The sequence below is a fragment of the Microbacterium sp. 16-032 genome (assembly GCF_041079455.1).
GTDB lineage: Bacteria > Actinomycetota > Actinomycetes > Actinomycetales > Microbacteriaceae > Microbacterium > Microbacterium testaceum_A.
This window is the reverse complement of sequence record NZ_JBFYGQ010000004.1, coordinates 55789-170777: the sequence shown is the minus strand read 5'-3', so window position 1 is coordinate 170777 and position 114989 is coordinate 55789. Positions and strand designations below refer to the sequence as shown.

Annotated in this window: 103 protein-coding genes, 2 tRNA genes, 1 other RNA gene and 1 pseudogene (2 of these 107 only partly in view); 39 read left to right on the top strand and 68 right to left on the bottom strand. The window is 70.1% G+C overall.

Annotated features, from left to right (window positions below; translation table 11 throughout):
- From AB6V31_RS09470 to AB6V31_RS09445, 6 genes and pseudogenes are all read right to left on the bottom strand, one after another.
- Nucleotides 1-1033: the 5' portion of a DNA polymerase III subunit delta' gene (locus tag AB6V31_RS09470; protein WP_369365268.1), read on the bottom strand. 146 nt of this gene lie to the left of the window's left edge; the window shows 1033 of its 1179 coding nt (coding positions 1-1033); it begins with the start codon at nucleotides 1031-1033; its stop codon lies off the left edge, out of view.
- Nucleotides 1034-1101: 68 nt separating this feature from the next.
- Entirely contained in the window at nucleotides 1102-1776 is a 675-nt protein-coding gene (gene tmk / locus AB6V31_RS09465; RefSeq protein WP_082450483.1) for a dTMP kinase, read from the bottom strand.
- On the bottom strand, nucleotides 1773-4625 hold the full coding sequence (gene topA / locus AB6V31_RS09460) for a type I DNA topoisomerase (RefSeq protein ID WP_369365267.1): 2853 nt from the start codon (nucleotides 4623-4625) through the stop codon (nucleotides 1773-1775). Before topA ends, tmk begins: the two co-directional genes overlap by 4 nt.
- Before the next feature lie 60 nt (nucleotides 4626-4685).
- The gene (locus AB6V31_RS09455; RefSeq protein ID WP_056229443.1) at nucleotides 4686-5015 is read right to left on the bottom strand and encodes an Rv3654c family TadE-like protein; all 330 of its coding nucleotides are present in this window, start codon (nucleotides 5013-5015) and stop codon (nucleotides 4686-4688) included.
- Nucleotides 5015-5293: a hypothetical protein gene (locus AB6V31_RS09450; protein WP_143017969.1), complete on the bottom strand. Its 279-nt coding sequence runs from the start codon at nucleotides 5291-5293 to the stop codon at nucleotides 5015-5017. Before AB6V31_RS09450 ends, AB6V31_RS09455 begins: the two co-directional genes overlap by 1 nt.
- A gap of 41 nt (nucleotides 5294-5334) precedes the next feature.
- Nucleotides 5335-5445 (bottom strand): annotated as a pseudogene (locus AB6V31_RS09445) (DUF4244 domain-containing protein); the annotation flags it as partial.
- Between the two features lie 68 nt (nucleotides 5446-5513).
- Here AB6V31_RS09445 and AB6V31_RS09440 point away from each other — a divergent pair.
- The 10 genes from AB6V31_RS09440 to AB6V31_RS09395 all read left to right on the top strand — a co-directional run bounded on the left by AB6V31_RS09440 (nucleotide 5514) and on the right by AB6V31_RS09395 (nucleotide 13558).
- On the top strand, nucleotides 5514-5960 hold the full coding sequence (locus AB6V31_RS09440; protein WP_369365265.1) for a hypothetical protein: 447 nt from the start codon (nucleotides 5514-5516) through the stop codon (nucleotides 5958-5960).
- Nucleotides 5953-6435 (top strand): hypothetical protein, encoded by a 483-nt coding sequence (locus AB6V31_RS09435; protein WP_369365264.1) that lies wholly within the window; start codon nucleotides 5953-5955, stop codon nucleotides 6433-6435. The genes AB6V31_RS09440 and AB6V31_RS09435 overlap by 8 nt, the downstream gene beginning before the upstream one ends.
- A 284-nt stretch (nucleotides 6436-6719) precedes the next feature.
- Nucleotides 6720-7556, top strand: a complete 837-nt coding sequence (locus AB6V31_RS09430) for a hypothetical protein (protein ID WP_369365263.1) — start codon at nucleotides 6720-6722, stop codon at nucleotides 7554-7556.
- Between the two features lie 143 nt (nucleotides 7557-7699).
- Nucleotides 7700-8260 carry a hypothetical protein gene (locus AB6V31_RS09425; RefSeq protein WP_369365262.1) on the top strand — a complete coding sequence of 187 codons (561 nt, stop codon included), beginning with the start codon at nucleotides 7700-7702 and terminating at the stop codon, nucleotides 8258-8260.
- Nucleotides 8257-8415: a hypothetical protein gene (locus AB6V31_RS09420; protein WP_369365261.1), complete on the top strand. Its 159-nt coding sequence runs from the start codon at nucleotides 8257-8259 to the stop codon at nucleotides 8413-8415. The genes AB6V31_RS09425 and AB6V31_RS09420 overlap by 4 nt, the downstream gene beginning before the upstream one ends.
- A 9-nt stretch (nucleotides 8416-8424) precedes the next feature.
- The gene (locus AB6V31_RS09415; RefSeq protein ID WP_369365260.1) at nucleotides 8425-8964 is read left to right on the top strand and encodes a hypothetical protein; all 540 of its coding nucleotides are present in this window, start codon (nucleotides 8425-8427) and stop codon (nucleotides 8962-8964) included.
- Between the two features lie 3 nt (nucleotides 8965-8967).
- Nucleotides 8968-9306 carry a hypothetical protein gene (locus AB6V31_RS09410; RefSeq protein WP_369365258.1) on the top strand — a complete coding sequence of 113 codons (339 nt, stop codon included), beginning with the start codon at nucleotides 8968-8970 and terminating at the stop codon, nucleotides 9304-9306.
- Nucleotides 9303-9548, top strand: coding sequence for a hypothetical protein (locus AB6V31_RS09405; protein ID WP_369365257.1), 246 nt, complete (start codon nucleotides 9303-9305; stop codon nucleotides 9546-9548). Before AB6V31_RS09410 ends, AB6V31_RS09405 begins: the two co-directional genes overlap by 4 nt.
- A 493-nt stretch (nucleotides 9549-10041) precedes the next feature.
- Nucleotides 10042-10641, top strand: a complete 600-nt coding sequence (locus AB6V31_RS09400) for a recombinase family protein (RefSeq protein ID WP_369365255.1) — start codon at nucleotides 10042-10044, stop codon at nucleotides 10639-10641.
- An 892-nt stretch (nucleotides 10642-11533) separates the two neighbouring features.
- The gene (locus AB6V31_RS09395; RefSeq protein WP_369365253.1) at nucleotides 11534-13558 is read left to right on the top strand and encodes a serine/threonine-protein kinase; all 2025 of its coding nucleotides are present in this window, start codon (nucleotides 11534-11536) and stop codon (nucleotides 13556-13558) included.
- Here AB6V31_RS09395 and AB6V31_RS09390 read toward each other — a convergent pair.
- Genes AB6V31_RS09390 through AB6V31_RS09370 form a run of 5 tightly spaced genes read right to left on the bottom strand, consistent with a single transcriptional unit; the run spans nucleotide 13555 to nucleotide 17941 of the window.
- Entirely contained in the window at nucleotides 13555-14271 is a 717-nt protein-coding gene (locus tag AB6V31_RS09390) for a hypothetical protein (RefSeq protein ID WP_369365252.1), read from the bottom strand. The two genes, AB6V31_RS09395 and AB6V31_RS09390, sit on opposite strands and share 4 nt — an antisense overlap.
- 39 nt (nucleotides 14272-14310) lie before the next feature.
- Nucleotides 14311-15855: a recombinase family protein gene (locus AB6V31_RS09385; protein ID WP_369365250.1), complete on the bottom strand. Its 1545-nt coding sequence runs from the start codon at nucleotides 15853-15855 to the stop codon at nucleotides 14311-14313.
- Between the two features lie 13 nt (nucleotides 15856-15868).
- On the bottom strand, nucleotides 15869-16021 hold the full coding sequence (locus AB6V31_RS09380; protein ID WP_369365248.1) for a DUF4244 domain-containing protein: 153 nt from the start codon (nucleotides 16019-16021) through the stop codon (nucleotides 15869-15871).
- Nucleotides 16022-16055: 34 nt separating this feature from the next.
- Nucleotides 16056-16964, bottom strand: coding sequence for a type II secretion system F family protein (locus tag AB6V31_RS09375; protein WP_369365246.1), 909 nt, complete (start codon nucleotides 16962-16964; stop codon nucleotides 16056-16058).
- Nucleotides 16961-17941, bottom strand: a complete 981-nt coding sequence (locus tag AB6V31_RS09370; RefSeq protein ID WP_176786355.1) for a TadA family conjugal transfer-associated ATPase — start codon at nucleotides 17939-17941, stop codon at nucleotides 16961-16963. Before AB6V31_RS09370 ends, AB6V31_RS09375 begins: the two co-directional genes overlap by 4 nt.
- A 442-nt stretch (nucleotides 17942-18383) precedes the next feature.
- Between AB6V31_RS09370 and acs the strand changes: the two genes are divergently transcribed.
- Nucleotides 18384-20351: an acetate--CoA ligase gene (gene acs, locus AB6V31_RS09365; protein WP_074695735.1), complete on the top strand. Its 1968-nt coding sequence runs from the start codon at nucleotides 18384-18386 to the stop codon at nucleotides 20349-20351.
- A gap of 55 nt (nucleotides 20352-20406) precedes the next feature.
- Here acs and AB6V31_RS09360 read toward each other — a convergent pair whose 3' ends face one another.
- The 3 genes from AB6V31_RS09360 to AB6V31_RS09350 form a co-directional block, all read right to left on the bottom strand.
- On the bottom strand, nucleotides 20407-21150 hold the full coding sequence (locus tag AB6V31_RS09360; RefSeq protein ID WP_268104451.1) for a phosphatase PAP2 family protein: 744 nt from the start codon (nucleotides 21148-21150) through the stop codon (nucleotides 20407-20409).
- A 133-nt stretch (nucleotides 21151-21283) separates the two neighbouring features.
- Nucleotides 21284-21751, bottom strand: a complete 468-nt coding sequence (locus AB6V31_RS09355) for a RidA family protein (RefSeq protein WP_056229465.1) — start codon at nucleotides 21749-21751, stop codon at nucleotides 21284-21286.
- Nucleotides 21748-21966: a hypothetical protein gene (locus AB6V31_RS09350; protein ID WP_056229468.1), complete on the bottom strand. Its 219-nt coding sequence runs from the start codon at nucleotides 21964-21966 to the stop codon at nucleotides 21748-21750. The genes AB6V31_RS09355 and AB6V31_RS09350 overlap by 4 nt, the downstream gene beginning before the upstream one ends.
- A gap of 118 nt (nucleotides 21967-22084) precedes the next feature.
- Between AB6V31_RS09350 and AB6V31_RS09345 the strand changes: the two genes are divergently transcribed.
- From AB6V31_RS09345 to AB6V31_RS09325, 5 genes are all read left to right on the top strand, one after another.
- Nucleotides 22085-24781: a transglycosylase domain-containing protein gene (locus AB6V31_RS09345; protein ID WP_369365244.1), complete on the top strand. Its 2697-nt coding sequence runs from the start codon at nucleotides 22085-22087 to the stop codon at nucleotides 24779-24781.
- Nucleotides 24781-25704, top strand: a complete 924-nt coding sequence (locus tag AB6V31_RS09340) for a metallophosphoesterase (protein WP_369365242.1) — start codon at nucleotides 24781-24783, stop codon at nucleotides 25702-25704. The genes AB6V31_RS09345 and AB6V31_RS09340 overlap by 1 nt, the downstream gene beginning before the upstream one ends.
- A 113-nt stretch (nucleotides 25705-25817) precedes the next feature.
- Nucleotides 25818-27323, top strand: coding sequence for an LPXTG cell wall anchor domain-containing protein (locus AB6V31_RS09335; protein ID WP_369365240.1), 1506 nt, complete (start codon nucleotides 25818-25820; stop codon nucleotides 27321-27323).
- 131 nt (nucleotides 27324-27454) lie between these two features.
- Nucleotides 27455-27531: transfer RNA gene (locus AB6V31_RS09330), tRNA-Pro, on the top strand.
- Between the two features lie 292 nt (nucleotides 27532-27823).
- Nucleotides 27824-28603: an HAD-IIB family hydrolase gene (locus tag AB6V31_RS09325; protein ID WP_369365239.1), complete on the top strand. Its 780-nt coding sequence runs from the start codon at nucleotides 27824-27826 to the stop codon at nucleotides 28601-28603.
- A 19-nt stretch (nucleotides 28604-28622) separates the two neighbouring features.
- Here the strand turns inward: AB6V31_RS09325 and AB6V31_RS09320 are convergent, their stop codons facing one another.
- The 7 genes from AB6V31_RS09320 to AB6V31_RS09290 form a co-directional block, all read right to left on the bottom strand.
- A complete protein-coding gene (locus AB6V31_RS09320) occupies nucleotides 28623-29444 on the bottom strand; it encodes a siderophore-interacting protein (protein WP_369365237.1) in 822 nt (273 codons plus the stop codon).
- A gap of 10 nt (nucleotides 29445-29454) precedes the next feature.
- The gene (locus AB6V31_RS09315) at nucleotides 29455-30228 is read right to left on the bottom strand and encodes a FadR/GntR family transcriptional regulator (protein WP_369365236.1); all 774 of its coding nucleotides are present in this window, start codon (nucleotides 30226-30228) and stop codon (nucleotides 29455-29457) included.
- Nucleotides 30229-30291: 63 nt separating this feature from the next.
- Nucleotides 30292-31320: a UDP-glucose 4-epimerase GalE gene (galE, locus tag AB6V31_RS09310; RefSeq protein WP_056229489.1), complete on the bottom strand. Its 1029-nt coding sequence runs from the start codon at nucleotides 31318-31320 to the stop codon at nucleotides 30292-30294.
- 49 nt (nucleotides 31321-31369) lie between these two features.
- Entirely contained in the window at nucleotides 31370-31975 is a 606-nt protein-coding gene (locus AB6V31_RS09305) for a thymidine kinase (RefSeq protein ID WP_268104462.1), read from the bottom strand.
- Between the two features lie 7 nt (nucleotides 31976-31982).
- Nucleotides 31983-33455 (bottom strand): malate:quinone oxidoreductase, encoded by a 1473-nt coding sequence (locus tag AB6V31_RS09300; RefSeq protein WP_369365235.1) that lies wholly within the window; start codon nucleotides 33453-33455, stop codon nucleotides 31983-31985.
- A gap of 98 nt (nucleotides 33456-33553) precedes the next feature.
- A complete protein-coding gene (locus AB6V31_RS09295; RefSeq protein WP_074695712.1) occupies nucleotides 33554-34624 on the bottom strand; it encodes an aspartate-semialdehyde dehydrogenase in 1071 nt (356 codons plus the stop codon).
- A gap of 212 nt (nucleotides 34625-34836) precedes the next feature.
- On the bottom strand, nucleotides 34837-36123 hold the full coding sequence (locus AB6V31_RS09290; RefSeq protein WP_074695711.1) for an aspartate kinase: 1287 nt from the start codon (nucleotides 36121-36123) through the stop codon (nucleotides 34837-34839).
- Nucleotides 36124-36304: 181 nt separating this feature from the next.
- Here AB6V31_RS09290 and AB6V31_RS09285 point away from each other — a divergent pair, with 181 nt between their 5' ends.
- On the top strand, nucleotides 36305-37702 hold the full coding sequence (locus AB6V31_RS09285; protein WP_369365233.1) for a threonine/serine exporter ThrE family protein: 1398 nt from the start codon (nucleotides 36305-36307) through the stop codon (nucleotides 37700-37702).
- A gap of 69 nt (nucleotides 37703-37771) precedes the next feature.
- On the opposite strand, the gene AB6V31_RS09280 is transcribed toward AB6V31_RS09285, so the two are convergent.
- The 20 genes from AB6V31_RS09280 to AB6V31_RS09185 form a co-directional block, all read right to left on the bottom strand.
- Nucleotides 37772-38593 carry a hypothetical protein gene (locus AB6V31_RS09280; protein WP_369365231.1) on the bottom strand — a complete coding sequence of 274 codons (822 nt, stop codon included), beginning with the start codon at nucleotides 38591-38593 and terminating at the stop codon, nucleotides 37772-37774.
- 10 nt (nucleotides 38594-38603) lie between these two features.
- A complete protein-coding gene (locus AB6V31_RS09275) occupies nucleotides 38604-39353 on the bottom strand; it encodes a phosphate ABC transporter ATP-binding protein (protein ID WP_305367419.1) in 750 nt (249 codons plus the stop codon).
- Nucleotides 39354-39936: 583 nt separating this feature from the next.
- A complete protein-coding gene (locus tag AB6V31_RS09270; RefSeq protein WP_074695707.1) occupies nucleotides 39937-40776 on the bottom strand; it encodes a sortase in 840 nt (279 codons plus the stop codon).
- A gap of 128 nt (nucleotides 40777-40904) precedes the next feature.
- Nucleotides 40905-41702 carry a hypothetical protein gene (locus AB6V31_RS09265; protein WP_074695705.1) on the bottom strand — a complete coding sequence of 266 codons (798 nt, stop codon included), beginning with the start codon at nucleotides 41700-41702 and terminating at the stop codon, nucleotides 40905-40907.
- Entirely contained in the window at nucleotides 41699-42799 is a 1101-nt protein-coding gene (locus AB6V31_RS09260; protein WP_268104471.1) for a hypothetical protein, read from the bottom strand. The genes AB6V31_RS09265 and AB6V31_RS09260 overlap by 4 nt, the downstream gene beginning before the upstream one ends.
- 164 nt (nucleotides 42800-42963) lie before the next feature.
- Complete coding sequence (locus AB6V31_RS09255) at nucleotides 42964-44559, bottom strand: Ig domain-containing protein (RefSeq protein ID WP_369365228.1); 1596 nt, start codon at nucleotides 44557-44559, stop codon at nucleotides 42964-42966.
- Nucleotides 44560-44592: 33 nt separating this feature from the next.
- A complete protein-coding gene (locus AB6V31_RS09250) occupies nucleotides 44593-45759 on the bottom strand; it encodes a hypothetical protein (RefSeq protein ID WP_369365227.1) in 1167 nt (388 codons plus the stop codon).
- A gap of 63 nt (nucleotides 45760-45822) precedes the next feature.
- Nucleotides 45823-48453: a hypothetical protein gene (locus AB6V31_RS09245; protein WP_369365226.1), complete on the bottom strand. Its 2631-nt coding sequence runs from the start codon at nucleotides 48451-48453 to the stop codon at nucleotides 45823-45825.
- Nucleotides 48454-48608: 155 nt separating this feature from the next.
- Nucleotides 48609-50219 (bottom strand): phosphate ABC transporter substrate-binding protein PstS, encoded by a 1611-nt coding sequence (gene pstS / locus AB6V31_RS09240; protein WP_268104476.1) that lies wholly within the window; start codon nucleotides 50217-50219, stop codon nucleotides 48609-48611.
- A complete protein-coding gene (pstA, locus tag AB6V31_RS09235; RefSeq protein WP_268104477.1) occupies nucleotides 50216-51553 on the bottom strand; it encodes a phosphate ABC transporter permease PstA in 1338 nt (445 codons plus the stop codon). The genes pstS and pstA overlap by 4 nt, the downstream gene beginning before the upstream one ends.
- Nucleotides 51553-52572 (bottom strand): phosphate ABC transporter permease subunit PstC, encoded by a 1020-nt coding sequence (pstC, locus tag AB6V31_RS09230; RefSeq protein WP_268104478.1) that lies wholly within the window; start codon nucleotides 52570-52572, stop codon nucleotides 51553-51555. The genes pstA and pstC overlap by 1 nt, the downstream gene beginning before the upstream one ends.
- A gap of 260 nt (nucleotides 52573-52832) precedes the next feature.
- Nucleotides 52833-54497 (bottom strand): PASTA domain-containing protein, encoded by a 1665-nt coding sequence (locus AB6V31_RS09225; protein WP_369365222.1) that lies wholly within the window; start codon nucleotides 54495-54497, stop codon nucleotides 52833-52835.
- A gap of 58 nt (nucleotides 54498-54555) precedes the next feature.
- Complete coding sequence (locus AB6V31_RS09220) at nucleotides 54556-55095, bottom strand: hypothetical protein (protein WP_143017914.1); 540 nt, start codon at nucleotides 55093-55095, stop codon at nucleotides 54556-54558.
- Between the two features lie 287 nt (nucleotides 55096-55382).
- Nucleotides 55383-55976: a recombination mediator RecR gene (gene recR / locus AB6V31_RS09215; protein ID WP_056229546.1), complete on the bottom strand. Its 594-nt coding sequence runs from the start codon at nucleotides 55974-55976 to the stop codon at nucleotides 55383-55385.
- Nucleotides 55976-58936, bottom strand: coding sequence for a DNA polymerase III subunit gamma and tau (locus tag AB6V31_RS09210; protein WP_369365220.1), 2961 nt, complete (start codon nucleotides 58934-58936; stop codon nucleotides 55976-55978). The genes recR and AB6V31_RS09210 overlap by 1 nt, the downstream gene beginning before the upstream one ends.
- Nucleotides 58937-59267: 331 nt before the next feature.
- Nucleotides 59268-61805: a glycoside hydrolase family 65 protein gene (locus AB6V31_RS09205; protein WP_369365218.1), complete on the bottom strand. Its 2538-nt coding sequence runs from the start codon at nucleotides 61803-61805 to the stop codon at nucleotides 59268-59270.
- Nucleotides 61806-61927: 122 nt separating this feature from the next.
- On the bottom strand, nucleotides 61928-62662 hold the full coding sequence (locus tag AB6V31_RS09200; RefSeq protein ID WP_056229557.1) for an HAD family phosphatase: 735 nt from the start codon (nucleotides 62660-62662) through the stop codon (nucleotides 61928-61930).
- Nucleotides 62663-62788: 126 nt separating this feature from the next.
- Entirely contained in the window at nucleotides 62789-64021 is a 1233-nt protein-coding gene (locus tag AB6V31_RS09195; protein WP_369365215.1) for an acetate/propionate family kinase, read from the bottom strand.
- Nucleotides 64018-66162 (bottom strand): phosphate acetyltransferase, encoded by a 2145-nt coding sequence (pta, locus tag AB6V31_RS09190; protein WP_074695681.1) that lies wholly within the window; start codon nucleotides 66160-66162, stop codon nucleotides 64018-64020. The genes AB6V31_RS09195 and pta overlap by 4 nt, the downstream gene beginning before the upstream one ends.
- 58 nt (nucleotides 66163-66220) lie before the next feature.
- Nucleotides 66221-66982 carry a DeoR/GlpR family DNA-binding transcription regulator gene (locus AB6V31_RS09185; RefSeq protein WP_369365213.1) on the bottom strand — a complete coding sequence of 254 codons (762 nt, stop codon included), beginning with the start codon at nucleotides 66980-66982 and terminating at the stop codon, nucleotides 66221-66223.
- A 41-nt stretch (nucleotides 66983-67023) separates the two neighbouring features.
- Here AB6V31_RS09185 and AB6V31_RS09180 point away from each other — a divergent pair, with 41 nt between their 5' ends.
- Nucleotides 67024-67692 carry an NUDIX domain-containing protein gene (locus AB6V31_RS09180; protein ID WP_369365211.1) on the top strand — a complete coding sequence of 223 codons (669 nt, stop codon included), beginning with the start codon at nucleotides 67024-67026 and terminating at the stop codon, nucleotides 67690-67692.
- 45 nt (nucleotides 67693-67737) lie between these two features.
- On the opposite strand, the gene ffs is transcribed toward AB6V31_RS09180, so the two are convergent.
- The 6 genes from ffs to AB6V31_RS09150 all read right to left on the bottom strand — a co-directional run bounded on the left by ffs (nucleotide 67738) and on the right by AB6V31_RS09150 (nucleotide 73056).
- Nucleotides 67738-67834, bottom strand: an RNA gene (ffs, locus tag AB6V31_RS09175) — signal recognition particle sRNA small type.
- Between the two features lie 59 nt (nucleotides 67835-67893).
- Nucleotides 67894-68973 carry an ABC transporter ATP-binding protein gene (locus AB6V31_RS09170; protein ID WP_369365209.1) on the bottom strand — a complete coding sequence of 360 codons (1080 nt, stop codon included), beginning with the start codon at nucleotides 68971-68973 and terminating at the stop codon, nucleotides 67894-67896.
- Complete coding sequence (locus tag AB6V31_RS09165; RefSeq protein ID WP_369365207.1) at nucleotides 68970-69782, bottom strand: ABC transporter permease; 813 nt, start codon at nucleotides 69780-69782, stop codon at nucleotides 68970-68972. The genes AB6V31_RS09170 and AB6V31_RS09165 overlap by 4 nt, the downstream gene beginning before the upstream one ends.
- Nucleotides 69779-70693: an ABC transporter permease gene (locus tag AB6V31_RS09160; RefSeq protein ID WP_369365205.1), complete on the bottom strand. Its 915-nt coding sequence runs from the start codon at nucleotides 70691-70693 to the stop codon at nucleotides 69779-69781. The genes AB6V31_RS09165 and AB6V31_RS09160 overlap by 4 nt, the downstream gene beginning before the upstream one ends.
- A 7-nt stretch (nucleotides 70694-70700) precedes the next feature.
- Nucleotides 70701-71873, bottom strand: a complete 1173-nt coding sequence (locus AB6V31_RS09155) for an ABC transporter substrate-binding protein (RefSeq protein WP_268104492.1) — start codon at nucleotides 71871-71873, stop codon at nucleotides 70701-70703.
- 55 nt (nucleotides 71874-71928) lie between these two features.
- Nucleotides 71929-73056, bottom strand: coding sequence for a TIGR03364 family FAD-dependent oxidoreductase (locus tag AB6V31_RS09150; RefSeq protein ID WP_369365203.1), 1128 nt, complete (start codon nucleotides 73054-73056; stop codon nucleotides 71929-71931).
- A 172-nt stretch (nucleotides 73057-73228) separates the two neighbouring features.
- Here AB6V31_RS09150 and AB6V31_RS09145 point away from each other — a divergent pair, with 172 nt between their 5' ends.
- From AB6V31_RS09145 to AB6V31_RS09135, 3 genes are read left to right on the top strand one after another with little or no spacing between them, the layout of a single operon-like run.
- Complete coding sequence (locus tag AB6V31_RS09145; protein ID WP_268104494.1) at nucleotides 73229-73987, top strand: GntR family transcriptional regulator; 759 nt, start codon at nucleotides 73229-73231, stop codon at nucleotides 73985-73987.
- On the top strand, nucleotides 73984-74676 hold the full coding sequence (locus AB6V31_RS09140) for a phosphonatase-like hydrolase (protein WP_268104495.1): 693 nt from the start codon (nucleotides 73984-73986) through the stop codon (nucleotides 74674-74676). The genes AB6V31_RS09145 and AB6V31_RS09140 overlap by 4 nt, the downstream gene beginning before the upstream one ends.
- A complete protein-coding gene (locus AB6V31_RS09135; protein WP_369365201.1) occupies nucleotides 74673-75497 on the top strand; it encodes an alkaline phosphatase family protein in 825 nt (274 codons plus the stop codon). Before AB6V31_RS09140 ends, AB6V31_RS09135 begins: the two co-directional genes overlap by 4 nt.
- A 69-nt stretch (nucleotides 75498-75566) precedes the next feature.
- Here AB6V31_RS09135 and AB6V31_RS09130 read toward each other — a convergent pair whose 3' ends face one another.
- From AB6V31_RS09130 to AB6V31_RS09105, 6 genes are all read right to left on the bottom strand, one after another.
- Nucleotides 75567-78593 (bottom strand): alpha-mannosidase, encoded by a 3027-nt coding sequence (locus AB6V31_RS09130; protein ID WP_369365199.1) that lies wholly within the window; start codon nucleotides 78591-78593, stop codon nucleotides 75567-75569.
- Nucleotides 78594-78622: 29 nt separating this feature from the next.
- Nucleotides 78623-79534, bottom strand: coding sequence for a carbohydrate ABC transporter permease (locus tag AB6V31_RS09125; protein WP_143017913.1), 912 nt, complete (start codon nucleotides 79532-79534; stop codon nucleotides 78623-78625).
- Nucleotides 79531-80463 carry a carbohydrate ABC transporter permease gene (locus AB6V31_RS09120; RefSeq protein WP_369365197.1) on the bottom strand — a complete coding sequence of 311 codons (933 nt, stop codon included), beginning with the start codon at nucleotides 80461-80463 and terminating at the stop codon, nucleotides 79531-79533. Before AB6V31_RS09120 ends, AB6V31_RS09125 begins: the two co-directional genes overlap by 4 nt.
- 2 nt (nucleotides 80464-80465) lie before the next feature.
- A complete protein-coding gene (locus AB6V31_RS09115; RefSeq protein WP_369365195.1) occupies nucleotides 80466-81824 on the bottom strand; it encodes an extracellular solute-binding protein in 1359 nt (452 codons plus the stop codon).
- Nucleotides 81825-81961: 137 nt separating this feature from the next.
- Entirely contained in the window at nucleotides 81962-83167 is a 1206-nt protein-coding gene (locus AB6V31_RS09110) for an ROK family transcriptional regulator (protein ID WP_268104499.1), read from the bottom strand.
- An 89-nt stretch (nucleotides 83168-83256) separates the two neighbouring features.
- On the bottom strand, nucleotides 83257-84189 hold the full coding sequence (locus tag AB6V31_RS09105) for an ROK family protein (protein ID WP_268104500.1): 933 nt from the start codon (nucleotides 84187-84189) through the stop codon (nucleotides 83257-83259).
- Between the two features lie 168 nt (nucleotides 84190-84357).
- Here AB6V31_RS09105 and AB6V31_RS09100 point away from each other — a divergent pair, with 168 nt between their 5' ends.
- From AB6V31_RS09100 to AB6V31_RS09090, 3 genes are read left to right on the top strand one after another with little or no spacing between them, the layout of a single operon-like run.
- Nucleotides 84358-85410 carry a MoxR family ATPase gene (locus AB6V31_RS09100; protein ID WP_081349786.1) on the top strand — a complete coding sequence of 351 codons (1053 nt, stop codon included), beginning with the start codon at nucleotides 84358-84360 and terminating at the stop codon, nucleotides 85408-85410.
- The gene (locus AB6V31_RS09095) at nucleotides 85407-86663 is read left to right on the top strand and encodes a DUF58 domain-containing protein (protein WP_369365192.1); all 1257 of its coding nucleotides are present in this window, start codon (nucleotides 85407-85409) and stop codon (nucleotides 86661-86663) included. The genes AB6V31_RS09100 and AB6V31_RS09095 overlap by 4 nt, the downstream gene beginning before the upstream one ends.
- Complete coding sequence (locus AB6V31_RS09090; protein WP_268104502.1) at nucleotides 86650-88971, top strand: DUF3488 and transglutaminase-like domain-containing protein; 2322 nt, start codon at nucleotides 86650-86652, stop codon at nucleotides 88969-88971. The genes AB6V31_RS09095 and AB6V31_RS09090 overlap by 14 nt, the downstream gene beginning before the upstream one ends.
- Nucleotides 88972-89022: 51 nt before the next feature.
- Here AB6V31_RS09090 and AB6V31_RS09085 read toward each other — a convergent pair.
- The 4 genes from AB6V31_RS09085 to AB6V31_RS09070 form a co-directional block, all read right to left on the bottom strand.
- Nucleotides 89023-89114 (bottom strand) — tRNA-Ser (locus tag AB6V31_RS09085).
- Between the two features lie 156 nt (nucleotides 89115-89270).
- Nucleotides 89271-90197 carry an acetamidase/formamidase family protein gene (locus AB6V31_RS09080; RefSeq protein ID WP_369365190.1) on the bottom strand — a complete coding sequence of 309 codons (927 nt, stop codon included), beginning with the start codon at nucleotides 90195-90197 and terminating at the stop codon, nucleotides 89271-89273.
- A complete protein-coding gene (locus AB6V31_RS09075; protein WP_268104504.1) occupies nucleotides 90194-91618 on the bottom strand; it encodes an APC family permease in 1425 nt (474 codons plus the stop codon). The genes AB6V31_RS09080 and AB6V31_RS09075 overlap by 4 nt, the downstream gene beginning before the upstream one ends.
- A 35-nt stretch (nucleotides 91619-91653) precedes the next feature.
- The gene (locus AB6V31_RS09070; RefSeq protein WP_268104505.1) at nucleotides 91654-92544 is read right to left on the bottom strand and encodes a proline iminopeptidase-family hydrolase; all 891 of its coding nucleotides are present in this window, start codon (nucleotides 92542-92544) and stop codon (nucleotides 91654-91656) included.
- A gap of 78 nt (nucleotides 92545-92622) precedes the next feature.
- Between AB6V31_RS09070 and AB6V31_RS09065 the strand changes: the two genes are divergently transcribed.
- A complete protein-coding gene (locus AB6V31_RS09065; protein ID WP_144785775.1) occupies nucleotides 92623-93366 on the top strand; it encodes a FadR/GntR family transcriptional regulator in 744 nt (247 codons plus the stop codon).
- Between the two features lie 3 nt (nucleotides 93367-93369).
- Here the strand turns inward: AB6V31_RS09065 and AB6V31_RS09060 are convergent, their stop codons facing one another.
- Both AB6V31_RS09060 and AB6V31_RS09055 read right to left on the bottom strand, forming a co-directional pair.
- Entirely contained in the window at nucleotides 93370-93945 is a 576-nt protein-coding gene (locus tag AB6V31_RS09060) for a GNAT family N-acetyltransferase (protein ID WP_369365187.1), read from the bottom strand.
- The gene (locus AB6V31_RS09055) at nucleotides 93942-94313 is read right to left on the bottom strand and encodes a MerR family transcriptional regulator (RefSeq protein ID WP_295842416.1); all 372 of its coding nucleotides are present in this window, start codon (nucleotides 94311-94313) and stop codon (nucleotides 93942-93944) included. Before AB6V31_RS09055 ends, AB6V31_RS09060 begins: the two co-directional genes overlap by 4 nt.
- A gap of 118 nt (nucleotides 94314-94431) precedes the next feature.
- Here AB6V31_RS09055 and AB6V31_RS09050 point away from each other — a divergent pair, with 118 nt between their 5' ends.
- Nucleotides 94432-95925: a SulP family inorganic anion transporter gene (locus tag AB6V31_RS09050; protein WP_369365185.1), complete on the top strand. Its 1494-nt coding sequence runs from the start codon at nucleotides 94432-94434 to the stop codon at nucleotides 95923-95925.
- Nucleotides 95926-95952: 27 nt separating this feature from the next.
- Here AB6V31_RS09050 and AB6V31_RS09045 read toward each other — a convergent pair whose 3' ends face one another.
- The gene (locus AB6V31_RS09045) at nucleotides 95953-96888 is read right to left on the bottom strand and encodes a helix-turn-helix domain-containing protein (protein ID WP_369365183.1); all 936 of its coding nucleotides are present in this window, start codon (nucleotides 96886-96888) and stop codon (nucleotides 95953-95955) included.
- Nucleotides 96889-97310: 422 nt separating this feature from the next.
- Here AB6V31_RS09045 and AB6V31_RS09040 point away from each other — a divergent pair, with 422 nt between their 5' ends.
- Nucleotides 97311-97652: a hypothetical protein gene (locus tag AB6V31_RS09040; RefSeq protein WP_268104510.1), complete on the top strand. Its 342-nt coding sequence runs from the start codon at nucleotides 97311-97313 to the stop codon at nucleotides 97650-97652.
- Nucleotides 97653-97689: 37 nt separating this feature from the next.
- Here the strand turns inward: AB6V31_RS09040 and AB6V31_RS09035 are convergent, their stop codons facing one another.
- A complete protein-coding gene (locus AB6V31_RS09035; RefSeq protein WP_268104511.1) occupies nucleotides 97690-98142 on the bottom strand; it encodes a MarR family winged helix-turn-helix transcriptional regulator in 453 nt (150 codons plus the stop codon).
- Nucleotides 98143-98359: 217 nt separating this feature from the next.
- Here AB6V31_RS09035 and AB6V31_RS09030 point away from each other — a divergent pair, with 217 nt between their 5' ends.
- The 5 genes from AB6V31_RS09030 (at nucleotide 98360) to AB6V31_RS09010 (ending at nucleotide 102896) form a co-directional block, all read left to right on the top strand.
- Nucleotides 98360-98548, top strand: a complete 189-nt coding sequence (locus tag AB6V31_RS09030) for a hypothetical protein (protein ID WP_268104512.1) — start codon at nucleotides 98360-98362, stop codon at nucleotides 98546-98548.
- Between the two features lie 173 nt (nucleotides 98549-98721).
- Nucleotides 98722-99918: a glycosyltransferase gene (locus AB6V31_RS09025; protein WP_369365181.1), complete on the top strand. Its 1197-nt coding sequence runs from the start codon at nucleotides 98722-98724 to the stop codon at nucleotides 99916-99918.
- Nucleotides 99919-99995: 77 nt separating this feature from the next.
- Nucleotides 99996-101090, top strand: a complete 1095-nt coding sequence (locus AB6V31_RS09020) for a type III polyketide synthase (protein WP_268104514.1) — start codon at nucleotides 99996-99998, stop codon at nucleotides 101088-101090.
- Nucleotides 101091-101095: 5 nt separating this feature from the next.
- Nucleotides 101096-101791 (top strand): methyltransferase domain-containing protein, encoded by a 696-nt coding sequence (locus AB6V31_RS09015; protein ID WP_369365179.1) that lies wholly within the window; start codon nucleotides 101096-101098, stop codon nucleotides 101789-101791.
- Nucleotides 101784-102896: an FAD-dependent oxidoreductase gene (locus AB6V31_RS09010; RefSeq protein ID WP_369365177.1), complete on the top strand. Its 1113-nt coding sequence runs from the start codon at nucleotides 101784-101786 to the stop codon at nucleotides 102894-102896. Before AB6V31_RS09015 ends, AB6V31_RS09010 begins: the two co-directional genes overlap by 8 nt.
- A gap of 167 nt (nucleotides 102897-103063) precedes the next feature.
- Here the strand turns inward: AB6V31_RS09010 and AB6V31_RS09005 are convergent, their stop codons facing one another.
- Entirely contained in the window at nucleotides 103064-103891 is an 828-nt protein-coding gene (locus tag AB6V31_RS09005; protein WP_369365175.1) for a UbiA family prenyltransferase, read from the bottom strand.
- A gap of 237 nt (nucleotides 103892-104128) precedes the next feature.
- Between AB6V31_RS09005 and AB6V31_RS09000 the strand changes: the two genes are divergently transcribed.
- Nucleotides 104129-105019, top strand: coding sequence for an SDR family NAD(P)-dependent oxidoreductase (locus tag AB6V31_RS09000; RefSeq protein WP_369365173.1), 891 nt, complete (start codon nucleotides 104129-104131; stop codon nucleotides 105017-105019).
- Nucleotides 105020-105074: 55 nt separating this feature from the next.
- Here AB6V31_RS09000 and AB6V31_RS08995 read toward each other — a convergent pair whose 3' ends face one another.
- Together AB6V31_RS08995 and AB6V31_RS08990 are read right to left on the bottom strand one after the other, a co-directional pair.
- On the bottom strand, nucleotides 105075-105569 hold the full coding sequence (locus tag AB6V31_RS08995; RefSeq protein WP_056229941.1) for a DUF2231 domain-containing protein: 495 nt from the start codon (nucleotides 105567-105569) through the stop codon (nucleotides 105075-105077).
- Nucleotides 105570-105640: 71 nt separating this feature from the next.
- On the bottom strand, nucleotides 105641-106522 hold the full coding sequence (locus AB6V31_RS08990; RefSeq protein WP_056229673.1) for a manganese catalase family protein: 882 nt from the start codon (nucleotides 106520-106522) through the stop codon (nucleotides 105641-105643).
- Nucleotides 106523-106766: 244 nt separating this feature from the next.
- Here AB6V31_RS08990 and AB6V31_RS08985 point away from each other — a divergent pair, with 244 nt between their 5' ends.
- Nucleotides 106767-107222 carry an Hsp20/alpha crystallin family protein gene (locus AB6V31_RS08985; protein ID WP_056229676.1) on the top strand — a complete coding sequence of 152 codons (456 nt, stop codon included), beginning with the start codon at nucleotides 106767-106769 and terminating at the stop codon, nucleotides 107220-107222.
- A 203-nt stretch (nucleotides 107223-107425) separates the two neighbouring features.
- Here AB6V31_RS08985 and AB6V31_RS08980 read toward each other — a convergent pair whose 3' ends face one another.
- Nucleotides 107426-107785 (bottom strand): hypothetical protein, encoded by a 360-nt coding sequence (locus AB6V31_RS08980; protein WP_056229680.1) that lies wholly within the window; start codon nucleotides 107783-107785, stop codon nucleotides 107426-107428.
- Nucleotides 107786-107943: 158 nt separating this feature from the next.
- On the opposite strand from AB6V31_RS08980, the gene AB6V31_RS08975 reads away from it, so the two are divergent.
- From AB6V31_RS08975 to AB6V31_RS08960, 4 genes are all read left to right on the top strand, one after another.
- On the top strand, nucleotides 107944-108876 hold the full coding sequence (locus AB6V31_RS08975) for a helix-turn-helix transcriptional regulator (RefSeq protein ID WP_056229684.1): 933 nt from the start codon (nucleotides 107944-107946) through the stop codon (nucleotides 108874-108876).
- Nucleotides 108877-108991: 115 nt separating this feature from the next.
- Complete coding sequence (locus tag AB6V31_RS08970; protein WP_056229691.1) at nucleotides 108992-109318, top strand: hypothetical protein; 327 nt, start codon at nucleotides 108992-108994, stop codon at nucleotides 109316-109318.
- 84 nt (nucleotides 109319-109402) lie between these two features.
- On the top strand, nucleotides 109403-110596 hold the full coding sequence (locus AB6V31_RS08965) for an NAD(P)/FAD-dependent oxidoreductase (protein ID WP_268104523.1): 1194 nt from the start codon (nucleotides 109403-109405) through the stop codon (nucleotides 110594-110596).
- Nucleotides 110597-110726: 130 nt separating this feature from the next.
- The gene (locus AB6V31_RS08960; protein WP_268104524.1) at nucleotides 110727-111179 is read left to right on the top strand and encodes an SRPBCC family protein; all 453 of its coding nucleotides are present in this window, start codon (nucleotides 110727-110729) and stop codon (nucleotides 111177-111179) included.
- Nucleotides 111180-111243: 64 nt separating this feature from the next.
- Here AB6V31_RS08960 and AB6V31_RS08955 read toward each other — a convergent pair whose 3' ends face one another.
- Complete coding sequence (locus tag AB6V31_RS08955) at nucleotides 111244-112236, bottom strand: aldo/keto reductase (protein ID WP_369365168.1); 993 nt, start codon at nucleotides 112234-112236, stop codon at nucleotides 111244-111246.
- Nucleotides 112237-112394: 158 nt separating this feature from the next.
- Between AB6V31_RS08955 and AB6V31_RS08950 the strand changes: the two genes are divergently transcribed.
- Nucleotides 112395-112865 carry a hypothetical protein gene (locus AB6V31_RS08950; protein WP_369365166.1) on the top strand — a complete coding sequence of 157 codons (471 nt, stop codon included), beginning with the start codon at nucleotides 112395-112397 and terminating at the stop codon, nucleotides 112863-112865.
- Between the two features lie 53 nt (nucleotides 112866-112918).
- Here AB6V31_RS08950 and AB6V31_RS08945 read toward each other — a convergent pair whose 3' ends face one another.
- Both AB6V31_RS08945 and AB6V31_RS08940 read right to left on the bottom strand, forming a co-directional pair.
- Nucleotides 112919-114247: a Cpe/LpqF family protein gene (locus AB6V31_RS08945; RefSeq protein ID WP_369365164.1), complete on the bottom strand. Its 1329-nt coding sequence runs from the start codon at nucleotides 114245-114247 to the stop codon at nucleotides 112919-112921.
- 50 nt (nucleotides 114248-114297) lie between these two features.
- Nucleotides 114298-114989: the final stretch of a PepSY-associated TM helix domain-containing protein gene (locus AB6V31_RS08940; RefSeq protein WP_369365163.1), read on the bottom strand. The gene runs 733 nt beyond the window's last position; 692 of the gene's 1425 nt are visible here — the last part of the coding sequence; the start codon falls outside the window, past its right edge; it ends in the stop codon at nucleotides 114298-114300.

Genomic DNA, 114989 nt, shown 5'->3' with positions numbered 1-114989 from the left:
CGCGGAGCGCGTCGAGGCGTTCGCTGTTGACCAGGTCGCCGTCGCGGCCGTACTGGATCATCACGACATCGCGGAAGAGCGACTGCAGGTCGGTGAGCACGCGGTCGATACCGTCGCGCAGGCTGCGGGTCGCCCGGCGCTTCTGGTCGTCTTCGAGGGCGTTCACCTGACCGCGGACCGACGGCGGCACCGCAGCCCCCTCGGCGACGCCGAGCATGCGCAGAAGCGATCGGCGCTCTTCTTCGTCGCGGGTGGCGGTGAGGGCCTTGGCGTCATCGGTGGCCAGCCGCACGATGCGTCCGGCCACATCGACGGCGTCGCCGATCCCGCGGACGGCGAGCACCGCCGCGAGGGTTTCGGCGCGGCGGCCGCGAGCGTCGTCGTCGGTCGCGAGGCGCTGCGCCATGCCGATGTGGCGCTGCGCGTGGCGTGCGGACTCCTCCGCGATGTCGGGGCTCACTCCCGTGCGTTCCACGATCAAGGCGGCGACGTCGGCGACCGACGGCTCGCGCAGACGCAGGACGCGCACGCGCGAGCGGATGGTCGGCAGCAGGTCGGCGTCGCTGGGTGCGCACAGCACCCAGACGGTCTTCTCGGGCGGCTCCTCGAGGGCCTTGAGCAGCACGTTCGAGGTGCGCTCGGCCATCCGGTCGGCGTCTTCGACGACGATCACGCGGTGACGACCGAGCGAGGGGGCGAAAGAGGCGCGCTCGACGAGTCGACGCGCCTCGTCGATGCGGATCACGACCTGCTCGGTGCGCAGGGCGGTGAGATCGGGGTGGGTCCGGGCGAGCACCTGGCGTTGCGCGTTCTCGTCACCCGGATCGGCGATGAGAGCGGCGGCGAACGCGTAGGCCAGGGTGGACCGCCCCGAACCGGGAGGTCCGGTGATGAGCCACGCGTGCGCGAGCGCCGAGGGGTCGGATGCCGCGGCCTGCAGCGTCTGCACGGCCTCGTCTTGCCCCCACACGGCGTCCCAGGGGAACGACGCCGTACCGGCGGCGGACGCGGACGAATCGAGGGCGACGGACATGGGCTCCAGCCTAATCGGGGGGTCGGACACGGCCGCTGGCGGTCGGCTGTGCATCGACCACGCTCGCCTCAGCCGAGGTGCTCCTGCATCGCCGCGCGCACCTGACCCGCCAGCATGTCCGGCGCCTGTGTGGCATCGAGCACGAGGAAGCGGTGGGGCTCGGCGGCGGCCAGGGTGAGGAAGCCGGCGCGCACGCGCGCGTGGAACTCGCTCTTCTCCGCTTCGAGACGGTCGAAGGGCTTGTCGTCCGCGTCCAGGCGACGGCGCGCCGCGGCGGGGTCCAGGTCGAGCAGCACGGTGAGATCGGGCAGGAGCCCGCCGGTCGCCCAGAGCGACAGGGCGCGGATGTCATCGGCATCCAGGACACGACCGGCGCCTTGATAGGCGACGGAGGAATCGAGGTACCGGTCCTGGATCACGACGTCGCCGCGCGCGATGGCGGGCTGGACGACGGTCTCGACGTGATGGGCTCGGTCGGCCGCGTAGAGCAGCGCTTCGGCGCGGGCGGCGATGTGACCGCGGTGGTGCAGGACGATGTCGCGGATGCGCACTCCCACGTCGGTGCCACCGGGCTCGCGGGTGCGAACGACGTTCCGGCCACCGGAGCGCAGCCAGTCCTCGAGCATCGAGGCCTGAGTGGTCTTGCCGGCGCCGTCCCCGCCTTCGAAGGTCACGAACAGGCCGGGCCCCCCGGCCGCGGACGCCCGAGGGAGAGTCAGCGGCCGGGTGCGGTCGTCGGTCACGAGTTCTTCGCCGGGGCCTTGCGCGTGGTCGTCGCCCGCGGGGCGGCGGTCTTGGCGGCCGTCGTCTTGGCGGCCGCCGTCTTGGTGGCAGCCGTCTTCGCCGCGGTGGTCTTCGCCGTCGTCTTGGCCGCCGTGGTCTTGGCGGCCGTGGTCTTCGCTGCCGTGGTCTTCGCGGGGGCCTTTCGCGCTGCGGTCTTCTTCGGCGCGGGACCCTTGGCGCGCTTGTCAGCGATCAGCTCGACGGCGCGCTCGAAGGTGATCGCCATCGCGTCTTCGCCGCGGGGGACAGTGGCGTTGGTCTCGCCGTCGGTGACGTAGGGACCGAAGCGACCGTCCTTCAGCTTGAGGGGCTTGCCGCTGACGGGGTCGGCGTCGAACTCCTTCAGAGCGCTCGAGGCCCGGCGGGCGCCGTACTTCGGTTCGGCGTACTTCGCGAGCGCCTGGTCGAGCGTGATGTCGAAGATCTGCTTCTCGTCGTCGAGCGACCGGGAGTCGGTGCCCTTCTTGAGGTAGGGACCGAAGCGACCGTTCTGCGCGGTGATCTCCTCACCCGAGGCGGGGTCAGTACCCACGACGCGGGGAAGGGAGAGCAGCTGCAGGGCCGTATCGAGATCGACCGTGTCGACGGACATCGACCGGAAGAGCGAGGCGGTCCGAGGCTTCGGGGCCGCTTCCTTCTTGGCTCCGCGCTTCTTGGGGGCCTCGACGACCTCGCCCGTGGCCTGGTCGACCTCTTCGGGCTCCTCGGCGTCGACCTCTTGCACGTAGGGGCCGAAGCGTCCGTCCTTCACGACGACGAGCTTGCCGTTCTCGGGGTTCTCGCCCAGCACCCGGTCGCCGGCCACGGGGGCGTCGATGAGCTCCTGCGCCTTCGCGGGCGTGAGCTCGTCGGGCGCGAGGTCCTCGGGGATGTTGACGATGCGCGGCTTGGCGTCGGGGGCGGCCGTGGGATCGGTCACCTCGAGGTACGGGCCGTACTTTCCGAAGCGCAGCGTGGCCGTGTCGGTGATGCGCGTCGAGTTGAGCTCGCGAGCGTCGATCTCGCCGAGGTTGTCGACGATGTGACGCAGTCCCACCTGCTTCTCGGAGCCGAAGTAGAACGACTTCAGCCACTCGGTGCGGCGCTGCTCGCCACGCGCGATGGCGTCCAGATCGTCTTCGAGGGCGGCGGTGAAGTCGTAGTCGACGAGGTCGGCGAAGTGCTCTTCGAGGAGGCGGACGACGCTGAACGCGAGCCAGCTGGGCACGAGCGCCTGACCACGCTTGCTGACGTACCCACGGTCGAGGATCACACCGATGATGCTGGCGAAGGTAGACGGGCGACCGATCCCCTTCTCTTCGAGGGCCTTGACCAGGCTGGCCTCGGTGTACCGCGGCTTCGGAGAGGTGCTGTGCCCCTTGGGCTCGACATCGCTGACCGACAGCGTGTCGCCCACGGCGACCGCCGGCAGCGACTGGTCGGCATCGTCGTCGTTGCGCTTCTCGTCGGCGCCTTCTTCGTAAGCCTCGAGGAACCCTTTGAAGGTGTAAACGGTTCCGGATGCCGTGAACTCGGCGACCTGGGCACCGGGCTTGACCGTGAGCGTGACGGTCGTCGTCTCGTACTTGGCATCCGCCATCTGGCTCGCGACGGTGCGCTTCCAGATCAGGTCGTACAGCTTCTGCTCGTCGCGATCGAGCGAGGACGCGAGCGACGCGGGCGTGCGGAAGGTCTCGCCCGAGGGACGGATGGCCTCGTGCGCCTCCTGCGCGTTCTTCGACTTGCTTTTGTAGACGCGCGGGTTCGCGGGAACGGCCTTGTCGCCGTAGAGAGCGACGGCCTGAGCACGCGCTGCCGAGATGGCCTGCCCCGAGAGGGCGACCGAGTCGGTACGCATATAGGTGATGAAGCCCTTTTCGTAGAGTCGCTGGGCGACGCCCATGGCGTGCTTGGCGCTCATCGAGAGCTTGCGGCCGGCCTCCTGCTGCAGCGTGGAGGTCGTGAAGGGGGCGCGCGGGCTGCGCGTGCCGGGCTTCGCCTCGACCTTGGCGACGGTCGCCGTGCCGGCGGCGGTGATCGCGTCCGCGAGTGCGCGTGCCTGCGCCTCATCGAGGACCACGACGGCCTTCTTGAGCTGGCCGTTGTCGTCGTAGTCGCCGCCGCGCGCGATGGGCGCGCCGTCGAGACGGTTCAAGCGCGTGGTGAACGAGGAGCCGGACTGCGACGCGAGTGCCTCGACGTCCCAGTACGAGGCCGAGACGAAAGCCATGCGCTCGCGCTCGCGCTCGACGACCATACGGGTGGCCGCGGACTGCACGCGACCGGCGCTGAGGGCCGTGCCCTCGCGGCCCGAGCCGACCTTGCGCCACAGAACCGGCGAGACGTCCCAGCCGTAGAGCCGGTCGAGCACGCGGCGGGTCTCTTGCGCGTCGACGAGCGAGACGTCGAGTTCGCGGGTGTGCTCGGCGGCCTCTTTGATGGCGTCCTTGGTGATCTCGTGGAAGATCATGCGACGCACGGGGACCTTGGGCTTGAGGACCTCGAGGAGGTGCCACGCGATGGCTTCGCCTTCGCGGTCACCATCAGTGGCGAGGAGGACTTCGTCGGCCGTCTTGAGGGCGCGCTTGAGCTCGGCGACGGTCTTCGTCTTGCGGTCGTTGACCACGTAGAAGGGGTCGAAGTCGTTCTCGACGTCGATGGAGTACTTGCCGTACGCCGCCTTCTTGTCGGCCGGGATCTCTTTCTTCGACGCGAGGTCGCGAATGTGACCGACCGAGCTGAGCACCTCGTAGTCGTCGCCGAGGTATCCCTGGATCGACTTCATCTTCGTCGGGGACTCGACGATGACGAGCTTCTTTCCGTTTGCCACTGGGGTCCTTTCGTCGATGCACACCATACACACGCCTCCCTGTTCGGGTTCCGGGAGGTCTCACGGGCTCGACCGTTCGGGGGGTCCGGCCCGCGAGCGCGCATCGAATGAAATCCCACCGTACGCCCCACCGACGGTGATGGTGGCGACCAGGCCCTCGACATCGCACTCTCGCAGGGTCGCTTCCCCCGCCGAAGCGACCCGTGCGGCCTCGTCGCACGGCACCCCCGATACTGCCCCGCTGGCCGCATCTGCCGCAGCCAGGGCGGCGGCATCCGCGGTCCCCGCGAGTCGTTCGGCGGCGACCGCGGCACCGCCGACGACGGCCAGGGCGACTGCGAGACCGGCGACCACCGAGATCACTCCGAGGGTCGACACGCTCGCGGGCATCAGCGACCTCCGTCGAGGGCGCAGGCGCGCGTCGAGACCGGAGGGAGGGGCAGGCCCATCGGCACGCGAGCAGACGCTCGTACGCAGACCACTCCGCCGCCGCGGTCCACCGACGCCGTCGCCCCCACCTCTGCCAGCCGCTGCAGGGCGGCGTCGTCGCCCCTGCCGAGCAGACGCGCGGCCTCGGTGGTGAGCTGTTGCACCCGTACCGTGGTCGCGAACGACGCGAGGACGCCGGCCCCGAGGACCAGGACGACCAGAACGGCGGGCAGAGCCACCGCGAACTCCGCCGTGACCGCCCCGCGCTCCCCCAGCCTTCTCATTGAACAGTCAGCGCGCGACGCACGAGATCGGTGAGGATCCCCCGCACCTCGTCGCTGCGCATGATCATCACGAGCAGGCCCGCGAAGGCGACAGCCGCTGCCGTCGCGGCTTTTGGACATGAGTGCTTCCGACGAAGCGGAGGACAGTGAGCTGACCCCCGATATGGTCTGGCCTATGGTCGATACCTTCAACCCGCTGTTGTCGGGTCTAGCCGCGTCTCTGAGCGCGGTCCTAGCCGGGCTCACTCTTCTCTATTCACTCCTGAGGACGCGCGCGTCAGAGCGGGAACAGCGCGTGATGCTCGACCAGCTTCAGTTCAGGGAGACGGAGCTGAAGTACGAGTTTGCAGTCAGCTCAGAAGGGCGGAACCGGGCAGTACACCTGGCGGGTGCTAGCTTGCGAGCCCTCGATCAGCTAGAGGTGGACCTTGATAAGGCCTCGTCGCCTGAGGTCACAGAGGACATCAGGGCGCTCAGGCGGCTTCAACAAAGTCTTCTAGAAGCACTGTCCATCGGTGACAACGACAACAGTCGCCACCTCACGCAGCTAAGCGACCTCCTACATGAGCGACGGTCTCAGATAGATAAGCTGCCCGGCGAAGAGGAGCAGCGCGATGACTGATGCTTCCACGCCCCGTTCGCCTCAGATAGCGAACCGGGAGGAGATCTCTGCTCCCGATGGGTTCAGTCAAGCCCCGATTGACGCTATCAACAGCGCGATCCAGGCTGATTCGTCCGTCCAGCTCTTTCTCAACGCAGCGCAATTCGCGCTTTCGGCTCGGACGGACACGTTCACTCAACGAGTCGGCGTCAAAGCTGTTGACATAGCGGGCAAGCGAAATGCCCGCGCTGTTGACGTTCCCGACGTCGAAAAAGCAACGGAAGCCCTCTACCCGGAGACCGATACACACGTCAGCCCCTGGAAGTGGGGGGTCCTCGGCATCGTCGCGGGTGCTGTTCTCTCGTTCCTCATCGGGGTGATCACTCCGCAGATCGAGAACGAATGGGTGCCGCTCCTGACTGTGGCTGCCATAGTTCTGCTCATCGCCTGCGCCGCGTGGGCTATTCGTCTGATCGTCCCGAGGAAACGGTCGTGACGAAGTGGGGTCGGACTGTCGCCTAGCGCGGTCCGAGATCCAGCGCCCACGGGCGCGGGTGTCGCCCAACGCGCTGCCTGGCTGAGCTGACATCTCTAGGGGCGTATGGTGTGGGGCAGGACCCCGGCGAGCGCGACCCGGGGCCGCACCTCCCCAGCACGCAGCAGTGACTCCAGCTGGGCAAGGGCCGAAGCGCGGAACCCAAGAGTTCCCCTCTGCCCCATTCATGGCGAAAGCCGCCCCTGACGACCAATCAAACGGGCGGCTCTCGCTGGAGTCCTGCTATGGCCAGCGTACCCCTGCGCGCACCCGTCCGCGTTTCGTTCGACGCCCCGTTGCCCGAGGCTTTCACCGACCCGTCGCTCTCTCTTGATTGCTCACTAGAGACACAAAACACGCTCTCTGACGCCCTGGAGATCAAGCACTTCATCTCTGAGTTCTCAACTCTCCCCAAGCTGAGGTCGTGCGGCACCGTCTACTTGAAGCAGCATCACAAGTGGAATCGGTGCGATCACGCTCTCTGCCCCTCGTGCTCGCGACAGCGAGCCAACGGGCGGGCCGCGATCCTGCACGATCTCTCCGCCGACTACGCCGAGATCATGACGCTGACCCTCAGCCTGGCTAGCACCCCAGCCGCGCCCCTTGTGGACCTCTGGGACGATCTCGACGCGCTCCGGTCCCGATGGGTTGGGAGCCACTGGCTCCGCTCCCAGATCGACGGCTGGCGCTGGAGTATGGAACTCACCCGCACCGTTAACGGCTGGCACCCTCACCTGGTGTTCGTCCTATTTTCTAGAAACACCCTCAGTCCCGCCGACTACGACAGGTTGCAGACCGACAGCGCGAGCCGCTGGGCCACCATGGCGACCCAGCTAGGTCACTACGCCGAGGCGGACGTGCAGATCCTGGCCAAGGTCACCCGCACGAGCGGACGCGCCCTCCGTTACGCCACCAAGGGAATGATCGCGAGCCCCGAGCACAGCGTGACCCCGGGAAGCATTGTCCGGCGCGCAGCTACCGGGGACGCCGACGCCGCCGATCTGTGGGCGGAGATCGAAGCCGCGTCCGTGGGCCGACGTTTCCAGGGCACGGGCGGCACCCTCCGAAAAGCCCGCAGCTGACCCCCTGGACCGCTCATACGTGCCAACAGCGTCAACGGCCTTTAGCTGCAACTGGCCGCTGACTCACACCTGAGGGCGACAATCTCGAAAACTTTCCGCATATTGCGCAGGTCTGAGCGCGCCGGAGGCCGATATGACATGGCATGGGAACCATTCAGACCCGAGCGGACGGCGCGCCGGTGTGCTCGATCTGCAGCTTCGAGCACGCCGCATCGATCCGTGAGGCCCTGTCGAGTGGTCAGACCCTCGTCAGCATCGCGGAGCGCTTCGGTGTCTCGGTGGACGCCTTGGGCCGACACCGCCGCGCCGGTCACGACGCCGCCCGCCTGATCGTGATCGACCCCGACACCGCCGCCCTGGGGCTCATCGACAGCACGGTAGATCTCCTCCGCATGGCTCGCACCGCCGCCGAGCACGAGTACTCCCGGGGGAACAACCGCCTCGGCGCGCAGGTGTCCGACACAGCCCTCCGCGCAATCGGAACCCTCCGCGACCTCGGGCTGGACGCCGACTCGATCCAGGCAGATATCGCCGCCGCCAAGGACGCCCGCCGCCGCGCCTACCGGCTCACCAAGGCCTTCGACGCGCTCGTGGACGCTCATCCCGAGCTTGCCCCCGAACTGGCCAGTCACGCCGAGGCACACGGCCTCCCCGAGGTGGCGGCCCTCCTCCGCGCCGACGACTCCGAGGCGGTGACCCCATGACCGGCGAGCAGCTGGGGCAGGATCGCGTGCGCGCCGACACCGCCCGCCAGACGGCACAGCAGGCCCGCATGACTACCGACGACATCGCGGCGAGCTACCTGCCGCAGATCGACGCCCTGACCCGCCCACGCCGCACGTCGAACACCCCCGACTAGGAGAACATCATGAGCGACGACAACTACGACGACGACCTGTACGACGACCTCGCGACCGACACCACCCCGACCGGCCCCTGGACCCCGGGCGAGAAGGTCACCGTGCTGTGTGGGGGCATGTCTATCAACACGGGCATCCCAATCGTGACGCCCTCGTACGTTTACAAGCGCTCGGACGTGTTCACCGTGACCGCCGACACGATCACCTACCAGTCGTGGCTCCTTGACCTCGCCGCCGACCAGGACGAGCAGATCCGGCGCTGGGGGGAGGTTCGCCTTCTCCGGGGAACGCACGATGTCACCCCGTGGCTGAAGGTCGGAGATCCGGTCTGGCAGGTCATGCACGACGACGCGCGCCGCATCGCGCTCGCTCACGTGGACCCCGAGGACCGCCAGCGGGCGATGGAACAGGTCCGCGAGAAGTTCGGGAAGCAGCCTCAGACGCCCTCCATCAGCTTCGAGTACACCGACCTCGCACAGCAGCGCCGCTTGGCCGAGGACGCCGCTCTCCGCAAGGCCCACGGTCGCCACACCTACGCGAGCAGCTGAGCCATGAACGACCGCGCCAAGCACGAGTCAACGCGACGGCTCGCGCACCGCCTCCTGGACTACGAGAACATCGCCACGACGCCGACGACGGGCGACGGGACCCCCGACCTCGACACCCCCGCCGCCTGGATCTCAACCTCCGCGCAGACCCTGGCGCGCGTGGGCCACAGCCTCGCCCAGGCACAGCAGAAGGCCCGAGAGGCGAGCGACGACCGACCCGTCGTGCTAGTCAACAGGTACGAGCGGAAGGGGACGAGCGCCGACGCTCTCGCCGTCCTCTCGGTGCATGACCTCGCTCGCCTTCTGACAGCCCATGCCGACGCCCAGGAGGTCGCAACGTGACCGACACCCACCCTCGCCTCCTGGATCGGGTCACCGTGCCGACCGGCCCCAAAGCAATCCGCATCGGCGCACTCACCCTCCGAGCCCCAGACGACGCGACCTTGGCCGCTGGCCCCTCCGGACTCACCTACCTGCTCACCGGGGGCACCGTGTACTGCTTCAGCCCCCGGGGTCAAGAGATCAGCGTGCCCGCGACCGTCCAGGCACCCCTGCGGCGGTCGTACTTCGCCTCCACCCCCTAACTCAACACAGACCGCCCTGGAGCATAAGCCGACGTGCTCCAGGGCCGGGGCCGTCGTCGTCGCCCACCTTCTCGGGGCCGGTCTGGTTCACCGGCAGACGACGACGGCCCCACCTAGCTGGGGCTGTCCCTTTCCAGCCCCTCGCCGCCCCCGGGCACTCGCCAGAACCGCGACGTTGGCGCGTCAACACGGAGTCTGGGGCATCCCGGGGGCGGCACCCTCAACCCCGCACCCCGCCCACGACGGAAAGTGTCCTTCATGAAAGTAGCCACCCCGGGCGGGGTGCGGCCTCGACCCCTGGGCCTCTTGGTCACGCGAACGGCCCAGGTGCGACGGCCCCCGATTCCATCCGAGGTCGGGGGTCGTCTCAATTCCATGGATCTGAGACGGACGCGGGTGATCACCGAACGAACTGCTTGCGACGGTTGCAAATGCCTCAGAAGTTGTCTCTGTTACTTGTCTCATAAGGTGAGTAACAGATACAGTGTGAGACGTGACCGAGAACATGACCTCCAAGACGTTCGGGTACGCCCGCGTCAGCACCACTTCTCAGACGAATGACCGCCAGGTCGATGCGCTGACAGAGCGAGGCATCGACCGCGCCGACATCTTCGAGGACAAGATCTCGGGGGCTCGCCAGTCACGCCCCGGGCTAGATGACCTCCTCAGCCGCGTGCGGGCGGGCGACACCATCGTCGTGGCGAGCATGGACCGGCTGGGCCGTAGCGCACTCCACGTCCTCTCCACCCTGGCCGACCTCGAAGACCAAGGCATCACCGTCAAGAGCTTGAAGCCGGGAGAAGACTTCTCCGGCGCGACCGGCAAGCTAGTGCGCGCGGTCATGACCCACGTCGCGGAATGGGAGCGGTCAATGAACGCCGAGCGCGTCGCAGAGGCCCGCGCCGCGAAGGCCGCGCGCTCGAAGGACGGGGAGCAGGTCACAGGACGCCCCCGCACGGCTATGACTGACGCGAACTTGCGCGAGGTGCGCAAGTTGAAGGCGAAGGGGCGCAGCGTTGCGGAGATCGTCAAGCTAACCGGCGTCAGTCGCGCGTCCGTCTACCGAATCTTGCAGCAAGCCCCGACCAAGTAGATACACGAGCCGTTCTAGTCCCTCAGCGAGGCGCACAGTGCAGATTAGAGGCCTCCTGGCGTCTAGGCGGCGTCCCGCTCCGGTAGACGGCCCTGTCGATCCAGCACGGCAGCGGCGCAGTCGCGAACTCGACCAAGTAGCCCGGGTCGATCCGCACGGCCATGATGAACGCCGCTGTACTCGGCTGGTGATACCTAGTTCAGGCCTTGCCGTTGATCTAGCTGAACTCAGACCGCAGCTGGCTATACATGACACGTCGGAGGCCTCCGGGATAGCGGTAGATCTCGCCAGCCCCGCCCGACGTTGCCACATGTCGCGAACCAGCGGGCGGGCTCCCCGTGCCGTGATTCAGGCCGATGCACGCGCACTCGCATAGCAGGATTGCCTCGTCGCTGTCGCTGCCGTAGTAACAGGCGCTGGCGCATCCTCCTTCGCGGCCCTGGTACAACACAAGTTCGATGTCCTCGATGTCCGGCACCGCCATCAGCCCCGCGACAATGACGCCAATCTGCTTCCGCGAGACGAGCCAGTCGCCGGACCTCAGCCCGCGGCTCACGTGTGCGCGGTTCGGGAGAATTGAACGCACAAGGGCCTCATTACTGTGCCCCTGAAAGTACGGGATACGCACGATGGCGTCACCCTCTCGCGGGCGCGTGACTTTAGCGACGACCATGCTTGCCCCCCAGCTCCGTAGTTCGTGACTCATGAGGATACGGCGCAACAAGCCGGGTGCGCGCGGGTTACCGCGCATGATTCACGTATTTGCCAGCCAACCACCTACTCACCCCAGGACACGGTGCGCCGTTGACGAGCCGTTCGAACAATGCGTTAGCTTCGTGCTGTCCGACGGGGCTCGGGCCTGCAAAGCAGCAACCAGGGGGGAAAGCATTACATGTCGGCAGATAAAGACACTCTTGAAGTAATCGCACGCCAGATCATTCCCGACACCGCGTCGTTGGGTCATCTCGGAACAGGAGGCTTCGCGTGCACCTTCAAAGTGGAGGGCGATGGTCAACCATACGCGCTAAAAGTTATTGACCCTGGGCTGTCCGAGGCCGCGCGAGTTGAACGCGAACTCGACGCACTGCGCCGCGTAAACCACCCCGGCGTGGTGCAGTTCATAGACCATGGCGATCATGAGCACGATGGCGTCACATACAAGTGGATCAAGATGGCCTTCGTTCAGGGCCACTCACTGCGTCAAGCCCTCGGGGGTGGCCAAGTCTTTGATGTCATGGAGGCACTGCAACTAGTTCGGGCACTGGTAGACGCCGCCTCCGCAATATGGGAACAGCGCACGGCACACCGCGACCTGAGCCCAGGGAACATCCTGCTTCAGCCGAACAATGTCCCGGTGATTGTGGACCTCGGCTTAGCTCGCCATGTAGACGACGAGACCCTGACGGAATTGCCCACACCAGGAACTCCGGGGTGGATGAGCCCCGAGCAGGTCAAGACCTCTCCAACGCACGGCGACTGGCGTAGCGATCAGTTCGTGATCGGAGCGCTCGGCTATCTGTTTCTGACAAACGTTCAGCCCTTCTACGCCCCCAATCTGATGGACAGGTGGGTTGCGCCCGCCACGCGTGCGCATCAGCCCATCCGGTCCGTGGACAATCGCATCCCGCAGGTAGCGGCAGACGTCGTCGAACGCATGTTGGAGAAGCTGCCGTACAAGCGTTACCTGCGCCCACAAGACCTCCTAGCGGATCTGGACCGCGCCATCTTGGCACTCCAGAACACTGAGGCTCCCGACAGCTCCCCGCAACGCTTCTTCGTCAACATCTCCCAGGTGAAGAACTTCGCTGAGAACGGCTACCTCAGTGCGTTGCGGCCTGCCGGGGTGATCGTGGATAGCCGCGCAACGTCACGCTTAGAAGAGTTTTTTACTGCAGCCCACGAGGCCGACGCCAACGCAATTCTTGATCCCGTCACCCATTTTGTACAGAGCCCCCGCGAAGCTCGGCCTGCCGGATTCCGGCGGCTCCCATACGGCGACGCTCCGGTACTGACGGGCTTTAGCGACGATGATGCGCGGACCGAGTGGTGCCAAGCCGTACTCGATCAGTCCATGGAACCGAGGCCGGACGTCGTCATCTCGCCGTATTTCTTCGCCGGTGAGGGCTCGGGAAGCTGGGTCACGGAGACGCTGGCGTGTGCGTCAAAATACGAGGAGCTGATGGCAGCCCGTTCCGAGGAGAACCGCGCCGAGATCTGGACCGGCGTAGCAGTTCACTCCTCATGGCTGGCGAACCAGCAATACCGGAACACGCTGCTTAACCAGCTCACGGGGCAGCCGATGAAGGCGCTCTATCTGCTGATTGCCACGAACCAGCCACCCCTGGGGCCTCTGGCTGATGTTGAGGTGCTTGCGGGGCTACACGAGCTATTGACCGTGTTCCGCGAAGCCGCCGTACCCGTTGTAGTCGGCAAGCGCGCCAGTAGCGGGCTACTGCTGCTCGCTCTCGGAGCGCAAGGATGGGGTAGTGGCGTGAGCGGCAATCTCATGAACATGACCCCGCCCCCCGAAGCCGTCGAGCCGGGGGGCGGCTCCGCCATTGACCGCATTTACGTCCCACAGCTGCTGAACCACATCACGGTGCCGAGTTACGTGCTCATGCGCGCCACGGAGCCGGAGCTTGTGGAGCTGAATACTCCGTACGCCCTACAGCTGTTCATGTCGAACCCGGACCTGGAGGAGCTGAGCACGGAGGACCGCATCCTGCTGAACCGGCACAACATCTATGCGCAGCAGCAGCAAGTTTCGCGTCTGGATGCGCTCCCGACGGGTCAGCGCATCGCGACCCTGCGCGACTGGATCAGCGGTGCTTCGGAGGCGTATCGCGTGCTTCCACCCACCCGTCTCCCGAGCGAAGGTCCGGGATTCTTGGCTAGCTGGACGGCAACGCTCAACTAGCCGCGCATGTTCGCCGCGGGGGCACCGGCTTGCCGATTGTCCCGGTCCTCCGCGGCGGCAAGCGTATGTTCACTCGCCATCCGACGACGCTTTGAAGTGGCGTGCGAGCGAATGTCCGGCTCCACGACTTCTTCCACCAAGCCGAGGTGGACAGCGAGCAGACCGACACCGATAGTCCTGGCGCGCTCCATCACGGCAGGCGAGACCCGATGAGCCGGGAGCGCCAGGTATGCAGCCTCAGCGAATGCACGATACGCATGGGCCTGTGCGAGACCGCGGGTCACGTCCGAGAGTTTCAGCTCTACCGCCACGAGCCGCTCGAATGGGTCCTTCGGTGCCACTCGACTGCGAAATTTGCCATTCCGCAGGGTGAGCAAGTCATTATCGAGGAGAGGACGCAGGCCCCGCCTCGACAACTCGGAGTTGCTGCCGCCGTACCACTTGCGCAGCTCATCCTCGGTGCGAGCCGTTCGGCAGTACTCCAGCACTGCAAGTTGGAGCGGTTGCAAGATGGGGCGCGATTGGCGTCGCCGGTTCCGCAAGGAGCTGCGGCTGCCGACGCCGCCGACGAGATCGGGGATGCCGAAACCTACTTCGACCTCACGGCCAACGCAGGAGCTTCCGATGCTTTGCAGCCAGGCCTCCACGTGGGGAGCGAGGTCGGATTCAGCAGCAAACCGACTGTCGTGCGTCGTGGTGTTCTCACGAGGCATGCGAAGAATCTACCCCCCGGTAACGACTAAGGCGCACCATCAACTCACCTGCAGGGCAGCGGCGATGCCGTCGCGGGCATCTACAGGCACGAGCGGACGAGCCCCCTTCCCCGCAGAGCGGGCGGAATCCAGCGACACGCGGTGCTCCATCCGACGCCACCTCATGGCGACGGTGCCCGCAACCTCCTCGACGGTGGTCAGCTTGCGACCGGCCCCGACGCCGTACACCTCAACTTGCGACACGAGCGCTCCGAGAATCACTCGACGCCTTCCCTCTTCTAGCGACTCCCACATGCCGCGCACATCGTCCGTCGTGACAATCTCGGCGAGAGGGTCGGCCTGGAGCGCGGCAGACAGCGCCGCACGGGCCGCAGCAATCCGCGGGGACAGCTTGGCAATACGAGCCCGGTAGGCGGTCGTCGAAACGTCTCCCTCAGCCCACATCGTTTCTGCTTCCTGGCGCTCGCCGTCGAGCACCGCCAGCCGGGCGCGTAGCGCCTCCACATCAGCCTCAGGCTCGGGAGTCCATTGCAGCAACCCCGGCGCACTGAGCAGCGCCACGACAGCTTCCGTTATGTACGCCTCGATGAGCGCTGCAGGCCGCTGAAAGCATCCCGGGGTGCAACGCCAGCCCCGTACCCATTCGCCCGCCTGCCGCACCGAGCACTTCCGAATAGCAGCACCACAGTGTCCACATTTGCCGATGCCCGTGAGCATCCACTTCGCTCGCGTGTTGCCGTCGTGAGAACGTCGCGCCGGGTTCATGAGGATGTGCCGGGCGGCAAGCACCGCGTCCGGCGTCAGGATGGCCTCCCACGCCCCCTCAGTGCATTTAGTCATGTCGATAGCTCGCGCGTCGTACTTCGCTCCCTCGGGAGTCTTAGGCGGCAGCAATGCGGCCTGAAATGGGGAGAGCAGCACGCGGCGGGCCGTCGTCGTGGTCCATCGCGCGCCCTCGCGCGTGGTCCAGCCCTTCTCATTCATCTGAGCTACGACGGTGCCGAGCTTCACGTCGGCCAGCAACTCCGCCGACAGGTAGCGAACCATCTCCGCCTCCTTGGGCGCGATTGCGTAGCGGGTTCCGCGTTCGTCGCGATGCAACTTCGGCACCCAGGAGTAGCCGAACGGGACCAGCCCCGGCCAGGGGTGCCCCTCCTCGCGACGTGCCATGCGGTAGGGCAGCGCGCGAGCCTCTTTTTGTTCGATCTCAGCCTGAGCCAGAGCCACCAGAATCGTGAGCACGGCTTTGCCCATCGTCGCGCTCGTGTCGATGCCGTCGCGCACCGTCACCACTCTCACGTCGCGATCAGTCAGCGCGAGTACGTCGGTGACGCGCCGCAGCAGTCGGGTCGTTTCTGTTGCCACGACAATATCGATCTCGCCTGCATCGATTGCGGCCAGCATTTCGTCCCACGCAGTGCCCACACCGCGATCCTTCGTGGCGCTCGTGTCGTTGTCGTCGTAGACCTTGACCTCGGCCCACTCCTCCGCCGCGAGTCGCGCGCGGCACGAGCGGACTTGTTGAGCGATGCCCTGCTCTTCTTTGACGCTCTGTCGCACGTAAATGGCAGCTCGGAGGCTCATGCAAGCCAGTCTGTCAGAAATGCGCAACGGCGGCCATGGTCGCGATGGCGTACTCGGCGGTCGCCGCGCCCCGCTCGTCGAGGAACAGGGCGCCCGCGCGTGCGCTGGTCAAGGGCGGCAGATCGACGGGGCCGCGCTTCGAGACGGGTCGAGGGGATCGGATCATGGAACTACTCCTTCTTCTGTGTGGACGATCGAGGTCACGGCAGTGCCGTGGAGCGGAGGACCGAGAGCGCGGCAGGGACGACGGCGATGAGCAGGAACGCCGGCAGCGTGCAGAGCCCGAGCGGCACGAGCAGGCGGGTGGAGAGTCTCGCCGCAGCCACCCGACCGTCGGTTCGGGACCGGTACCGCGCGATCCACGCGTCCCCCCGCAGGAGTTCGGCCGCGGGCACTCCCGCTCGGGTCGCCAGGTCCAGCGTCTCGGCGACGGCGGTGCGGTTCATCGTGCCGACGCCCAGACCTTCGATCAGTCCGCGGGCCCGGTCGATCGACACGCCAGCCGAAAGGGCGACCGCCCAGAGCTCGGCCTCGAGTCCCGGGATCACCGGAGGGGGCTGGGCCCGGCGGGACAGCCTGCGCATCCAGACGTACGCTGCACCTATCAGGCCGAGCCCGAGGGCGAGGCATCCTTGCCCGAGCGGATCCCGGAGCAGAACACCGACGGGGTCGAAGCCGAGAAGACCGCCCAGAGGGATGCCGACGAGGGGAAGCCACCCGAGGAGCCGGGCCGTGGCGACCGGCTCCGCGAGAGCGACGCGGATGTCGGCCGAAACCTCCACCGCGTCACGGAGGGCGCCCACGACCGAGCGCAGGGCATCGGACAGGGGCGCTCCCGTGGCTACGGCCACGCTCCAGATCGCGGCGGTCCCGCTCCACGACTCACCCGCCGCCCGGAGGACGGCACCGACATCCGCCCCACGGGCAGCGGCGTCGGCTGCCGCGCTCAGCGTGGGGTCGCCGCCCTCTGCCAGGTATCTCCACGCGTACGTCGGGGCTGTTCCCCCGGACAGCAGGACGGCGAGGCGGAGAACCGTCTCGATCGGATCAGCGGTCCGAGGGTCGCGTCGCGCGCGAAGATGCGGCGTCCGCGAGCCGTGAGCGCTCACGTCCACTTCTCCGGCTCGATTCGGAGACGCCCCTCGTGCACGACGGGTCGTCCCCACCCGGTGACGCGACGTCGCCCGGCGATCCGTTCGACGTACACGACGGCGTCGATGGCCCCGGCACTCTGCCGCGCGCAGGTCTCGGCATCCATTCCGGCGAGCGCTGCCAGGGCTTCCAGTCGCGCCGAGACGTCGACGAGGCTACTCGCGTGGAGCGTCCCCGCTCCCCCGTCGTGCCCGGTGTTCAACGCCATCAGCAGTTCGCGGATCTCCTCTCCGCGACACTCCCCCAGCACCAGCCGGTCGGGACGCATGCGCAGGGCCTCCCTGACCAGCCGCGAGAGGGAGATGCCGCCGGCGCCCTCGATGTTGGCCTGCCGCGCCTCGAGCGCGACGTGATGCGGGTGGTCGGGGTGCAACTCCGCCACCTCCTCGATCGTGATGATGCGCTCGGTCGATGGCACCCGCGACAGCAGAGCAGCCAGGAGCGTGGTCTTGCCCGCGCCCGTCGCGCCGGCGATGAGGGTGTTCTCGCGTCGATCGACGAGACGTTCGAGCCTGTCCCGCTGGCGCGCTGAGAACATCCCCGCGCGCTGGAGAGCCTGCAGGTCGGGCCGCGCGAACGCCGGCACGCGGACGGAGATACTCGTGCCGCTCGCGGCCACGGGGGCGAGCACGGCGTGTACTCGCACGCCCCGATCGAGCCGGACGTCGACGCAGGGCGTGGCGTCGTCCAGGTGCCGCCCGCCGAGCGCGATGAGGCGGACCGCGAGGCGGCGGACCTCGGTCTCGGACGCCCGCCACGAAGGCACGTGCTCGATGCCGTCACCGCGATCGACGAAGAGCCCCCGATCGCCGTTGACGAAGAGATCGGTCACGCGAGGGTCGTCGAGGAACGGACGCAGGAACGCCACCGCCGGGTCGGGGGCGTCGACTGTCGCGGGGTCGAGGCCGCTGCAGGGCGGGGCGAGGGAGGTCACGACGACGACCGTAGGGTCAGGCCGGATCGATCCGCGGGCCCGCAGAAGCGATCAGTGGATTCGCCGCGAAGATCCCCACCTGTGGAGGAGCGAGCGACGAGAACGTCGCTCGAATCGTCATCGGGGAGGAACTCCGCCGGAAAAAGAAGGGGGCGGCATCCCTACAGTGGGGGGCGAGGGATGCCGCCACGCGCCGGGGAAAAATTGGGGGGCTCCCCCCGACGCGAGTGCCGGAAGCGATGTTCGGGCGCTAGCTAGAGTACGCGTGCAGGTGAGTCCGGCCAACTCAACCCGACCTATTCATTGCGATATATCACCTGTTTCCCACCGTCGGAGATCCCATCTATCGGAGGTGGCCGGTGTCGGAGGGGGTCGCTAGCGTGACCGGGGTGAGGACGCCGCGCGCAGGTGCGCGGGTCCGTGAACGCGAAGGAGCGCCGCGATGAGCAGCCAGATCGACCACCTCCTCAACGAGACCCGCCGGTTCGCGCCGTCGGCCGAGTTCTCCGCCCAGGCCGTCGCCCAGCACGATCTTTACGAGCGCGCGGCGGCAGACCGTGAGGGTTTCTGGGCCGATCAGGCCCGCGAACTGCACTGGCACAAGCCCTTCACCCAGGTGCTCGACTGGTCCACTCCCCCGTTCGCCGAGTGGTTCGCCGACGGGGAGCTCAACGTCGCCTACAACTGTCTCGACCGGCACGTCGAGGCCGGCAACGGCGACCGCATCGCTCTGCGCTGGGAGGGCGAGCCGGGCGATCAGCGCAACGTCACCTACGCCGAACTCACCGACGAGGTGAAGCGCCTGGCGAACGTCCTCACCGAGCTCGGCATCGAGCGCGGCGACCGCGTCGCCCTGTACCTCCCGATGATCCCCGAGGCGATCGCCTCCATGCTGGCGGTCGCACGCATCGGCGCCGTGCATTCCGTCGTGTTCGGCGGGTTCTCGGCCGACAGCCTGCGCGCGCGCATCGACGACGCCGGCGCCAAGCTGGTCATCACCGCCGACGGCGGGTGGCGGAAGGGCAAGGTCTCGCCTTTGAAGCCGGCGGTCGACCAGGCGCTCGCCGACCGCAACGGCTCCGGCGAGCAGGAGACCGTCGAGCACGTGCTCGTCGTCAAGCGCGGCGGCAACGAGGTCGACTGGGCGGACGGCCGCGACCTCTGGTGGCACGACGTGGTTCCGAAGGCCTCCGCGGACCACGAGGCCGAAGCCTTCCCCGCCGAGACCCCTCTCTTCATCCTCTACACCTCGGGCACCACGGGGAAGCCGAAGGGCATCCTGCACACCTCGGGCGGGTACCTGACCCAGGCCGCGTTCACCAACCGCGTCGTCCACGACGTGCACCCAGAAACGGACGTGTACTGGTGCACCGCCGATATCGGCTGGATCACCGGACACACCTACGTCACCTATGGTCCTCTTGCGAACGGCGCGACACAGCTGCTCTACGAAGGCACCCCCGACACTCCTCACCCGGGTCGCTGGTGGGAGCTCATCGAGAAGCACGGCGTGACCATCTTCTATACGGCGCCGACCGCGATCCGTTCGTTCATGAAGATCGGACGCGACGTGCCGCAGAAGTTCGACCTGTCGTCGCTTCGCCTGCTCGGTTCGGTGGGCGAGCCCATCAACCCCGAAGCCTGGATCTGGTACCGCGAGATCATCGGCGCCGACAAGGCCCCCATCGTCGACACGTGGTGGCAGACCGAAACGGGGGCGATGATGATCTCGGCCCTGCCCGGCGTCACCGAGACGAAGCCCGGCTCCGCCCAGGTCCCGATCCCGGGCATCTCGATCGCCGTCGTCGACGAGCAGGGCGAACCGGTCGGCAACGGCAGCGGCGGCCTTCTCGTGGTCACCGAACCGTGGCCGAGCATGCTGCGCGGCATCTGGGGCGACCCCGACCGTTACCGCGAGACCTACTGGGACAAGTTCGCCGACAAGGGGTACTACTTCGCCGGTGACGGCGCGCGCCTCGACGACGACGGAGACGTCTGGCTGCTCGGCCGCGTCGACGACGTCATGAACGTCTCGGGCCACCGCCTGTCGACCGCCGAGATCGAGTCCGCCCTCGTCGGCCACGAGGGGGTCGCCGAGGCCGCCGTCGTCGGGGCGAGCGACGAGACCACCGGCCAGGCGGTCGTCGCTTTCGTCATCATCAAGAGCCGCTACCTGAAGGAGCACCCCGTCGAGGGTCTGGGCGACGAACTGCGCACCTGGGTCGGACAGCAGATCGGCCCGATCGCCCGTCCCCGCGATGTCTACATCGTCGGCGAGCTCCCCAAGACCCGCTCGGGCAAGATCATGCGCCGCCTCCTCCGCGACGTCGCCGAGGGCCGCGAGGTCGGAGACACCACCACGCTCGCCGACACCGCCGTCATGAGCGTGATCAGCGCCCAGGTGAAGTGAGGTCCGATCCCGGATGCCGGAACTCACGGCATCCGGGATCGACTCGCCAACGAAATCAGCGGCCGATCGAGGTCCCGCGACCCGAGCGGGCAGTGCCCAGCCGGCGCGTCACGAGTGCGTCCACGCGGGGCACCACCGCAGCGCCGACGGCCCGCACGGCGGGGTAGACCCCCGCCACCCAGACGATCGACGCCAGAGCGTCGCCGGCGTAGTGCACGCCGATGACGACGACCGACACCGACATTCCGACGACCAGAACGACGCCCACGACGATTCCGAGCGCCCGCCAACGCGTCGACCACAGTGCGCAGATCAGGACCGCCGCGAAGGATGCCGTGAACGCCACGTGACCGCTCGGGAACGAGGGGTCGGCCGTCGCGCCGATGGCCTGGGTCATGGCCTCGGACATGCCAGGGCGCGGTCGGGCGACGACGAGCTTCGCGGCCTCCGCGAGGCCCCAGGTCACGGCGACCCCACCGAAGAAGGCGACCGCGACCTGCCACCGTCGCGTCAGCAGGCCGACCGCGACCGTGGCGACGATCATGATGCCCGCGGCGGGCAGCGGCTTGAGCGAGCGGTAGAACGCCTCGGCCACCTGTGTGAGCACGGGCGCGTGAAGGTGGTGCACCGCGTCGGAGAAGGCCACATCGAGCGGAACGAACCGCAGCAGGAATCCCACCGCGATCACGGCGAGCACGGTGCAGACGGCCCACACGACGGCGCGCCGGATGGAGGGCGAGGGAGCGAGGAGGGCGTTCTCGGGGGAGGACGGGCCGCCCACGCCGGAAGAGGAGGTCACGGGGGAATCCTGCTCCCGTTCACTTCTGAATCAGCCGAGTTCCCCCGCGGCCGAGAACGACGGAAGGGACGCCCCGAGCGACCGGAGCGTCCCTTCCGTGTGGAGGCCGGGGTGCCGGCATCCGGGATCGTCGTCAGGCGACCGTGAAGATCACCTCGACCTCGACGGGGCTGTCGAGGGGAAGGACGGGCACACCGACCGCGGAGCGCGCGTGTGCGCCGGCCTCGCCGAACACCTCGCCGAGGAACTCGCTCGCGCCGTTGATGACGCCGGGCTGCCCGGTGAATTCGGGGACGGATGCCACGAAGCCGGTGAGCTTGAGCACGCCGGTGAGGTTGTCGACGCCGCCGACGAGAGCCGCGGCCGCGGCGATCGCGTTCAGGGCGCACTGGCGCGCGTAGCCCTTCGCGTCGGCGGGGGCGATGAGTCCGTCGGACTCGCCGACCTTGCCGGTCGCGGGCAGGGCCCCCTGGACCATGGGCAGCTGACCCGAGGTGTACACGAGGTCACCGTGACGCGTGGCGGGAATGTACGAGGCGACGGGCGGGACGACCGCCGGAACGTCGACGCCCAGGGCGGCGAGGCGCTCGGAGACGCTCACTGCTGGCCCTCGAACTGACGGGCGGCGGTCTCGGCGGCACCGAGGCCGGCGTTGGCGGCGCCTCCGCCGGTGGGGCGCTTGAAGTAGGCCACGAGTCCGCCTTCCGGACCGGTCACCACCTGAACGAGCTCCCAGCCCTGCTTGCCCCAGTTGTTGAGGATCGCGGCGGTGTTGTGGATGAGCAGCGGAGTGGTGAGGTACTCCCACGTGGTCATGTCGGGCTCCCGGAGGTGGCTCGGAGCGCGCAACGTCGTGCGCGCGGTGATGGACGCGTACGCGCGCGAGGGCCCGCCTTCGAGGCATCGCCCAGCAACGTCGCTTAGCATCAAGCCTATGCCCGAGAACAAACGAACGGCTAGCGGTGCCCTCGGCGGCATCGTCGGCCTCGTCGGCCTGAGCGCGGTCGCCGGACTCCTGGTCACCGCTGCCGTGACGCCGGCCATCGCCGTCTCCGGTGCCGCTGCCTCCAGCGCGATCACCGTCTTCGACAACATGCCCAGCTACCTGAAGCCCGACGAGCTCATGCAGCCCACGACGCTGATGGCCGGCGACCGGGTGCTGGCGAAGTTCTACGACCAGAACCGCTCCCCTGTCACCTTCGACCAGGTCAACCCGGTCATGTACGACGCGATCCTCTCGTCGGAAGACCCGCGCTACTACCAGCACGGCGGCGTCGACCTCATCGGAACGACCCGCGCGCTGCTCAGCAACGCCTCCGGCGGCGAGACGCAGGGCGGATCGTCGATCAGCCAGCAGTACGTCAAGAACGTGCTCGTGCAGCGTTGCGAGCGCGACGCCAAGGCCGTCGAGGCGACCGACACCACGCCCGCGATGACGCGCGACGAGGCCCTGCAGAAGTGCGCCCTCGAAGCTGTGCAGTCCGACGGCGCCGCCGGCTACCAGCGCAAGCTGCAGGAGATGCGGTACGCGATCCAGCTCGAGAAGGAGTACACGAAGGACCAGATCCTTCTCGGCTACCTGAACATCGCCAACTTCGGCGGCACCACCTACGGCATCGACGCCGCGGCGCGCTACTACTTCAACACTCCGGCCGCCAACCTGAGCGTCGGCCAGGCGGCGGTTCTCGCGGGCATGGTGCAGAACCCCAACCGCTTCCGCATCGACCGCCCCGAGGGCTCGATCAGCGACGGCGAGACCGCCTACAACAAGGCTCCCGACGGGTCGATCGACGACGTCGACCAAAGCACGATCCAGGCGCTTTTCACGCTGCGCGACAACGGCGAGATCTCGCAGGAGCAACTCGTCAACGCGGCCGACGGATACAGCGAGACCAAGGGCCGCCAGCTCTACGTGCTCAGCCGCATGGAAGTCGACGGAAAGATCACGCACGAGCAGTACGTCGCCGCGGCGATCGAGCCGATCTCGCCGCAGATCACCCCGACCGACCAGGGCTGCTCTTCTTCGGCGGCACCGTACTTCTGCCAGTACGTCGTGTCGACGATCCTCAACGACCCCGCCTTCGGCGCGGAGACCGACGACCGCGTGCGCGCGCTGCGCCAAGACGGTCTGACGATCCAGACCACGCTGGATTGGAACGTCCAGGATGCCGCGCAGAAGACGATGAGCGACAACGCACCGGCGTCGATGGACCAGCTGAAGTTCGGGGCGACCGCCGTCAGCCTCGAAGCGAAGACCGGCCGCCTCCTCGCCATCGCGCAGAACACGAAGTTCACGCAGGACCCGAGCCTGGCCGAGTCGGACCCCTCGTACAACTCGATCGTCTTCGCGGGCGATTCGACGAACGGCGGCTCGATCGGCTTCAGCGCGGGATCGACCTTCAAACTGTTCACCCTCGTCGATTGGCTCGAGAAGGGCCATTCCTTGAACGAGACGCTCAACGGGCGTCTGCGCCCCGTGCCGAACATGACGAACTCGTGCGCCGGCAACTGGGTCAATCAAGGCAACTACACGATCAACAACTTCGGCAACAGCGGCGGCTACGTCGGCACGCCGATGATGTTCACGCGCGACTCCCTGAACACCGGCTACCTCGCCATGGCGGCCGAGCTCGACCTCTGCGACATCGCCAAGGTCGTGAAGAAGATGGGCGTCACCACCGGTGACGGCAAAGAGATCACCATGGCGAACGCGAACGAGGTCATCGGTAGCGACAACATCTCGCCCATCGCGATGGCCGGCGCCTTCGCGACCGTGGCCAACGGCGGCAGCCGCTGCCCGGCCAAGGTCATCGACAAGGTGACCGCGCCGGACGGCTCGGATCGCCCCACTCCCGACCTGAAGTGCGAGACGGCACTCACCCCGGAGATCGCTGCGACCGCCGCCTACGCTCTGCAGGGCGTCATGACGGGTAACGGCACCGGTGCGGCCGCCAACCCCGGCGACGGCACCCCGGTGCTCGGCAAGACCGGTACCCACGAGGCGCACGAGACCTGGATGATCGAGTCGTCCACGAACACCACCACCGCGGTGTGGGTCGGCAACTGGGACGGTGGAACGACCACCCTGTTCGGTAAGTACGCGAACCGCATCCAACTGAGCGACCTGCGCTACCGACTGGCTCGCGACGTGCAGCGTGCAGCGGACGACATCTACGGCGGCGACCGGTTCCCCGACCCGGCGTCGAATCTGCTGCGTACGCAACAGCGCGACCTTCCGAACGTCGTCGGACAGAGCATCGACGCGGCGACCTCAACCCTCCAGAATGCGGGCTTCCGCGTGACCGTCGGCGACCCCGTCGACTCGCCGTCGGGTGCCGACACCGTGGCCGCGCAGAACCCGGGCGGGGCGACTGCTCCCGCGGGTTCGCAGATCATCCTCAGCCCCGGTAACGGGCAGGGGGCGACGGTTCCGAACGTCGGCGGGCAGACCGTTCCCGCAGCTCAGGCGGCGTTGAACGCGGCCGGATTCACCAACGTGTCGATCGGCGCCTGCCAGGCCGATGGCAATGCCCCGAATGAGGGCCGCGTGACGGCGACGAACCCCGCCGCCGACACCGCGACGAACAAGAGCACCGCGATTGCTCTGTCCATCGTCGCGAAGAAGTGCTGATGACGCGTCCTCTCGTGACGGCCGCCCTCGCACCCCTCGGGGTCGCGGGGGCGGCCGCTGTCGGGGCCGCCGTGTGGGGGATGGGCATCGAGCGCTACCTCTTCACCGTGCGCTACCACGCGCTGCGCGTCCTCCCCAAGGGGGCCGACCCGATCCGGATCCTGCACGTCTCCGATGCGCATATGGCTCCCTGGCAGCACCGCAAGCAGGAGTGGATGGCCCGTCTCACCGAGCTGTCTCCCGATCTGGTTGTGAACACGGGCGACAACCTCGGCCACCGCGACGGCCTCACCGGGATCCGAACGGCGTTCGCGCCCCTTCGTGGCGTCCCGGGCCTCGTCGTGCACGGCTCGAACGACTTCCAGGAGCCGGCACCTCGCAATCCCCTGCGCTATTTCCTCGGCCCCTCCGGGCACCAGCCGGCTCACAAGCACCTCGACGTCGCCGCCCTCGATCGGTTCTTCACTGACGATCTGGGATGGCACATGCTCGACGACACGGCCGTCTCGCTCGAGGTCAACGGACTCCGCGTGACGGCCTTCGGCGTGAACGACGCCCATCGCAGGTGGGACCACCCCGAGCTCATCCCTCCGGTCATGGAGAGATTGGATGCCGCCGACCTCGCGCTCGGCGTCATGCATGCGCCCTACCGGCGCACGCTCGACACGTTCACCGACTTCGGCGCCGACGTGCTTCTGGCGGGGCACACCCACGGCGGGCAGGTGCGCGTGCCGTTCCGCCGCGAGGCGCTGGTCTCGAACTGCGACATCCCGCTCGATCAGGCGCGCGGTCTCAGCGAGTGGACGCACGACGGGCGTACCGTGCCGTTGAATGTCAGCGCGGGCTTGGGGCATTCGATCTACGCGCCCGTGCGGTTCGCGTGCCGACCAGAGGCGTCGCTGCTCACGCTGCTGCCACGCTGACGGCTTCTGCACAGCGGCCGAGAGGGTCGATCCGTTCACGGATCGGCCCTCTCGGCCGTCAGGCAACGTCGGCGTTCCCCCAGGATCGAGTTCCTCGACTGAAAGGGATTCCCATGCATCGACCACCCTCGACACTTCGACGGTTCGCCACCGCGCTGGCCCTGGCGGGTGTTCTCGTCGGCGTCGCCGTCGTCCCTGCGGCCTACGCCGCCGACCGCGGCACGGGCTTCGGCACGTGGGCGCCGCTCTCCCGAACCGGATGGCACGGCTCCATGCGCGTGGGAGACGTGCATACGTACTGCATCCACCCCGGCCTTCCCGTTGCCACCGGCACGACGACCGACCACGGTGACACGGGAGACGTGAACGGGCTGAGCCCGCAGCAGCTGGTCTCGATCAACTACCTCGTCTCCACCTACGGCCAGACCGATGATCCCATCCAAGCCGCGAGCGTCGGATGGGCGGTCAAGGCCATAGCCGATCGCGAGACGACACTTCACTCCTGGGGCTACGGTGGCAACGATCTGGCCGAGGCGATCGACTACATCATGCGGAGGGCGAGCCCCGAGAACAGCGGCGCAGTCCAGGAGCGAACCCTGCAACTCCTCGCGGAAGCAGAGAACATCCCCGTCCCCCGTGTCGGAGGTGCGCTCACGCTGTCGACCGATGAAGACGAACCCACGCGGGGAACGGTGACGGTCGACGTCGACGCGACCGCCGTCGGGACGTTGCGACTCGAGAATGCGGTCTTCGCCGACACCGGGAGCTCTGAGCGCGGCGGGGTCCAGGGACGAGTGACGTACCCGATCCTCGCCCCGCCGACGGCATCCGACGGCGGGCGCCCGTATGTCACTCGCGCGGCGGGCACGTTCACGGTGCGTTCCGCGGCGATCCGGTACTACTCCACTCCGGGCCAGCAGGAGTCTGCCGGGCCGGCCGGGTCAACCACCTTCACCGTCACGGCGCAAGACGCCTCTCCGCGACCCGTGCGCTTCTCCCCGCTGATCGCGACCTCGGCGACGATCGACTCTCAGGCCCGGTACGTCGACGAGGTCACCGTCTCTGCGGGCGACGGCGTCTGGCCTCGCCACAGCGACGGGACCTTCGTCGTCGTCAGTGCGACGGCAGACGTCTACCGGACGAACGCCTTCCCCGCCGAGGCACCCGAGATCCCGACCAATCTGGACCCGGTCGCGCACCTCGAGCTCCGCACCGATCCGAAGATCGGGGCCGGTGTCTATCGTGCGTCGACCACGACGCTCCCCGGCCCGGGCGTCTACACCGCCGTGTGGCGCATCGAGCGCTCGTCGCAGGACGCGGACTCGGTTGCTCACTTCCCACCCGACTACTCCTGGATGGAGCACTTCGCCACGCCCGCACAGACGGAGCAGCTGGCCTCTCCTCCTTCGTCCGGCCTCGTCTCGACGCCCATTCCGACGACCGTCGCCCTGATCCCACAAGAACCCCCGACATCCCCGTCGGTTCCCACGGCACTCGCTCAGACAGGGGTCTCCGCGCCGCCGTTGCTGATGGCCGGCGGCCTGTCCGCTGTCGCCATCGCAACGGGGTTCTTCGCCTGGCGGCGCGCGCGTCGAGGGGCGGCGCCGGCGCTGGCCTGATCCGCCTCGGGGGTGAGGGCGGCATCGGTCCATCGCCGACCCTCCCCCCTGTGGCATCCCACCGTTTCGAGCGAAAAGTGCTCCGTGGTTCGAAGCACGGCTTCGAGCAGGGTAGACTTTTCAAGTTGCAACGGGGTGTGGCGCAGCTTGGTAGCGCGCGTCGTTCGGGACGACGAGGCCGCAGGTTCAAATCCTGTCACCCCGACCACTGCATCATCAGAGAGGCTCTCCGCTCCTGCGGGGGGCCTCTCTGCATCGGCGTGAGGTGGACCGCGCACCCTCGACGCGGCGCGCCCCCGGCTCGAGCTCGGACCCCTGTCTCGACCGGCGTCTCTCGCACCTTTGCGCGAGCCGTTCACGGCAATCCCCGTCCCGGGCCACCGGAGACGAGGCTGGGGGGAACCCCCAGTAGAATTGACCCCTGTATGGCGTCCCACCACGCCGCCCTCCGCCCGCACGCGACACCTCCGTGCGACGACCTCTCACTGCTCAGGAGCACCGTGTCCGACGCCTCGCCCCGCCTCGTCGCCTTCGACCTCGACGACACCCTCGCCCCTTCGAAGTCGGCGATCGATCCCCGCATCGGCGACCTGCTGCTCGCTCTCGCCGACAAGGTCGAAGTGGCGATCATCTCGGGTGGACAGCTCCAGCAGTTCCGCAGCCAGGTGGTCGAGCGTCTGCCCCAGGCCTCCCCCGAGCTGCTCGCGCACTTCCACCTGATGCCCACCTGCGGCACCCAGTACTACCTCCTCACGCCCGCCGGCGTCGAGACCGTGTACGCCCACTCGCTCACCGATGACGAGAAGCAGCGCGCGCTCACCGCCGTTCGCGAAGAGGCGGAGCGCCTCGGCCTCTGGGAGGCGGATCCGTGGGGTGACATCCTCGAGGACCGTGGCTCGCAGATCACGTTCTCGGCCCTCGGACAGTCGGCGCCCCTCGAGGCGAAGATGGCCTGGGACCCCACCGGCGAGAAGAAGAACAGCCTGCGCGAGGCCGTCGCCTCCCGTATCCCCGACCTCGAGGTCCGCTCCGGCGGCTCCACCTCGGTCGACATCACTCACCGCGGCATCGACAAGGCCTACGGCATGAACAAGCTCGTCGAGGCGACCGGAATCCCCCTCGACGACATGCTCTTCGTCGGCGACCGCCTCGACCCCGACGGCAACGACTACCCCGTCCTCGCGATGGGCGTCGAATGCCAGGCCGTGCACGGGTGGGAAGACACCGCCGCGTTCCTCGAGAAGCTCATCCCGACGCTGCCCGCACGAACCGCGGAGTGAACCTGCGGAGCGCGAGCCGTCAGAAGATCTGACCGATCGGCTCGCGCTTCTCCGCCTGGAACCGGTCCTCGGTGCGCCCGTACGCCCAGTACCCCGACAGCGACACCTGCTCGCGCCCGAGTCCCCACCGCGCGAAGACGAGATCGCGCATCCGCTTCATCGCCTCGCGCTCCCCGTGGGCGAACACGTGTCCTCGTCCGGGAAGCGGATGCCATGACGCCACGGCATCCGACAGCACGTTCGTCACGCCCGCCGTCGCCCCGCCACGGTGGACCCACGCGATCGCGACCCCGGCGGGAGCCGTCAGCGCGAGCTGCTCGTCCGCGGCCTGCACCTCGACGAAGGCGGCGCCCACGGCATCCGGCGACAGAGTCTCGAGAGCCGCGGCGATCGCGGGGATCGCCGACTCGTCGCCGATGAACAGGTGCCAATCCGCCGACGGGTCGGGCGCGTAGCCTCCGCCCGGCGACGAGACCACGAGACGGTCGCCCGGCTGCGCGCGCGCAGCCCACGGTCCCGCGAGCCCCTCGTCACCGTGCACGACGAAGTCGATGACGAGCTCATCTCCCTCGACCGCACGGACGGTGTACGTGCGGGTCACGGGCAGATCCTCGGGCGCCAGGGTCTCGCGCAGTGCCGTGAGGTCATACGGCGGCTCGAGATCGAGCTCGGGCTTGGCGAAGGTGATCTTGACGTAGGTGTCGGTGTGCGGGCTCTCGCGGAACGCCGCCAGGTCGTGCCCGCGTGCGCGCACCCGAACGAGATGCGGGGTGAGTCGCTCGGTCCCCACGACGTGGAGGACGTGCTGGGGGCGCGGCGGGCGCGCGGGTCGATCGCTCATGGGGTTCCTCTCACGCGGACGGGACGGACCGCAGCGCGGCGCGAGCAGCGTCGGCGACAGCCGGTTCTGCCGCGTCGGCCGGACTCAGCGCCTGCGCCACTTCGGTGTAGTAGTCGGTAATGTGCGCCCGCACGGCCTCACGGGCCGCCGCAGCGTCGCCTGCCGACATCGCCGCGACGATGCGCCGGTGCTCCGAGCGCAGCCGCTCGGCCACGACCTGCCACGCGTCGAGGCGGGCCGCCCCCGCGCGCGTGTACGCCTCGATCGAACTGCGCAGCCCCGCCATCATCGCCGAGATCACCGCATTGCCCGACGCCTCGGAGAGAGCCTGGTGGAAGCGCGCGTCGAGGGCGAGGAACTCGTCGGGCGCGAGGTCGTCGGCATCCATCGCATCCAGGATGCCGACCACCTCGGCGAGGTCGACGTCATCCTCGGCCAACCGCTCGGCGACATCGCACTCGAGAACGATGCGCGTGCGAACGACGTCGGTGAGGGGGAAACCGTTCGCCGCGACCTGAAGCCGGAGGAAGGCGGCGAGGCCGCCCCGCGGAGTCGTGACGATGATCGCGCCGGCGGTGGGGCCGGAGCCGGTCGCCGTGCGGACGACCCCGAGCACCTCGAGCACCCGCACCGCTTCGCGGACGCTCGAGCGACCCACCCCGAGCTGTGTGGCGAGTTCGCGTTCCGGCGTCAACCGGTCGCCGGGGGCCAGTCGCCCATCGCGCAGGTCGCTCTCGATGCGCTCGAGGACCACCTGCCAGGCGCGGGGGGCGGAGTTCGGCATGGCATCCCCCGTCCTCGCGGGCGCTGCGATGTGGCCCGACCACACCACCCTATGCGCGGATCGTCAGGCGTCGGCGGTCGTGCGGTATCCCGCCGGGTTTGTCGTCTGCCAGTTCCAGTAATCGCGGCACGCGTCGTCGATCCCGAGACGCGTGCGCCACCCCAGGACCTCCCCGGCCTTCGAGGGATCGCAGTACGTGGCGGCGACGTCGCCGGGGCGACGGTCGAGGATCTTCTTGGGCAGTTCGCGCCCGACGGCCTTCTCGAACGACGCGACCAGTTCGAGCACGCTCACGGGGCGACCGGTGCCGAGGTTGAACACCTGGTGCCCGGGCTGCGCCTGCTCGAGGGCGGCGACGTGCCCCTCGGCGAGGTCGACGACGTGGATGTAGTCGCGCAGGCCCGTCCCGTCGGGGGTGTCGTAGTCGGCCCCGAAGACACCGATCTCGTCGAGCGTGCCGATCGCGACGCGCGAGACGAAGGGCATGAGGTTGTTCGGGATGCCGGCGGGGTCTTCGCCGATCAGACCCGAGGGGTGCGCGCCGACGGGGTTGAAGTAGCGCAGCACGGTGACGTTCAGCTCGGGGTTCACGCGGGCGACGTCGGCGAGCACGACCTCGTTCATGCGCTTCGACTTGCTGTAGGCGTTGGAGAGGTCGATGCTCGTCGTCGACTCCTCGGTGAAGGGGAGATCGGCCGGGTCGGAGTACACCGTGCCGGTGCTCGAGAAGACGAAGCTCCGGATGCCGCGGGCGATGCCCACCCGCAGCAGGGCGAAGGTCGTGTCGAGGTTGTTGGAGTAGTACTCCAGCGGCTTCTGCGTCGATTCGCCGACGGCCTTGAACGCCGCCAGGTGGATGATCGCGTCGATCGGACCGTGCTCGTCGAAGGCGGAGGCCACGACGGCCTCGTCGGCCGCATCGCCCACGATGAGGGGCGCGGGCTTGCCGGTGATCTTCTCGACCCGCTCGGCGGCGACGGCGTGCGTTCCCGACAGGTCGTCGAGGAGGACGACATCGTGCCCGGCTTCGAGAAGAGCCACCGCCGTGTGAGTTCCGATGTAACCGGCTCCGCCGGCCAGGAGTACGCGCATGGTTCCAGGCTATCGCTCGGGAGCGACGGCGCTGATCGCTCGGAGGGCCTCAGCGCCCGTCGAGCCGACCGCCGGATTCTCGCAGATAGCACGCGGCGCACATCGACTCGTAGGTGACTTCACCCTCGATCTGCCCCTCGTCGATCGCGACCTGGTCACCATCGAAGACGAACCGACCGCCGACCAGGCGCGCGTTGAAGATCGCCTTGCGTCCGCAGCGGCAGATCGTCTTGAGCTCTTCGAGGCTGTGGGCCAACTCCATCAGGCGCGCCGATCCCGGAAAAGCCTCGGTGCGGAAGTCGGTGCGGATCCCGTAGGCGAGAACGGGGATGCCGTCGAGCACCGCGATCCGCAACAGGTCGTCGACCTGGGTCGGGGTGAAGAACTGCGCCTCGTCGACGAGCAGGCAGGCCACCGGCGCGTGCCCCGCCGCGCTGTGGAACACCTCGCGCAGATCATCGCCGGGGGCGACGAGGAAGTCGACCGCACGCTTCACGCCCAGCCGGCTGTCGATCTGGTCGGCGCCCTTGGTGTCGATCTCGGGCTTGGCCAGCAGAACCCGCTGTCCGCGCTCCTCGTAGTTGTACGCCGCCTGCAGCAGGGCCGTGGACTTGCCCGAGTTCATCGCTCCGTAGCGGAAGTACAGCTTCGCCACGCGGACCTCAGGGGTTGATCGCGAGCGCGTGGGCCGTGGCATCCAGCTCTCTGCGGGCCGCGTCGGGATTCGTGTTCAGCGTCTCGCCGTAGCTGGGGATGAGGTCGCGCAGGCGCGGCTCCCAGGCGGGCATGCGCTCGGGGAAGCAGGTCTTGATCAAGCCGAGCATGATCGAGACGGCGGTCGAAGCTCCCGGCGAGGCGCCGAGGAGACCGGCGATGGAGTGGTCGGCCGAGGTGACCACCTCGGTGCCGAACTGCAGCACGCCGCCCTTGTCCTTATCGCGCTTCATCACCTGCGCGCGCTGACCGGCGTCGAGCAGCTCCCAGTCCTCGTCCTTGGCGGTCGGCATGAAGTCGCGGAGGCTGTCGACCTTCTTGGAGTGGGTCTTCAACAGCTCGCTGACGAGGTACTTGATCAGGCTCGGGTTGTCGACGGCGACCTTCAGCATCGGGCCGATGTTGTGCGGTCGCACCTGGGTGACGATGTCGAGCATCGAGCCGTTCTTGAGGAACTTGGGGCTGAACGTCGCGAACGGGCCGAACAGCAGCGACGACTCCCCGTCGATCACGCGCGTGTCGAGGTGCGGCACCGACATGGGGGGCGCCCCCACCGAGGCCTGCGAGTACACCTTCGCGCGGTGCTTCGAGACGATGTCGGGGTTCGAGGTCTTGAGCCACTGCCCGCCGATCGGGAAGACGCCGTACCCCTTGATCTCGGGGATGCCGGAGCGCTGGAGGAGCTTGAGAGCCCAGCCGCCCGCACCGACGAAGACGAACTTCGCGTTGATCGAGCCGGGCGTTCCCCCGATCACGTGGCGGTACGAGACCTCCCACGTGCCGTCCTTCTTCTTCTTGAGCTTCTTGACGTCGTGGTTCGTGGCGACCTCGACGCCCTTCTCGCGGAGGTTCGCGAACAGCTGACGGGTGAGCGAGCCGAAGTCGACATCGGTGCCGGCGGGCACGCGGGTGGCCGCGAAGGGCTCGCCCTTGCGGCGCTTCTGCATGAGCAGCGGGGCCCACTGGTTGATGACGCGCGAATCCTCGCTGTACTCGATGCCGGCGAACAGCGGCTGCTGTGTGAGCACCTCGTAACGCTTGCGAAGGAAGGCGACGTCCTTCTCGCCGTGGACGAAGGTCATGTGCGGCGTGGCGTTGATGAACGTCGAGGGCTCGTCGAGCACGCCCTCGGCCACGAGCGAGGCCCACAGCTGCCGGCTCTGCTGGAACTGCTCGTTGATCGTGACCGCCTTGGCGGGATCGATCGAGCCGTCCTTGCCCTCGGGCGTGTAGTTCAGCTCGCACAGGGCCGCGTGCCCCGTGCCCGCGTTGTTCCACGCGTTCGAGCTCTCTTGCGCGACGTCGCTCAGACGCTCGAGCACGGCGATCTTGAGATCGGGCTGGAGGTCTTTCAGCAGAGTTCCGAGAGTGGCGGACATGATGCCGCCACCGATGAGGAGAACGTCGACGTTTTCAGTCACCCGTCGATTCTAGGTGCGAGCCGAGAGGTGTCTCGACATCGAGAGAACCGTCGGTTCGATGTCGAGACACCTCGCACGCGGCATCCGGATGCCGTGTCTCAGGCGTTGGCGAGCCGCTTCTGCGCGACGATCTCGGCGATCTGCACGGCGTTGAGCGCGGCACCCTTGCGGAGGTTGTCGTTGCTGATGAAGAGCGCGAGGCCCTTGCCCTCGGGAGCAGACTGGTCGGCGCGGATGCGGCCAACGTAGCTGGGGTCGGTGCCCGCGGCCTGCAGAGGCGTCGGCACCTCTTCGAGGCGCACGCCGGGGGCATCGGCGAGGAGCTCGCGCGCACGCTCGGGCGAGAGGTCGCGGGCGAACTCGGCGTTGATGCTCAGCGAGTGGCCCGTGAAGACGGGGACGCGCACGCACGTGCCGGCGACGCGAAGCTCGGGCAGCTCGAGGATCTTGCGGCTCTCGTTGCGCAGCTTCTTCTCTTCGTCGGTCTCGTTGAGGCCGTCGTCGACGAGATTGCCGGCGAACGGGATGACATCGAAGGCGATGGGGGCCACGTACTTCTCGGGGGTCGGGAAGTCGAGGGCCGAACCATCGCGGACCAGACGCTCGACCTCTCCCTGGGCGAGGACGCCCTCGACCTGACCGAGCAGCTCCTGGGCGCCGGCGAGACCGGAGCCCGAGACGGCCTGGTACGTGCTGACGATCAGGCGCTCGAGGCCCGCCTCGGTGTCGAGGACCTTCAGCACCGGCATGGCGGCCATGGTCGTGCAGTTGGGGTTGGCGACGATGCCCTTGACGGCCTCGTCGATCGCGTGCGGGTTGACCTCGCTGACGACCAGGGGCACCTCGGGGTCCATGCGCCAGGCGCTGGAGTTGTCGATGACGAGCGCGCCCGCCTCGGCGAAGCGGGGGGCATGGGCGCGCGAACCGGTGGCGCCGGCGGAGAAGAGCGCGACCTCGACCCCTGCCGGGTCGGCCGTGGCGACGTCTTCGACGACGACGGAGTGGCCGCCGAAATCGATCGAGGTGCCGGCGGAGCGAGCGGTGGCGAACAGACGCAGCTCGCGAATGGGGAACGAACGCTCGGCGAGGATCTCGAGCATGACGGTGCCGACCTGGCCGGTGGCGCCGACGACTGCGAGGGAGATTCCGGAATCGGAGATGCGGGTCATGCGGGATACCTCTGGGATTCGGGTGATGGATGCCGCGACGGCGGCGTTCGGGTCAGGGTAGCGCGAGCGGTGGGATGGGTTCGTCGAGAGCGGTCCGAACTCCCGAGAATCCGTCGCGAATCCGCCGCACGATGGCGGAATCGCGTGGGTGTGGCGCGGCGTAGCCGGCGAGACTCAGGAGTTTCGTGCGGCGCCGCGGGGCGCGAGCCCGGTCAGCGACCGGTGCCGGCGTGGACCGTGGCCTCGGCGTCGCCGTCGAGACCGTACGCGGTGTGCACGAGACGGGCGGCCTCCGCGAGGTCGACGCCGCGCACCACGACCGAGATGCGGATCTCGGACGTCGAGATCATCTCGATGTTGACGCCCGCCAGGCTCAGCGCTTCGAACAGCGTCGCCGAGACGCCCGAGTGCGTGCGCATACCGGCGCCGACGACCGAGAGCTTTCCGATCTGGTCGTCGTGGACGAGGCTCTCGAAGCCGACCTCGGCCTGCTCACCGGCGAGCGCCTTGAGCGCCGTGGTGGCGTCGGTCTTGGGCAGGGTGAACGAGATGTCGGTGCGGCTGGTGGCGGCTGCCGACACGTTCTGCACGATCATGTCGACGTTGGCGCCGGACTTCGCGACGATCTTGAAGATGTCGGCGGCCTTGCCGGGCACGTCGGGTACGCCGATGACGGTGATCTTGGCCTGGCTGAGGTCGGTGGCGACGCCGGCGACGATGGGCTCTTCCATGGCTCCTCTTTCGGGGACGAGTGCGGAGGTCTTCGAGGCGTCGAGCACCCAGGTGCCCTCGTTCGAGCTGAACGTGGACCGCGCGTGGATCAGCACGCCGTGGCGCCGCGCGTACTCGACCGCGCGGATGTAGAGGACCTTCGCGCCGTTGGCGGCGAGCTCGAGCATCTCTTCGCTGCCGACGCGGTCGAGCTTGCGCGCGAGAGGCACGACGCGGGGGTCGGCGGTGAAGATGCCGTCGACGTCGCTGTAGATCTCGCAGACATCGGCCTTGAGCGCCGCGGCGAGCGCGACGGCAGTCGTGTCTGATCCGCCGCGACCGAGCGTGGTGATGTCGCGGGTGTCGCGGTTGAATCCCTGGAACCCGGCGACGATGACGATCGCCCCCTCGTCGAGCGCCTCGCGGAGTCGGACGGGCGTGACGTCGACGATACGGGCGGCGCCGTGCGTGGCATCCGTGATCATCCCCGCCTGGCTACCGGTGAACGAACGGGCCTCGAAGCCCATCGAGTGGATGGCCATGGCCAGCAGGGCCATCGAGATGCGCTCTCCGCTGGACAGCAGCATGTCGAGCTCGCGCGGCGCGGGGATCGGGGCGACCTGGCCCGCGAGGTCGAGCAGCTCGTCGGTTGTGTCGCCCATAGCGCTGACCGCGACGACGACCTCGTGGCCGGCGCGACGCGTGTCGACGATGCGCTTGGCGACCCGCTTGATGCTCTCGGCGTCGGCGACGGACGAGCCGCCGTACTTCTGGACGATCAGAGCCATGAGGAGAACTCCCGGAGGGGTCGTGCGTCGGGATGCCACGACGGGGCGCTCGTGCCGCGCCCGAGGATCATCCTAGAGGCGGGTGCATACCGCCTCTGTCATGCGCCGACGCCCGGCGAAACCGCAGGGCCCGTCGATAGGATCGAGCGCTCCCACTCCCCCGTTCCCTGGAGGCCCGCGGTTGTCCCCCACCCCGCGGCGACTGCTGTCGTCCCTGCGCCGTCTGGTGCACGTGGACGAGGCCTCGTCGCCCGACACGACGATGATCCCGGTCATCGACGAGGCGCTCTCGACGCGCATCCTCGACCTCGCCATCCGCATCGGCGAGACCATGCTCGTCGTCGGCGCTCCCGCCAACGAGGTGACCCTCACGATCGTGCGGGTATGCGCGGCCTACGGGCTCGATCCGGTGCACGTCGACGTCACCTACAACTCGATCACGATCGCCCACAGCCGCCCCGGCGCGACCCACCCGATCACCCTGCTGCGGGTGGTGCGCGGTTCGGTGCCCGACCACGCGAAGCTGCAGCGTCTGCAGGCTCTGGTGCAGGAGATCACCGGCGGTCTCGGGCTCGACGACGCGGTCGTGCGCTGCCGCGCCATCCGCCGACTGCCGTTCCGCTATCGCCCCGCGATCGTGATCGCCTCGCAGGCGTCCCTCGCGGCCGGGGTCGCGATCATGTTCGGCGCAAACTGGCTCGCCCTGGTGCTGTCGTTCATCGCCGCGGCCCTCGCGGCGTCGACGCAATACGTGATGGCGCGGGCGCGCGTGCCGTACTTCTTCGCGCAGATCGCGGGCGGGTTCGTCTTGACCGTCTTCGCTGCCCTATCCCCGTTGCTGCGCTACACGGGCCTCGACGCGGCCGCGGCGATCCGGCCGTCGGTGATCGTGGCATCCGGAATCGTCCTGATGCTCGCCGGACTCACCGTGGTGGGCGCGGCTCAGGATGCCATCGACGGCTTCGCCCTGACGGCGACCGGACGAATCCTCGAGCTCACGACGCAGACCCTCGGCGTCGTCCTCGGCATCCTCGCCGGGCTCGAGACGGTGCGCGTGATCGGCATCGGCATGTCCCCACCCTCGAACGCCCTCCCCCTCGGCCCGGTCAGCGTGCAGTTCGTCGGCGCGGCCGTCATCGCGATCGCCGTCGCCGTATACAACGGCGCCGGCGCGCGCATCGTCGTCGTCAGCGCCGCTCTCAGCCTCGTCGCCTGGGCGGGGTACGTCGCCGCCTCGGGCCTCGGCTTCGAGGTCGCCGCCGCCAGCGGCGTCGGCGCATTCGTCGGAAGCTTCGCGGGCATCGTCGTCGCCTACCGGTTGCACGTGCCCTCGGTCGCGATCACGACCGCCGCGATCCTGCCCCTCGTGCCCGGTGCGGCGGTGTTCCGCGGCCTGCTCGGAATCGTCGAGTCGGGCGACGACCCCACCGTGCTCATGACCGGAGTGACCACGCTCGCCGGGGCCGCGACCATCGGCATCGCCCTAGCGGTGGGCGCCTCGCTCGGCATCTACCTGGGCCAGCCGGTGCGCGCGACGCTGTCGGGCGTCACACGCGTGCGGGCACGAGCACGGCGGTAGTCACGGACGAGGGCCGGGATGCCACGGCCCCCGCATCGCGCGGGCACCGGGCCGTGGCATCCGGGGTTCTTAGGGACAGGAGCCGGGTTCGCTCCCCGTCGCGGTCTCGACCGCGGGCAGGTCGACGTCGACGTCGATACGGAACCTCTGGTCGGTGACGCCGACGTCGCGCACGCGGACAAAGCGGGGCAGCGCCTCGGCAAGACACACGGGAGCGGGTTGCAGGGCGGCGAGATCGACACCCGTCTTCGCCCCCATCTCTGCGGCGGACATCGTTTCGCCACCCGCCGTGACCGAGGTGATCCCCATGCTGAACCGCCCCTTGTCGAAGTGCGGCGTCATCGCGAGGCTCACCGATTGCGGAGGAGCTCCACCGGGGACGGACGCGCCGACGACCATGTCACCGCCGGAGAAATCGACCCGCATCGCACCCTGCGCCTCGGGCGGGACCAGGAGCGCCGTCGCCTGCGCGGCGGAGAGCGTCACCGCACCGGAGAGGTGGTCGGCCCTCCAGGTGCCGTCGGTGTCCTCGAGTCCTTCGAGAGTCATCATGAAGTCGGAGTTGGCCGACCCGACGGCGAAGCTGCGGACCGTGAGTCCGACACTGTCGAAGCGTCCGGCGAGTTCCTGAAGGAGCACGGAACCGGGGATGTCGACCTCGATGCGTTGACTCTCGGGAAGGGCGAACATGGTCCTCGCCTCGGCGACGATTGCCCGCTCCCGCTCGGAGCGAACGAGCCCTTCCGCCGTCGCGAAGGCGGTCGTCGCCAGGACGACGAGGACGACGGCGAGAACCGCCACACGAATCCCCAGACCGGGACGACCCTGCTCGGAAGCCTCCGGCGTCCGCACGGGAGGTAAGACCTCGGTCCGCTCATCGAAAAGGGTCATACGCCGCGTCCTATCCGAAGCGTCCGTTGACGTAGTCGTAAGTGCGCGGATCGATCGGCGAGTCGAACATCGCCGCGGTGTCGCCGTGCTCCACGATGTGGCCGGGCTGGCCCTGAGAGGCGAGGAAGAAGGCGCACTGCTGCGAGACACGCTGCGCCTGCTGCATGTTGTGCGTGACGATGACGATCGTCAGCTCTTTCTGGAGTTCGCCCATCGTCTCCTCGATCACGCGGGTCGAGGTGGGGTCGAGCGCCGAACAGGGCTCGTCCATGAGCAGGATCTTGGGGCGGATCGCGAGTGATCGAGCGATGCAGAGACGCTGTTGCTGCCCGCCGGACAGTCCCCCACCCGGTGCGCGCAGGCGGTCCTTGACCTCCTTCCACAGCCCCGCGCTCTGCAGCGACGTCTCGACGAGGTGATCCTTCTCGTCCCGCCCGGCACGGCGACCCGTGAGCTTCAGCCCCGCGATGACGTTGTCGTAGATGGACATCGCCGGGAAGGGGTTCGGCTTCTGGAAGACCATGCCGATGTGCTTGCGCGCATCGATCAACCGGTGACCGGGGTCGTAGATGTCGTCGCCGTCCAACAGCACCTCGCCGGCGAGGGCGGCCGAGGGCACCAGTTCGTGCATGCGATTGAGGATGCGCAGGAAGGTCGACTTGCCACAGCCCGAGGGACCGATGAGCGCGGTCACCTGCCCCGCGGGCATCGTGAGGGACACGTCGAGGAGGACCTGATGATCGCCGAACCAGGCCGAGATCGACCGCGCATCGAGCTCCGACAACGGGGGCCGCGCCGCCGCCTCGGCGACCAGGCGCTCCGCCTCGGCGAGGCGCTCCGGGGTGGCCGATGCGCCCCCCAGGAGCGAGACGGCGGAGGCTCGGACCGACGCGGACGACACGGTGTATCCCGCCGACGTGGTCGGAGCCGCACCCACGGGGGCGGCAACGGGCGACATCGGCGGGGCGAACGAGGGGTACGCACCGGCGTCCGGCGAGATCACGTCGGTGACCTCGTCGGCGCCCGCGGCGACCGATCGACCGAACAGACGCGTCGTGCGTCGTGCGCGGCGCGCCTGGGAGGCGACCGAACCCTCGGGCGGAAGGACGACCGTGGTCGGCACCGCCCCCATGGTCGTCTGCGTGAGCAGGTCGAGCTCGTCCGCCGAGACCACATCGGTCATGAACGGGTCCGGCGTGTGGTGCTCGAGGCTCAGCACGTCCGTGCGGAAAGAGTCCGCGGAGCCGTCCGCGACATCGGGCGCGGAGGACGAGGGATCGCCTCCGGGACCGTGCTGGTCACGAGGCTCGGGATCGATGATGGGGCACATTCGGGTTCTCCGGTCAGAGGAGGTTGGGAAGAAGACGGATGAGCTGGTCCGAGACGAAGACGCTCGCCAGCAGAAGGACGGGGGTGAAGACGACCCACGTCTTCTGCCAGCCCACACGCCGATACGCCCACACGGCGAGCAATTCGGCCACGACGAGGAACTGCAGCGCGAAGACCAGCGCCCACACCGTCGTCATGTCCGTCGCCATCGGCTTCGCCTGCGGCGGGAGAGCCATCGACGTGGTCTGACGAGCTCCCGTGGGCTGTGCGTCGCCGGTGCTCCGGGCATCCACGTACGCGACGCCCGTCGGCAGGTAGGGCGCGCCGCGGGCGGCCATGAGGATGAGCCGGCTCTCGCCCCTCACGGGGGCAGGCGGGGTCGGATCCCCGGCGTATCGGACGCCGAGGACCTCGAACGTCTGCTCGCCCTGACCCGTACGGACCGTGAACGTCTCGCCCGGCTGCAGGGTCTGCAGGCGCGCGAAAGGGCCGCCGAACGCGGCCGTGCGCCCCATGATCACGCTGACGCCGGCTTGCCCGGGCAGCACCGTGTCGCGACGATGGCCGGGTCCCTGCATGAGGACGCCGGACGTCGTGCCCTCGGACACCACCTCGTCGATGCCGAGCTGAGGGATCGACAGCAGCGCCACGGGCGCGCCGTCGACGAGCAGATGGTCCTCGAAGTCGCCCTCACTTACGGGAGCGGTGCCCTCCGCCAGCTGAGCGCGATAGGTATCCCGCAGCTGCTGCTGCGAGGCGAAGTGGCTCACGTGACTCACCACGAGGAGGTTGATCAGAAAGACCAGGACGAGCACCGCGATCGAAGCCAGCGTCCCACGGACGAAGACCTGCATCGGAGACAACGGCGCGTACCCCGGTCGCCGACGCGGTGGACGGCGCGGCGGACGCGGGGGGCGCGGGGGTGCCGATGGGAACACGGGAGAGCCGCCCCCGTCCGTCGTCCGTCGTTCCTCGAAGAGGGTCATGACGCGGCCGCCGCGGGGACCGGCGGAAGAGCCGCGCGGACGACCCGCACGATCGCGAGGGCCAAGGCGATCGCGACCGCGGCGAGCACGATCACCCACGGGAACACCAGCACGAGCGCATCGCGCGTGACCGAGGTCGCCGCCGCTGCGTCCACGGTCTCGGGCGGGGTGAAGGTGACGTGGGCCGAGACGAGCGTCCACTGTCCCGCCCCGCTCAGGGTCGCCGCGACGACCCGCGTCTCCCCCGGCTGGAGAGCGGTGATGGGAACGCCGTCACGGGCATCGAGACGGTTGGAGAAGACCGTGCCCTCCATCCAGAAATCGGCCGTGGCATCGACCGGCTTCGTCGACGAATTGCGCACGGTGAACCACATGTCCACGGTGCCGTCCGCGGGATTGATGGCCGGCATCCCGTTGCCGTTCAAACCACTGACGAAGAGCCCGCCGCCGACGCTCACCTCGTTCGCCGGGGTGGTCTGTCCGGCCGGCGTGGTCCCCGGATCCGAGGAGGTTCCGGTGCCCGTCGATCCCCCCACGCCGGTGGAGCCACCCGTGCCGCGCGAGCCACCCGTCGACGATCCGCCGGACGACGTGCCCGTGGCGGGGCCGGAACCGGTCGTCGACGAGGAGGAGGGCGAAGGCGAGGGCGTCGATCCGTCGGTGATGCTCACGGTCAGCGGGGTGCCCGAATCGGCGTCGGACGCGAAAGCGGGCACGGCGAGGCCGACCGCCGCGACGGCCGCGAGCGCCAGAGAGACCACGAGTCGCTGCGACGCGCGTCGACGGGGCGTCACGGGGCGCCCACGCGCAGGTCTGCTGCGCTGTTCGCGTCGGACGCGGCGGCGTGCTCCATGTAGTCGACCCACTGCTGCGCGAGCGCTTCGTCACGCCGGCGACGCCAGCGCAGGAGCACGAAGACGATCGCGGCGAGCGCGAGAAGGAGCAGAAGCGTCCACGGCGGAGCGAACGTGACCGCGTCGCGCGAGACCGGCGTGACCGAGAGCTGCTGCGTCATGTCCGGGGAGTCGACGAACGGACTCAGCACCGTTCGCGCATCGAGGTAGAACCACTGCCCGACTCCGCCGATGGTCGTCTCGTAGGTCGAGGTGTTGCCGGGGAGCAGAACGGGGATACTGCCGCCCTGCAGACCGGTGGCGGGAATGCCGAACCACGTGCTCGCACCGTTCGTGAGGTTGGCCGCCAACGCGACGTTGCCCGTGTTCGTGACGGTGTACCGCGCCTTCACCGACCCGCCCACGGGATTCCACCAATCGCCCTCGTGGGTCGCGTCGTAACTGGTGATTGTGAGCTGCGGCTGGAGCTCCCCGGATACGCGCGCGAAGATCGACGTCGCCACGCGGCGGTCGACGTTGACCTGCTGCCCGTTTTCGACGACGGATGCCACGAGGCCGCCGACGTGATCGCCGGGCGTCCCATCGGCGGGCACCGCGATGGTGAACGTGAGAAGGCGCACTTCGTCGGGCGCGAGCGAGAACCGGACCCGGTCGCTGCCGTCATCGAAACGCAGCCAGGCGCCGACCGAGGTGGGGGCATCAGCGGAGGCGAGCAGCGAGAAGCTACCGTCTTCGCCGTTGAAGGCGTCGGTGGCGAAGACGGTGAAGTCCTGCCGTTCCGTGCCCGTGTTGCCGACGAGCACGCGATCGGTGATGCTCTGGCCGGGGTCGGCGGTGAAGGTGAACCGGGAGCGGCCGTCGGGGCGGCCGTCCTCACCGGCGGGACGTGTCGCGACACCGACGGTGGCGGCGGACGTGGCATCGCCCTCGGCGGCCGTCGCGGGCGCCGAGGGGACGAGGAAGGCGATCGTCGCCGCAGCGACGAGAAGAGCGGCGCCCAGAGCCGGGAAGCGGCGCCGCGAGGTCGTGGAGAGCACGGTATATCTCCGCAGATGGGGGCGACGTAGGCATGTCGCGGGGGTGAACGAGGCCTGATGGGGAACGAGCCGAGACATGTCACGGCGCGGGCGCCGACGCACCGTGCGGGGAGACCGGTGACGGCCTCCCCGCACGGCGTGCAGCGGGTCTATCCGAGATCAGCTCACTTGGAGGTGAGCGTCAGCGTCAGCGTCGAGGTGTAGTCACCGGTCTGGGCGTCCTTGGGAGCCTTGAAGGTGAGGTCGGCGTCGAACAGCGCACCGGAGGTGAGCGTGGAGACCGCCGAGCTGGATGCGATCTTCGACCCCGTGGTACCGAGGGTCACGCCCGAGACGAGCGGCGTGCCGGCGTAGGCCTTGGGAGCCAGCGTGAGAGCGGTGGCCGGGATCTCGTCACCCGCGGAGTTCTTGAAGGAGCTCCACGCGGCGTCGAGGTTCCAGCCCTTGAGGACGTTGCGGTCGTCGACCACGGTGACCTTGCCGAGGGAGGCCTGGGCGGTCTTGTCGCGCGCGACGCTGCCGAAGTCGACCTTCGTGGCCTCGGCGTTGAGCGACCACAGGTCGCTCGCGGTCACGGCGGCGGTCACGTCGACCGTGTCGGTGGTGGTGTCACCGGAGGCCGAGACCTTGGTGATCGTGTCCCACGCGAGGACCGCGAATGTCGCGTCACCGGGGGCGGTGAGCGCGATGGTGTGCTCACCGGCGGGCAGCGACGAGATGTCGACGGTCGCGTTGCCGTTGGCGTCGGGCGTGACCTGGCCGAGGTTGGTCGGGTCGGACCATGCCCAGGCGACGAGCGTCTTGTTCGCGTTGGCGGAACCGGCGGGAACCGTGACCGTCTTCGCACCCTTGGCGGGGTCGGCGATGTCGACCTTGTTCGTGGCCGAGCCCTCGGGCTTGGTCGGAGCGGTCGGAGCGGGAGCCGCCACCGTGCCCGAGAAGGCCTTCTCGTTCGAACCCGCGCTGTTGGTCGCGACGATCGTGACGCTGTACGCCCCCGCGGTCGTGGGCGTGCCCGAGACGACGCCGCTGGAGGCGTCGAGCGCGAGGCCGGCGGGCAGAGCGCCACCCGACTTGACCGACCAGGTGAGGGGTGCGGTGCCGTCGGCGGTGAGCGTCTGCGAGAACGCCGTACCCACCGTCGCGGCGTTGAGCGATGCCGTGGTGATGGAGGGGGCGGTGGCGGCCGCGGCGGGCGTGGCGAAGGTCCACGTCGCCAGTTCGGGCTTGGCGTTGGCCGTGACCGAGATGTAGATGAAGTCCGTCTCGAGGACCTGGTTGCCGTTGAAGAAGGCGATACCCAGCGAGTAGTCGCCGCCCGCGTTGGCGACGGCGCCGCTGCCCGAGGGCGAGCCCGTTCCGGTGCTGGTGTTGGCGCTCGGCATCAGGTTGGGCAGCTGGATGCCGCTCGGGGTGAGGCCGAGAGGACCGTACGCGTTCCAGGCCGCCACGTTGGCCTCCTGGCCGCGGGGCGAGATGAACGTACGGACGCTCCCGCTGTTCGCGGGGACGGTGAAGAAGCTGTTGTAGTCCTCGTCACTCGGGTCCGGCGAGCCCAGGACCGAGTCGTTCCAGCCGAGGACCTTGCCAGCGGGGATCTGCGTACCGTCGAGGTCCGAGATCAGGTAGACCGGGTGAGCGGAGCCCACGGTCGGGACGACCGCCGCCGACGCCGCAGCGGCGGGGACGATCGAGAGCGCAGCGGCGGTCACGACGGCGCCGAGGCCGAGGATTCCGCGCTTCGCGAGGGTGATCTTCATGAGGAGTGTTCTTCTCTTTCTCGTGGGTGAGGATCAGTTGTTGCGGGTGAGGACGGTGCCGGTGGGAGCCGAGAAGCCGAACTTGGCCTTGACGGCCTTCGTCGTCGTCGGCGAGCCCGAGCCACCCCAGTAGGTGAGGCTCGTGGTGGACGAGGTGTTGACCAGGGCGGCGACACCCGAGTCGAACGCCGCGTTGTCGGGCGTGATCTTGGCCGTGGGGACCACGATGTAGACCGTGCGGCCCCAGTCGGCGCTGTTGTAGTAGCTGGTGCTGGGGGTGAGGTTGGGCGCGGTGCCCGTGAAAGCGGCCACACCGGAGATCGCGCCCACCGAGACACCCGAGAACGTGTTGATGCGCGAGGCGCCGTTGGACTGACCGATGTAGTTCGCGACCGAGAGCGGGATGATCTGGATCTCGTTGCTGGCGGGCGTCAGCACACGACCGTCGTTCTCGGGGATCGAGTTGCTGCGCGTGTCGACGGCGGAACCCAGCGTGGTGGTGCTGAGGCCGATCTTGCCGAGGAAGGTGGTCCACGTGCCGGAGCTGGACTGCAGACCCAGCGGCTTCAGGGTGTAGCCGGTGCCGGCGAGGACCGCGCTCGCGGACGAGCTCGAGGTCGCCGAGTAGATGCTGCTCAGCTGGTCCTTCGAGAGGTCGTTGATCGCGTCGGTCGCCGCGGTCGCGTTGGCGCTGCCGGTCGCCGCGCCGACCTTGAACGCGTAGCCGATCGCATCCTGACCGAAGGGCACGTAGGTCAGCAGGGTTCCGGTGGTGCCACCGACCGAGGAGCTGCGGGCGAAGTCGACCTGGTCCTTGACGTTGACGTTGTTGAAGGTGAACGCGGTGCCGCTCGCGCCGCCGACCGACGCGATGAGGGCGTTGCGGCCCGCGCCGGAGCCGTTCGGACGGTCGAAGACGGGGCCGAAGGCCTTCGTCTGGATGCTGCCGACGCCTCCGGCGACGCCCAGCGTGAAGGCATCCCACGACGCCAGCGACTTGCCGTTGCCCGACACCTTGACCGAGGGACCGGTGATGTTGGTCCCGTTGGCGAGGGCGCTGACGGCGTCCTGCAGGGTGTCGGAGCCGACGATCGAGTAACCGTCGGAGATCGGGTCGGCGTTGGCCGCCGACGCCATGCCAGCGCCGGCAAGGGCGACACCAACGGCCGCGCCGAACGCGACGATTCGCTTGAGCTTCATTTCTTCCTGTTCTTTTCGGGTGCAGAGGATGGGTTACTGCGAAGAAGCCGGCAGGCGCGGGCTTCAGGTGACCCGTCTTCTCAGACGGGTGATCAGGGGCACCCCGGCCGCGCTCGCCAGTCCGGCGAGCACGCTCAGGGGCAGAGCGGCACCGAGCGCGCCGCCGTCGGGGTCCTCCGGGGTCTTCGCCCCGGCGAGCGCCCCGCTGGACGCACCGGATGCCGCCGTCACCGCGGAGTCCGTCGACGAGGGCGCGGCCCCGGCCGCCGCGGCGGTGCTCGCAGCGCTCGACGACGCCGCTCCCGTGGTCACCGCCGTCTGCTGCGAGGGGATGTACGCGCCGGACGTCGACGACGACTCCCCGGTCGACGAGGGCCGCGGGCCGTTCTGCATCACGTCCGCGGCATCCCGCGCCTGCTCGATCCAGGCCGCGGGCAACGCGACGTAACCGTCGGGGAGCTCTCCGGCCGCCGTCCCGGGGGTCTGCGCCTGGGTGCCCACGGCGAAGCGGACGAGGTCCGCGTACGCCGCGCGCAGCGAGGGATCGGTGGCCGTCGGATTGGTGGCCGCGTAGACGGGCATGGTGAGCGGGTAGGCGTCACGGGAACCGGAGGCCACCGACGACTTCGGGTCGAAGGCGACGACGCGATCCCCCGCGCCCGCCGGCGTCATCACATCGGCCGCCGCACGCATCGAGGCGCTCGTGGGAGCGGCGAATCCGCCGGAGGGATTACGCAGGGATGCCGTGACCACCTGGAACCGTGCGGCGGCGGCCGCACTGGTGAGCCCGAGTAGGCGCTGGCTTCCGGGCAGCATGCGCGGGTTCTTGCCGTATTTCGGCGGGACGGTGTTCGGATCCCATTGCCCCGGTCCCTGGCCGTCTCCTCGGAGCGTCAGATACGCGATCGCGGAGAGGTCGTTGGCGTAGGGGCGCCAGGTCACGAGGTTGATGGGTGCCTGATTCTTCGGCACCACCTCGACGGGGTCGGCCTTCGGGAAGTCGTCCCGATCGAGCGAGAACGCCACCTTGCTGGGATTGATGTCGGCGTTCGTGGAGTACCACGGGTTGACGACCATGCCCCACGGGTCCGGCTTGCTGGCGAGGAAGTCCATCGCATCCTGGTCGGAGGAGATGTACTTCCACACCGCGCGAGCGGCATCCGACCGCCCCTGCGGAACGATGACGTCGGCGATCGCGGCGCCCTGGAGGTCCTGGGCCCTCCACTCGGGATCGTTGACCGCAAGGAAGTCCTCATCGCGAGTGATGTTGTACTCGTTCGTCCCCGTCAGATATCCCTGGTCGGCCCCGGTGGGAATCGACGAGCGGTAGGAGTAGCTGAGGAGCTTCGCCAGCAGACGCGGGGTGAGGTTCACGCCGCGGAATGGCGTGCGCGCCTTGTCCTTCCACTCCTGGGGGACGGTTTTGTCGTTGGGGTTCGGAAGCCTGTCGATCGCCAGCGAGATGGCCACGCCGCTCAAGGCCACGGGGGCGTACGTCAGCGGGTCCTTGCCCTCGGTCGTGAGCGCGTAGCTCGTCAGGGCGAGGGGCGCCTGCGCGTTCTTGGCGGCAGAGAGCAGGGCGTCCGACTCGGCGCTCGTGATGAGCGAGTAGACCGAACCGTTCTTCTGGTTGCAGACCGCGGGCTGCCACGAAGCGACCGCGAGTGCCGCGAGCTCGCTGCCCGCGACCTGTCGCTCGGCCTGTCCGATCGGGCAGCCGGCGCCGACGGGTGCGAAGTCGAGCTTCACCGAGAGCGCGTGCTGCCACGAGTCGGCGAAGAGGCCCGACTGGGTGATGTTCGTCGACCCGTTATCCGAGGTCCCGCGCGGGAGGACGACGAGCCAGCACGAAGCTCCGACGGTGGCGCCGGACGTCGTCACCGGGTTTCCGCATCCGAGTCCGTTCGACTGGACGGCCGTCTGCACCTCGAAGGTGACGGAGCCCTTCCCGTCGTCTCCCGAACCGACCCACGGGATCTCGTTGGTGGTGTACGAGGTGAAGAACTGGTTGGCGTTGACGTCGACGGCGGAGTTGATCGTCTTGCCGCCGGTCTTCGGGTCGCGCGTGATCGAGTCGACCCGGGTCCCGTCGCGAGCGATGAACGGGATCGACGTGTAGGGCGGATAGATGATCGAGCCGGGGGCGGTGAATTCCACATCTGCCGCGGGCACCTCGTCCATCGAGGAATAGTTGCGGTACGCGTCGCGGGTCGCCCCGACGCTCCCCGCCCCTCCGTACTGACACGTCGTGCGATCGGGACGCTGGGCGTTCTGCGGATCGTCGCCCCAGCACATGAACACCTGGAGGAAGTTCTCGCCACCGTTGCCCCCCGCCGACGGCGCCGTCGACTTCTTGCCTCCGGTCCAGTCGAGACGGATGCCCTGAGCGACCAGGCCCCGGGTCTGCGAGACGGAGACGGAGAGGTCGGGCAGGGGGGCCGTGTCGAGCTGAGGGTCCTGCTGCTTCGCCGTGATCGTCACCGCGGAGGAGGTTGCGGCGGTGGCGGACTGGCCGCCCGACACCACGCCTCCCGAGACCAGCGCGAAGACGGAGACGCCCGCGACCAGACCCGCCGCGAGCGGGCCGAGCGCCCGACGCACGCCTCGACCGGACTGGCCCGCGCGTCTCGGACGGCGCGTCCGTGACCGGGTCGTCGAGGCCTCGACGTCGCTGCGCTCGCGGGGGTCAGACACAGGTGAATTCCTTAAATTCTGCGGGTGACTTTCCACCCGCGATGAGCTAAAAGCGCGGAGGTGACGGTGGCATGAACGCGCCCCCAACGAGGTACCGATGCGGCGGGCTCGAGGCGCGAACGCTTCCGCCGCGGCTCCGGCGGACGCCGGCTCGGTCATCGACGGTTCGTTCGCGCGCCGGATCGTCGGATGATCACGGGCGGGATGAGGATGGCCGCGAGCATGAGCAGCCCGGCGACGAGCATGATGGACTGCGGGGTCCCCCACCCGTCATCCGCCAACGTGAACGGCGACGACACCGCTGCGTTCACGGCCGCCCCTCCCCCGGAGACCAGCACGCCGTTCGCGTCATACACGGGGGCGCCCGCCGCATCACCGGCAGCGGCTGAACCCGCGGCCGCCGCAGCCCCGCCGGCCGAGCCGCCACCCGAGGCGCCCGCCGCCGCGGCAGCGCTGTTGGCCCCACCCGAGGCCCCGCCCGCGCCCGTCGCCGGTGTGGCTTCCTGGGCACCGCCCGTTCCCTCCACGCACTGCGTGGATCCCTTCTTGTCGCAGTCGGGAGGGTTGGGAGCGGAGGCGGCGAGCTGATTGTTCGCCGGGGAGTCGCCCGGCTTGAACGTCGGGTTGTTGCACTTGTTGAAGTCGACCGGCCCCTCTGTTCCGGGGATCGACTTCAAGACGTCGGAACCCGCCTGGACGAGGTTCATCGGCAGCGGGGAATACCCGAGGGCGGAAGCCTGCTGCTGGCCCTCGCACAGCATGTAGTTCGCGAAACGACTGAGGGTCTTGCCCTTCTCGACCGTGAAGATCTTGTTCGTCTGGGTGGGGACGATCATGTACGAGTAGCTCGACATCGGATACGCCCGAGGGTCGCCGCTGTTGTACACGCCGTCCAGGTTCTGCGTGAGGTCGGGGTTGATCGCGGCGGACATCAGCGCCACGGCGACCGACTGGTATGTCGGCTCGACGTAGTACCCGGCCTTGTTGAGCACCTTCACGACGGGGAACCCGGACTTCATCGCGTACGAGTACTCGACGTAGGTGATGGCCCCCTCGCCGTAGTCCTGGCTCACGTAGCCCGCCACGCCCAAGGAGCCGTTCTGTCCCTTGAATGAGGCGTTGACCTGCGGGAACTGCGAGCGCATGCCCTGCGTCCAGATGTTGCCGAACTGCTTGGACATCCACAGGGTGAACTGCGCGCTCGTCCCGGAGCCGTCCGAACGATAGACCGGCGTGATGGTCTTATCCGGCATCGCGAGGGCGGGGTTGTCGGACTGGATCGCCGGGTCGTTCCACTTGGCGATCTGACCGCTGAAGATCTTGGCGATCACCTCGCCAGACAGTCGCAGGTTCGTGACGCGCTTGCCGCCGATCTTGAGGTTGTACATCAGCGAGGTGCCACCCGCCACGATCGGCATGTACGCGAACTTCCCCTGCAGCGGGGTCCCGTCGCTGAACGTCGTCTCCGGCGCGGAACCGTCCTCGGGGTTGTCCTGGAAGGGGATCTCACTGATGGCGAAGTCGACGGTGCTGTTGCGGAAATCCGTGCGCCCGGCGCTCGACCCCGTCCCCGAGTAGTTCACCGTCATGCCGTAGTTGCTGGCCACGTTCTTGCGCCACTGATCGAGCGCGTTCTGCGACCAGGTCGAGCCGGATCCGGAGATTGGCACGTACCCGTCGGCCTGTGCGGGCGACGGGGCCAGCGCGACGAGGGAGACGACCGCGAGCACCGCGGCGAAGCGGGCCAGGCGGGGACGGACATTCACGACGGGTTCTCCTCGGTGGATCGGTTGAAGCGTGCGGTGAGCGCGCGCAGCGAGAGGCGACGCTCGAGGTCCTTGGGCGGACGGCCCGGCGGCATGATGCGTCGTCCGGCACGCGAAGCGGCGACGGCGGACTCCCCCTCGATGCGGACAAGATCCCGAGCCGACGCAGCGGAGGCGGCACGGCGCTGACGGTCCGAGAGTTGGCCGGGCCCCCGTCCACCGATGAGGCGGGCGACGATGAACAGGGTCAGCACGAGCAGCACGAGGGTGGCGGCGGCGCCGAACCCGCGGGCGATCATGCTCGGCTCGGGGGACTTCACGAAGTCGAACACCTGTAGCGGGAGCGAGATCATCGGACCCGAGAAGGGGTTCAGGTTCATCTCCGCGGTGACGCCCGAGGTGAGCAGCACCGGAGAGGTCTCGCCGATTCCGCGGGCGGTGCCGAGGATCACGGCCGTGACGAGACCGGAGCGCGAGGTGGGCAGGACGACGCTCCACACCGTGCGCCACCGGCTCGTGCCGAGCGCGTACGACGCCTCGCGCAGGTTGTGGGGCACCAGGCGCAGCACCACGTCGGAGGCCCGGATGATGATCGGGAGCATCATCACGCTGATGGCGAGGGATGCCGCGAACCCCGAGCGCTGATTCGTGATGAGGGTCACGACGGCGGCATAGACGAACAGTCCCGCGACGATCGAGGGCAGAGCCGTCATGGCATCCGAGATGGTCCGCACGAAGCGGGCGAAGCGTCCGCCGATCTCGTTCAGGAAGACGGCCGTGGTCACCCCGAGCGGGATCGTGATCGTCAGGGCGATGCTGATCTGGATGAGCGTTCCGACGATGGCGTGCGCGATGCCGCCCATCGTCAGCGGGTCGAGGGGACCGGCGAGCTTCATCGTCTCGGTGAAGAAGTTCAGGTGGAACAGGGCCGACGAGCCCCGCACGAGGGTGAAGAACACCACGAAGGCCAGCGCCCCGAGCAGGAGCACGCCCGCGGAGTAGAACAACGCGGTCATGACCCGCTCGCTGATGGCGAGACGGTCGGCGCGCATCGCGGTCAGGACCGCGTAGATGCCGAGGAAGCCGATGAACGACAGCACCACCCACCCGACGACACCCGTCATGGGGGTGAGCCATCCGAACATCAGTGTCGAGACGGCGACGGCCGCCGCCCCGCTGCCGATGAGGTCGAAGCGGTCGCCGAAGGGAACCGTCCGCAGATCGCGTCGCTCCCCGACGGCGCCCGTGCGATGCGGAATCGACGTGCGCGAGGTGTGACGCGGAGACTCGTCTCGAGCCGTGGCCGTCGGGGCCTCGGGGGTGAGGATCGCCATCAGTTGCTCTCCGCTCCGGACCGGCTGCGCGCGACGATCGTCGACGCGGTGAAGTTGACGATCAACGTGATGATGAACAGCACGAGCCCCGCCGCCATGAGGGCGGACAGGCCGAACTGGCTCGCCTCCCCGTAACGGAGGGCGATGAGCGCGGACACCGAGTTGGTGCCGGTCTTCAGCAGCTCGGTGTTGATCGTGAAGATCGGCGAGATGATCATGACCACGGCGATGGTCTCGCCGAGGGCGCGTCCGAGGCCGAGCATGGTGCCGCCGATGATGCCGCCCCGGCCGAAGGGGAGTACGACGGCGCGGATCATCCCCCACCGGGTCGAACCGAGCGCGAGGGCACCCTCCCGCTCGCCGAGCGGCGCCTGCGAGAACGCCTCGCGCATCACCGAGGTCTGGGTCGGCACGACCATGAGCGCCACGACGATCCCCGCGATGAACGCCGAAGAGGTGTAGGCACCGGCGTCCGTCAGCCGTGCGCCGGCCTCGTCGGCGACGCGGAAGATCGGGATCCAGCCGAAGTAGGTCGAGATCCACTGGGCGACCGGGATGACGCCCGCCTGGAGGAAGAACACGCCCCACAGCCCGAACACGACACTGGGCACGGCCGCCATCAGGTCGACCATCGTGATGAGAAGGCCCCGCGCCCGTGGCGGCACGATCTCACTGATGAGCAACGCCGTCCCCATCGCCAGCGGCACAGAGATGGCCATGGCAACCAGGGCGATGGTCACCGTCCCGAACAGCACGGCGGCGACACCGAACGTGCCGGTCTCGGGCGACCATTCCTGCGTCGTGAGGAACGACGGACCCGCCACCGCGAGGGCGTCGCCGGCGCGCGCCGTGAGGAAGATCCCGACGGCGAGCATCACGGCGACGGTGATGGTTCCCGCGGCATACGCGGTGGTCCGGAACACCCGATCGGCGATAACGGGAGCGCTCTTCAACGAGCGTGGTTTCGGCTTCGCCGCGTCCGTCGTCGGCGGTAGCACCGCCGTCGTGGTGTCCGTCATGCGCCCTCCATCGATCGCGCCGGGAGTCGGCCGCGCCTCACGTCGCTCAGCCTCGAACGACGAGGGGAGGATCGCGGGGCGCCGGTCGACCGGCCGGTGTCGCGACTCGGCTCGCTTCCCGTGGAACCGGCTCGGGTCGCCGGCATTGCGAGGCTAGGAGTCAGCCGTGAACGGCACCCGGTTCGACTGTCCACGTCGGCTGGCGGGGTGGTGAACGAGAGACGCTCGAAGGTGAACGAGGGACGACGCCGGTCGAGGCGTCATCGAGGTCCGCCCGTCGGCGTGGCGGTCGGGACAGGCGTCGGCGTGGACGACGGAGACGGCGGGGCCGGCGTCGGAGTCGCCCGGGCTGCGGCCACGAGGATCGTCACGGCGCTTCCGAGACGGGCGGCGCTCCCCGCCGCGGGTTCGACGCCGACGACGGTCCCCATCGGTCGGTCGGAGGCGAAGGTCGTCTGCGCCGGGACGAACCCCGCTGCGCGCATCGACGAGGCCGCTGCCGCGGCATCCATTCCGACGACGTTCGGGACGAGATTGGATCCGGATGCCACGACCAGACGCACCGCGGAACCACGCGCCACCGCCGTCCCGGGGGCCGGGTCGGAGGAGAGCACCGTCCCCGCCGACTGGGGCGCGTCGCGCTCGGTGATGTCGCCGACGACGAACCCCGCCGCCGCGAGCGCGAGTCGCGTGTCGTCGAGGGAGCCGAAGGCGGGCACGAGCGCGGTGGCGATCGGTGCGGGCGTGCCAGGGTCGGACGCGGTCGGTTGCGGTGTCGATGTCGTCGTCGCGGTGGGCACCGGAGCCGAGGCCGCCGCGGACGGCTCGGCCGCGGGCGCCGCACGACCGGCGTTCGCCATGAGGGGGACGGCGGCCGCCGTGCCCGCCAGCAGCAGCACGATGGCCGCGATCGCTCCCCACCGGGGTCCGTGTCGCGTCGACTCGTCCACCGGCGCGGGGGCCGGTGCCGAACCGGCACCGAGAGGGGCGGCCGCCAGGACCCGTGTCGACGACACCTCGTCATCGCCGGGGACGCGCACTCGCGCGGGGGTGACCGCCTCGAGGACCGCCGCGCGCATCTCGGCGGCGTCGGCGAAGCGGCCCGCCGGCTCCTTGAGCATCGATCGCACGACGACGCGGTCGAGCGCACCGGGGACGGAGCGGACGGCCACGGACGGGACGGGAGGCGGGGCGTGCAGGTGCGCCCGGATGACGGCGGACCGGTCACTCCCCGTGAACGGGGCACGTCCCGTGAGCGCGAAGTACAGCATCCCGCCGACCTGGTACAGGTCGCCTCGCGGGCCGACGGGCTGCCCGCTCAGCTGCTCGGGCGAGGCGAACTCGGCGTTTCCGACCACTCCCGCGGTGACCGGCGACACGGAACTGCGCAGAACGTCGTCGCCGTGGGCCGTCTCTCCCGCCGCATCGGCGAGGCCGAAATCGAGGAGCGTCGATCGGGGAAGGCCGTTGTCGACGACGTGCACGAGCACGTTCGCTGGCGACACATCGCGGTGCACGAGACCGACCGCGTGAGCGGCACCCAGCGCATCGAGGATGTCCCCGGCCACCGCCGCGGCGTGGACCGCGGAGAGCGGACCGGTGGCACGGACGTGCTCAGCGAGGGTCACGCCTTCGACGATCTGCTGGGCAATCCATGCGATGGGGATGCCGTGCTCGCGGAAGGTCCCCATGTCGACGACGGCGACGATCGACGGGTGGGAGACGTGCGCCGTCCGCCTGCCCTCGCGGAGGAAGGCCTCGCGGACGGTGTCGCTCTGAGAGAGGTGGGGATGCAGCAGTTTGACGGCGACGGTCTGACCGGTCACCTCATCCCGGGCGCGGAAGACGGATGCCGTTCCCCCGGTGCCGAGGAGCCCTTCGACGCGGAACCTCCCCGCGACGAGACCGCCGGCATCGTCTACCATCAGTCGGCTCCCTCAGACCGGCCGACCGGCTGCCGCAACCCCGCGCGCCGACGAGCGATCACGCGGGCTGCGCCGACACGCGCGACCGACGTCCGGAGGCGCTGCCGATGCTGACGCCCTCGACGACGTCGGCGGACCGGAACACCGCGACGGCTGCGCGGCCGGCCGCGGACGCCTCGCCGGCGGACTCGTACCAGCGCGCGGCGGTCGCGATCGGCCGATCGCCGCGGCGCAGCACCCACGCGTGCTTGGTCGCCACGGGGCCGCGGACCGTCGACACCTGCATCTGGTCGGCGCGGGACTGCTCCACCCGGGCCGCGTCGACCGCGACGGACGGCGACGCGAAGACCGTTGCGCAGCGAGCGAGCTCGCGGTTATTCGTCGCGAGGAGCCGCCAGACGCCGAAGACCCCGATCGGGGCGAGAGCACCCGCGGCCGTGGGGCTCTCCATGAGGGCGAGCTGAGATGCCGCCAGCTCGGGGAGGAGGTACGAACGGAAGAGCAGCCACGCGCTCAGGCGCGGGTCGCGCGCCGAGCGGAAGGTGTCGAACACCACGCGCGCGTGCGCGGTCGGTCGTGTGGAGAGCGGTTCGCTCACGGAAGGCCCCTGTCTGACGGACCTCTGCGTCGGGGCTTCGGGTCCCCCACGCTGTTCCGCAGAGAAGAACGTCCTCCCCCCGCATGGCCGTGGCGCGAGCAGAGGGTGAACGAGCGGTTCACCACCCCGCAACGATTCGTCGCGAACTCATAAGCGACGTTCACCAGCCGGTTCATCCGGCATGGTGACGTCCGGCGGGTACGTCAGCGACACACGTGCGACGGAACGCGCGTCAGGAGACGCGCGCCCGAGGACGGACCCTCCGCGAACACGCCGCGGTGGTCGGCTCAGAGCGTGCGGCGCCCTTCGAAGGCGCGGCCGAGAGTCACTTCGTCGGCGTATTCGAGGTCGCCGCCGACGGGGAGACCGGATGCCAACCTCGTCACGCGGATCTCGAGGGTGTGCAGCAACCGGCTGAGGTAGGTCGCCGTCGCCTCGCCCTCGAGGTTGGGGTTCGTCGCCAGGATGACCTCTTGAACGGTGCCGTCGGCGAGCCGTTGCATGAGCTGGGTGACACGCAGGTCGTCGGGGCCGATGCCCGCGATGGGGCTGATGGCGCCGCCGAGCACGTGGTACAGCCCGCGGAACTCTCGGGTGCGCTCGATGGCCGCGACGTCTTTGGCGTCTTCGACGACGCAGATGAGCGTCGCGTTGCGGCGGGGGTCGCGACAGATCGAGCAGCGATCCTGCTCGGAGACGTTGCCGCAGATCTCGCAGAACTTCACCTTGTCGCGGATCTCGCCGAGGAGCGTCGACAGGCGCGATACGTCGAAGGACGGCGACTGGAGGATGTGGAACGCGATCCGCTGCGCAGACTTCGGGCCGATGCCGGGGAGGCGTCCGAACTCGTCGATCAGGTCTTGGACGATGCCGTCGTACATCAGTTGAACCTCGTCGGGGGCTCGTAGGGTTCGTCGCGCACGTAGGTGGCGCCGAGCATCTGGCGGACCACGGCCTCGCCGTACCGCTGGACTCCCCCGCTGAGCGGGGCCATGCGCGGGACGACCACGGGCGGGATGGGCGCCTCGACCTCGTCGACCGGGGGGATGACGTCGTCATCGTCGACCTCGTCGGGGGCGGGCACCGAGGGGGTGACCTCGCGCGGCGGCAGGACGGCGCCCTCGTGCACCGCCGCAGGAGCGACGGCCGTGGCTTCATCGGGCTCGTCGTCGACCGCGAGCGCCGTAGACGGTGCCACGGGAGCCCGGAGGGCGGTCGGCGCGGAACCGTCGGATGCGGGAATCGGGGCGACGGCCCATTCGGTGACCGACGACGAGTACGGCGCGGAGGTCTGCGAGCCACGCGGACCGGACGCCGGGGCCCCCGAGGTGGGACCGTGCGTCGGCGCCGAACCCGCCGGACCACGAGACGGCCCGCCGGGACCGGAGCCTCCGGGCCCGCCCGAACCGTCCTGCTCGAGGCGCGCGAGGTATTTGACCCGGATGCCGAGGACGGCCTGGATGGCCTGGCGGAGGTCTTCGCTCGGACCGCCCTCGGGGGTGCGCGTCTTGAAGGCCGCGAGGTCGCTGGCCGTGCGGAACGCCAGGGTGAGCACGTCGCCCTCGAAGGCGGCGACCGCGGCGGTGGAGACGACGAGCCACGACGACCGGCTCGCGACCTCGAGCTGACCGAGCACTTCGGGCCACGCGTCGCGCACGTGGCCGAGCTCGATCGGACCGACCGGGGTGGCTGGAGGCGTGGGCGCGGTCGGTTCGAGAGGAGACGCGTCGTCGGCGGGCGGGGCGTCGGCGCTGGCGGCGTCGGCGGCCGGAGCCTCGGCGAGCGGAGCGTCGGCGCTCGGAGCATCGACCGACGAAGCGTTGGCCGTCGGGCGGTCCCCAGCCTCAGCGACGGTCGGCGAGGACGCGGAAGACGGTGCATCGTCGGGAGACGACGCGCCCACCTCGGACTCCGCTGCGGTCGACGCCGACGTGGAGTCGGCGTCGCGCTCTGCGGCGGCGGTCTCGGGAGTGGGAGCCGTGTCGAAAGGATGGGCCTCGTCGGAGGAGACCGCGCGGGCACGACCAGCCGCGGAGGAACCGGTTCGCGCGGGAACAGCCGCCCCCGGCATCGACGCGCGGTCGGGCTGCTCCTGCCCCCGGCGATCTACGGCGGCGGCGGGCGCGGACATCGGCTCGTCGTCGAACGGCGGAGGAGCATCGTCGTCGGTGAACGGCGGCGGGGCGTCGTCATCGCTCGGCAGGGGCTCGGCGGACGTGTCGGGTCGGCCGGGAGCAGCGTCTCTCGAGGGCGCGACGGCGGCCGACACCGCTTCGGACGGGGCCGCATCCGGCGACGCCGCCGCGGCGGGGGCGACGGAGGGGGATGCCACCTCGGGCGCCGCGATCCGCCCCGGAGACGCCACGGTCGGCGATGCGACGGCGGCGGAACCCGAGCGAGGCGAAACGGTGGGCGAAGCGACCGTCGGCGACGCGATACCCGGAGAAGCCACACCCGGCGAGGCGACACCCGGGGAAGCCACACCCGTCGACGCGACACCGGGAGATGCCACTGGCGCGGACGCCGCGCCCGGCGCCGCGATCCCCGGCGAAGCGAACCGAGAACCACCCGGGCTCGCGACCGCGGGGGCCGCCGGAGCCGCACCCCGGGTGGCGATGTCAGCGGAGGGCGATGCCGGACGCCCCGTGGCCGGGGCGGGGGCGGACGCTCCGCCGCGTGCCGCCTCGAGGTCGTGCGCCATGGCGGGCGATGTGCCCTGGGCGACCCCGGCGTGGGTGAGCACGCGCGCAACGAGAAGCTCGAGCTGCAATCGCGGGGACGTGGCCCCGGTCATCTCGTCGAGAGCCGCGACGACCAGGTCGGCCGTGCGCGAGAGGCGCGCGGCGCCGAAGGCTGTCGCCTGGCGCGACATGCGCTCGAGTTCGTCGTCGGGCACCCCGCGCAGCACCGCCGAGGCGCCGGCACCGGTGGCGGCCACGACGATCAGGTCGCGAAGCCGCTCGAGCAGGTCGTCGACGAACCGACGCGGATCTTGACCGGTCTGAACGACCCGGTCGACCGCGGCGAAGGCTCCTCCGCCGTCGTTCGCGGCGAAGGCGTCGACGACCTCGTCGAGCAGCTCGGAGTGCGTGTAGCCGAGCAGGGCGACCGCGCGCTCGTAACGCACAAGCACGTGGCCGTCGGCGTCGGCGTCGCTGCCCGCGATGAGCTGGTCAAGCAACGAGAGGGTGTCGCGCGGCGACCCTCCGCCGGCGCGGACGACGAGGGGTAGCACGCCGGCTTCGACGCCCACGCCCTCGGTCTCGCAGAGCTCTTGGACGTACTCGAGCATCGCGGCCGGCGGCACGAGCCGGAACGGGTAGTGGTGCGTACGCGAGCGGATGGTGCCGAGCACCTTCTCGGGCTCGGTCGTGGCGAAGATGAACTTCACGTGCGCGGGCGGCTCTTCGACCAGCTTGAGCAGGGCGTTGAAGCCCTGCTGCGTGACCATGTGCGCCTCGTCGAGGATGAAGATCTTGAAGCGATCGCGCGCGGGGGCGAAGATCGCGCGCTCACGCAGGTCGCGGGCGTCGTCGACGCCGTTGTGGCTCGCCGCGTCGATCTCGACCACGTCGAGCGAGCCGCCGCCGCCGCGCCCCAGCTCGACGCAGCTGTCGCACGTTCCGCACGGGGTGTCGGTGGGGCCGGCTGCGCAGTTGAGGCAGCGGGCGAGGATGCGGGCCGACGTGGTCTTTCCGCAGCCGCGCGGACCGGAGAACAAGTACGCGTGACCCACGCGGTCGCTGCGCAGGGCGGTCATGAGCGGCTCGGTCACCTGCGACTGCCCGATCATCTCGCCGAACGCCTCGGGGCGGTAGCGGCGGTACAGGGCTGTGGTCACTCCCCCAGCCTACGGCGTACCTCCGACATCGCCTCCGCGGCCGCTCCCCGCGCGGTTCACCCTCCGCGTGGGGGGTGTATCGAGCACCGGATGCCGGATCCCCACGCCGCGACGCCGCCGCCACGCCGCTCGACGCTCGACCGACCCGCCCGCCGTCACCGGAACAGGAGACGTCTTCGGAACAGGCCGGTTCTTCTCTCGCCGCCCTGTTCTCGTCGCATCCGCCTGTTCTCATGCCATCCGCCGCGCCCCCGACGCCGGCGCCGCACCGCTCCCCCGAAACGCCGAACGCGGCGACACCCCGGAGGATGCCGCCGCGTCACGGAGAGACTCAGAAGCCGCCGTCGAGTCCGACCGCGATCGGGCCGGTGTCGTCGCCGACGATCGGGATCGCCGTGGTGACGATCGGGACCGACGCCGACAAAAGCGTCCCGTCCTCGCGCACCGATCCCTCGAGCTGCCGGATCGACGGGCGTCCCGGACGCACCGGACCCTGGCCGTGCAGCGCGACGCGCACCGTCTCGCCCGGGCTGACGGTGTAGTCCACTCCGCGCACCGCGAAGGTGACCGCTTCGCCCTCTCCCCCGGCGCGCAGGGTCAGCGCCGACGCGGTGAGGGTGATGTCGAGACGCGTGCCGTGCCAGTGCAGCACGTACGACAGCTCGGGCCAGTCGGCGGGCAGACGCGGGTCGAAGGTGAGCAGACCGAAGTGGTCGCGCATGCCGCCGAAACCACTCACGAGGGCCGTCCAGACGCCACCGGCCGAGGCGACGTGCACCCCGTCGGAGGCGTTGTGGTGCAGGTCGCCGAGGTCGACGAACGCCGCCTGACGGAAGTACTCCAGCGCGAGGTCCTGGTAGCCCACCTCGGCCGCGAGGATCGACTGCACGACCGCCGACAGCGTCGAATCGCCCGTGGTCAGCGGGTCGTAGTACTCGAAGTCGGCGAGCTTCTCGGCATCCGTGAAGTGGTTTCCCTGCAGGAACAGCGCGAGCACCACATCGGCCTGCTTGAGCACCTGGTACCGGTAGATCACCAGCGGGTGGAAGTGCAGCAGGAGCGGGCGCTGATCGGGCGGGGTGTTCTCGAGGTCCCAGATCTCGCGCTCGAGGAAGACGGCGTCCTGAGGATGGATGCCGAGGGCCTCGCTGAACGGGATGTGCATGGCCTCGGCGGCTTTGTCCCAGCGCTCGGGCTCGGAGGGGTCGAGGTTCATGCGGTCGGCCATCTGGGCGTACGCCTCGGGGCTGTTCTCGGCGAGATCGCGCACGGTGCGCGCCGCGAAGCGCAGGTTGAAGCGCGCCATGACGTTCGTGAAGAGGTTGTCGTTCACGACGGTCGTGTACTCGTCGGGCCCGGTGACGCCGTGGATGTGGAACGAGTCGTGCTCGCCCTCGTCGGCCGCGTCGCTCGAACGCCAGAACCCGAGCGTCGACCACAGGCGCGCGGTGTCGACGGCGATGTCCACCCCCTCGCGGGCGAGGAACTCCTCGTCTCCCGTCGCGCGGACGTACTTGGCCAGGGCGAAGGCGACGTCGGCGTTGATGTGGTACTGCGCGGTGCCGGCGGCGTAGTACGCGGAGGCCTCTTCGCCGTTGATGGTGCGCCAGGGGAACAGCGCCCCGGCCTCGTTGAGCTGGTGCGCACGCTTCCGCGCGGCGGGGAGCATGAGATAGCGCATGCGCAGCGCGTTGCGCGCCCAGAGCGGCGATGTGTACGCCAGGAACGGGAGGACGTAGACCTCGGTGTCCCAGAAGTAGTGGCCGCTGTAGCCGGATCCGGTGACGCCCTTGGCGGGAACGCCCTGTCCGTCGGCGCGGGCCGCGGCCTGCGCGAGCTGGAACAGACACCAGCGGGTGGCCTGCTGCAGGTCGCCGTGACCGCCGATGCGCACGTCGGAGCGGTCCCAGAAGTCGGCGTACCAGGCGATCTGCTTCTCGACGAGCTTGTCGATGCCCGTCTCGACAGCGCGGTCGAGCGTACGACGGCAGCGGTCGAGAAGCTCACCCGTGGGGACACCCCGTGAGGTGTGGTAGCTCAGGAGCTTGGTGATCGTGGTCGGGACGCCGGCCCGGGCATGGACGCGATAGACGTTCTTGGCGATGTCGGGCTCGATGAGCTGTCGCGAGGTGTACTCGTTCTCGGTCTCGACGAGGTGGTCGGCGATGACCGCCAGGGTCATGTTCGACTCGCTGACCTCGTAGCTGAGCGCCGAGCGGTTGCCGTCCTGCCAGTACTCGCGCGGCTGCAGCACGCGGTCGCTGAGCTTCTCGGTCTTCCGCGGGTCGAAACCGGACTGCTTGGATGCCATCGGCGAGCCGCCGTAGATGCCCTCGCCGTCCTGCCGGTTCAACAGCTGGCTGCTGACGGTGACGGGAGCGTCGGCGTCGAGCACCGTGACGGTCAAGCGGAGCACCGCGAGGTGCTTCTCGTCGAAGGACACGAAGCGTTCGTCCTCGATGCGGACGCGCTTGCCCGAGGGGGTGACCCACAGGATGTTGCGGCGCAGGATCCCCTGGCGCATATCGAGCACGCGCTCGTACTCGCGGACGTCGGCGACATCGAGCGAGAGCGGCTCGTCGTCGACGTAGACGCGCATGACCTTGGCATCCGGAGCGTTGATGATCGTCTGCCCGACCTCGGCGAAGCCGTAGGCCTGCTCGGCGTGACGGATGGGGAACGTCTCGTGGAAGCCGTTGATGAACGTGCCCTGTTCGAGGGCGAACCGCCCCTCGATCGAGTTGCCGCGCAGGCCGAGGTAGCCGTTGCCGACGGCGAAGAGGGTCTCGGTGACCCCCACGTCGTCGATCGAGTACTCGGTCTCGACGAGGCGCCATTCGTCGACGGGGAAGCGATCGCGATCGATCATCGGGGGCGTGCCTTCCGGTGGCAGGGTCGAACGTCGACGCGAGACGGCGGGGGGCCGCTCGCGCGGGTGGTGCGCGGTGTCGCCGTGCGGGACAGCGCGGGGGTGTCGCGGGTGGTGACGGCTCAGTCTACGAACGCGGCGAGGTCGTCGACGACCACGGTGGCCCCGGCGGAGCGGAGGTCGTCGGCTCCGACGCCCCGGTCGACCCCCACGACGACGCCGTAGCCGGCGGCGACGGCGGATTGCACGCCGCTCAGCGCGTCTTCGACGGCTACGGACCGCGCGGGGTCGACGCCGAGCAGCCGAGCCGCTTCGGCGAAGACATCGGGGGCGGGCTTCGACGAGAGGTGATCGCGCTCGGCGATGACACCGTCCATCACGACGGGGAAGCGGTCGCGGATGCCCGCGGCTTCGAGGACCTCGACGGCGTTCTTCGAGCTCGAGACCACTGCGATGGGGGTCCCCGCCGCCTGGAGCACGTCGAGGAGCGCGACCGACCCCGGGTAGGGGGCAATTCCCTCGCGACGGAGGATCTCGGAGAAGACGACATTCTTTCGGTTGCCGACCCCGCACACGGTGTCTTCGGACGGATCGTCGGAGGGGTCGCCCCACGGCACCTCGACGTCGCGGCTGCGCAACAGACTCGCGACCCCGTCGTACCGCTTCTTGCCGTCGACGTACTCGAAGTAGTCGCGATCGGTGTAGGCCGGCTCGATCTTCCACGCCGCGAAGAGCTCGTCGAACATGGTCTTCCAGGCCCTCATGTGCACCTCGGCCGTGGGTGTGAGCACGCCGTCGAGATCGAAGAGCACACCCTCGAATGCGGTGAGGTCAGGCAGGTCGGGGCTGTCGGTCACGGCGGGCTCCAGGTCGGGATGCGGTGCGTGGGCGGCGGGGCCGCGGCGCTCTCAGGGTAGCGGGCGGGCCCCACCGGGGCGGGTCGTGGCGTCGGTTCATTCAACCCGGTAGAGGGTCGATGGGGGTCAGTTTGCGACGGACAGCGTCTGCCGAGCGATCTCCAGCTCCTCATCGGTGGGTACGACGAGCACCTCGACGCGCGAGGAGTCGGTGGAGATGCGCCGGATGCCGCGACCGCGCGTCGCATTGCGCTCGGCGTCGATCTCGACCCCGGCGAATCCGAGCGTCGCCATGGCTTCGGCGCGCACGGCGGCGGCGTTCTCGCCCACTCCCGCGGTGAACGAGATCACGTCGACCCCGTTCAATTGGGCGAGGTAGGCGCCCGCGTACGCGCGCAGGCGGTGGATGTAGACGTCGAAGGCGAGGCGCGCCGCAGGGTCTCCCGCCTCGCGTCGCTGCTGGATGTCGCGCATGTCGGACACCCCCGCGATGCCGAGCAGGCCCGAGCGCTTGTTGAGGAGCGTGTCGAGGTCGGCGGTCGACATGTCGGCGCGCCGCGCGAGCTGCAGCAGCACCGCCGGGTCGAGGTCGCCCGAGCGTGTGCCCATGACGAGCCCCTCGAGCGGGGTGAGACCCATCGACGTGTCGACCGAGCGGCCGCCCTCGATCGCGGCGACCGAGGCGCCGTTGCCGAGGTGGAACACGATCTGCTTCAGCTCGGCGAGCGGGCGCCCCACGAAGGCGGCCGCGGCCTCGCTGACGAACTTGTGGCTGGTGCCGTGGAAACCGTACCGGCGGATGCGGTGAGCCTCGGCGACCTCGCGGTCGATCGCGTAGGTATACGCCTCGGGGGCGAGCGATTGGTGGAAGGCGGTGTCGAACACGGCCACGTGCGGGACGTCGGGGAACGCCTTCTTCGCCGCGACAATCCCGGCGAGGTTCGCGGGGTTGTGAAGCGGCGCCAGCACCGAAAGCTCGTCGATGTTGATCTCGACGAGGGGGGTCACCACGGTGGGCGCGAAGAACCGCGCACCTCCGTGCACGACGCGGTGACCGACCGCGACGGGGGCGTACTCGTCGAGCGAAGGCCCGTGCGCGGCGAAGGCGTCGAGCATGACCGCGAAGCCCGCGGTGTGGTCGGGGATCTCGCGCTCGATCGTGTACGTGGCATCCGTCACCGTGGGTGCCGGAGCCTCGGGGGCGGCGAGAGCGGCCGCCGTGACCGTGTGGGTCGCAACGCCCGTGCCCTCGCCGATGCGCTCGACGAGACCGGATGCCAGCACGCGCTCGTGCGCCATGTCGAGCAACTGGTACTTGAACGACGACGAACCGCTGTTGACGACGAGGACGACGCTCACTGGGTGCCCCCCTGGGCCTGGATCGCGGTGATGGCGATGGTGTTGACGATGTCGTCGACGAGGGCGCCGCGCGAGAGGTCGTTGATGGGTTTGTTCAGGCCCTGCAGCACGGGGCCGATGGCCACCGCGCCGGCCGAGCGCTGCACGGCCTTGTAGGTGTTGTTGCCCGTGTTGAGGTCGGGGAAGACGAACACCGTCGCCCGACCGGCGACCTCGGAGTCGGGCATCTTGGCCCGCGCGACGGCGGCGTCGGCCGCGGCGTCGTACTGGATCGGCCCCTCGACGAGCAGCTCGGGCGCGCGCTCGCGCACCAGGGCGGTCGCGGTGCGGACCTTCTCGACGTCTGCTCCCGTGCCCGACTCCCCCGTCGAGTACGACAGCATGGCCACGCGCGGCGCGATGCCGAACTGCTCGGCGGTCGCGGCGGAAGACACCGCGATGTCGGCAAGCTGCTCGCTCGTGGGGTCGGGGATGACGGCGCAGTCGCCGTACACGAGCACGCGATCGGCGAGGGCCATGAGGAACACGCTCGAGACGACCGAGACGCCGGGGGCGGTCTTGATGATCTCGAACGCCGGGCGGATCGTGTGCGCCGTGGTGTGGGCGGCTCCGGAGACCATGCCGTCGGCGAGGCCGAGGTGCACCATGAGCGTGCCGAAGTACGACACGTCGGTCACGGTGTCGGCGGCCTGGGCATAGGTGACGCCCTTATGGGCGCGGAGCCGCGTGTACTCGGTTGCGAACTTGTCGACGTGCACGGCGTCGAAGGGACTGAGCACCTCGGCGTCGCGGATGTCGATGCCGAGCTCGATCGCGCGCCCGCGCACCTCGATCGGTTCGCCGAGGATCGTGAGGTCGGCGATGCCGCGCGAAAGCACGGTGGCGGCGGCGCGCAGGACGCGGTCGTCGTTGCCCTCGGGCAGCACGATGCGGCGCTTGTCGCTGCGGGCGCGGTCGACGAGGCCGTACTCGAACATGAGCGGGGTGACGACGCTCGGGCGGGCGACGCCCAACTCGCGCGTGAGCAGCTCGGTGTCGACGTGGCGCTCGAAGAGCGCGAGCGCGGTGTCGTACCGGTGCTGCGAGTCGGCGGCGAGGCGACCGCGCGTGTTCATGATGCGCACCGCGGTGTCGTAGGTGCCGAGGTCGGTCGCGATGATCGGCAGGGGCGAGCCGAGGCCGTCGATCAGGCGCACGATCGCGTCGGGCAGCTCGAACCCGCCGTTGAGCACGATGCCCGCGAGCGAGGGGAACGTGCCCGAGGCGTTGGCCAGCAGGGCGGCGATCAACACCTCGCTGCGGTCGGCCGGGATGACCACGACCGCCGACTCCTTGAGTCGCGGCAGCACGTTGACCATCGACATGCCGGCGACGACGACGTCGAGGACCTCGCGGGTCAACAGAGCCGGGTCGCCCTTGATCAGCTCGCCCTCGACCGAGCGCAGCACGCCGCGCACCGAAGGGGCGATGAGGAAGCGGTCTTCGGGGAGGGCCCACACGGGCACGCTGCGACGCTCGGCCGGAGCCCCGACCGGAACCGCGTCGACGACCTGACGCACGGATGCCGTGATCTCGTCGAGGTGGTCGGGATCGGCGCGGTTGGCGATCACGGCGAACAGCGCGGCCCGCTCGTGCTGCAGCTCGGAGACGGCGAGCGAGGCGATCTGCCCGACCTCGTTCGGGGTGCGCGCGACCGACATGCCCAGCGTCTCGCTGTGACCCTGCTGCGCGCGACCGCCGAGCACGAGCAGCACGGGGGCGCCGAGGTTCGCCGCGATGCGGGCGTTGTAGGCGAGCTCTGCGGGGCTGCCGACGTCGGTGTAGTCGCTACCGATGATGACGACCGCGTCGCACTGGGCCTCGACGGCCTTGTAGCGCTCGACGATGCGGGCCAGCGCGGCATCGGCGTCGTCGCGCACGTCGTCGTAGGTCACGCCCACGCAGTCGTCGTAGGCGAGGTCGACGCTGTCGTGATCGAGCAGCATCTCGAGCACGTAGTCGCGCTCGGCGGTGGAGCGCGCGATGGGCCGGAACACCCCCGCGCGCGGGGTGACGCGGCTCAGGGCGTCGAGCACGCCCAGAGCCACGGAGGACTTGCCCGAATGACCTTCGGCCGACGTGATGTAGATGCTCTGCGTCACGGAGCCAGCCTATTGCGGGCCTCCGACACCGCCGCGGGGTTGCTTCGGCGTCGAGTGATCAGGAGCGGTGCGCGGACAGGATGCGCGCACCGGCCGAGCGGAGGTCCCCGGCGAGCGCCGCGTCGGGGTCGAGGTCGGCGATGATCCCGGAAACCCCGTCGAGCGGGAGGATGCCGAAGCGCGACGCCGTCCCGAGCTTCTCCTCACTCGCGAGGACGAACGTCTCGGCCGCGCGGGCCGCGAGCGCGCGCTTCATGGCCGCCTCCTCGGCATCCCCCGTCGACAGTCCCGTTTCGGGGTGAACCCCCGTCACACCCAGGAAGAAGAGGTCGGCGCTGACGCTCTGCGCTGCTTCCATCGCCGCGGCTCCGCAGGCGACCGCCGAATGCTTGTAGAGGCGCCCACCGAGCACGATGACCTCGGCGTCGTGATCGAGGAGCGCGGCGGCGATCGTCGGCGAGTGCGTGATGATCGCGCCGCCGAAGGAGCGTGGCAGCAGGTCGACCATCGCCAGGGTCGTCGTGCCCCCGTCGAGCAGGACGGTGGAGCCGGGCTCGATGAGGGCGACCGCGGCGGCGGCCACGCGCTCTTTACTCCCCCGAGCGACCTCGCGACGGGCGGAGTAGTCGGCGACGGCCGGCGACGCCGGGAGCGCCCCGCCGTAGACGCGGACCGCGAGGCCCGCGGCATCCAATTCTCGAAGATCTCGGCGGATGCTGTCTTCGGAGAGTCCCCACTCGACGGCGATGTCCTTCACGACGAGACGCCCGTCGCGCCGGAGCCGGTCGAGAAGGGCGTCTTTGCGGGCGGCGGCGAGCATGGTTCACATTGTTGCACGTTTCTGCACTATCGTTCCGAATCATGAACGACGCGCGCCCCGGCACCACCGTCCCCGATCACCGCGGTCGCACAGGGCTGCACCTCACGGGTCTCGCCCTCGACCGCAACCCGCGGGTGGAGGTCACCGACGTCGACCTCCTCGCGGCCGGCTGGCACGTGCTGCGGGCGACGACGTTCCGCTACCGCGGAGACGACGGCGAGTGGACGACCCTCACGCGCGAGACCTACGACCGCGGCAACGGGGCGACGATCCTGCTCTACGACCCCGACCGGCGCACCGTTCTGCTCACCCGGCAGTTCCGCTACCCCGCCTACGTCAACGACCACCCCGACGGCATGCTCATCGAGACCGCCGCAGGCCTGCTCGACGACGACGATCCGATCACCGCGATCTGCCGCGAGGCCGAGGAGGAGACGCGGGTGCGGGTCGACGAGGTGCAGCACGTGTTCGACGTCTACATGAGCCCGGGATCGGTCACCGAGCGGCTGCACTTCTTCGCCGCGGCCTACGACGGCGCCCAACGCGAGGGCGACCGCGGGGGCCTTGCCGAAGAGAACGAAGAGATCGAGATCGTCGAGTACGACATCGACGTCGCGCTGGCGAAGATCCGCGACGGATCGATCCAGGATGCCAAGACCATCATGCTGCTGCAGTGGGCGGTGCTCGACGGGCCCTTCGCCCGGTACTGAGGCACGGCATCCGAGATCGGGCTCCGGGCTCCGGTTTCCGGGCAAAGAAAAGACCCTCCGCGCACCCGGTAGAGCCTGGTTACCCTTGCTACGTTTCCGTCCTGGGGGAGTTGGCCGGGATACCGCCACGCGGAGAGCCGAGTACAGCCTACCCGACGCGAACGGGCGCTCGTGGTCACCGGCGCCGCGCGGGCACTGCTGTCAGCGCGGCCGCACGACCACCGGAAACCCCGCGAACCGCAGCCGCACGGCCTCGTCGGGTTCGCGACGATCGGAGGCGTCGTGCTGCACCGCGACGATCATCCCGTCGGCCAGACGCACCGAGGTGCGCCGGAGCGATCCGAGGAAGCTAGACGCCACCACCGTGGCATCCACTCCCCCGGAATCGAGCGTGAACGCGACGTCCTCGGGGCGGACGTACACCGAGACGTCCCCCTCGACGGGTGGACCCAGCACGGGCAGGACCCGCCCGCAGACCTCGACCTCGGCGCCGCGGGCGACGCCCTCGAGGACGTTGCTGAGACCCACGAAATCGGCGACGAAGGGCGAGACCGGACGACGATAGAGCTCCTCGGGCGTGCCGATCTGCTCGATGACGCCGTCGTGCATGACGGCGACACGATCGGCGACGGCGAGAGCCTCTTCCTGATCGTGCGTGACGAACACCGTCGTGATGCCGAGATCGCGCTGGATGCGACGGATCTGCTCGCGGAGCTTCACGCGCACCTTCGCATCGAGAGCCGACAACGGCTCATCGAGGAGCAGCACGCGGGGCCGGGTGACCAGCGCGCGGGCGAGGGCGACGCGCTGCTGCTGACCGCCCGAGAGCTCGTGCGCGTAGCGACCGCCGCGGTCGCCGAGGCCGACCATGTCGAGTGCCTCCTGCACGCGCACCGCCCGACGCGCCGCGTCGACCTTGCGCATCCGCAGGCCGAACTCGACGTTCTGCGCCGCGGTGAGGTGCGGGAAGAGGGAGTACGACTGAAACACCATCCCGATGTCGCGCTTGTCGACGGGCACGCGCGACACGTCGGTGCCGTCGATCGAGATGGTTCCCGCGTCGATCCGGTCCAACCCCGAGAGGGCGCGGAGCAGCGTCGTCTTTCCGCAGCCCGAGGGACCGAGGAGGGCGACGAACTCCCCCGGACGCACGTCGAGGCTCACTCCGCGCAGTGCCACGTGGGGCCCGAAGGACTTGTGGATGCCGGCGAGCGAGACCGCGGTCCCGGTGACGATCAGCGGGCCGGTGAGGGGCGCAGCGGTGGGAGGGGGGACGTTCATGAGGTTCTCCGGGAGGGTCGGAAGGAGCCGAGGCGGCCGATGACCAGCAGCAGCACGAACACGAAGACGAGGGCGGCGAGAGAGAAGATCGCAGCGACGTAGGGGTCGCTCTGCTGCAACAGGAAGAGGGCGGTCTGAAAGGTCGTGCGCGACAGGAACGATGCGATCGTGAACTCGCCCAGCACCACCGCGACCGTCAGCAGGCACGCCGACAGGATGCCGCGGCGAAGGTTCGGGAGGATGACGCGGAACACGGTCGGGACGGCCCCCGCTCCCAGCGACCGCGCCGCCTCGCCCAGGACGACCACGTCGAGGGCGGCGATGTTCGCCTGGATCGGTCGGTAGGCGTACGGCAGCACGATGACGCCGATCGCGAACGCCAGGGTCCACGCGGCACTGCCGAACGCCCCCGAGACCACCTTGTAGACCGGCACGAAGCCGACCACCAGCACCACCGTGGGCACGGTCAACGGCAACAGACACACGAACTCCACCACGCGGCGCATCGCCGGGTAGCGCATCTCGACCAGCAGAACAGTGGGCACGAGGACGAGCAGCACGATCGCGACGGTCACGACGCAGATGCCCAGCGAGTTGCTCAGCCCGCGGAACAGGCCGTCGTAGGCGAGCTCCTGCGCCGGATCGACGATCGCCGCGTAGTGCACGAGCGTCAGGGCACCGGGGTCACCCGAGACGCGGAACGTGAACAGCAGCAGGGCGACCAGCGGCAGCGCGAACGCGGCGGCGGCGACCACGAGAACAGCCACGGCGCCCGAGCGGCCGAGGGCCGCGCCCACCGGCCGGCTCACCGCCGCCACCGCCGCGCGCGACGATCGAGGACCGCGTAGCCGGTTATGACGACCGCCATCACCACGACCATGCCCAGCGCCAGGACACCGGCGGTGTTCGCCAGACCGGGGATGGTCTCGCTCGTCACCTGCTGTTTGATCGCGAGCGGCACGATGCCGCCCTGATCGATGAGGGCCGCCGCCGTGGCGAAGGACGAGAACGCGCTCGCGAACACGAGGATCGTCGACCCGCCGAACGCCGGCGCGAGGAGGGGGGCGGCGATACGCGTCCAGTAGACCCGTCGCGGAGCGCCCAGCGTCGCCGCCGCTTCCGCCCACTGCGACTGCAACCCCGTCAGGGCGGGGAGGAAGGTGAGCACCATCAGGGGCACCGAGAAGTAGACGTACGGGAAGACGAGCCCGCCGACCTGATAGAGCAGAGGACCGTTCGGGGTCAGCGAGTTCAGGTCGAGACCGAGACTCTGCTTGAGCCACACCGTGAGCACACCCTGCGCGCCCATCAGGGCGATGAACGCGAAGGCGAGCATGATCCCGCCGAACTGCGCGAGAGCGCTGCACGCCGAATCGGCGGCGGAGCGCACCCACCCCTCGGGGTCCATCCCCGCGAGGGCCACGCAGATGATCGCCCCGAGCACGGCCGAGATCGCCGCGACCACGGCCGAGAGCCACAGGGAGTTGACGAAGGTGGTGACGATGAAGGGCGAGACGAAGGCCGAGAAGTTCGACAGGGTGAACTCCCCCTTCGCGGTGAAGAACCCGCTCGCCACGGCGTAGACGGTGGGGATGGCGAGGAACAGCAGAACGTAGACGGCGAAGGGCGAGAAGCCCCACCAGCCCAGGCTCCGGCGTCGGAGAAGTCCAACGCCGGAGCGGGGGGTGGCCGTCGCGATCCGAGCGGAGGCGGCGGTCATGGGGCGATCAGCCGATCGCTGCCGACCAGGTCGACCCGAGCACCTTCGCGGCGGCGGCCGCCTGGTCGCTCGTGAGCTGCACGAATTGCGCCGGCGGCTCGCCGACCTTCTGCAGCACCGACTGATCGACCGTGCCGTTGGCCATCATCGCCTTCAGCGTCGAGGGGTACGCCCCCGAGGCCAGGTAGAGGTTCTGCACCTCGGGGCTGTAGAGGTACTCCTCCCACAGGCGCGCGGCGGCGGGGTGCGGGGCGTCGACGTTGACGGCCTGGTTGTAGTAGCTGCCCAGCGCGACGCCGGGGAGCACGACCGTCTTCCAGTTCGGGTTGCCTGACGAGCCGCCGTCCGGGCCCCACGCGAGGTTGTTGTAGCTCCACTGGATCACCACGGGGGTCTCGCCCGAGGCGACGGTCGCCTGCGTCGGCAGGACCGACAGCATGTTGCCCGCCTTCTTCAGCTTCGAGAAGAAGTCGACGCCGGCGCTGATGTCGTTCACGCTGCCGCCGCTCTGCAGAGCCGCCCAGTAGACGGCGCTCGCGGCCTCGTTGGCCTGCGTCGGGTCGCCCTTGATGGCGACCTTGCCCTGGAACTCGGGCGAGAGCAGGTCGGCGACCGAGGTGGGAGGGGTGGTGATGACCGAGGAGTCGTAGCCGATCGACATCAGTCCCGTGTAGTCGTAGAACCAGGAACCGTTCGGGTCCTTGAAGTCGTCGGGGATGTCGCCCCAGTTCGACACCGTGTACGGCGTGACCAGGTCGAGGTTCTGGCTCAGCACGGCGGTGCCGATGTCGAAGACGTCGGGAGCGGTGTCCTGACCCTTCTGCGACTGGGCCGCTGCGACCTCGTCGGCGCTGGAGCCGTTGGGGTTCTGCGAGTCGATCTGGATGTCGGGGTACTTCGCTTGAAAGCCCGCGATGATCTTGCCGTAGTTGGCCCACGACGGCGGAAGGGTGATGACGTTCAGCTTGCCCTCGGCGTTGGCGGCGGCGACGAGGCCGTCCATTCCGCCGAAGTCGGCGGCGCTGGTGGCCTTCTGCTTCTGTTCGAGCGTCATCGAACCGGTGGCGGCGTCGGAGGCGCCGGAGCACGCCGAGAGCGTCACGGCGACGGCGGCGACGGCCGCGGTCGCGACGACGGCGCGCACGAGGCGGCGTGCCGTCACGGGGGTGGAGGAGGGCATGGGAGTCCTTTCGGGCGGGTACTCGAGTGGAGAGGGAGAGGCAGCGAAGGAGGAGTCAGAGGATGCCGTGGCGCTCGAGGGCGTCACGGGCGAAGCCGAGAGCGGTGGTCATGCCGATGCCGCTGGTCACGGACGCGATCACGAGACCCGGCCGCGGCGAGACCAGCAGGTACGGCGAGACCTCGCTCGCGGCGTAGACGCCGCGCCAGCGTCGGCGGACGCGGAGGGAGTCGACGCCGAACAGTCGGCGGAACCGCTCGAGGAGCAGTTCGTCGAGGGTCTCGTCGTCGAACGGGTCGAGGGTGCGCTCGTAGTGGTGGGTGTCCCCAATGACCACGCGTCCGCCGGGACGTTGGGTGGCCATGAGATTGACGACGTGGGTCACCAGCTCGGGGTCGGTCGCGCCGAGTTCGGCGCGAACGCCGTCGGCGGCGGCGGTCTCGGCGAAACCGCCGTAGCGCAGCAGCGAGGTGCCGGTGAAGAGTGCGGGGTCGAGGGGCGTCGCGTGCGGGGCATCGATCTCGAGCATCCGCAGGCGGCAGCGGCGCACCGCGCCCTCGCCCGCGATGTCGGGGAACAGGCGGTCGACGTCGTGACCGACGCACACCGCGACGGCGGTGGCGGGGAACCAACCGGCGGCCGTCCGCACGCCGTCCTCCCGCAGATCCACCACGTTCTCGCCGAATCGGATGTCGACGCCAAGCTCCCGCAGATGCCCGATGAGGGCGGGGATCACCGTCGGCGCGTCCACGCGCAGGTCGCGGGCGAGGAATGCTCCCCCCACCGCGTCCGGCGCCGCCCATCCCAGGCGCGCGGCCACGTCGCGGGGTCGCAGGATCTCGGCCTCGCCGGGGCGCGCCGCAGCGAACTCGTCGAGCACCGCCATCTCGGCATCCGTGCGGGCGACCACGACCGTTCCGCTCTCGCGCACCTCGATGCCGGCGCTCGCCGGGAGCGTCAGCCAGGCGTCGCGGGCGACCTCGGCGTACTGCCGCGCCAGCCCGGCCTGAGCGCTCGTGCAGATGTGACCGAAGTTGCGCACGCTCGCGCCGACGGGGCGATCGTCGCGGTCCAGGACGATCACCGACAGACCGGAGCGGACCGCGTGCCACGCGTGAGCGAGGCCGACGATGCCCGCACCGACGACGACGAGATCGACGGGGGACGCAGACGGGGTGTTCACGCCGACGAGTCTTACCCGTCGACGGGGTCGAATCCGCTCGCTCGCGGCACTTGTCATGCGATGTTCACCCGACGAAGACGTCGCCTATAGAGGGGTCTGTCGAAGGTGAACGGCGACCGAACACTGCCTATGCGGGTGGCATGCCGCTCACTTGTGTTGACAAGCTGATCCCATGCTCCTCCACGAAACCGTTCACTCGTCGCTGCGCGAGCGCATCGTCAGCGGAACCCTGGCGGTGGGCACGCCTCTGCCCTCGACAGCGGAACTGTGCGTGGAGTTCGGCGCGTCCCGGGGCCCGGTGCGACAGGCCCTCGCAGCTCTCGCCGCCGAGGGCCTCATCGCGACCGGTCAGGGCCGCGTGCCCACCGTCGCGCGCGCCCCGCTCGCCCAGGACATCGACGACTTCTTCTCGTTCTCGGCGTGGGTGTCCTCGCTCGGGCGCACCCCGGGCCAGCGCACGCTCGAGATCGCCGTCCGTCGTCCCTCCGACGCCGTCGCCGCCGCTCTCGACCTGGACGACGACGCGCGGGCCGTCGAGCTCGTGCGCGTCCGGTCGATCGACGGCGAACCGGTCATGATCGAGCGCACCGCCTTCGTCGAGCCGGTGGGCCGACTGCTGTTCGACCTGGACCCCGACGCGGGCTCGATCTTCGCCGGGCTCCTCGCCCGGGGCGTGGCGCTCGATCAGGGCGAGCACACCATCGACGCGGTCGCCGCCGATGAGACGGATGCCGCAGAGCTCGGTGTCGAGCCCGGTTCCCCGCTCCTGCGGGTGAGACGGGTCACGCGGTCGGACGACGGCGAGGCGCTCGAGGTCTCGGACGACCGGTACCGCCCCGATCGCGCCGCCCTCATCATCCACAACTCCCGCTCGCGGGGTCCCGCCGGACCCCACGCCTCGCGCAGTATGACTCCGGAAGGTTCTCGATGACCGTCTCGCTCCTCTCCCTCGACATGGCCGGCACGACGATCGACGAGGGCGGCGTCGTCTACGAGCTGCTCTCGCGGTGCGTGGCCGACGAGCTCGGCTCCCCCGTCCCCGCCGACGTCCTCGCGCCCTGGACGGGAACCGACAAGACCGAGGCCATCCGCGGGCTGCTGACCACCCTCGGGGGCGATCCCGCGCGCACCGAGGCCGTCTACGCGGGCTTCGCCGCGCAGCTCGACGAGGCGTACGCGGCCGCGACGCCGACACTGTTCCCGGGAGTCCGCGAGGCGATCGCCTCGCTCCGCGCCGCCGGGGTCAAGGTCGCCCTGCAGACCGGGTACACCCGAGAGGTGGCCGAGGGGCTGCTCGCGAGAGTGGGTTGGGAGGTGGGGATCGACGTCGACGCCCTCGCGACGTCCGAGCTCGTGACGGCGTCGCGACCGGCCCCGTACCTCGTCTTCCGCACCATGGAGCTCACCGGCACCCGCTCGGTCGCCGAGGTGCTCGTCGCGGGAGACACCCCCAACGACCTCGCGGCCGGAACCGCCGCCGGCGCCCGTTTCGTCGTCGGCGTGCGGACGGGGGCCGGGTCCGCTGCCGACCTCGGCCGATCGCGGCACACCCACCTTCTGGACGGCGTCGCCGACATCCCCGCGCTGCTGGATGCCGCGGGCGAGCTTCCGGCCACATGAGCCCCGCGCGCAAACTGCTCCTCGTCGGCATCGACGGGCTCCGGGTCGACGACGCCCTCGGCTCCCCCGCCGCGGCCCCGCGGCTCGCCGCGTTCGCCGCGGGCGGTCGGCTGCTTCCCCTGACGATGGAGGTGCCCACCGTCTCGGGGCCGGGGTGGTCGTCGCTGCTGACGGGCACGCGCCACACCGAGCACGGCGTCATCGACAACCTCTTCACCGGGCATCGACTGCGTCGCCACCTCGATCTGCTCGCTCGCGCAGCGGTGGACCGCCCCACGGCCACCACCTTCGCCGCCGTCGATTGGCCACCGCTCGTCGATCCGGCGGGGCCCGGTCCGATCATCGCCCCGAACCCCGACCGCGAACGCACGGGGCTGCACACGGTCGTCCTCCGCGACGGCGAGACCCACGGATACGGACCGACGGATGCCGAGATCGCCGCCGCCGCGCGGGCGCACCTGCGTGCCGTGGGCCCGGACGTGTCGTTCGTGTACCTCGGTGAGGTCGACGAGGCGGGTCACCGCTTCGGGGGAATCGCTGCGGAGTACACCGCCGCGATCCGCCGGGTCGATGCGCTCCTGGGCGGGATCCTGGACACCGTGGCGGAGCGCGCCGCCGCGCACGGGGAGGATTGGCTCGTCGCCGTCACCACTGACCACGGGCACCTCGACTCCGGCGGTCACGGCGGGGACGCGGCGGTCGAACGTCGTTCGTTCCTCGCGCTCGGCCGTGTGGGCGGGGACGCTCCCCTGCCCCACCCCGAGGGGATCGAGCCCTGGCAGGTCATGGACCTGCTGCGGGCGGATCTCGTTCGTTCCTGAGGCGGCCAGGGTCGAGAACGACGGGACGGCCGGGGCGTTCGCGCCCCGGCCGTCCTCTCCTCCAGCGTGTCAGCGCGACAGACGCAGCGTCACCAGGTGGAACGGGCGCAGCTCTAGATCGACGATCCCGCCCTGCACGGCGGTCACCGCCGCGGCCTCCAGGTCGCGCTCCAGGAGATCGGTCTCGCTCACGCGAGTGACGTCGAAGCCGGCCTCGAGCCGGGCCTGCGTGCGCTCCCCCAGCGCTTCGTAGAGACGTACGACGACGTCTCCCGACCCGTCCTGGGCGAGCTTGACGGCCTCGACGACGACACCGGGGGCATCGATAGACACCAGGGGCGCCACGCTCTCGCGCGCGGCATCCGTCACGACCCGCATGGGAAGGTTCGTGCGGTAACCCTCCGCGACAGCGTCGAGCACGTCGGCCCCCACGACGATGCCCACCTCGAGGTGATGCGCGCCCTGGTCCTGCCCGGGGTCGGGGAAGATCGCCGAGCGGATGAGAGAGAGGCGCACGAGCGAGAAAGTGCCCCCGCCGTCCCGCTCGTGACGGGTGATGTCGTGTCCGTAGGTCGAATCGTTGGTCACGGCGACACCGAAGTCCGGTTCGGCGACGCGCACCCAGCGGTGCGCGGCGGTCTCGAAGCGGGCGGCGTCCCACGAGGTGTTCGTGTGCGTCGGGCGCGTGATGTGACCGAACTGGATCTCGGATGCTGCGCGGTCGGTGTGGACGTCCACGGGGATGCCGAGCTTGAGCAGCTTCTGCTGTTCGTGCCAATCGATGTCGAGCGAGAGACGCACCGTGCGGGAACCCGCGGCGAGCGCAATGCGCTCCACGATCGTCGAGTCGCCGACCGTACGCTCCACGACGACCGCGTCACCTTCGGCGCGCACCGCGTCGGCGCCGTCGAGGGCGGTGGCGTGCCGGCGGTAGGTCTCGTCGATGTCCCACGCGTCCCACTGCGTGGGGGTGTCGCGGAAGATCTCGAACAGCCCCGCGACCTGTCCCGCGGGAACGACCTCGCGGCCGGTCACCACGTCGACGAGCGAGATGAGCAGCCCCCGGGCATCGATCACGGCGTGGATGATGCCGTTGTCGAGCACGAATCCGTCACCCTCGGCGCGCGGGGTCACGTCGCGAAGGCTCGGCGCCGCTGCGATGCCCAGGGCCGGGGAGCCCGCTCGGGAATGAGGCGTGGCGTTGGCGAGCAGGGTACGGTCGCCCTCGCCGACGAGCGCGCGCAGGCTGTCGGTGATGATCTGCTCGAGCTCGGTCGCGATCGCTTCGTAGTTGCGCTCGGCATCGCGGTGGACCCAGGCGATCGAGGTGCCGGGCAGGATGTCGTGGAACTGCTGCAGCAGCACGAGGCGCCAGAGGCGCCGCAACGCCTCGGCCGGGTACGTCGCACCCACCCGCACCGCGGCGGTCGCCGACCACAGCTCCGCCTCGCGCAGCAGGTGCTCACTGCGGCGGTTGCCCTGCTTGGTGCGCAGCTGGCTGGTGTAGGTGCCGCGGTGGAACTCGAGGTACAGCTCCCCCGCCCACACGGCCGGGTCGGCGTACTCGGCCTCGGCCGTCTCGAAGAACTCCCGCGGGGTCGAGTGCTTCACGATCGGGGCGCCCTCGAGCGAGCCCGTGCGCGCGATCGTCGCGGTCATCTCGCGGGTGGGGCCGCCGCCGCCGTCGCCGAAGCCGTAGGGAAGGAGCGAGGTGCGCGCCCGGCCCTTGTCGGCGAAATTGCGCTCGGCGTGCGCGAGGTCGGCCGCTGTGACCTCGGAGTTGTACTTGTCCACGGGCGGGAAGTGGGTGAAGATGCGCGAGCCGTCGATGCCCTCCCACCGGAAGGTGTGGTGCGGGATGCGGTTCGTCTCGTTCCACGAGATCTTCTGCGTGAGGAACCAGCGGGCTCCCGCGGCCTTCATGATCTGCGGCAGGGCGCCGCTGTATCCGAAGGAGTCGGGCAGCCACACCTCTTCGGTGTCGATGCCGAACTCCTCGAGGAAGAAAGTCTTGCCCTCGACGAACTGGCGGGCCATCGCCTCGCCGCCGACCATGTTGGTGTCGGACTCGACCCACATGCCGCCCACCGGCACGAAGCGTCCCTCGGCGACGCGCGCCTTGAGTCGCTCCCACAGCGCCGGGTAGTGCTCCTTCATCCACGCGAACTGCTGCGCCGACGAACTGGCGAAGACGAACCCGGGGTCTTCGTCCATCAGCGAGAGCACGTTGCTGAAGGTGCGCGACACCTTGCGGGCGGTCTCGCGCACCGGCCAGAGCCACGCCGAGTCGATGTGGGCGTGGCCCACCGCGTGAAGGACATGGGCGCTGGATGCCGCGGGCGCGGCGAGCAGCGGAGCGAGCACGTCGCGACCGGCCTGTGCGGTCCCGGCGACGTCGTGGGGATCGACCGCGTCGATCGCGGCATCCATCCCCTCGAGGAGGGTCGCGCGGCGCGCCGAGGTCGCGTCGAGCTCGGCCAGCAGACCGTGGAGCAGGCGGAAGTCCTGCAGGAGTTCCCACACCGCGATATCGCGGAGTCCGATCGACATCTCGCGCAAGACGTAGAGGGGGGCGTCGCCCGCCGTCGCGGGGTCGCCGACCGGGGTCGGCTCGAACGTGAAGAGGCTCCCCACGTCGGGGTTCGACGCGGCCTCGACGAGGACGTCGATCCGGCCGTCGGCGTCGATCGCGGCGGCGGTGGCGTTGTTGAACGGCGAGATGCCCTTGATCGGGGCCCCGTCGCGGTTCCAGATCAGCGCCTCGCACTGGAAACCGCTCTGCCCGGCCGTGAACCCGAGGTCGACGACGAATTCGGCGACGGTGCCCGCGGGAAGGACCCCCGAGTCGTCGCGCCACGCGGCGGGGGTCTCTCCCGACACGGCGAACCAGGTCGTCCCCCATGCCCGGCCCCACGGCGTTCCGATCGCGAAGGGGCGGTATTCGGCATCCCGAGCCTCGTCGAAGGTGACCGGCTCGCCGGGGGCCTCCCACGCCGAGATCTCGAGGGGCTGACGGTCGCGGTAGACGGCGGGGGCGAGACGCTCGCGGACGAAGCGTTCGATACGCATCTCGATGAGCGCGGTGCGGTCGTGCATGAAGTGGGTTCCTTGTCTGGGGGGACGGGTCAGCCCTTGACCGCGCCGGCGAGAGCCGACGGGCCGCCGAGTCCGCGCTGCACGAGGACGTACAGGCCGAGCACCGGAAGGGAGTAGACGATCGAGTAGGCCGCGAGCTGGCCGTAGGCCACGGCTCCGAACGACCCGAAGAAGTTGAAGATGCTGACGGCGGCCGGCTGGTAGTCGGGGCTGAGCAGCAGCACGAAGGGGACGAAGAAGTTCCCCCACGCCTGGATGAAGGTGAAGATGAACACCACCGCGATGCCCGGGCGCATGAGGGGCAGCACGATCTGCACGAGCGTGCGCATCGACCCCGCGCCGTCCATCCAGGCCGCGTGCTCGAGCTCGACGGGAACCCCGTCCATGAAGTTCTTCATCATCCAGATCGCGATCGGCAGGGCGCTCGCGGTGAGGAAGAGGATCGTGCCGCCGATCGAGTCGATCAGGTTGAGTTGGACGAACAGGCTGTAGACGGGCACCATGATCGCCGTGATCGGAAGGCACGTGCCGAACAGCACCGCGTAGAGGAAGGGCTTGCCGACGCGCATCTTGTACCGCGAGAGCGGGTAGGCCGCCAGCGAGGCGAGCACGACCGTGGCGATCGAGGTGCCCCCGGCCAGAAGCACGCTGTTCCACAGGGGCTGGAAGAGCAGGTCGGGCTTCATCACGGCCGCGAAGTTGTCGAGGGTGACGACCTCGGGCATCTTGATCGCCAGCGTGGGCTGCGCGTCGAGCGAGGCCGTGACGAGCCACACGAGCGGGACCACGAACAGGATGCCGACCACGATCAGGAGCGTGTTGGCGACGACGCGAAGGGCGCGCGTGCGCGGCGACGACAGCGACGCCTTCTTGCGCGCGGGGGCGCGGCGGGCCGAGCGGACGCGCGCTCCGGTCACCTCGGGGAGGGTGGCGGTGGTCATGACGAGACCTCCTCGCGCAGAGCGCGGACGTAGAAGAACGAGAAGATCGCGCCGATGAGCAGCATGATCGTGGCGATCGCGGTGCCGTAGCCGAGCTCGCCGAACTTCAGACCCTGCTGGTAGGCGAGGATCGGCAGCGTCGTGCTCTTGGTGCCGGGGCCACCGCCGGTCATGACGAAGATCAGCGTGAAGACCGACAGGGTCTGCAGCGTCACGATCATCGAGTTCGTGCCGATGGTCGAGCGGATCATGGGGATCGTGATGAGGAAGAGGCGCTTGATGCCGCTCGCCCCGTCGACCTCGGCCGCCTCGGTGATCTCGGGCGGCACGTCGGCGAGGGCCGCCGAGTAGACCATCATCGAGAACGCCGTCCCGCGCCAGATGTTGGCGAAGATGACCATGAGCACCGGCATCGTGAAGAGCCAGCTGACGGGGTCGAGACCGAAGAAGCCGAGGATCACGTTCAGGGTTCCGTTGTCGCGGAAGAACGCGTACGCGGCGAAGGCCGCGACGATCTCGGGCAGAACCCACGCGGTGACGACGATCGTGCCGACCACCGCGGTGACGACGCGGTTGCCCGAGCGCATCATGAGAGCCAGGGCCAGCCCCAGGATGTTCTGACCGATCACGGCCGAGAAGAACACGAACACGATCGTGTTGACGACCGCCACGGGGAAGTCGGGGGCCTTGAAGAGCTGGGTGTAGTTGTCGAAGCCGATGAACTGGCTCGCGACGGCGGTCGAGCCCGACAGGGTCGCATTGGTGAGCGAGCCCCACAGCGACACGAGGATCGGTCCGAGCAGGAACACCGCGAGCAGCAGCGCTGCGGGAAGGAGCGGGAGCGCCCGGGCCGAGGACCGGAGGCCGCGCGTGGTGGCGCGCGACCTCCGGTCGGTTCCGGTCGCCCCGGTCTGAGCCAGGGCGGTCACGATCAGCCCTGCTGGGTGTTGTCTTGACCGACGATGCCGATGACGGCCTGGTCGTAGGCTGCGGCGGCGTCGTCGACGCTGGACTGCCCGGTCATGACCGCTTCCATCGCGACCTGGATCTGGTTCGAGATCTTGTCGTAGTCCTCCGTCGCCGGGCGGAAGTGCGTCGTGTCGACGAAGCTCGAGAAGGTTTTGAAGCTCGGGTTCGCGTCGAGGTACTCGGTGGACTGCGCCACGTCGGCGCGGACGGCGATCTGGCTGTTGTTGATGTCGTAGGACGTGGCGTTGTCCTTGTTCACCGCGGTGGAGAGGAAGTCCCAGGCGGCGTCGGCGTTCTTGGTGTTCTTGCCGATGGCGAGCGTCCACCCGCCCGACATGCTCGTGGTGCCGGGCGCCTGGCCGTTCTGGGTGGGCATCGCGGCGATGCCGAGCGTGTCGCTCCACGCGGGCCACGGGGCGGTGCCGCCATCGACCCACGCTGCCGACTGCCACGAGCCGTCGAGGGCGATCGCGAGCTTGCCCTTCGGCAGCCAGTCGGCGGTCACGCTGGTGAAGATGTTGGGGTCGAGCGCCTGCTGGAGCGAGGGTCCGAGGCCGCCCTGGTAGACGTCGGAGACGAACGTCAGCGAGTCCTTGAAGCCTTGGCTGCCGACGACCCACTTCTTCGAGGAGGTGTCGTAGAGGGTGTCCTCGGTGCCGTAGAGGAGCATTTCCAGCCCCTGCATGGATGCCGCTTCACCGGCCGTCTTGCCCGAGTACACGTTCATCGGGATGACGTCGGGATCGGCCGCCTTGACCTTCTCGGCCGCCGAGAGCACGTCGGCCCAGGTCTTGGGCTGCCACGGGACGGAGATGCCCGCCTTGGCGAAGATCTGCTTGTTGTACCAGAGGCCGCGGGTGTCGGTTCCGAGCGAGACGCCGTAGGTCTTGCCGTCGGGGCCGAGGCCGGCCTGCTTGGCGCCGTCGGCGAACTGCGACCAGTCGCTCCACTTCGCGAGGTAGTCGTCGAGGGGCAGCAGATAGCCTGCCGCGGCGTCGGACTGGATCTTGAAGGTGTCTTCGTACTGGACGTCGGGGGCGGTGCTGGCCGACTTGTTCATCAGCGCGAGCTTCGTGTAGTAGTCGGCGCCCTCGGCCTGGATCGGCACGAGCTCGACGGTCATGCCGGGGTGCGCGGCCTCGTACTGCGACTTCGCGGTCTCCATCAGCGTCTGCATCTGGTTGAAGGTCGCCGTGGTCTGGTACGCGACGCGGATGGTCTTCGCGTCGCCGGCGTCTCCGCTGCCCGCGGAACAACCGGCCAGGGCCGCGGTCAGGGCGGTGGCGGTCAGAAGACCGGTCACCATCGTCAGTTTCTTCATGAAAGCTCCCTTGCTCGGGTGGAGACACCACGTCGCCAGAACCTTTTATAAATCAAATGGACTAACTCGGCAAGTCCGAACGGCGCAGCCCATGTAACGATCGGGAAACGCGCGGCTCCGCGCGCCGGGGGTCGGGCTCAGAGGGCGATCATCATGCGCGTCGGCCGTGCCGCGAAGGCGCCGTCGAGCATGAGGCAGGCGGCCCCCACGGCCGCGACGTCGGTTCCGACCCGCGAGCGACGCACGACGATCTCGCGCGTCGCGGTCGAGGCCGCGTCGACGGCGACGCGCTCGGCGACGACATCGCCCAGCACCCCCGCCAGGCGCTCCCACACGGGGCCGCCGAGGACGACCTCGTCGACGTCGATCAGGTTGTTGGTCACGACCAGCGCGCGCGCGATCCGCTCCCCCGCCCGCCGCAGCACCGCGGCCGGCACCTCCTCGCCCTCACGGGCGTCGCGCACGAGCCGGTCCAGGTCGGGGCGCGTGTCGCCGGCCGCCGCGGGAGCGTACCCGGCCTCGGCCAGCAGCACGCGCGGCTCGATCGACACCCCGAGGCACCCGCGAGCGCCGCACGCGCAGGGCGGACCATCGGGATCGACGATCACGTGGGCGATGCCACCGGCGTTGCCGGTGCGTCCGCGCACCGGCGCACCCGCGATCGCGAGCCCCACACCGACGCCCGCGCCGTAGTACAGGAACATCGCGTCCCCGAGGGCGTCGGAGCGGTCGAACCACATCTCCCCTACCATCGCGGCCGTCACGTCCTTCTCGACGATCACCGGCAGGCCCGTGACGGCGCCGAGGTCTTCGCGCACGTTCACGTTGTGCCACTCCGGCAGCAGGGGCGGATCGAGAAGGCGGCCGCCGCGCGCGTCGAAGGGACCCGGGGCTGCCACACCGACCCCGAGGACGAGCTCGCGGGGGATGCCGGCGCGCTCGACGATCGCGTCGACAGCGGCACCCACGGCATCCACCAGTCCGGCGGGAGTCGACACCGCCGGGCGGGCGATCTCGTCGTGCGCGATGACCTCACCCGCCATGTCGACCACCACGACCGTGTCGACCACCGGGTCGAGGTGCACCCCGACCGCGAACCGCGAGCGCGGCTCGAGCTTGAGCAGCGTGCGGGGCTTGCCGGGACCCGAGATGACCTTGCCGGCCTCGACGATCAGCCCTTCGTCGGCCAGGCGACGGGTCACGTTGCTGAGCGTCTGGGCGCTGAGACCCGTGCGCGCCGACAGTTCGACCCGGCTGAGCCCCTCGGGCGAGCGGCGGATGTGATCCAGCACGAGAGCCTGGTTGTACTCCCCGACGGCGGGCAGGTTGGATCCCGTACGCATGACCCCTGCCCTCGTTCGCCGGTCCGCGGCGCGGGCCCTCTCGTCCAGATTACGCCCGCCCATCAGCGCGCCACCCTCTGCGGAATCCGTCAGGACTGCAGCGCCAACGCCGCCGCCCCGAGCAGCGGACCGTCTCCGTCGAGGCCCGAGCCGACGATGCGGCAGCGCCGCGCGTACGCGTGCAGCGAGGCGGCCTGGGCGGCCGCACGCACCTGGTCGACGTAGTCGGGCGCGACCTGCGAGAAGCCCCCGGCGATGGCCACGGCCTCGAGATCGCACAGGGTGGCCGCCGCGGCGATGGCCTGTCCCACCGCGGTCGCCGATCGCGTCACAGCGGCGATCGCGATGGCATCCCCCGCCGCGTGGGAGGCGGCGAGATCGAGACCGGTCTCGCCCTGCCAGCCCTGCGTCTTCGCCCAGGCGACGGTGCCCGGCCCCGCGGCCACGGCTTCGAGGGTGGCCGCGACGACCTCGTCGCCCTCGATGGTGCGGACGAAGGTCTGCCCCAGATGACCCGCGTTGCCGCTGGCGCCGCTGACGGGGCGACCGCCCAGCACGAGGCCGCCGCCCACTCCCGTCGACACGACGATCGCCATCGCGTCGTCGCAGCCGACCAGAGCACCGCGCCAGTGCTCGGCGAGGGCGATGCACGTGCCGTCGAGGGCCAGGTGGATCGGGCCGTCCACGAGTCCCGCGAGTACCTCGTCGATGGGCAGACCCGCCGCGAGGGGCAGGTTGAGGGGCGACACCGACCGCGAGGGCAGGTCGACCGGGCCCGCGCTGCCCACGCCGATGGCGGTCACCGTGACCCCGGGGACCGCGGCCAGCGCTGCGGCGGCGGCCTCGCGCACGTGGCGGGCGATCGTGTCGCGGTCGTTCTCGCGACCGGTGGGGCGTCGGGTCACGCTCGCGCGGACCACCTCGCCCGAGGCCGAGACCAGGGCCGCGTCGACCTTCGTTCCGCCGATGTCGACGGCGAGCACGTGGGGGGCGGCGGGCAGGGACGGGGTGGTGTGCGACATGCGCGGGCTCCTCGGGTGGACCAACGCTCCCCGATCCTAGGGGCGCTCCGCTCTCGCCGAGTGCCGCCTGTGCACCCGCGGTATTCCGACCCCGGCTGCCGCGACGCGGGTTACGATCGGGTCACGGCGGCGACGACGCGCCTCCGCCTCCGCGACACAAGGGATGCCATGGACGAGACGGTCACGCCCGAGGCGACCACGCGGCTGCGCCGCGCCGACACCGCCGGCGGCCCCGCCCGCCCCGGGGTCGACACCGCTCTCGACGCAGAGACTTTCGCCCGCCTGACCGGGGAGATCCTGGCATCCGTCTCGAAGGTGATCGACGGTAAGCCCGAGGCCGTCCGCAGCGCCCTGATCGCGTTGCTGGCCGAGGGGCACCTGCTCATCGAAGACGTCCCGGGCGTCGGCAAGACGATGCTCGCCCGGGCGCTCGCCGCCACGGTCGACGCCGACGTCCGTCGCATCCAGTTCACCCCCGATCTTCTGCCCGGCGACATCACCGGCGTGTCGGTGTTCAATCCGGTGCAGCGGCAGTTCGAGTTCACCCCCGGCGCGGTGTTCGCCCACATCGTCATCGCCGACGAGATCAACCGCTCCTCCCCCAAGACGCAGTCGTCGCTGCTCGAGGCCATGGAGGAACGCCAGGTCACCGTCGACGGGCGCACGCACGTCCTGCCCTCGCCGTTCCTCGTGGTGGCCACGCAGAACCCGTTCGAGATGGAGGGCACGTACGTTCTCCCCGAGGCGCAGCGCGACCGCTTCCTGCTGCGGATCTCGATGGGATACCCGGATGCCGCGGCCGAGGCCCTCATGCTCCGTCAGCGCGACGCGGTGAACCCCCTCGACGGGTTGACGCCGGTCGTCACCGCTCGCCAGGTGACCGCGATGATCGCCTGGGCCCGGGGCGTCCACGTGGCCCCCGCGCTCGAGGAGTACGTCGTCGCCCTCGCGCAGGCGACGCGCAGCCATCCCGACATCCGCCTGGGCGCGAGCCCCCGAGCGACCCTGCAGCTCGTCCGCGCCGCGAAGGTCCGCGCCGCCCTCGACGGTCGCGCCTACGTGATCCCCGACGACATCACCGCTCTGCTGTCGCCGGTGTTCGCCCACCGCTTGATCGCCAACCGGTCCGCCGCGGGCGGCCGCGCCGGAGCCGCGGTCGTCGCCGACGCCCTGGACCGGATCGCGACGAGCGTGCGCGTCCCCCTCGCCCCCCGGCCGTGAGCGCCGGCGTGAAGCGCCTGTGGCCCTTCACCCTCCGGGGCACGGGGGCGGTCCTCCTCGCCGTCGCGGGGTTCGTCATCGCGCAACGCGCCGGCATCCCGGAGTTGCTGTACTTCGCGACCCTGCTCGTCGCGCTCCTGGCGGCATCCGCCATCGCTCTGCTGCTGACGCGCGGGACGGGGTCGGTGTCGCGCGTCGTGACTCCCGAGACCCCCGAGGTCGGGGGCTCGGCGACGGTCGTGGTCCGCGCGGGCCTCTCGAGCGCCCTCCCCACCGGTCCGGGCCGGTGGAGCGACACTCTTCCCGCGGGCCTGACCGGACGCGCCGAGGGGGCCTCGGCTCCCCTCGCCTCCACGTTGGCGGGCGGTGCCGGCACGGTCGAGGTGCGCTACGACGTGGTCGGCGCGTCGCGCGGCATCCATTCGATCGGTCCGCTCGAGGTGACCACGACCGACCCGTTCGGTCTGGTGCGTCGGCGACTCGCCCTCGGCCGCACGACCGCGGTGACGGTGGCCCCGGCGATCGTGGATCTCACGCCCCTGCCCTCCGCCTCGGGTGAGGCCGGCGGCACGCGACAGACCGCGGCGCTGCAGCTCGGCCAGGGCGCCGACAACCTCGTCGCGCGCCCCTACGCTCCGGGCGATTCGATGCGGCGCATCCACTGGCGGGCGACCGCGCATCGGGACACCCTCATGGTGCGTCAGGAGGAGCAGGAATCCTCTCCCGCCGCCACGGTCGTCATTGACCGTGCGCTCTCGCGGTGGTCGTCGCAGGCCGCGCACGCCCCCGGGAGCGACCCCGCGTTCGAGACGGCGGTGACCGCGTGCGTGTCGGCCATCGCCCATCTCGTGCACGAGGGCTACACGGTCGACGTCGTCGACAGCGACGGCACGCTCCTCACCGATCCCGTCGAGGGCGGGGACGACGTCGAGGCGCGAGCGGCCGCCGCCGGGTTCGCGAGCCTGCGCGCCCGCGCCGACGACCCCTCCCACCGCGTCGTGCCGGCGACCGTGTCCGCCCTGCTCGGTCCGGTCGTGGTGATCACCGGAATCCTGTCGCCCGAGGACCGCGCGACGCTGGGCGCGGCGGGCCTGCACTCGGCTCTTCCCGTCCTGATCGTCGTGGCCGAGCACACGAACCTCGACGCCCTCCAGGTCGCCGGCTGGCGCGCGACGCACCTGCTCCCGGCCGGGGACGTGGCCCTGGCGTGGGACGACGCGATGGAACAGGGGTACGCCCGTGTCGGCCGCTGATCTCACCGTGCTGCGCTCCCCCCGTCGGCGCCGCGACGCCACCCTGCTGACCGTCGGCCTGTTCGCCGCGATCGCCGCGGCGATGCTGCCGGTCTTCTCGGTCATCGCCCCGGGCGCGTGGGTCGCGGGAGCCGTCCTCGTGGCCGGGGGCGCTCTCGGCGCGGGGCTGATCGTGCGCCTCTCGCGCCTGCCCGCGGTGCTCGCCAGCGTGGCCGAGCTCGTCGTCTGGATCGTCCTGCTCACGGCGATCTTCGGGCGGACGACGGCGATCCTGCTGGTGATCCCCACTCCGTCGACCTTCGCCGCGGTTCCGGGTCTGATCGCTCAGGCCTCGGCCGAGATCCGCGACGGCGTCGCCCCCGTGCCCCCGGACGAGGGCCTGGCGTTCCTGCTGGTCGCGGCGATCGGCGCGCTCGCGATCGTGCTCGACCACGTCGTCCTGACGGCCCGGATGCCGTTGCTCGCCGGGGTCGGACTGGTCGCCGTCTCGCTCATCCCGACGATCGCGATCCCCTCCGACGTCGACATCGCGAGCTTCGTGCTGCTCGCAGCGGCGCTGTTGTTCCTGCTGCGGATCGACACGCGCGCGCGAACCGCGGCCCCGCCCCGACGCGACGGACGCTCGCCCGATCCGTCGCCCCGCCGCCTGTTCGGGGTGTCGGCGACGGCCCTGGGGGTCGCGGCGGTGGCCGTGATCGTCGCCGTGGTGGCCACTCCCCTGCTGCCCCAACCGGGTCTGCGGTTCGCCAGCGGCGGCACGGGCGGGCTGGGAACCACCATCAACCCCAACCTCGAACTCGGAAACGATCTGCGCCAGCCCCGCGACGTCGAGGTGCTCACGGTCCGCACCACGGGTCCGACGGCCCCGTACCTGCGCGCGGTCACGCTCTCGCGCTTCGACGGCGCCGTGTGGCAGCCCGACAGCTTCGACACCGTCGCGGTCCCCCCGAGCGGCGCCGTGTTCGACCGGGTCGGCGTCGACGGCGACATCACCCTCGCCGACTGGACGACCACCGTCACCGTCGATCAGCTCGACAGCCCGTGGCTGCCGGTGCCCTATCCGGCCTCGACGGTCACGGGCCTCAACGGCGACTGGCTCGGCATGCCGCAGAACCGCACGGTCGTCACGCGCGCGGGGTCGACGCGAGAGCAGGTCTACGAGGTGCAGGCGAACGTTCCGCGCCCCACCCTCGAGCAGATCCGTTCCAAGACGGTGGGCGGCACGGATCTCGATCCCGCCCTGACCGCTCTTCCCGCCGACGTGCCGGCCGTCATCGGCGACACCGCCCGCGAGGTGACCGCCAACGCTCAGACGCCGTACGACAAGCTCGTGACGCTGCAGAACTGGTTCCGCAGCAGTCAGTTCCGCTACTCCCTCGATGCCCCGGTCGACGCCGGATTCGACGGGGCGGGCCTCGACGCGGTGGCGCAGTTCCTGCAGGTGCGCGCCGGATACTGCGTGCACTACGCGTCGGCCTTCGCGGTCATGGCGCGAACCCTCGGCATCCCGGCGCGCATCGTCATCGGATATCTCCCCGGCACCGCCTCGAGCCTTCCCCAGCAGGGCGGCACGGAGTACACGGTTACCTCGAGCCAGCTGCACTCGTGGCCCGAGGTGTACTTCGAGGGCATCGGGTGGGTGCCGTTCGAGCCGACGAACAGCCTCGGCGTTCCGACGAACTTCGCCTCGGGCTCGACGGGCGGTAACAACACGGCCCCGAACACCCCGAGCCAGGATGCCGAGACCCCGGCCGACCAGCCCTCGACGGCCCCCTCGACGGCGGCTGAGAACGACCCCGGGGCGCAGACCACCGGCGGCGGCTCGGTGACCGCGCGTCAGAGCACGGCGTGGGTCGCCCCGGTCCTCGGGGTCCTCGCACTGCTGCTGCTCGCCGGGGTCCCGGCCGCGGCCCGGATGGTGCTGCGTCGTCGACGCCTCGCCGCCGCGCGGGCGGGCGATCCGGTGGCGGCGTGGACGGCGATGCGGGAGGACGCGGTGGATCTCGGCATCCCGGTCTCGTCCGCTCTGTCTCCGCGCGCCTTCGCGGCTCGGCTCGTCGAGGAGCAGGGCGCGCCGGCCGAGGACGTCGATCTCCTGCGTGACGCGGTCGAACGGGTGAGCTACGCGGGCGACAGCCTCGACCCCGCTCGGGGACCCGCCCTCGTCTCCGCCGTCGCGGGCGTGCGCGGGGCTCTCGACGCGAGAGCGACGCCGCTGCGGCGGGTGCTCGCGCGGGCGTACCCTCGCTCGCTCGTCGTGCGGCCCGGCGCCGTCGGCGCGGTCGAGCGCGAGAGCGTGTCGCGGTAGTCGCCGCGTGAAAGGCGAAGAGCGCCACCCTCTCGGGTGACGCTCTTCGTGTGGCGGAAGTGACAGGATTTGAACCTGCGAGGCGAGTTACCCCGCCTACATGGATTCCAGCCATGCTCCTTAGGCCGCTCGGACACACTTCCAAGGGACGATCCTACACGGCGCTCCGGCCCCGCTCGAATCGGTGCCGGGTCGCCGCATCCCCGCAGGTACCGCGAGACTGCATCTCGCTGACAAGCCGGTTGCAGGCTGCGCCCCTTTCGTCAACGAGGTGCAGTCTCAGCGGGATTCGGCCCGGGTCAGAGCACGCTCTTCGGCAGGCGGTGAAGGGTCACCGCCCCCACGGCGCGGAACGGATGCAGCGGGTCAGGCGCCTCCGAACCCGTCGGTCCGCCCAGTTCGCTGTGCACGAGGGCGCTCATGACCGCGTACGCGTCCATCCGGTCCCACCCGCGCGCGTCCACGAGATCGTCGAAGACGTCTTCGTAGCCGCGTCGGACGCTCTCCTGCACCGGGTCGCCGAGGCCGACGAAGATCCACTCCTCGTCGGTCTCGACGCGGGGCGCGCGCAGATCGGCATCCGGGATCACCTCGATCGAGACCACCGCGACCCCCGCCGCTTCGATCGCGACGAACGACGACTCGCCTCGGGCCATCACGGCGTGGATGTCGCCGATCGAGAGGAGGGCTCCCTCGACCTCGACGGGCAGGTAGACGGTGGCACCCGGGGCGACGTCGGTGAGGTCCATGTTGCCGCCGAGGGCGGTCGTCGGCATGACCGTCGAGTTCGCCCCGGAGGCGGGCGCTGTGCCGATGCACCCGATCATCGGGCGGGCGGGCACCACGTGCCGATCGGTGAGGTGCACGCCCTCGGCGTCGATCGGGATGCGCCGGCTGACGACGTGATCCGGCATGCGGTGCTGCAGCGCCCCGGCGCCGGGGAGGCTCTGCGACCACCCGTACGCGCCGAGGCGGATCTCGTGGACGTGCACCGCGAGGGCGTCGCCGGGCTTCGCCCCCTCGACGTACACGGGGCCGGTCACCGGGTTGATGGGGGCCTTCAGCGCCCCGAGGTCGCCGTGCTCGTGCAGCTCGGCGTACACCGCGTCGTCGGTCTCGAACGCGATCCTCTCGCCGGTGCCGGGCCGAATGCGCAGCGCCGGGGGCACCGACGCGTCGTAACCCGGGCGACCGTGCTCCTTGCCGAGCCAGTGCTCCTGGGTCATCGGGAGGCGACCTCTCCGCCGCCCTCGCCGGCGGTCGCCGTCGCGTGCTCGGGCAGGGGGCCGGTGGCCCCGCCGTTCTTACGGGCGAAGATCAGGTAGACGATCCCGCCGACGACCAGCCACAGGATGCCGCCGATCTTGGCGGTCATGTCGGCGTTGAGCAGCACGTATCCGATGATCAGGAAGCCGACCAGGGGCACCACGAGGTGCAGCAGGTAGTTCTTCGACTTCTTCTTGCCGAGGTAGTACGCCGCGACCGACACGTGCAGCAGCATGAAGCCGAGCAGGGCGCCGAAGTTCACCAGCGACGAGATGACGGCGATCTGGCCGACGAAGAACAGCACCAGCACGAGCGAGATCGCGCTCACCAGCAGGATCGCCGCCATCGGCACCTGGCGCGAGGTGACCTTCGAGAGGAAGGCGGGAAGGCGCCGGTCGCGGCTCATCGAGTAGAGCAGGCGCGAGGTCGCCGCCTGGGCCGCGACCGCGTTGGCGATACCCACCGCGATGACGTTGACCGCGAGGAAGGCTGTCGCCCACCCGCTGCCGGCGGCCTTGGCCACGAGCACGAAGAACGCGTTGTTGACCTCGTCGTCACCGAAGGCGATCGTGCCGTTCGCGAGAGCGCTGGCGAACCAGGTCTGGGCGATGAAGAGCACCGCGACCACGAGCAGGGCGATGATCATGGCGCGACCGCCCGACTTCCGGTCACCGGTGGACTCCTCGGCCATCGTGGAGATGCCGTCGAAGCCGAGGAAGCTCAGCACTGCGATCGAGAGGGCGGTGGCGATGAGCGCGGGGTTGACCTTCTCGGCATCCCACAGCGGAGCCATCGTGAACTCGGCGCCCGGGATCGTGCCGGACGACAGGGCGACCATGGCGATCACGACGAAGATCACCACGAAGGCGAGCTGGATGGCGAGCATGACGCGGTTGGCGATTTTGATCGAGCCGATGCCGAGCACGTTGATGACGGTGTTGATGACGACGAAAGCCACGGCCCAGATCCACTGCGGCACGTCGGGGAAGATGCCCGCCATCGACGAGGCGGCGAAGACGTAGAGCAACGTGGGGACGAGCAGGTAGTCGAGCAGGATCGCCCAGCCGGCGAAGAAGCCGACCGTGGGGTGCAGGCCGCGACCGACGTACGAGAACACGGAGCCGGCGATCGGGAACGCCTTCGACATCTGCGCGTAGGCGAGGGCGGTGAAGATCATCGCGATCACGCCGGTGAGGTACACCAGCGGAACCATGCCGCTCGCGGCGTTGAACACGACGCCGAAGATCGCCCACGGGGCGATGGGCACCATGAAGACGAGACCGTAGACCACGAGGTCGAAGGTGGACATGGAGCGCTTGAGCTCCTGCTTGTAGCCGAACGACTCCAGCGACTGCTGGGCCTCGGGGGCGGGGTGCGACATCGGGTCTCCTGGTTCGGGTGGGGTGGGGGCGGGTGTCAGGGAAGGGGCGCGAGGAAGTCGGCGATGACCGCGCGGAAGGCGTCGGGCATCTCGAGGTGGGTGCAGTGGCTCGCTCCGGCGAACACGTGGGAACGGGCGCCGGGGATGTGCGCGACGAAGGGCTCCCACGTCTCGGGGGTGGCCTCGTCGAACTCGCCCGCGACCACCAGGGTGGGCACGGCGACCTGGGGCAGGCGGTCGATGATCGTCCAGTCACGGCCCGTCCCGACGACGTGGAACTCGTTCGGGCCGTTCATCGTGAAGTAGACCGTGGGGTCGGCGAGCATCTGCTGCTCGCTGTCGACGAAGTCCTGCGGCATCGGCGTGACGCGGCACACGTGACGCTCGTAGAAGACGCGCGTGGCCTCGGCGTACTCGGGGTCGTCGAGGGTGCCGGCGGCCTCGTGCCGGTCGAGGGCCTCGCGGGCCTCATCGGGGAGTTCGGCGCGCAGTCGCGCCGCTCCCGCGAGCCAGAGGGCCATGGATGCCGGGGAGTTGCAGATCTCGAGGCTCCGCAGCCCCGCGGGCTGACGCACGGCGATCTCGGCGCCGAGCATGCCACCCCACGACTGACCGAGCACGTGGTACTCGTCGAAGCCGAGGGCCTCGCGCAGGTTGTGGAACTCGTCGACGAAGAGCTGCGGCACCCACTGCGAAGCCGGGGCGTCGGGGTGGTGCGAGCTCTTGCCGCACCCGATCTGGTCGTAGTGCACGACCGTGCGCCCGGTCAGATCGGCGAGGGCGTCGAGGTTCGAGACGTAGTTGTGCGCCATCCCCGGCCCGCCGTGCAGCACGAACAGGGGCGCCGCGCCGGTGGGCTCGGACGGTTCGGTCAGACGGGCCCAGGTGTAGCCGTCACGGAAGGGGACGGTGATCTCGCGTTGCATGGAGTCATCGTGGACCCCTTAAAGGTGCGTTGGCAAACCTTTTCTGCGGAATTAACATGGGAGAAACGACGGGAGCCCATGGCCGACACCGACGACGCCTCCCTGGTGGAGCGCGTGACCGAGCGACTGATCACCGCCGTGGCGGTGGGAGAGTTCCTCCCGGGCACCCGTCTTCCCGCCGAGCGCGACCTCTCGCCCCTCCTGGGCGTCGGGCGGACGACGGTGCGCGCGGCCCTCGACGACCTGTCGACCCGGGGCCTGATCGAGCGCCGTCGCGGCCGGGGCGGGGGCACCTTCGTCGCCGAGGACTGGCCCGCGTCGATCGTGGTCGGTGTCGACCGGTGGTTCGAGGAGCGCTGGAGCGACCTCGTCGACGCGTGCACCGCGAGCTCGATGCTGCACTCCTCGCTCGCGCGCCTGGCCGCCGAGCGGCGCACCGACGCCGACATCACCGCGATGCGGGGCCGCCTCGACGACTTCCACGCCGCGGAGTCGGGCGACCCGAAGCAGCGCGCCGACAGTCTGCTGCACCTCGCCATCATCGACGCCGCGCACAACACCGCACTTCGCGACATCCTCCTCGAGCACGAGCGGCACCTCTCGCTCTCGGCCCCGGCCCACCCGTGGGGCGATCGCGGAAGCCACCGCCGCATGGAGACCCGCGCCGCGCGCGAGCACGACGCGATCGTCGACGCGATCGTGCAGGCCACCCCCGACGAGGCCGCCGAGCTCGCCCGCCGACACGTGCAAATCGACCTCGAGCTGTTCACCGAGGCGCGGGAGTTCGCCCGCCGCCGTGCGGCCGAGGCCGCGACCGGCTGAGCCTCAGCCGCGCAGGCGCTCCTCGAGACCCGCGCGCACGGCCGGCCATTCGTCACGCAGGACCGAGAAGTACAGCGTGTCCGAGACGCTCCCGTCGGGGGCGATGCGGTGCTGTCGCAGGCGCCCCTCGCGCGTCGCGCCGAGGCGCTCGATGGCCCGCGCACTGCGCTCGTTGCGCGCGTCGCAGCGCAGCGCCACGCGATTGACCCCCCACCCCTCGAACGCGTGCGCGAGCAGCAGCAGCTTCGCGGCGGGGTTGGTGCGACCGCCCTGGAAAGACCGGCCATACCAGGTCGTGCCGATCTCGACCCGCCCCTGCGCGGGCACGTACTCGTAGAACGTCGTGGCGCCGCGGACCTGGCCGGTCTCGGCATCCCGCACCGTGAAGGCGTACAAACCCGGGGTCGCGTTCTGCTGCTCGACGCGCGCGGCGTAGGCCTCGACCGAGTCCGCCCAGGGCGTGGTCATGCGACTCCACAGCTCGGCGTCGGTCAGCGGCCAGGCCTCGGCCGCGTCGGCGGCTCGAGCAGGAGACATCCGGATGCCGTGACCCTCGAGCGTGATCTCGTGCGCGGTCACCGTGCCTCCAACTGGGCGATGAACTCGTCGGCCGCGGCGACCTTGCGGCGGAGGTCTTCTCGCCGCTGGTGCGCTTCGTCGCGGATGTCGGCGAGCTGCGCGCGGAGTGCGTCGTCGGAGGGGTCCGCCTCGAGACCGTCGACCACGGCCAGCAGCTCACCCATCTGCTCGAGGGAGTAGCCGAGCGGCTTCATGCGGCGGATAAGGAGCAGTCGCGACTCGTCGTCGGCCGTGTAGAGACGGAAGCCGCCCTCGCTGCGGGCCGAGGGACGCAGCAGACCGATCTCGTCGTAGTGACGAAGCGTCCGGATCGACAGCCCCGTCCGCTCGGCGAGCTCGCCGATCTGCATCGGTCGCACCTCGGTCATCGCATCCCCGATCCCGCAACCCTCTCGTTACGGTAGAGTCTCCTTCGTCGCGATCGCGACCCCCCTATTCTTCCCCGCGCCGACGCGGGTCCCCTCCCCTACCTCCTGGAGACTCTCCATGACCTCTGCCATCGCGCGCCCGCGCACCGAGCCCACCGTCCTGCAGGCCCTTCGCTCCCCCCGCCTGCTGACCCGCGAGGTGCTCGCCGGCCTCGTCGTCGCCATCGCCCTCATCCCCGAGGCGATCGCGTTCTCGATCATCGCCGGCGTCGACCCGCGACTCGGCCTGTTCTCGTCCTTCGTCATGGCGGTCGCCATGGCGTTCCTCGGCGGACGCCCCGCGATGATCTCGGCCGCGACCGGCGCGATCGCTCTCGTCATCGCCCCCGTCGCCCGCGAGCACGGGGTCGACTACCTGCTCGCGACGGTGATCCTCGGCGGCATCCTGCAGGTGATCCTCGGCCTGCTCGGGGTGGCCAAGCTCATGCGCTTCATTCCGCGCAGCGTCATGGTGGGCTTCGTCAACGCGCTCGCGATCCTCATCTTCACGGCGCAGGTGCCGCAGCTGATCGGCGTGCCGTGGGCCGTCTACCCGATCGCCGCGGCGGGCCTCGCGATCATGTACCTCCTGCCTCGCGTCACCAAGGTCGTGCCCGCCCCGCTCGTGGCGATCGTGCTGCTGACCGGCGCCGCGGTCGTCTTCGGCATCTCGGTCCCCACGGTCGGCGACCAGGGCGCGCTGCCCGAGAGCCTGCCCGCCCTTCTGATGCCGAATGTCCCGCTGACCGGCGAGACGCTCGCCATCATCCTGCCCTTCGCCGTCGCCATGGCGATCGTCGGCCTGCTCGAATCGCTCATGACCGCCGCCCTCGTGGACGACATCACCGACACCCCCTCGTCGAAGACGCGCGAGTCGCTCGGACAGGGCGCCGCGAACGTGCTGTCGGGTCTGTTCGGCGGAATGGGCGGCTGCGCGATGATCGGCCAGACGATGATCAACGTGAAGGCGTCGGGGGCGCGCACCCGTATCTCGACCTTCCTGGCCGGCGTCTTCCTGCTCGTGCTCGTGCTCGCCTTCGGCGATGTCGTCGCCGTCATCCCGATGGCGGTGCTGGTCGCCGTGATGATCGTGGTGTCGATCGCGACCTTCGACTGGCACAGCATCCGCCCCTCGACTCTTCGTCGGATGCCGCTGAGCGAGACGATCGTGATGATCCTCACGGTCGCGATCACGGTGTGGACGCACAACCTCGCGATCGGCGTGGGCGTGGGCGTGGTCGCCGCCGCCGTCCTGTTCGCCCGCCGGGTCGCCAGCGTCACCTCCGTGACGCGCGAGGTGGAGGGCGACACCGCCCGCTACACCGTGGAGGGCGAGCTGTTCTTCGCCTCGAGCAACGACCTGACGACGAAGTTCGCGTACCACGACGATCCGCGGCACGTGGTCATCGACCTCTCGCACTCGCACGTGTGGGATGCCTCGACGGTCGCCGCCCTCGACGCGGTGCAGACGAAGTACGCCCACCTCGGCACGACGGTCGAGATTGCGGGCATGAACGCCACCGCCGCCCGGTTGCACGCACGCCTGAGCGGAGGGCTCGGCGCCGGGCACTGACCGCGGGAGCCGCCCGAAATCTCGGCTCTACGACCTCAGCGTGGTCGACGGCGTCTCGCCGAACTCTCCGCGGTACATCGCGGCGAAGCGTCCGAGATTCGAGAACCCCCAGCGCGCCGCGATCGCCGCCACCGTCTCGACGGAGGGATCCGCGCTGCGCAGCTCCGCACGCGCGGCATCGAGCCGGACGCGGCGCAGGTACTGCATCGGCGTACGGCCGGTGGCCGCGCGGAAGGCGTACTGCAGACCGCGCGGCGACAAGCGCGCCGCCTGGGCGATGTCCGACAGCACGACCGGCTCGGCCGCGTGGGCCTCGACGTACGCCTTGGCCCGGCGCACCGGCGCGGGCAGGGGGCGCGACGGGCGGCCCGCGGCCAGCGCCTCGGTGAAGGTCGTGGGGAACGCCAGCAGGGACGCCTCCAGAAGCAGGGTGCGGGCCTGCTGCTCGATGATCATGGTGCGCTCGGGCGAGCGCAGCAGGATGTCGCGCGCGTACTCCCAGGTGCGCGACCAGTACCGCAGACGCTGCTCGCTCACCGGCGCGTAACCGGTGGGCCGGACCCTCAGGGTGTCATCGCCGGACATGCGGCGCGCGGCCTCGTCGAACTCGGTCCGCGCGAACGAGACGGCCGTGCCCGCGATACGACCCGTGAACGCGATCTCGAGAGGGCGATCCACCACCATGAACGGCACGGCCGTGTCGATCCGTTCGCGGCGGTACGTGCCCGACACCCGCGGGCCGGCGATGCGCCCCACCACGACCTGATCGAGCGGGTCGGACTCGACGAGCATCGTCGACCCGATCGTGTAGTCGCAGAAAGCGAAACCGGGCTCGGATGCCGCGTGCCAGGCGAGCGCCGGCTGGATTACCTCGGCGCGCGAGATGCGCGCGCCGGGAACCACGGTCTGCCAGAGGTGCTCCACCGTCTCGGCGTCGCGGGTTTCGATGTTGGTGTGCTCCACGCCTTGTTTCCTAAATAGTCCGAGGATGTGCGGCAAGACCATTGCGCCCAGTGGCGGGGGCCACTATGGGAACGCTCTCACGCCCTGCAGGTTCCGGAGACCGCGGCGTCGTGGATGCCCCCCATCCGCTTTCCACGCTATCGCTCATAGGAAAAACAATGCGCAATTCGGCGCATTCGGCCCCGAGGCGCGAATCGACATCCCTAATGCGAAAAATGGACGGCGTCCACATTGACCGCGAGCACGGACGCGGGCGAGCATTCCCCCGCGGCGCGCGTGCCGCACACCGACCGCTCCTCGTTCCCCGGCGGGTGGTCGTCCGGCGCCTCGGGGCGGAGCTCGTGACCCCGCTCCGAGGCGCGGGTCAGCGCCCCATAATGGGAGGGGCCGCCATCCGGCGTCAGCCTGTCGAAGGGATCCTCATGCCGTTTCGGACGATGACCACGCTGCAGGCCTGGGTCGACGACTTCCGGGCCCTCGGCTACGACGACGCGTCGATCCTGCGCGTGATCCCCCAGGACAGCGAGGACGGCGCCGACGCCGGACTCATCGCCGCTCAGCTGAAGAGCGTGTCGACGACGTTCTTCGTCGCGCCGGGGCCGGAGCAGAATTCGACCGAGTGGGCGGTCACCTTCGAACCGCGCGAAGATGCCGCGCCGCTGCCCGCGGGCCGCGTCATGGCCCTGTCCGGCGAACTGGCGACGCTCTCAGCCCTCTGCTCGTTCCTGCAGGCTCGTTCGGAAGCGTTCCTCGCGAACACCTGAGCACGATTCACGCCGCGACCGACCCCGCCGGGGGACCTCAGCCGCCGGCGTGCGCCGTGATGTGCGTGAGCAACCGCGCGACGCGTCGTGCTTCTTCGGGATCGAGTTCGGCGACCGCCTCTTCCACCGCCGCGTCGAACGCGCGCAGCTGCGACCACGGCGGAGTGTCGAGATCGACGATCGCGGTGATGTGGTTGACGCGACGGTCCTCGGCGTCGAGGTCGCGGCGCACGGCTCCGCGCTGCACGAGCCGGTCGATGAGCGTGGTCACGCCGGCCGACGTGATGCCGAGATGGTCGCGGACGTGCGTGGGCCGGGCTCCGGGGTTCTCCGCGACGAAAAGCAGGGCGCGCGCGTCGAGCTCGTTCAGAGACAGCTCACGACGGGCCTCCGCGGCGGCGACGCGACGCGCTTCTCCGTAGGAGAGAAGGGCGCGACCGAGCTCCGACCCCGGCGAGGGGGGAAGCGAAGTATCGGGGGACGAGTGCACGACCCATGATCGTACTCATTCCTGCCCAGCGCGCGCGCAGCTTGCACGGAGCGCCCCCGCGTGTTCCACGGGCCCCCGCCCGGGTGAACCGGGGGCCAAACGCACCCGGTGACGCCTGTCAAGCCGGTCTCGGCCCCCGCCACCGCGGTCTATGACGGAGGAAGAGCCGTCGGGAGACGGCCGGACCCCGTCGGGAGACGGGAATGAGGAGAACACCATGATCTACGGACAGCAGAGCGCACGACAGACGGGCTCGGTGTGGAGTATCGCCATGACGGCCGCCATGGGCAACGGCATCGGCCCGCGCTCGATCGAGGAGACACCCGCGCCGCGCTCGGCGAAGCGGTGGCCCTGGTCGCGTACGGCCCCGGCCGGCGAACCGATGGTCGTCGCGCCCCGCGCCTAATCACCCACCCCTTCACCCGGCGCGTCGGCTTCTTCCCCCGGAAGTCGGCGCGTCGGCTCGTGTCCGGGCGTTCACGCGATGGTCTCCGCCGTGTAACCCACCGCACGGGGTCGAGGCCTCAGCATGGGACGACCGCATCCGCGGTGGTGGATCCCGGCTGGAAAGCGACCCCGATGACCCGACCCGTGCGCGTGCTCTCGCTCTACGAAGGCTTCTTCGCCGGAGGGGCGAGGATCCTGCATTCCGACGTCGTGGCGGGCCTCGCCTCCGACGGATCGCAAGAGCATCGCGTGCTGTCGCTCACCTCGGCCGCGCGCCGCGACGCTTCTCTTCAGTTCGCGCGCGACGACACCCGCTTCCGCCGCCTGCAGGACCGCGGGGTTCGCATCGACACCTTCGACCGTGTCGCGGGCGATCGACCGCTGGCTCCCGAGGAGTTCTCGCGGGTCGAACTGGAGCACGCCGCGCGACTGTTCGACGAGGCCGATGTCATCCTCTCGCTCAAGGAGCAGCCGCTGAGCCTCGTGGTCGCGCTCGAGCGCGCCGGGCTGCTGCCCGACCGACCTGTCGCGGCCTGTCTGCACCGCTCCGACCCCACCCATTCCGGTCCCGCACTGGGCTGGTTGGTCGAGGCCGCCGATTCCGGCGCGGTGAGCGCGACGATCTCGTGCGCCGAATCCACCTCCCGCGCCTACGCGCGCGCCGGCGTCTCCGCCGGTGAGGCGTGGGTCATCGACAACGGCATCGACACCCGCCGCTTCCGCCCCGGCACGCGCGCCGAGCGCCGACGGATCCGCGGGGGTCTCGACATCCCGGACTCCGCCCCCGTCGTCCTGCTGGCGGCGCGCTTCGACGCCATGAAGGACCCGGGGCTGTTCCTCCGCGCCGTCGCGGCTCACGCGCGGACCGCGCCGGGCACGCACTACGTGGTGTGCGGGTCGGGTATGACCCGCACCAACCCCGCGTTCGTCTCGCTGCTGGCCGACAGCGGTGTCGACGACGGGGTGGCCCTGCACGCCCTCGGGCTTCGCGAGGACATGCCGGAGCTGTACCGGATCGCCGACGTCGTCGCGCTGACCAGCGCCTTCGGTGAGGCGTCTCCGCTGTGCCTCGTCGAGGGAGCGGCATCCGGAGCCGTCCCGGTGACCACGGACGTCGGAGACGCGGCGCGCCTGGTGGAGGGGTTCGGGCTCGTGACCGCGCGCGAGGTCGACGCGATCGTCGAGGCGTGGGGAGACGCCCTCGCCCTCGGCCCGGCGTTGCGGGCAGCCGCTCTCGCGGCCCGGGGGCGGATGGACCGGGGACGCATGATCGCCGACTACCGGACGACCGTCGAGGGCCTGCTCGTCTCGCGCATGCTCGCGGCCTGAGACCCGCCACTGTAGACGGCGGGTCGACACGACGCCATCCCCGCCGAGGAGCGGAAGAACCGTGTCTACAGTGAGTCATGACCGCCCGCATCCTCTCGATCGGCACGGCCCTGCCCGACACTCGTGTCGACCAGTCGACCCTGCGTGACCTGTTCGCCGCACAGCCCGGATTCGACCGCAAGGCCCAGCGTCTGGTGGGCGCCGCGTTCGATGCGGCGGCCATCGACACCCGCCACGTGGTGCTCCCGCAGCTCGCGGGCGGTGAGGGCGGAGCGCTCGGGGTCCTCGACGGCGACACCCTGCTCATGCCCCCGACCGGAGCGCGCAACGACGAGTACCGCCGCACCGCTCCGCCCCTGTCCGCGGAAGCCTCACGGGCCGCGATCGCCGGGTCGGGACGGACTCCGGATGCCATCACCCACGTCGTGACCGTCTCGTGCACCGGCATGTTCGCGCCCGGACCCGACTATCACCTGGTCCGCGATCTCGGCCTCTCCCCCACCGTCGAGCGCTACCACCTCGGCTTCATCGGCTGCGCGGCGGCGATCCCGGCCCTGCGCCTCGCGGCGCGCATCGTCGGCGACGACCCCGACGCGGTCGTCCTCGTGTCGTGCACCGAACTGTGCTCGCTGCACTGGCAGACCTCGTCCCACCCCGACCAGATCGTCGCCGCCTCGGTGTTCGCCGACGGGGCGGGGGCCGCGGTCGTGGCATCCGGAGACCCCTCCCGGGCGGGCTTCGACCTCGACGGTTTCGCGACGCACGTGACCGACGAGGGCGAGAAGGACATGGCGTGGACCGTCGGCGACTCGGGGTTCGAGATGACGCTGACCCCCGAGGTTCCGCGCATCATCGGCCGCGAGATCTCGGCGATCGCCGCCGACGTGATCGGCGACCTCGACGAGGTCGACGCGTGGGCGGTGCATCCCGGCGGGCGCAGCATCCTCGACCGGGTGGAGAACGCCCTGTCGCTGGATGCCACGGCCCTGGCCCCTTCGCGGGAGGTGCTGCGTCAGCACGGCAACATGTCGAGCGCGACGCTGCTGTTCATCCTGCGCGACCTGCTCGCGGACTCCGCGCGTGGCGACGGAGACCGCGTCGCGGCTCTCGCGTTCGGCCCGGGGCTCACGGTGGAGGCGGCACGTCTGACGCTGCGCCGCCCGGCGGCGTGACGGGGTTGTCTCAGCGCGACGTCGCGCTGACCGAGCTGATGGACGACCCCGACTGCGATCCCCGGGCGCTGGCGGCGACCTACCGCCGATTCGACCTCGTGAACCGCCTGGTCTCGGCCTGGGGGCACGTCTACCGCACGCGGGTGCGCCCCGAGCTGCGCGCGCTCGGTCGCCCCGCGCGCATCCTCGACCTGGGGTGCGGTGGAGGGGACGTGCTCGTGCGGCTGGCGGGTTTGGCCGCGCGCGACGGCTTCACGGTGAAGTGCGTCGGAGCCGACCCCGATCCGCGCGCGATCTCAGCCGCTCGCGACCGCGGCCGCCTCGGGGTGCGCTTCGTCGCGCAGGACTCGACGGCCCTGCTCGCCGCCGGGGAGCGTTTCGATCTCGTCATCTCGAACCACGTGCTGCACCACCTCGACGCGGCGGCGCTGGCGAGTTTCACCGGCGACTCGCTCGCCCTGTCGACCGGCACCGTCCTGCACGCCGACATCGCCCGCGGGCGTCTGGCGTACGCCCTGTACGCCGTCGGCATCGCGCCGCTGTCGGCGGGCACGTTCCTGCGCGTCGACGGCCTCCGTTCGATCCGCCGCAGCTATCGCGCGCCCGAACTCGCCGCGGCTCTCGGCTCGCCCTGGCGCGTGGAGACCCCGGCGCCGTTCCGGGTGCTCGCGATCGCCCGCGGGGAGGCCGGGAATGACTGAGGTCCTCGTCGTCGGCGCCGGCCCCGTGGGACTGGCGTTGGCCGCCGACCTGCGTGCGCGCGGCGTCGACGTCGCCCTCGTCGAGCGCCGCACCGAGGTCGGCGCGGGAACGCGGGCGATCGGCATCCACTCCCCCGCCCTCGCCCTGCTCGAGGCCTCGGGCGCCACGGACGGGATCCTCGACCGCGCGGAGCGGATCGCCCGCGGAGAGGCGCGGGCCGGCGGACGCTTGCTCGCCGCGATCCGCTTCGACCGCCTGCGGGCGCGGCATCCGTACGTCGCGGCGCTGCCGCAGTCCGACACGATCGAGGTGCTGACGGCCCTGGCCCCGCCGGTGCGGCGCGGCGTGACCGTGGAGTCCCTGCGACAGGACGACGACGGCGTGCGGGTTGGGGTCGCGGGCGGCGGCGAGCTGCGCGCGAAGGTCGTGGTCGTGGCCTCCGGATGGGCGGGACGCTCGCTGGTGTACCGCGACGGGGCCGTGCGCACCCACCACTACCCCGACCGCTACGTCATGGCCGACGTCACCGCGCCGGGCGGACCGATCGCGCGCGTGCACCTCGAGCGCGACGGCGTGGTCGAATCGTTCCCCCTCCCCGGCGGGCGCCGACGGCTCGTCGCCTGGGCGGGTCGGGAAGAGGTTCCAGATGCCGCGGGCTTCCTCCACGACGCCGTGGCTCGACGCACGGGGCTCGAGGTCGACACCGCGGGCGCCTCGACCTTCGGCGTCCGGCGGGCGGTGGCTCCCGCACTGCGTCGGGGCCGGGTGATCGTCGTCGGCGACGCCGCGCACGAGGTGAGCCCGATCGGCGGACAGGGCATGAACCTCGGACTGCTCGACGCGCTCACCCTCGCGCCGCTGCTTGCCCCGTGGGTCCGCGCGGGCGACGAGGCGGGCCTGGACCGTTGGGAGCGCGACCGGCTCGCGTCCGCCCGCCACGCCGCGCGCCTGGCGTTCCTCAACACCCTGCTCGGTCGGGCCGCCGCCCCCGTCGCGCACGCAGTGCGTACCGCGGCGCTGCGCGCGGGCCTGCGTGGACCGGGCGGGGCGCTGTTCACCCGGGCGTACGCGATGCGGTTCGACCGGGCGGCACCCGGGACCTGAGCCGCCGGGCGGGGAAGACATGGTCGGGGGAAGACGTGCACAGCGGCGGATGCCGTGCGCGGCACGCCGCCGAAGACGCCGTTGCCGCGGCGTGCCGGGGTCGGCGCCCGCCGTTGGACGCGGCCGACGATCAACCGGCCTCATCCGCGACGTCGATCGGCCGAGTCTCAGGCGGCCACGAGCTGGGCGGCCAGCACCAGGGCGGCGAGCATCGTGAGTTGGAAAACCGCGCGCCCGGGAGGGCGCACAAACACCAGCACCGCGGCGCCGACGGCGAGCGCGAGCACGGCGACGAAGAAGGCGACGCCGAGGGCCGTGGCATCCGTCCCGAAGAAGACGGCGAGCGCCCCGGCGGCGATCCCCACCGCCGCGAGCACCACGGAACGGCGCGCGCCCAGTCGATGCGGCAGGCCCCACACCCCCGTGCGGCGGTCGTCGTCGAGATCGCGGACGACGTTGGTCAGGTGGACGGCGGCACCGAGGGCCGCCCCCGCCAGCGACGCCCACCACGCCGCGAGCATCGGCGGCGAAAGGGACAGGGTCGCGAACGAGGGGAAGAGTCCGAAGCTCAGCACGAAGGGCGCAATCGAGACGGGCGTCGACTTGAGCCCCGCGTTATAGGCCCAGGCCGAGGCGAGAGCGACGGCGTGAGCAGCGACGAGGCCTGGTCCGAGCGGCAGCGACAGCACGACGGCGAGGATCGCGGATGCCACGGCCACCGCGAGCGCGCGCTCCGGGGTGACCGCTCCCCCGGCGATGGGCTTGTCGGTGCGTCCGACCGCGGCGTCGCGGGCACCGTCGATCGCGTCGTTCGAGAGACCGACCGAGACCTGACCGGCGAAGACCGCGGCGACCAGCACCGCGAGGCGCCACGGCTCGACGCCCGCCGCGATGCCGAGGGCGAGCGACAGGACGGTCACGACGAGCGTGGGCCCGGGGTGGGTCGCGCCCCACAGGGCCCGCAGGGGCGACCTCGGGGTCACGCTATCCGTCACGCGTCCGACGCTACCGCGCGGCGGCGGTTCGCCGGCCTCCGTCGTGCATAGCGGCGGAGATCTTTCACGACGCGCCGCGGACCGGCATCCGGGGACGGCGTGTCGACCGCGCGGCCCGCCGTCGTGCACGCGCCGGTGGCTGCCGCCGTCCGTCAACCCCCGCGGCATCCGACCCGTCGCCGCCTACCGTCGCGAGAGCCGGGGCAGCAGCGTTCCGCACAAGCCTCGAGGAGCCCGATGCCCCAGGTCGTCGTCATCACCGGAGGATCCCGAGGGATCGGCCGCGCCACCGCCCTGCGCTTCGCCCGAGCGGGGGCGCGTCTCGTGCTGGTGGCCCGAGACGATGAGGCGCTCGCGTCGGCCGCGGCGGAGTGCCGAGCCCGCGGCGCCGAGGTGCAGACGGCGTCGATTGACCTCGCCCGCGCCGATGGCCCCCGGCGCGCTGTGGACCTCGCTCTGATGCGGTTCGGGCGGATCGACGTGTGGGTCGCCTCCGCCTCCGTCTTCTCGTACGGCTCGGTCGAGGACACCCCCGACGAGGTGCGCGACCGCGTCATCGAGACGAACCTCACCGGGCACATGCGCGCGGCCCGCGCCGTCATCCCCCATTTCCGCGCGGCGGGCCGGGGCACGATCGTCTTCGTCGGCTCCCTGTACTCGCAGGTGGCGGGCCCGTACGTCTCGTCCTACGTCGCCGCCAAGCACGGACTGCTCGGGTTCACGCGGTCGCTGCGGCAGGAGATGCTCGCGCATCGCGGCATCCGGGTGAAGATCGTGCTCCCGGCGAGCATCGACACGCCCATCTACCAGCGCGCCGCCAACTCGACGGGGCGCACGCCCTTCCCGCTCCCGCCGGTGGTGTCGGCCGACCGCGTCGCCCGGGCCATCGTGCGGGTGGCGCGCGGACCCCGACACGAGGTCGGGGTGGGAGCCGCGCAGTTCGTGACCCGCCCCCTGCAGTTCTTCGCTCCGCGCGTGTACGACCGCTTCATCCGTGCGCTGCAGCAGGCCCTGGGGCTGCGCCGTCGCCCCGCCGCAGCGACCACCGGAGCGGTGCTCACCCCGCAGCACGACCCCGGCGCGGTGAGCGGGGGCTGGTCGCGCATCCCGCTTCGCCGCCCGCGCTGACCAGACCGGGAAGGACCCCGGAGGCCATGGGGCATCCGGAGTCCCGTGGACAGCTTCAGGCTGCGGTCTCGAAGCCCTCTCGCTGCGTGTTCTCGTCGGCGACGCGGACGCCCCAGCGGTAGGCGAGCTTGCCGCCGAGCCAGCCCGAGACGCTCAGGCCCGCCGCGGCGATCGCGCTGAGCAGGAACGCCACCACCGGCACGCGCCCGAGGTCGAGCAGTCGCACGACCAGCCCGATCGAGAACAGGACCATCGCCGTGACGTTCAGCACGAGATGCGCGAGCGCGGTGCGGTGAGCGGGGGTGCCCTTCGGGATGCGCGACATGTCGAGCAGCCCGAGCACCGAGGCGCCCACGGCTCCCCCGAGCCCGATGGCGATGAGCCAGCGCGAGCCCTGCGCGAATCCACGCGGATCGTCGGCGGCCAGGCCGAGCAGATCGAACACCAGGCTCGACGACCAGGCCCCGATAGGGATGGTCACCGCCACCGGGTGGAACGGGTGCCCGTACGGCCCCGCCACGATCGCCCGGGGCACCTTGGCCGCTCGCATCGCGGGTAAGCTCGCCCCGCTCCGCGGCGCCGAGACCGTCGAGGGCCCCGGCGTCGCGGCATCCGTCCCGCTCATTCCTTGTGCAGCGCGTCCTGCGCGCGCCCGGCGAGCTTCTCGACCGTGTTCGGCAGCTCGGTCGTCCCGTAGAACCGCACGTCGGGCTTGGTGGGCGGGGGCATGGGCACGCCCGCGGGGGGCTCGGGCAGGTAGGTGAACTCGCCCTTGCCGTCGGGCGTCGGGCCCGAGGCCCACGTGCCGTCGCCGGCCTGGGCACCGTCGCTGAAGTTGATGTACTGGTACGCCACGTCGCGGTCCTCCTTGTCGAGAGGGAAGTTGCTGGGCACGGGGAGCTTCTCGTAGCCCTCGGCCTGCAACTCGGCGGCGGCCGCTGCCCACTGGTTCTGGTGCATGGTGTCGCGCGCCAGCAGGAACGCGAGCAGATCCTTCACGCCGTGGTCGTCGGTCTGGTGATAGAGCCGCGCGACCTGCACACGGCCCTGCATCTCGGCGTTCGCGTTCGCGGTGAAGTCGGCGAGCAGATTGCCGCTCGCGGTGATGAAGCTCCCCTGCCACGGGTTGCCGTTGGAATCGACGGGGCGCGCGCCGGCGCCCGCGACGATCCCGTGCTGGATGTCAGTGCCGCCGATCACGGCCGCCACGGTCGGGTCGTCTTGCACGGCCTCCTCGGTGATGCCGAGCGGCGACTTCTCAAGCAGCTGGGCGATCATGATCGCGAGCATCTCGACGTGGCCCATCTCCTCCGCGCCGATGCCGAACACCAGGTCGCGGTACTTGCCGGGCATGTGCATGTTCCAGGCCTGGAACTGGTACTGCATCGCGACGGAGATCTCGCCGTACTGCCCGCCGAGCACCTCCTGGAGTTTGCGGGCGTAGACCGCGTCGGGCTTGTCGGGGGTGGCGGAGTGCTGCAGTTCTTGCCGGTGGAAGTACATGTCTCTCCTCACGGCGCCGGGGGGATGGCCGGGTGACCGGTGGCGCGTGAGTGCTACGAAACGTCTGTTTCCGCCCTTCACGCGCGGGGGTTGTGGGGCGCCGCGGCGTGGGCCACAATGGCGCGCCCGAGTCTTGGCACTCTCATGGGGTGAGTGCTAATCTGAATGCAGTTGAGCCGTATCGACTCAACTTCACAGAACATCCGGGATGCCGAGTCCCGACCGATCGAAAAGGAGAACGACCATGGCCACCTACGACCCCTTCCGCGACCTCGACCGCCTCGCGTCGACGCTCCTCGACGCCCGCCGCGGCGGTGGTCCGCGACGGATGCCGATGGATCTCTACCGCGACGGCGACCACTACGTGCTGGCCGCAGACCTGCCCGGTGTCGACCCCGGCTCGGTCGACATCGACGTCGACGGCCAGCTGCTCACCATTCGCGCCGAGCGCACCCTCGGCTCGGGTGAGGGCGTCAAGTGGATCACGCGTGAGCGCGAGACGGCGTCGTTCGTCCGCCAGCTCAACCTCGGCCAGGGCATCGACACCGACGGCATCAGCGCGTCGTACCGCAACGGCGTGCTGAGCGTGACGATCCCCGTCAGCGAGAAGGCGAAGCCCCGCCGCATCGCCGTCTCGACCGACGAGCGCGACGGCGTCATCGAGGCGCACGAGAGCACGCCTCAGCTGATCGAGCAGTAACGGCGCGACCTCGAGGGGCGGTCCTGCGGGGCCGCCCCTTTCGCGCGCCTGGGCGCGATGACGACGTCGCTTGTCAAGGGTCTGGCCTTTGCGCCCGCGCGATCGGAGAGTGCCGCAGTGCCCTGCCCGTCCGTCGCCGCGTGCGCGAGGGACACAGCGAAGCCCCGGGCGTCGCGAACGGGCCCGGGGCATTCGAAGGTGGGTCAGAGGTCTTCGGGAGCGAGATCGCCCTGGCCTTCTTCGCCGAGTTCGACCACGCCCGGGTCCATGCCCTGGGAGTCGGTGCCGGTGGACTCGGGGTGGATGTCCTCGAGCGGGATGTCGCTGTCATCGGCGGGGATCTCCGCCGGGTCGGCGCCCGTCGCGGTCGCCGGGTTGATGTCGTCGGGGTCGGCGCCCTCGTCGAGGGCCGTCGTGGCGTCCCACTCCGCCTGCGCGGGGTCGAGCGTCGGGTCGGGCTCGATCGAGGTGTCGCCGTCGCGCAGGGGCTGCACGCCCGCGATACCCACGTCGGCGGCCGGGGTCGTCGCGTCGGGGGTCGGGTCGATCGAAGCGTCGCTCATGGGGGGTCCTTTCGTGGGACGCACGTCACCGCCGGGATCAGCGGTCCCCTCATCAAACGGGGCGCACCGCCCGCGACCCCGCCCCTTGACACGCACGTCCCCGCCTCCGTACGGGGAAGAGACGGGATGCCGCCCCTCGCCGCGGCGGAAGGAACACCATGGCTGACAGGCTGACGGTCCGCTCGCACGGGATCGACGACGTGGAGCGCGTCTGGCAGCGCTTCGTGCCGAGCGCACGACTGGAGCGCGTGGACCCGCAGCGGGTGTCGTTCTCGTGGAACTCCGTCGAACTCCCCGGGTTCTCGGTCGTGGCCTACGAGCTGGCTGCCTCTGTCCACTCTTCCGTCCGGATGGACGAGCAGATCATGGCGTGCCGGATGATCGGCGACGACATCCGCGTCGAGGCCGAGGGGCGCTCGCTCGATCCGCGCCGCCCGTGGCTGGCGGCCGACGGAGGCGCGGAAGCGCACTGGAGCGGAGCCGCCCGCGTGCGCGCTCTGGTGTTCGATCGCAGCGACGCCGAGCGCCTCGCTCGCATCGTCTCGGGCGACGACCGCCTCGTGTTGCGGCGCCTCAACCCGGCCGCACGCGACCGCGCCGCCGCGACGCAGTGGGAGCGCAGCTTCGCTCACGTCTCCGCCTCGCTCGAGGCCGCGCACGACGACCCGATCCTCTCGGCCGAGTTGCAGCGTCACGCGCTCCTGACGACCCTGTCGACGTTCCACACCCCCTACGTCGACGCCCTGCAACGCTCGCACCAGCGCAGGGCCGCCCCGCGCACCGTGCGCCGCGCGATCGCCCACATCGAGGCGCACGCGAAGGAACCCCTCACGCTCGAGGACATCGCCGTGGCATCCGGGATCTCCTCCCGCGGACTCCAGCACGCGTTCCGCCGCGCGCTCGACACGACGCCGATGGAGTATCTGCGCCTGGTCCGCGTCGTCGGCGCGCACGAGGAGTTGCGCGCGGGCGTCCCGGTATCGGTCGCCGAGGTGGCCCGGCGGTGGGGCTTCTCGAGCGCCTCGCGCTTCGCGCGCTATCACCGCGAGCACTACGGGCAGAACCCCGCGCAGGTCGCGCGCATGTTCTGATGCCGTAACGCCTTCGGTCTCGTCGTTGCGCGCGGCGTGCCGGGCCGTGCCCGATCGCACACAGCGAATGCACAGTGAAAAGCGGAGCGGGCACGGTGCCCGCGAGAGGACCACGTTGGGCAAGTTCATCTACGAGAGCGGCGTTCGCAACGAATTCGAAGACCGTCTCCTCGCACACCTGCAGGTCGTCGTCGGCAACAAGCTGCGACGGGGCGAACCGTTCTACTTCGTGTGGAAGGACGACATCAGCACGGGAGGCGGCCGCACCTCGGTGTGGGTCCACCCGCGCTCGAACCTGGTCTTCAAGTTCAACGGAGGACGCCCGCCGACCCTGAACCGCGCGTGGCTCGAGGCCCTCATGTCGACGGCGAACTCGCCCACCGGGCTCTACGTCGTGCCCGAGCCCGCCGAAGACGCCGCCCCACCGGAGTCCTTCGCCTGACACGTCGGCCGCGGACCGCGGGTGTCAAGGCGCTGGCCGTAAGCCGCTCGAGGCCCCACCGTGAGGGAGACGAGAGGATCCCCCATGACCGACTCCCCGCGCATCGTCGTGATCGGCGGCGGAAACGCCGGCCTGTCCGTCGCCGGGCGCCTGCACCGCGCGCGCCTCGGCGAGATCACCGTGATCGAGCCGCGCACGACCCACGTCTTCGCCCCTCTCCAATCGCACATCGCCGGAGGCGCCGCGCGCGCGTCCGAAGCCGCGCGGCCGCAGGCCGACGTCATCCCTCCGGGGGTGCGGTGGCTGCGCGATGAGGCCTTCACGGTGGATGCCGACGCCCGGCGCGTGCACCTCGTCTCGGGCGGGCGGATCGACTACGACCAGCTCGTCGTCTGTGCGGGAATGCGCATGGCCTGGGAACAGATCCCCGGTCTCCCCGAGGCCATGGCCGCCCCCACCGGAATCTCGAACTACGACTACCGGCTCGCCGCGAAGGCCTCCCCCGTGCTGCGCGACCTGCGCTCCGGGACGGTCGTCTTCACGCAGCCACCCGAACCCGCCTCCTGCGGAGCGGCCGCGCAGAAGCCCATGTACCTCGCGTGCGACTGGTGGCGGGCAATCGGGGTGCGCGACGACATCCGCGTCGTGTTCGTCTGCCCCGACCCCGTCCCCTTCGGGGTCCCGGCGATCGACGACGAGCTTCGCCGCAAGCTCGACGAGTACGGCATCGAGGTGCGGTACAGCCAGGATCTTCGACGGGTGGATGCCGACTCCCGCACGCTCGTCATCGGCCGGGGCGACACCGAGGAGACGATGGCGTACGACGTCCTGCACGCGGTCCCCCCGCAGCGGGCGCCGGAGTGGATCGCGGGCAGCGGGCTGGCGGCATCCGACGATCCGCATGGCTTCGTCGATGTGGATCCCGAGACCTTCCAGCACGTGCGCCACCCGCAGATCTGGGCTGTGGGCGACGCAGCGACCGTCGCGACCCGACGCTCGGGAGGGGCGATCAGACAGCAGGCGAAGGCGCTCGTGAAGAACATGAAAGCCGCGATGGCGGGGCGTACGCCCTCCGCGAAATACAACGGTTACAGCGTCGTCCCCTTCACCGTCTCGCGCGGCACCGTCGTGTTCGCAGAATTCGACCGGAGGGGCCGACTGCAGCCGACGGTGCCGTTCTGGCGCTCGCTCTACCGCGAGCGGCGACTGTCGTGGCTTGCGGATCGGCGCATCCTGCCGTGGGTGTACTGGCACCTGATCCTGCGCGGCCGCGCCTGACGCCGCGGCGGGAGCAGACGGCACGCACGCGTATAGGCCACGAGGGCCGATCCCTCAACCCCCGGGCCTCGAGACCGGCGACGAACGAAGACTGGGGGCAGCCCCGGAAACCACACGAAAAGAGGACACCATGGCACAGGTCATCGAAACCATCGACGTCAACGTTCCCGTCCGCGTCGCGTACAACCAGTGGACGCAGTTCGAGGAGTTCCCGCACTTCATGAGCTTCGTGGAGTCGATCACGCAGAAGAACGAGACCCTCACGCACTGGAAGGTCAAGATCGCCGGTGCCGAGCGCGAGTTCGACGCCGAGATCACCGAGCAGCACCCCGACGAGCGCGTCGCCTGGAACAGCGTGGGCGGCGACGAGAACCACGCCGGCGTCGTCACCTTCCACCGCCTGTCCGACGACGAGACGCGCGTCACGGTCCAGATCGACTGGGCGCCCTCCGGCGTTCTCGAGAAGCTCGGTGCCGCCTTCGGTGCCGACGACCACTCCGTGAAGAAGGACCTCGAGAACTTCAAGAAGTACATCGAGTCGCGCGGTGCCGAGTCCGGCGCCTGGCGCGGCGACGTCAGCTGACGTCGACCGATGAGAGAAGCCGGGCCCGTCCGTGAGGACAGGCCCGGCTTTCGTCATGAGCGGGTCACCACTGGGGGTGGATCTCCGCCCGCAGTCGTCGGTCGTACACGTCGCGCACGAGCGCGTCGAACGCCTCGACATCGAACCCGCCGTCGAGCAGATCCGCCGCGCGAGCGTTCGCGGCCGCCTGGTCGGTGGAGCGGGCACCCGGGATCACCGAGGTGATCCCCTCGCGCGACGCGATCCACGCCAGCGTGGCGGCCGGAAGCGTCACCCCCTCGGGCAGCGACGCCTTGAGCTCGTCGGCCGCGGCCACTCCCTCGTCGAAGGGGACGCCCGAGAACGTCTCGCCCTTGTCGAAGGCCTCGCCGTTGCGGTTGTACGTGCGGTGGTCGTTCTCATCGAACGTCGTGGAGCGCGTGTATTTGCCCGACAGCAGCCCGCTGGCGAGCGGGACACGGGCGAAGACCGCGACGTTCTTCTCGGCCGCGAGCGGGAGAACCTCGTCGAGGGGCTTGAGCCGGAACGGGTTGAAGATGATCTGCAGGTTCGTCAGGTTCGGGCGACGAAGCGCCGACAGGGCCTGGTCCATCGTCTCGACCGAGGCGCCGTAGGCGGCGATCACGCCCTCCGACACCAGACGGTCGAGGGCGTCCCACGTCGCGTCGTCGTCGATGACCGCCGACGGCGGGCAGTGCAGCTGCACCAGGTCGAGCGTCTCGGTGTCGAGCAGGCGCCGCGAGCGATCGAGCCAGACGCGGAAGTTCTCCATGACGTAGTTCTCGGGCACCTGGTCTTCGCGGCGCCCCATCTTGGTCGCGACGGTGATGTCATCGGCATCCCGTCCCTTCAGGAACGTCCCGATGATCTGCTCCGACCGACCGTCGCCGTAGACGTCGGCGGTGTCGAAGAGAGTGACGCCGGCGTCGGCCGAGGCGGCCAGGACGGCGCGTGCGTCGTCTTCGGACACGTCGCCCCAATCGGCGCCGAGCTGCCAGGTTCCGAGACCGATCGCCGAGACCTGACGGCCGGTGCGGGAGAGAGGGCGCTGCTGCATTGCGGTTTCCTTTCGAAGCGTGGTTCGAGCCTAGCCAGCCCCTCCGACGCCCGGGCCGGCATGCGTCCACCGAGTCACCGCCATCCGCGCGAGCGCAACCCCGGCCCCTCGCGACCCGGACGCACCTAGCGTGGCGGCACACCCACGGAAGGAACACCATGGACACTCCCGCCGACCGACTCCCCGGAGCCGACGAAGAGAACCTCGTCCCCGAATCCGACGGCCTCGCCGCCGACGTGCCCGCCGGCGCCGCCGGCGCGGACTCGGGTGCCGTGGACGCCGCCCGCATCGATCCGGACGACGAAGCACGCCTCCAGGGCATCTCCAGCCAGAACGACCTCCCCGGTGTCGGCACGCGCGCCGCTGACGGCCTGACCGAGCGCGGAACCGACGACGCCCGCGGCGAGGGCGGCTCGACGTCGCGCCACACCGAGGACACCGGTCGCTCCAACCGCGAGCCTGACGACGGCACGAGCCGCACCCCCGCCTCCCCGGCCCCGGCCGCCGACGGCGGTGAGCCGCACGTCGACGACGACGACCCCATCGCGGCGTTCCAGCCCGGTGTCGGCCGCGACTCCGCCGCCTCCAGCAAGATCGCGCAGAACCTGCCCGATCCCGACGACGCCTGACCGGGAGCGTCGCCGCCCTCGGTCCCGTGTCGGGGCGGAGGGCGGCCGCGCGGTCAGTGGGCGAGACGCAGAGCGTCCTCGGCGAGGTGGAAGAAGTCGCTCATCGCGCCGGCGACGGCCTGCGGGTCCTCGTCCGCCATCAGCAGCACCACCGTCGCCTCCGTCGCGTCGTCACGCACGAACCAGCTGCCGCTCAGCACGCCGCGGCTCGACCCGCCCTTGAAGGCGACGTACGGCCACGACCCCACGTCGAGGCCCTGCCCGGGGTTCTCGCTCAGGATGCCGAGCACCTCGGCATCCTGCGTCTGCTGCAGCGAGCGATGCACGGCGGCGACGTCCCTCGCACCGGCGAACCAGTCGAACCCGTCCTGCCACTGCGCCGTCGTGACCGCGGCCCCGTCGACCGCCAGGGGCGCCGCGGCGATCCGGTCGAGCAGGGCGCGTCGTCCGGCCTCGTCGGCCCCCGCCCACTCGGCGCGCACCGCGGGGTCGCCCCAGCCGAGCGTGAACAGCTCCTTCGTCGAGAGGAACGGCGACAGCGACGCCGGGTCGCTGTGCTCCGATCGCACGACCGCCGCCTCCACCCGCTCGCGACCGAGGCGCGTGATGAGCAAGTCGGTGGCGGTGTTGTCGCTGATGCGGATCATCGCCGAGGCCGCGTCGCGCACCGACACCTCCGTCCCGGTGGGGGCGTCCTGCAGCTCACCGGACGGCAGGCTGCGGTCGACGTCGCGGAGCACGAGGGTCTCGTCCCACGTCAGGTCGCCCGAGGCGACGGCATCCGACACCGCGAGAAGGACGTAGAGCTTGAAGACCGAGGCCAGCGGCGCCGACCGATCGGGGTCGAGGGCGAGGGCTTCTTCGTCTCCGCGGAGCACGAGGGCGCTGACCTGACCCGGGAGCGCGGCCAGACGCTGCTCCACCTCGCCGAGAGAGGTCGACGGCGTCCACGGCTTCGCCACCGGGCCGAAGACCATCCCCGTGATGCGGTTCGCCCCGTCGATCGTGAGCGACAGGTCGAAGGGGTCGCCCAGCGCGCCGGCGAGCGTGGCCACGGCCTGCGTCTCGGTGCCCTGGTACGCCGTGACGGTGAAGGGGGCGGCGGGGCGCAGTTGCCGGTTGACGAGCTCGGCGACCTGTTCTGCCGGAACCTGAGCGAGGAAATTCTCGTGCAGCACGCGCGACCACTCCCCCGCCGTGGTGTCGGCCTCGCGCTCCAGGATGTCGATGATCCACGTCACCCGCTCCCCGACCGGGGTGTGGGGGATGTCGACGGATGCCGCGGGGCTCGAGCGCGTCTCCGGCGCGGCGCTCGCGCAGGCGGTGAGCGCCGCGACGGCGACGAATGAGAGGGCGGCGGCGAGGCGACGGGCGAGTGTCACGGTGAATCCTTCCGGGGGGGGATTCCCACGCTACGCACGCCGCCCCCTCGTCACCTCCCTCGCGCGGCGGATCTTCGTCCCCGCCACCCGAGGACCGCGTCGATCACCACGAACACCGCGAGGGTGTAGCCGACCAGCGGCAGAACGAGACCGATCGCGACCGCCGCGACGACGACCGCCCCGGTCCCCCACCAGGGCGCGTGACGCAGCACTCCGCGGGCCGGCGCCGCGGCGGTACCCCCGGTCGGGCGGCGCTTCCACCACATCGCGTAGCCGAGCACGACGAGCGCGGCGATGCCGACCGCGAGCAGGAACAGCACGAGCTGGTTCGCCAGGCCGAACATCGTCCCCATGTGCAGGTCGACCCCCCAGCGCGAGAGCTTGGCCAGGAGCGGGAAGTCGGCGAAGTCGACCCGGTCGGTCACCCGCATGGTCGCGGCGTCGATCGCCACGGCATCCACCTCGGTCGGGAAACTGCGATGGATCTCCTGCACCACCCAGGCCTTCCCCTCGGTCGCGGGCGGGCGGATCTCGAGATCGCCCGAGTTCACGTTCACCCCGCGCGCCACGGCCCAGACCGCGTCGAAGGTCGCCGGGTCGGAGGCCGGCCCGGTCGCGGAGTGTCCTCCGTGGTGCGAGTGCTCGCCCCCGGTCGGAGCCGCCCCGTCGATGGTGGTCGTGAGGGCGGGCGTCCCCTCGCCGACGAGGGTCCGCAGGTCGGAGACGTGGGCGCCCGCGAACG

Excerpts from the sequence above, each read along its gene's own strand:
- AB6V31_RS09455 (WP_056229443.1), bottom strand. The coding sequence starts at position 5,015 with ATGCCCGCGAGCGTGTCGACCCTCGGAGTGATCTCGGTGGTCGCCGGT.
- AB6V31_RS09440 (WP_369365265.1), top strand. The coding sequence starts at position 5,514 with ATGGTCGATACCTTCAACCCGCTGTTGTCGGGTCTAGCCGCGTCTCTG.
- AB6V31_RS09435 (WP_369365264.1), top strand. The coding sequence starts at position 5,953 with ATGACTGATGCTTCCACGCCCCGTTCGCCTCAGATAGCGAACCGGGAG.
- AB6V31_RS09430 (WP_369365263.1), top strand. The coding sequence starts at position 6,720 with ATGGCCAGCGTACCCCTGCGCGCACCCGTCCGCGTTTCGTTCGACGCC.
- AB6V31_RS09425 (WP_369365262.1), top strand. The coding sequence starts at position 7,700 with ATGGGAACCATTCAGACCCGAGCGGACGGCGCGCCGGTGTGCTCGATC.
- AB6V31_RS09420 (WP_369365261.1), top strand. The coding sequence starts at position 8,257 with ATGACCGGCGAGCAGCTGGGGCAGGATCGCGTGCGCGCCGACACCGCC.
- AB6V31_RS09415 (WP_369365260.1), top strand. The coding sequence starts at position 8,425 with ATGAGCGACGACAACTACGACGACGACCTGTACGACGACCTCGCGACC.
- AB6V31_RS09410 (WP_369365258.1), top strand. The coding sequence starts at position 8,968 with ATGAACGACCGCGCCAAGCACGAGTCAACGCGACGGCTCGCGCACCGC.
- AB6V31_RS09395 (WP_369365253.1), top strand. The coding sequence starts at position 11,534 with ATGTCGGCAGATAAAGACACTCTTGAAGTAATCGCACGCCAGATCATT.
- AB6V31_RS09390 (WP_369365252.1), bottom strand. The coding sequence starts at position 14,271 with ATGCCTCGTGAGAACACCACGACGCACGACAGTCGGTTTGCTGCTGAA.
- AB6V31_RS09385 (WP_369365250.1), bottom strand. The coding sequence starts at position 15,855 with ATGAGCCTCCGAGCTGCCATTTACGTGCGACAGAGCGTCAAAGAAGAG.
- AB6V31_RS09380 (WP_369365248.1), bottom strand. The coding sequence starts at position 16,021 with ATGATCCGATCCCCTCGACCCGTCTCGAAGCGCGGCCCCGTCGATCTG.
- acs (WP_074695735.1), top strand. The coding sequence starts at position 18,384 with ATGAGCAGCCAGATCGACCACCTCCTCAACGAGACCCGCCGGTTCGCG.
- AB6V31_RS09350 (WP_056229468.1), bottom strand. The coding sequence starts at position 21,966 with ATGACCACGTGGGAGTACCTCACCACTCCGCTGCTCATCCACAACACC.
- AB6V31_RS09345 (WP_369365244.1), top strand. The coding sequence starts at position 22,085 with ATGCCCGAGAACAAACGAACGGCTAGCGGTGCCCTCGGCGGCATCGTC.
- AB6V31_RS09340 (WP_369365242.1), top strand. The coding sequence starts at position 24,781 with ATGACGCGTCCTCTCGTGACGGCCGCCCTCGCACCCCTCGGGGTCGCG.
- AB6V31_RS09335 (WP_369365240.1), top strand. The coding sequence starts at position 25,818 with ATGCATCGACCACCCTCGACACTTCGACGGTTCGCCACCGCGCTGGCC.
- AB6V31_RS09320 (WP_369365237.1), bottom strand. The coding sequence starts at position 29,444 with ATGAGCGATCGACCCGCGCGCCCGCCGCGCCCCCAGCACGTCCTCCAC.
- AB6V31_RS09315 (WP_369365236.1), bottom strand. The coding sequence starts at position 30,228 with ATGCCGAACTCCGCCCCCCGCGCCTGGCAGGTGGTCCTCGAGCGCATC.
- galE (WP_056229489.1), bottom strand. The coding sequence starts at position 31,320 with ATGCGCGTACTCCTGGCCGGCGGAGCCGGTTACATCGGAACTCACACG.
- AB6V31_RS09295 (WP_074695712.1), bottom strand. The coding sequence starts at position 34,624 with ATGACCCGCATCTCCGATTCCGGAATCTCCCTCGCAGTCGTCGGCGCC.
- AB6V31_RS09290 (WP_074695711.1), bottom strand. The coding sequence starts at position 36,123 with ATGGCTCTGATCGTCCAGAAGTACGGCGGCTCGTCCGTCGCCGACGCC.
- AB6V31_RS09280 (WP_369365231.1), bottom strand. The coding sequence starts at position 38,593 with ATGACCCTTTTCGATGAGCGGACCGAGGTCTTACCTCCCGTGCGGACG.
- AB6V31_RS09270 (WP_074695707.1), bottom strand. The coding sequence starts at position 40,776 with ATGCAGGTCTTCGTCCGTGGGACGCTGGCTTCGATCGCGGTGCTCGTC.
- AB6V31_RS09255 (WP_369365228.1), bottom strand. The coding sequence starts at position 44,559 with ATGAAGATCACCCTCGCGAAGCGCGGAATCCTCGGCCTCGGCGCCGTC.
- AB6V31_RS09250 (WP_369365227.1), bottom strand. The coding sequence starts at position 45,759 with ATGAAGCTCAAGCGAATCGTCGCGTTCGGCGCGGCCGTTGGTGTCGCC.
- pstA (WP_268104477.1), bottom strand. The coding sequence starts at position 51,553 with ATGGCGATCCTCACCCCCGAGGCCCCGACGGCCACGGCTCGAGACGAG.
- pstC (WP_268104478.1), bottom strand. The coding sequence starts at position 52,572 with ATGACGGACACCACGACGGCGGTGCTACCGCCGACGACGGACGCGGCG.
- AB6V31_RS09225 (WP_369365222.1), bottom strand. The coding sequence starts at position 54,497 with ATGGTAGACGATGCCGGCGGTCTCGTCGCGGGGAGGTTCCGCGTCGAA.
- recR (WP_056229546.1), bottom strand. The coding sequence starts at position 55,976 with ATGTACGACGGCATCGTCCAAGACCTGATCGACGAGTTCGGACGCCTC.
- AB6V31_RS09205 (WP_369365218.1), bottom strand. The coding sequence starts at position 61,805 with ATGATCGATCGCGATCGCTTCCCCGTCGACGAATGGCGCCTCGTCGAG.
- AB6V31_RS09185 (WP_369365213.1), bottom strand. The coding sequence starts at position 66,982 with ATGCTCGCCGCCGCCCGCAAAGACGCCCTTCTCGACCGGCTCCGGCGC.
- AB6V31_RS09180 (WP_369365211.1), top strand. The coding sequence starts at position 67,024 with ATGAACGACGCGCGCCCCGGCACCACCGTCCCCGATCACCGCGGTCGC.
- AB6V31_RS09170 (WP_369365209.1), bottom strand. The coding sequence starts at position 68,973 with ATGAACGTCCCCCCTCCCACCGCTGCGCCCCTCACCGGCCCGCTGATC.
- AB6V31_RS09160 (WP_369365205.1), bottom strand. The coding sequence starts at position 70,693 with ATGACCGCCGCCTCCGCTCGGATCGCGACGGCCACCCCCCGCTCCGGC.
- AB6V31_RS09155 (WP_268104492.1), bottom strand. The coding sequence starts at position 71,873 with ATGCCCTCCTCCACCCCCGTGACGGCACGCCGCCTCGTGCGCGCCGTC.
- AB6V31_RS09145 (WP_268104494.1), top strand. The coding sequence starts at position 73,229 with ATGCTCCTCCACGAAACCGTTCACTCGTCGCTGCGCGAGCGCATCGTC.
- AB6V31_RS09140 (WP_268104495.1), top strand. The coding sequence starts at position 73,984 with ATGACCGTCTCGCTCCTCTCCCTCGACATGGCCGGCACGACGATCGAC.
- AB6V31_RS09135 (WP_369365201.1), top strand. The coding sequence starts at position 74,673 with ATGAGCCCCGCGCGCAAACTGCTCCTCGTCGGCATCGACGGGCTCCGG.
- AB6V31_RS09130 (WP_369365199.1), bottom strand. The coding sequence starts at position 78,593 with ATGCACGACCGCACCGCGCTCATCGAGATGCGTATCGAACGCTTCGTC.
- AB6V31_RS09125 (WP_143017913.1), bottom strand. The coding sequence starts at position 79,534 with ATGACCACCGCCACCCTCCCCGAGGTGACCGGAGCGCGCGTCCGCTCG.
- AB6V31_RS09115 (WP_369365195.1), bottom strand. The coding sequence starts at position 81,824 with ATGAAGAAACTGACGATGGTGACCGGTCTTCTGACCGCCACCGCCCTG.
- AB6V31_RS09110 (WP_268104499.1), bottom strand. The coding sequence starts at position 83,167 with ATGCGTACGGGATCCAACCTGCCCGCCGTCGGGGAGTACAACCAGGCT.
- AB6V31_RS09105 (WP_268104500.1), bottom strand. The coding sequence starts at position 84,189 with ATGTCGCACACCACCCCGTCCCTGCCCGCCGCCCCCCACGTGCTCGCC.
- AB6V31_RS09100 (WP_081349786.1), top strand. The coding sequence starts at position 84,358 with ATGGACGAGACGGTCACGCCCGAGGCGACCACGCGGCTGCGCCGCGCC.
- AB6V31_RS09080 (WP_369365190.1), bottom strand. The coding sequence starts at position 90,197 with ATGACCCAGGAGCACTGGCTCGGCAAGGAGCACGGTCGCCCGGGTTAC.
- AB6V31_RS09075 (WP_268104504.1), bottom strand. The coding sequence starts at position 91,618 with ATGTCGCACCCCGCCCCCGAGGCCCAGCAGTCGCTGGAGTCGTTCGGC.
- AB6V31_RS09070 (WP_268104505.1), bottom strand. The coding sequence starts at position 92,544 with ATGCAACGCGAGATCACCGTCCCCTTCCGTGACGGCTACACCTGGGCC.
- AB6V31_RS09065 (WP_144785775.1), top strand. The coding sequence starts at position 92,623 with ATGGCCGACACCGACGACGCCTCCCTGGTGGAGCGCGTGACCGAGCGA.
- AB6V31_RS09055 (WP_295842416.1), bottom strand. The coding sequence starts at position 94,313 with ATGACCGAGGTGCGACCGATGCAGATCGGCGAGCTCGCCGAGCGGACG.
- AB6V31_RS09050 (WP_369365185.1), top strand. The coding sequence starts at position 94,432 with ATGACCTCTGCCATCGCGCGCCCGCGCACCGAGCCCACCGTCCTGCAG.
- AB6V31_RS09040 (WP_268104510.1), top strand. The coding sequence starts at position 97,311 with ATGCCGTTTCGGACGATGACCACGCTGCAGGCCTGGGTCGACGACTTC.
- AB6V31_RS09030 (WP_268104512.1), top strand. The coding sequence starts at position 98,360 with ATGATCTACGGACAGCAGAGCGCACGACAGACGGGCTCGGTGTGGAGT.
- AB6V31_RS09025 (WP_369365181.1), top strand. The coding sequence starts at position 98,722 with ATGACCCGACCCGTGCGCGTGCTCTCGCTCTACGAAGGCTTCTTCGCC.
- AB6V31_RS09020 (WP_268104514.1), top strand. The coding sequence starts at position 99,996 with ATGACCGCCCGCATCCTCTCGATCGGCACGGCCCTGCCCGACACTCGT.
- AB6V31_RS09010 (WP_369365177.1), top strand. The coding sequence starts at position 101,784 with ATGACTGAGGTCCTCGTCGTCGGCGCCGGCCCCGTGGGACTGGCGTTG.
- AB6V31_RS09000 (WP_369365173.1), top strand. The coding sequence starts at position 104,129 with ATGCCCCAGGTCGTCGTCATCACCGGAGGATCCCGAGGGATCGGCCGC.
- AB6V31_RS08995 (WP_056229941.1), bottom strand. The coding sequence starts at position 105,569 with ATGCGAGCGGCCAAGGTGCCCCGGGCGATCGTGGCGGGGCCGTACGGG.
- AB6V31_RS08990 (WP_056229673.1), bottom strand. The coding sequence starts at position 106,522 with ATGTACTTCCACCGGCAAGAACTGCAGCACTCCGCCACCCCCGACAAG.
- AB6V31_RS08985 (WP_056229676.1), top strand. The coding sequence starts at position 106,767 with ATGGCCACCTACGACCCCTTCCGCGACCTCGACCGCCTCGCGTCGACG.
- AB6V31_RS08980 (WP_056229680.1), bottom strand. The coding sequence starts at position 107,785 with ATGAGCGACGCTTCGATCGACCCGACCCCCGACGCGACGACCCCGGCC.
- AB6V31_RS08975 (WP_056229684.1), top strand. The coding sequence starts at position 107,944 with ATGGCTGACAGGCTGACGGTCCGCTCGCACGGGATCGACGACGTGGAG.
- AB6V31_RS08965 (WP_268104523.1), top strand. The coding sequence starts at position 109,403 with ATGACCGACTCCCCGCGCATCGTCGTGATCGGCGGCGGAAACGCCGGC.
- AB6V31_RS08960 (WP_268104524.1), top strand. The coding sequence starts at position 110,727 with ATGGCACAGGTCATCGAAACCATCGACGTCAACGTTCCCGTCCGCGTC.
- AB6V31_RS08955 (WP_369365168.1), bottom strand. The coding sequence starts at position 112,236 with ATGCAGCAGCGCCCTCTCTCCCGCACCGGCCGTCAGGTCTCGGCGATC.
- AB6V31_RS08950 (WP_369365166.1), top strand. The coding sequence starts at position 112,395 with ATGGACACTCCCGCCGACCGACTCCCCGGAGCCGACGAAGAGAACCTC.